The organism is Saccharothrix sp. DSM 118769 (genome assembly GCF_052936295.1).
On sequence record NZ_CP193627.1, the window covers coordinates 5,486,366 to 5,601,708 of the forward strand.

The 115,343-nt window shown below is 72.3% G+C and carries 80 protein-coding genes and 9 pseudogenes (2 of these 89 running past the window's edge); 33 read left to right on the plus strand and 56 right to left on the minus strand.

Translation table 11 applies throughout. The annotated features are described in order from the left end of the window. The 5 genes from ACRAKJ_RS23495 to ACRAKJ_RS23515 form a co-directional block, all read left to right on the plus strand. A protein-coding gene (locus ACRAKJ_RS23495; protein ID WP_438920952.1) for an amino acid adenylation domain-containing protein crosses the window boundary here: on the plus strand, positions 1–4,078 show its 3' portion. It extends 2,120 nt beyond the left edge of the window; only the last 4,078 of its 6,198 coding nucleotides appear in the window; its start codon lies off the left edge, out of view; it ends in the stop codon at positions 4,076–4,078. Between the two features lie 61 nt (positions 4,079–4,139). Beyond that, a complete protein-coding gene (locus ACRAKJ_RS23500) occupies positions 4,140–4,553 on the plus strand; it encodes a RidA family protein (RefSeq protein ID WP_438920951.1) in 414 nt (137 codons plus the stop codon). A gap of 52 nt (positions 4,554–4,605) precedes the next feature. Continuing rightward, on the plus strand, positions 4,606–5,529 hold the full coding sequence (locus ACRAKJ_RS23505) for an alpha/beta fold hydrolase (protein WP_438920950.1): 924 nt from the start codon (positions 4,606–4,608) through the stop codon (positions 5,527–5,529). A gap of 7 nt (positions 5,530–5,536) precedes the next feature. After that, the gene (locus ACRAKJ_RS23510) at positions 5,537–6,295 is read left to right on the plus strand and encodes an SDR family oxidoreductase (protein ID WP_438920949.1); all 759 of its coding nucleotides are present in this window, start codon (positions 5,537–5,539) and stop codon (positions 6,293–6,295) included. Positions 6,296–6,358: 63 nt separating this feature from the next. Beyond that, positions 6,359–8,056 (plus strand): AMP-binding protein, encoded by a 1,698-nt coding sequence (locus ACRAKJ_RS23515; RefSeq protein WP_438920948.1) that lies wholly within the window; start codon positions 6,359–6,361, stop codon positions 8,054–8,056. Between the two features lie 80 nt (positions 8,057–8,136). Here ACRAKJ_RS23515 and ACRAKJ_RS23520 read toward each other — a convergent pair whose 3' ends face one another. Continuing rightward, positions 8,137–11,028 (minus strand): BTAD domain-containing putative transcriptional regulator, encoded by a 2,892-nt coding sequence (locus tag ACRAKJ_RS23520; protein WP_438920947.1) that lies wholly within the window; start codon positions 11,026–11,028, stop codon positions 8,137–8,139. Between the two features lie 583 nt (positions 11,029–11,611). Here ACRAKJ_RS23520 and ACRAKJ_RS23525 point away from each other — a divergent pair. From ACRAKJ_RS23525 to ACRAKJ_RS23535, 3 genes are all read left to right on the plus strand, one after another. Further along, positions 11,612–11,737 (plus strand): hypothetical protein, encoded by a 126-nt coding sequence (locus tag ACRAKJ_RS23525; protein ID WP_438920997.1) that lies wholly within the window; start codon positions 11,612–11,614, stop codon positions 11,735–11,737. A 179-nt stretch (positions 11,738–11,916) separates the two neighbouring features. After that, positions 11,917–12,831: a diacylglycerol/lipid kinase family protein gene (locus tag ACRAKJ_RS23530; protein ID WP_447008663.1), complete on the plus strand. Its 915-nt coding sequence runs from the start codon at positions 11,917–11,919 to the stop codon at positions 12,829–12,831. Between the two features lie 578 nt (positions 12,832–13,409). After that, positions 13,410–13,592, plus strand: coding sequence for a hypothetical protein (locus tag ACRAKJ_RS23535; RefSeq protein WP_438920945.1), 183 nt, complete (start codon positions 13,410–13,412; stop codon positions 13,590–13,592). Positions 13,593–13,737: 145 nt separating this feature from the next. Here the strand turns inward: ACRAKJ_RS23535 and ACRAKJ_RS23540 are convergent, their stop codons facing one another. Then, positions 13,738–16,524, minus strand: coding sequence for a toll/interleukin-1 receptor domain-containing protein (locus ACRAKJ_RS23540; RefSeq protein ID WP_438920944.1), 2,787 nt, complete (start codon positions 16,522–16,524; stop codon positions 13,738–13,740). A gap of 498 nt (positions 16,525–17,022) precedes the next feature. Between ACRAKJ_RS23540 and ACRAKJ_RS23545 the strand changes: the two genes are divergently transcribed. Then, complete coding sequence (locus tag ACRAKJ_RS23545) at positions 17,023–19,113, plus strand: tetratricopeptide repeat protein (RefSeq protein ID WP_438920943.1); 2,091 nt, start codon at positions 17,023–17,025, stop codon at positions 19,111–19,113. Between the two features lie 188 nt (positions 19,114–19,301). Here ACRAKJ_RS23545 and ACRAKJ_RS23550 read toward each other — a convergent pair whose 3' ends face one another. From ACRAKJ_RS23550 to ACRAKJ_RS23575, 6 genes are all read right to left on the minus strand, one after another. Next, complete coding sequence (locus tag ACRAKJ_RS23550; protein ID WP_438920942.1) at positions 19,302–20,414, minus strand: DUF2235 domain-containing protein; 1,113 nt, start codon at positions 20,412–20,414, stop codon at positions 19,302–19,304. Between the two features lie 190 nt (positions 20,415–20,604). Then, positions 20,605–21,051 carry a lasso peptide biosynthesis B2 protein gene (locus tag ACRAKJ_RS23555; protein ID WP_438920941.1) on the minus strand — a complete coding sequence of 149 codons (447 nt, stop codon included), beginning with the start codon at positions 21,049–21,051 and terminating at the stop codon, positions 20,605–20,607. Beyond that, entirely contained in the window at positions 21,048–21,314 is a 267-nt protein-coding gene (locus tag ACRAKJ_RS23560; RefSeq protein WP_438920940.1) for a lasso peptide biosynthesis PqqD family chaperone, read from the minus strand. The genes ACRAKJ_RS23555 and ACRAKJ_RS23560 overlap by 4 nt, the downstream gene beginning before the upstream one ends. Further along, positions 21,286–23,190, minus strand: coding sequence for an asparagine synthase-related protein (locus tag ACRAKJ_RS23565; RefSeq protein ID WP_438920939.1), 1,905 nt, complete (start codon positions 23,188–23,190; stop codon positions 21,286–21,288). The genes ACRAKJ_RS23560 and ACRAKJ_RS23565 overlap by 29 nt, the downstream gene beginning before the upstream one ends. A gap of 6 nt (positions 23,191–23,196) precedes the next feature. Then, the gene (locus ACRAKJ_RS23570) at positions 23,197–23,328 is read right to left on the minus strand and encodes a lasso RiPP family leader peptide-containing protein (protein ID WP_438920938.1); all 132 of its coding nucleotides are present in this window, start codon (positions 23,326–23,328) and stop codon (positions 23,197–23,199) included. A gap of 167 nt (positions 23,329–23,495) precedes the next feature. Next, positions 23,496–24,359 (minus strand): pyridoxamine 5'-phosphate oxidase family protein, encoded by an 864-nt coding sequence (locus tag ACRAKJ_RS23575; protein WP_438920937.1) that lies wholly within the window; start codon positions 24,357–24,359, stop codon positions 23,496–23,498. Between the two features lie 420 nt (positions 24,360–24,779). Here ACRAKJ_RS23575 and ACRAKJ_RS23580 point away from each other — a divergent pair, with 420 nt between their 5' ends. After that, entirely contained in the window at positions 24,780–25,010 is a 231-nt protein-coding gene (locus tag ACRAKJ_RS23580) for a hypothetical protein (protein ID WP_438920936.1), read from the plus strand. A gap of 1,132 nt (positions 25,011–26,142) precedes the next feature. Here the strand turns inward: ACRAKJ_RS23580 and ACRAKJ_RS23585 are convergent. The 4 genes and pseudogenes from ACRAKJ_RS23585 to ACRAKJ_RS23600 all read right to left on the minus strand — a co-directional run bounded on the left by ACRAKJ_RS23585 (position 26,143) and on the right by ACRAKJ_RS23600 (position 29,907). Continuing rightward, positions 26,143–27,594, minus strand: a complete 1,452-nt coding sequence (locus ACRAKJ_RS23585; protein ID WP_438920935.1) for an FAD-binding protein — start codon at positions 27,592–27,594, stop codon at positions 26,143–26,145. A 230-nt stretch (positions 27,595–27,824) separates the two neighbouring features. Next, positions 27,825–28,127, minus strand: a complete 303-nt coding sequence (locus tag ACRAKJ_RS23590; RefSeq protein WP_438920934.1) for a hypothetical protein — start codon at positions 28,125–28,127, stop codon at positions 27,825–27,827. A 927-nt stretch (positions 28,128–29,054) separates the two neighbouring features. Beyond that, a pseudogene (locus ACRAKJ_RS23595) lies at positions 29,055–29,339 on the minus strand (helix-turn-helix domain-containing protein); the annotation flags it as partial. Between the two features lie 115 nt (positions 29,340–29,454). After that, on the minus strand, positions 29,455–29,907 hold the full coding sequence (locus tag ACRAKJ_RS23600) for a hypothetical protein (protein ID WP_438920933.1): 453 nt from the start codon (positions 29,905–29,907) through the stop codon (positions 29,455–29,457). A 668-nt stretch (positions 29,908–30,575) separates the two neighbouring features. On the opposite strand from ACRAKJ_RS23600, the gene ACRAKJ_RS23605 reads away from it, so the two are divergent. Further along, positions 30,576–31,019 (plus strand): hypothetical protein, encoded by a 444-nt coding sequence (locus ACRAKJ_RS23605; RefSeq protein ID WP_438920932.1) that lies wholly within the window; start codon positions 30,576–30,578, stop codon positions 31,017–31,019. Between the two features lie 55 nt (positions 31,020–31,074). Continuing rightward, positions 31,075–31,806, plus strand: a complete 732-nt coding sequence (locus ACRAKJ_RS23610; RefSeq protein WP_438920931.1) for a hypothetical protein — start codon at positions 31,075–31,077, stop codon at positions 31,804–31,806. Here ACRAKJ_RS23610 and ACRAKJ_RS23615 read toward each other — a convergent pair. Continuing rightward, positions 31,747–32,004: a hypothetical protein gene (locus ACRAKJ_RS23615; RefSeq protein WP_447008664.1), complete on the minus strand. Its 258-nt coding sequence runs from the start codon at positions 32,002–32,004 to the stop codon at positions 31,747–31,749. The two genes, ACRAKJ_RS23610 and ACRAKJ_RS23615, sit on opposite strands and share 60 nt — an antisense overlap. Positions 32,005–32,063: 59 nt before the next feature. Between ACRAKJ_RS23615 and ACRAKJ_RS23620 the strand changes: the two genes are divergently transcribed. Next, the gene (locus tag ACRAKJ_RS23620) at positions 32,064–32,690 is read left to right on the plus strand and encodes a TetR/AcrR family transcriptional regulator (protein WP_447008665.1); all 627 of its coding nucleotides are present in this window, start codon (positions 32,064–32,066) and stop codon (positions 32,688–32,690) included. A 356-nt stretch (positions 32,691–33,046) separates the two neighbouring features. Further along, a pseudogene (locus ACRAKJ_RS23625) lies at positions 33,047–33,627 on the plus strand (transposase); the annotation flags it as partial. A gap of 50 nt (positions 33,628–33,677) precedes the next feature. On the opposite strand, the gene ACRAKJ_RS23630 reads toward ACRAKJ_RS23625, so the two are convergent. Then, complete coding sequence (locus ACRAKJ_RS23630; protein WP_438922644.1) at positions 33,678–34,280, minus strand: TetR family transcriptional regulator; 603 nt, start codon at positions 34,278–34,280, stop codon at positions 33,678–33,680. Positions 34,281–34,375: 95 nt separating this feature from the next. On the opposite strand from ACRAKJ_RS23630, the gene ACRAKJ_RS23635 reads away from it, so the two are divergent. From ACRAKJ_RS23635 to ACRAKJ_RS23645, 3 genes are read left to right on the plus strand one after another with little or no spacing between them, the layout of a single operon-like run. After that, positions 34,376–35,722 carry an NtaA/DmoA family FMN-dependent monooxygenase gene (locus ACRAKJ_RS23635; protein WP_438922643.1) on the plus strand — a complete coding sequence of 449 codons (1,347 nt, stop codon included), beginning with the start codon at positions 34,376–34,378 and terminating at the stop codon, positions 35,720–35,722. 38 nt (positions 35,723–35,760) lie between these two features. Further along, positions 35,761–37,269, plus strand: coding sequence for a DHA2 family efflux MFS transporter permease subunit (locus ACRAKJ_RS23640; RefSeq protein WP_438922642.1), 1,509 nt, complete (start codon positions 35,761–35,763; stop codon positions 37,267–37,269). Positions 37,270–37,293: 24 nt separating this feature from the next. After that, entirely contained in the window at positions 37,294–38,040 is a 747-nt protein-coding gene (locus ACRAKJ_RS23645) for an NAD(P)-binding domain-containing protein (RefSeq protein ID WP_438922641.1), read from the plus strand. Between the two features lie 122 nt (positions 38,041–38,162). On the opposite strand, the pseudogene ACRAKJ_RS23650 reads toward ACRAKJ_RS23645, so the two are convergent. Both ACRAKJ_RS23650 and ACRAKJ_RS23655 read right to left on the minus strand, forming a co-directional pair. Continuing rightward, positions 38,163–38,279: pseudogene (locus ACRAKJ_RS23650) on the minus strand (IS630 family transposase); the annotation flags it as partial. A 230-nt stretch (positions 38,280–38,509) separates the two neighbouring features. Further along, a pseudogene (locus ACRAKJ_RS23655) lies at positions 38,510–38,812 on the minus strand (hypothetical protein); the annotation flags it as partial. 266 nt (positions 38,813–39,078) lie between these two features. Here ACRAKJ_RS23655 and ACRAKJ_RS23660 point away from each other — a divergent pair. Beyond that, a pseudogene (locus ACRAKJ_RS23660) lies at positions 39,079–39,643 on the plus strand (amidase); the annotation flags it as partial. A 40-nt stretch (positions 39,644–39,683) separates the two neighbouring features. On the opposite strand, the gene ACRAKJ_RS23665 reads toward ACRAKJ_RS23660, so the two are convergent. Then, the gene (locus ACRAKJ_RS23665; protein WP_438922640.1) at positions 39,684–41,243 is read right to left on the minus strand and encodes a DHA2 family efflux MFS transporter permease subunit; all 1,560 of its coding nucleotides are present in this window, start codon (positions 41,241–41,243) and stop codon (positions 39,684–39,686) included. Positions 41,244–41,337: 94 nt separating this feature from the next. On the opposite strand from ACRAKJ_RS23665, the gene ACRAKJ_RS23670 reads away from it, so the two are divergent. From ACRAKJ_RS23670 to ACRAKJ_RS23680, 3 genes and pseudogenes are all read left to right on the plus strand, one after another. Next, on the plus strand, positions 41,338–41,991 hold the full coding sequence (locus ACRAKJ_RS23670; protein ID WP_438922639.1) for a WHG domain-containing protein: 654 nt from the start codon (positions 41,338–41,340) through the stop codon (positions 41,989–41,991). Between the two features lie 511 nt (positions 41,992–42,502). Further along, positions 42,503–44,725 carry an NACHT domain-containing protein gene (locus tag ACRAKJ_RS23675; RefSeq protein WP_438922638.1) on the plus strand — a complete coding sequence of 741 codons (2,223 nt, stop codon included), beginning with the start codon at positions 42,503–42,505 and terminating at the stop codon, positions 44,723–44,725. A 78-nt stretch (positions 44,726–44,803) separates the two neighbouring features. Next, a pseudogene (locus tag ACRAKJ_RS23680) lies at positions 44,804–44,938 on the plus strand (helix-turn-helix domain-containing protein); the annotation flags it as partial. Between the two features lie 125 nt (positions 44,939–45,063). On the opposite strand, the gene ACRAKJ_RS23685 reads toward ACRAKJ_RS23680, so the two are convergent. The 3 genes and pseudogenes from ACRAKJ_RS23685 to ACRAKJ_RS23695 all read right to left on the minus strand — a co-directional run bounded on the left by ACRAKJ_RS23685 (position 45,064) and on the right by ACRAKJ_RS23695 (position 47,056). Next, positions 45,064–45,498, minus strand: a complete 435-nt coding sequence (locus ACRAKJ_RS23685) for a hypothetical protein (protein ID WP_438922645.1) — start codon at positions 45,496–45,498, stop codon at positions 45,064–45,066. A gap of 223 nt (positions 45,499–45,721) precedes the next feature. Next, positions 45,722–46,213 (minus strand): annotated as a pseudogene (locus ACRAKJ_RS23690) (winged helix-turn-helix domain-containing protein); the annotation flags it as partial. A 123-nt stretch (positions 46,214–46,336) separates the two neighbouring features. After that, positions 46,337–47,056 (minus strand): hypothetical protein, encoded by a 720-nt coding sequence (locus ACRAKJ_RS23695; RefSeq protein ID WP_438922637.1) that lies wholly within the window; start codon positions 47,054–47,056, stop codon positions 46,337–46,339. Between the two features lie 183 nt (positions 47,057–47,239). On the opposite strand from ACRAKJ_RS23695, the pseudogene ACRAKJ_RS23700 reads away from it, so the two are divergent. Then, positions 47,240–47,473: pseudogene (locus ACRAKJ_RS23700) on the plus strand (hypothetical protein); the annotation flags it as partial. A 781-nt stretch (positions 47,474–48,254) separates the two neighbouring features. On the opposite strand, the gene ACRAKJ_RS23705 reads toward ACRAKJ_RS23700, so the two are convergent. From ACRAKJ_RS23705 to ACRAKJ_RS23785, 17 genes and pseudogenes are all read right to left on the minus strand, one after another. Further along, positions 48,255–48,500 (minus strand): hypothetical protein, encoded by a 246-nt coding sequence (locus ACRAKJ_RS23705; RefSeq protein ID WP_438922636.1) that lies wholly within the window; start codon positions 48,498–48,500, stop codon positions 48,255–48,257. 20 nt (positions 48,501–48,520) lie between these two features. Continuing rightward, the gene (locus tag ACRAKJ_RS23710; RefSeq protein ID WP_438922635.1) at positions 48,521–57,379 is read right to left on the minus strand and encodes a LamG-like jellyroll fold domain-containing protein; all 8,859 of its coding nucleotides are present in this window, start codon (positions 57,377–57,379) and stop codon (positions 48,521–48,523) included. An 88-nt stretch (positions 57,380–57,467) separates the two neighbouring features. Continuing rightward, positions 57,468–58,574, minus strand: a pseudogene (locus ACRAKJ_RS23715) (S1 family peptidase); the annotation flags it as partial. Positions 58,575–58,736: 162 nt separating this feature from the next. Beyond that, positions 58,737–59,612, minus strand: a complete 876-nt coding sequence (locus ACRAKJ_RS23720) for an MmyB family transcriptional regulator (protein WP_438922634.1) — start codon at positions 59,610–59,612, stop codon at positions 58,737–58,739. A 129-nt stretch (positions 59,613–59,741) separates the two neighbouring features. After that, positions 59,742–59,945: an acyl-CoA carboxylase epsilon subunit gene (locus ACRAKJ_RS23725; RefSeq protein ID WP_438922633.1), complete on the minus strand. Its 204-nt coding sequence runs from the start codon at positions 59,943–59,945 to the stop codon at positions 59,742–59,744. Beyond that, a complete protein-coding gene (locus tag ACRAKJ_RS23730; RefSeq protein WP_438922632.1) occupies positions 59,942–61,528 on the minus strand; it encodes a carboxyl transferase domain-containing protein in 1,587 nt (528 codons plus the stop codon). Before ACRAKJ_RS23730 ends, ACRAKJ_RS23725 begins: the two co-directional genes overlap by 4 nt. Further along, the gene (locus ACRAKJ_RS23735) at positions 61,525–63,072 is read right to left on the minus strand and encodes an FAD-binding protein (RefSeq protein ID WP_438922631.1); all 1,548 of its coding nucleotides are present in this window, start codon (positions 63,070–63,072) and stop codon (positions 61,525–61,527) included. Before ACRAKJ_RS23735 ends, ACRAKJ_RS23730 begins: the two co-directional genes overlap by 4 nt. Positions 63,073–63,152: 80 nt before the next feature. Further along, entirely contained in the window at positions 63,153–63,857 is a 705-nt protein-coding gene (locus tag ACRAKJ_RS23740; RefSeq protein ID WP_438922630.1) for an SDR family oxidoreductase, read from the minus strand. Beyond that, positions 63,854–64,561 (minus strand): HAD family hydrolase, encoded by a 708-nt coding sequence (locus tag ACRAKJ_RS23745; RefSeq protein WP_438922629.1) that lies wholly within the window; start codon positions 64,559–64,561, stop codon positions 63,854–63,856. The genes ACRAKJ_RS23740 and ACRAKJ_RS23745 overlap by 4 nt, the downstream gene beginning before the upstream one ends. Before the next feature lie 30 nt (positions 64,562–64,591). Then, positions 64,592–65,827 carry a beta-ketoacyl-ACP synthase II gene (locus ACRAKJ_RS23750; RefSeq protein ID WP_438922628.1) on the minus strand — a complete coding sequence of 412 codons (1,236 nt, stop codon included), beginning with the start codon at positions 65,825–65,827 and terminating at the stop codon, positions 64,592–64,594. Then, positions 65,827–66,066, minus strand: coding sequence for a phosphopantetheine-binding protein (locus ACRAKJ_RS23755; protein WP_438922627.1), 240 nt, complete (start codon positions 66,064–66,066; stop codon positions 65,827–65,829). Before ACRAKJ_RS23755 ends, ACRAKJ_RS23750 begins: the two co-directional genes overlap by 1 nt. 40 nt (positions 66,067–66,106) lie before the next feature. Next, on the minus strand, positions 66,107–67,105 hold the full coding sequence (locus tag ACRAKJ_RS23760) for a beta-ketoacyl-ACP synthase 3 (RefSeq protein ID WP_438922626.1): 999 nt from the start codon (positions 67,103–67,105) through the stop codon (positions 66,107–66,109). Next, entirely contained in the window at positions 67,102–68,025 is a 924-nt protein-coding gene (locus tag ACRAKJ_RS23765) for an AfsA-related hotdog domain-containing protein (protein ID WP_438922625.1), read from the minus strand. The genes ACRAKJ_RS23760 and ACRAKJ_RS23765 overlap by 4 nt, the downstream gene beginning before the upstream one ends. A 231-nt stretch (positions 68,026–68,256) precedes the next feature. Further along, positions 68,257–69,219, minus strand: a complete 963-nt coding sequence (locus ACRAKJ_RS23770) for a cyclase family protein (RefSeq protein WP_438922624.1) — start codon at positions 69,217–69,219, stop codon at positions 68,257–68,259. A 24-nt stretch (positions 69,220–69,243) separates the two neighbouring features. Beyond that, positions 69,244–70,251, minus strand: a complete 1,008-nt coding sequence (locus tag ACRAKJ_RS23775) for a dihydrodipicolinate synthase family protein (RefSeq protein WP_438922623.1) — start codon at positions 70,249–70,251, stop codon at positions 69,244–69,246. Between the two features lie 27 nt (positions 70,252–70,278). Then, on the minus strand, positions 70,279–70,689 hold the full coding sequence (locus ACRAKJ_RS23780) for a heme-binding protein (protein ID WP_438922622.1): 411 nt from the start codon (positions 70,687–70,689) through the stop codon (positions 70,279–70,281). Positions 70,690–70,759: 70 nt separating this feature from the next. Continuing rightward, complete coding sequence (locus ACRAKJ_RS23785) at positions 70,760–71,383, minus strand: TetR family transcriptional regulator (protein WP_438922621.1); 624 nt, start codon at positions 71,381–71,383, stop codon at positions 70,760–70,762. A gap of 64 nt (positions 71,384–71,447) precedes the next feature. Here ACRAKJ_RS23785 and ACRAKJ_RS23790 point away from each other — a divergent pair, with 64 nt between their 5' ends. Continuing rightward, positions 71,448–72,632, plus strand: a complete 1,185-nt coding sequence (locus ACRAKJ_RS23790; protein WP_438922620.1) for an MFS transporter — start codon at positions 71,448–71,450, stop codon at positions 72,630–72,632. 357 nt (positions 72,633–72,989) lie between these two features. On the opposite strand, the gene carB is transcribed toward ACRAKJ_RS23790, so the two are convergent. The 9 genes from carB to ACRAKJ_RS23835 form a co-directional block, all read right to left on the minus strand. After that, positions 72,990–76,211 carry a carbamoyl-phosphate synthase large subunit gene (gene carB, locus ACRAKJ_RS23795; protein WP_438922619.1) on the minus strand — a complete coding sequence of 1,074 codons (3,222 nt, stop codon included), beginning with the start codon at positions 76,209–76,211 and terminating at the stop codon, positions 72,990–72,992. A 142-nt stretch (positions 76,212–76,353) separates the two neighbouring features. Then, positions 76,354–77,667, minus strand: coding sequence for an MFS transporter (locus tag ACRAKJ_RS23800; protein ID WP_438922618.1), 1,314 nt, complete (start codon positions 77,665–77,667; stop codon positions 76,354–76,356). 5 nt (positions 77,668–77,672) lie between these two features. Then, positions 77,673–78,503 carry an inositol monophosphatase family protein gene (locus tag ACRAKJ_RS23805; protein WP_438922617.1) on the minus strand — a complete coding sequence of 277 codons (831 nt, stop codon included), beginning with the start codon at positions 78,501–78,503 and terminating at the stop codon, positions 77,673–77,675. Then, entirely contained in the window at positions 78,500–78,958 is a 459-nt protein-coding gene (locus ACRAKJ_RS23810) for an NUDIX domain-containing protein (protein ID WP_438922616.1), read from the minus strand. The genes ACRAKJ_RS23805 and ACRAKJ_RS23810 overlap by 4 nt, the downstream gene beginning before the upstream one ends. Positions 78,959–78,990: 32 nt before the next feature. Further along, entirely contained in the window at positions 78,991–80,142 is a 1,152-nt protein-coding gene (locus tag ACRAKJ_RS23815; RefSeq protein ID WP_438922615.1) for an aminotransferase class I/II-fold pyridoxal phosphate-dependent enzyme, read from the minus strand. A 64-nt stretch (positions 80,143–80,206) separates the two neighbouring features. Continuing rightward, positions 80,207–81,196, minus strand: a complete 990-nt coding sequence (locus ACRAKJ_RS23820) for an NAD-dependent epimerase/dehydratase family protein (protein ID WP_438922614.1) — start codon at positions 81,194–81,196, stop codon at positions 80,207–80,209. Between the two features lie 76 nt (positions 81,197–81,272). Next, the gene (gene hypF / locus ACRAKJ_RS23825; RefSeq protein ID WP_438922613.1) at positions 81,273–83,618 is read right to left on the minus strand and encodes a carbamoyltransferase HypF; all 2,346 of its coding nucleotides are present in this window, start codon (positions 83,616–83,618) and stop codon (positions 81,273–81,275) included. 17 nt (positions 83,619–83,635) lie between these two features. Then, entirely contained in the window at positions 83,636–84,661 is a 1,026-nt protein-coding gene (gene hypE / locus ACRAKJ_RS23830; RefSeq protein WP_438922612.1) for a hydrogenase expression/formation protein HypE, read from the minus strand. 86 nt (positions 84,662–84,747) lie between these two features. Next, complete coding sequence (locus ACRAKJ_RS23835) at positions 84,748–85,338, minus strand: isochorismatase family protein (RefSeq protein WP_438922611.1); 591 nt, start codon at positions 85,336–85,338, stop codon at positions 84,748–84,750. A 276-nt stretch (positions 85,339–85,614) separates the two neighbouring features. Here ACRAKJ_RS23835 and ACRAKJ_RS23840 point away from each other — a divergent pair, with 276 nt between their 5' ends. After that, positions 85,615–86,589, plus strand: coding sequence for a helix-turn-helix domain-containing protein (locus ACRAKJ_RS23840; protein WP_438922610.1), 975 nt, complete (start codon positions 85,615–85,617; stop codon positions 86,587–86,589). Positions 86,590–87,053: 464 nt separating this feature from the next. Then, positions 87,054–87,626, plus strand: a complete 573-nt coding sequence (locus tag ACRAKJ_RS23845) for a hypothetical protein (RefSeq protein WP_447008666.1) — start codon at positions 87,054–87,056, stop codon at positions 87,624–87,626. 160 nt (positions 87,627–87,786) lie between these two features. On the opposite strand, the gene ACRAKJ_RS23850 is transcribed toward ACRAKJ_RS23845, so the two are convergent. Beyond that, a complete protein-coding gene (locus tag ACRAKJ_RS23850; RefSeq protein WP_438922058.1) occupies positions 87,787–91,662 on the minus strand; it encodes a hypothetical protein in 3,876 nt (1,291 codons plus the stop codon). Between the two features lie 61 nt (positions 91,663–91,723). On the opposite strand from ACRAKJ_RS23850, the gene ACRAKJ_RS23855 reads away from it, so the two are divergent. Next, a complete protein-coding gene (locus ACRAKJ_RS23855; RefSeq protein WP_438922059.1) occupies positions 91,724–91,912 on the plus strand; it encodes a hypothetical protein in 189 nt (62 codons plus the stop codon). Between the two features lie 430 nt (positions 91,913–92,342). Here ACRAKJ_RS23855 and ACRAKJ_RS23860 read toward each other — a convergent pair whose 3' ends face one another. Beyond that, on the minus strand, positions 92,343–93,005 hold the full coding sequence (locus ACRAKJ_RS23860) for a lytic polysaccharide monooxygenase (RefSeq protein WP_438922060.1): 663 nt from the start codon (positions 93,003–93,005) through the stop codon (positions 92,343–92,345). Between the two features lie 197 nt (positions 93,006–93,202). Then, the gene (locus ACRAKJ_RS23865) at positions 93,203–94,426 is read right to left on the minus strand and encodes a GDSL-type esterase/lipase family protein (protein WP_438922061.1); all 1,224 of its coding nucleotides are present in this window, start codon (positions 94,424–94,426) and stop codon (positions 93,203–93,205) included. Between the two features lie 252 nt (positions 94,427–94,678). On the opposite strand from ACRAKJ_RS23865, the gene ACRAKJ_RS23870 reads away from it, so the two are divergent. Next, positions 94,679–95,152, plus strand: coding sequence for a hypothetical protein (locus ACRAKJ_RS23870; RefSeq protein WP_438922062.1), 474 nt, complete (start codon positions 94,679–94,681; stop codon positions 95,150–95,152). 107 nt (positions 95,153–95,259) lie between these two features. On the opposite strand, the gene ACRAKJ_RS23875 is transcribed toward ACRAKJ_RS23870, so the two are convergent. Genes ACRAKJ_RS23875 through ACRAKJ_RS23895 form a run of 5 tightly spaced genes read right to left on the minus strand, consistent with a single transcriptional unit; the run spans position 95,260 to position 101,608 of the window. Continuing rightward, entirely contained in the window at positions 95,260–97,161 is a 1,902-nt protein-coding gene (locus ACRAKJ_RS23875; RefSeq protein ID WP_438922063.1) for a hypothetical protein, read from the minus strand. Between the two features lie 10 nt (positions 97,162–97,171). After that, entirely contained in the window at positions 97,172–97,768 is a 597-nt protein-coding gene (locus ACRAKJ_RS23880; protein ID WP_438922064.1) for a hypothetical protein, read from the minus strand. Beyond that, entirely contained in the window at positions 97,765–99,393 is a 1,629-nt protein-coding gene (locus ACRAKJ_RS23885; RefSeq protein ID WP_438922065.1) for a VWA domain-containing protein, read from the minus strand. The genes ACRAKJ_RS23880 and ACRAKJ_RS23885 overlap by 4 nt, the downstream gene beginning before the upstream one ends. After that, positions 99,390–100,541, minus strand: a complete 1,152-nt coding sequence (locus ACRAKJ_RS23890; RefSeq protein WP_438922066.1) for a toxic anion resistance protein — start codon at positions 100,539–100,541, stop codon at positions 99,390–99,392. The genes ACRAKJ_RS23885 and ACRAKJ_RS23890 overlap by 4 nt, the downstream gene beginning before the upstream one ends. Then, positions 100,538–101,608, minus strand: a complete 1,071-nt coding sequence (locus ACRAKJ_RS23895) for a hypothetical protein (RefSeq protein ID WP_438922067.1) — start codon at positions 101,606–101,608, stop codon at positions 100,538–100,540. The genes ACRAKJ_RS23890 and ACRAKJ_RS23895 overlap by 4 nt, the downstream gene beginning before the upstream one ends. Positions 101,609–101,749: 141 nt before the next feature. Here ACRAKJ_RS23895 and ACRAKJ_RS23900 point away from each other — a divergent pair, with 141 nt between their 5' ends. Beyond that, the gene (locus ACRAKJ_RS23900) at positions 101,750–102,649 is read left to right on the plus strand and encodes an SRPBCC family protein (RefSeq protein WP_438922068.1); all 900 of its coding nucleotides are present in this window, start codon (positions 101,750–101,752) and stop codon (positions 102,647–102,649) included. Positions 102,650–102,680: 31 nt separating this feature from the next. Here ACRAKJ_RS23900 and ACRAKJ_RS23905 read toward each other — a convergent pair whose 3' ends face one another. Further along, on the minus strand, positions 102,681–103,526 hold the full coding sequence (locus ACRAKJ_RS23905; RefSeq protein WP_438922069.1) for an EamA family transporter: 846 nt from the start codon (positions 103,524–103,526) through the stop codon (positions 102,681–102,683). Between the two features lie 175 nt (positions 103,527–103,701). Here ACRAKJ_RS23905 and ACRAKJ_RS23910 point away from each other — a divergent pair, with 175 nt between their 5' ends. Next, entirely contained in the window at positions 103,702–104,316 is a 615-nt protein-coding gene (locus ACRAKJ_RS23910; protein WP_438922070.1) for a GTP pyrophosphokinase, read from the plus strand. Here ACRAKJ_RS23910 and ACRAKJ_RS23915 read toward each other — a convergent pair. After that, entirely contained in the window at positions 104,313–105,005 is a 693-nt protein-coding gene (locus tag ACRAKJ_RS23915) for an MOSC domain-containing protein (RefSeq protein ID WP_438922071.1), read from the minus strand. The two genes, ACRAKJ_RS23910 and ACRAKJ_RS23915, sit on opposite strands and share 4 nt — an antisense overlap. A gap of 85 nt (positions 105,006–105,090) precedes the next feature. On the opposite strand from ACRAKJ_RS23915, the gene ACRAKJ_RS23920 reads away from it, so the two are divergent. From ACRAKJ_RS23920 to ACRAKJ_RS23935, 4 genes are all read left to right on the plus strand, one after another. Continuing rightward, positions 105,091–105,669: an ABATE domain-containing protein gene (locus ACRAKJ_RS23920; RefSeq protein WP_438922072.1), complete on the plus strand. Its 579-nt coding sequence runs from the start codon at positions 105,091–105,093 to the stop codon at positions 105,667–105,669. Positions 105,670–106,027: 358 nt separating this feature from the next. Then, positions 106,028–107,302, plus strand: a complete 1,275-nt coding sequence (locus ACRAKJ_RS23925; protein WP_438922073.1) for a serine hydrolase — start codon at positions 106,028–106,030, stop codon at positions 107,300–107,302. Between the two features lie 80 nt (positions 107,303–107,382). Next, positions 107,383–115,041: an amino acid adenylation domain-containing protein gene (locus ACRAKJ_RS23930; RefSeq protein ID WP_438922074.1), complete on the plus strand. Its 7,659-nt coding sequence runs from the start codon at positions 107,383–107,385 to the stop codon at positions 115,039–115,041. Between the two features lie 7 nt (positions 115,042–115,048). Further along, positions 115,049–115,343, plus strand: partial view of a non-ribosomal peptide synthase/polyketide synthase gene (locus ACRAKJ_RS23935; protein ID WP_438922075.1) — the start only. The gene runs 18,557 nt beyond the window's last position; 295 of the gene's 18,852 nt are visible here — the first part of the coding sequence; it begins with the start codon at positions 115,049–115,051; its stop codon lies off the right edge, out of view.

Below are 115,343 nucleotides of genomic sequence, written 5' to 3' on the forward strand. Positions count from 1 at the left end.
TCGCCGGATCACCACGGCGCACTTCGTGCCCTCGATGCTCAGCGTCTTCCTCGACGAGGAGGACCTGGGCGACTTCGGCGGCTCGCTGCGCCGGGTGATCTGCAGCGGTGAGGCCCTGCCGTACAAGACCGTCGAGGACTTCCACGACAAGCTGGACTGCGAGCTGCACAACCTCTACGGTCCGACCGAGGCCGCCATCGACGTGTCGTACTGGCCGTGCGCACGGGACTACCCCGGCCAGGTCGTGCCCATCGGTCGGCCGATCGCGAACGTGCAGCTGTACGTGGTCGACAAGCACTTGGAGCTTCAGCCCACCGGGGTGCCCGGCGAGCTGTGCATCGGTGGCGTGGGCCTGGCCACGGGGTACCACGATCAACCCGAGTTGACCCGGAAGTCGTTCGTGGCGAACCCGTTCTCGAACGGATCGACGGCACGGCTGTACCGGACCGGCGACCTCGCGAGATACCTCGCCGATGGACAGCTCCAGTACCTCGGACGCATCGACAGCCAGGTGAAGATCCGCGGCTTCCGGATCGAACTCGACGAGGTCGGTGCGGCGATGATGGACGTGCCGATCGTCAAGGAAGCGGCGGTCGTCGTCCGCGAGACGCCGACGAGCAAGATCCTGGTCGGCTACGTCGTCGCACCGGAGTTCGACCGGGCGGTCATCAGGGAGCACCTGGCGAAGCGGCTCCCGGAATTCATGATCCCACAGGTGATCGTCGAGCTCCCGGCCCTGCCCACCACGGCCAACGGGAAGCTGGACCGCAGGTCCCTCCCGGACCCGCTCGCCGACTCCGATCGCGCCGAGGAACCCGGTGCTGCGACATCGCCCGAACAGGCACTGCTCGCACAGGTCTGGGCCGAAGTCCTCGGACTGAACCGCGTCGGCGTCGACGCGAACTTCTTCAACCACGGCGGGGACTCCATCCAGAGCGTCCGGGTGGCCGCCCGGCTCCGGGAGTCGGGCTACGCGGTGGAGGTGCAGGACATCTTCGCCCGACCGACGATCCGCGAGCTCGCGGAGTTGATGGTGTCGCGGCGAGCAGAGGCACCGGCCGGCGCCACCGGGGTCCCGTTCTCCCTGGTCGACCCGGCGGACAGGCGGGTGCTCGGCGGTGCCGCGGAGGATGCCTGGCCGTTGACGACGCTGCAGGCCGGGATGATCTACCACTCGATGCTGCACGAGGAATCCTCGGTGTACCACGACGTCTTCGACTACGAAGTCGACGCGAAGGTGCACGTCGGATGTGTGGACGACGCGTTCCAGGTGATCGTCGCGCGGCACCCGCAACTCCGCTCGACGTTCGACCTCGACGGTTGCGGCGAACCACTGCAGGTCGTTCGACCCACGTCGGAGATCCCTGTCGGGATCGTGGACCTCACGCACTTGGCGCGGCCGGACCAGTCCGGGATCATCGATCGTTGGGTCGAGGCGGAGCGGCACCGCGCCTTCGACCTGAACGGCGGACGACTTCTCCGCGTCCAGGTGCACGTCCGCTCGGCGGAAGAGATGAACATCGCCGTCTCGTTCCACCACGCCCTGCTCGACGGCTGGAGCGTGGCACTCGTGGTGGAGGAGTTCCTGCGGGTCTACACGGACCTGGTGGACGGCCGCGAGGTCGAGACCACTCCGGAACCCGGGCGATACGGTTCGTACGTCGCCCTCGAACGCGAGGCCGCACGTGACCCGATGCAGGTCGCGTTCTGGTCGCAGGCCCTCGACGGCTTCTCCGCATCTGTGTTGTCGCGGTCGCGCACCGACGAAGCAGCCGATGCGCTGCCGATCCCGGCATCCGTCGACCGTGTCGTGCCACCGGCGTCGGCCGACGCCGTGCGAAGGCTCGCCGGCAGGCTGGGGGTGCCGCAGAAGGCGGTGTACCTGGCGGTGCACATGCGCGTCCTGGGCAGGCTCCTCGACGAACGTCGAGTCGTGTCCGGCATCGTGGCCAACGGCAGGCTCGAGACGCGCGGCGGCGAGGAGATGGTCGGCCTGTTCCTCAACACCCTCCCGTTCCCCGTCGAACTGGGGGAAGAAGCGTGGGACGGGTTCGTGAAGAGGGTATTCGACATCGAGCAGAGCGCCCTCGCCTACCGCCGCTTCCCCTTGTCGGAGATCCAGCGGACGGCGCAGGACGGCGTGTGGTTCGACTCGGTCTTCAACTACACGGATTTCCACGTCTACCAGGGCGGTGACGCCCGAGCGGCCCGGATCAACGGTGCACGCTATTTCGAGCACACGAACTTCCCCATCGTCGTGCACGTCCACCGGGACCACTTCCTCGGACGGATGCGCTTGATCGTCAACTACGACGGCGCGAAGCTCGACGTCCCGTTGGCGGAGCGCTACGTCGCCGAGTACCTCGACGCCGTGGACGACCTGGTGTCGCGCAGCGAGCCCTTTCCGGCGGAGCTCGCCGCGGACTCGGGCGCCCCGGCCGCCCCGCCGGCCGGTGCAGGGCCCCGCTCGGAACTGGAGAAGACGATCGCCGGCGTCATCGCGAAGACGATCGGGGTGGAGGTTCTCGGCAGCGACCAGAATTTCCTCCAACTGGGCGTCGACTCCATCACCGCGATCCGGGTGGTGTCCGCGTTCAAGAGGCTTCGTCTGGGCCTGACCATGAAGGACCTGTTCGACCACCCGACGGTGAGACGTCTCGCGGCGATCGCGAGCACCAGCCCGCCGGCCGGTGCGCCGTTGGATCGACGCGCGGTGCCGTTCGAGTTGGTGGCACAGTCGGAGCGGTTGTTCCCCGCCGGGGTGGTCGACGCCTACCCGGCGACGGCGATGCAGGTCCGGATGCTTCGCAAGACGGCCGAGGATGCGGCGCAGGCGACCTACCACGACGTCTTCAGCTACCGCCTGGCACTGCCCCTCGACGAGGATCACCTGCGGCTCGCCGTCGATCGGCTCGTGGCAGAGCACGACGTGTTCCGGACCGCGTTCTCGATGCACGACTACTCCGTTCCCATGCAGTTGGTGCATTCAGCGGTGGTTCCCGCCGTGGAGGTGACCGATCTCGGCTCGGTGGACGAGGGCGAGCGGGAGCGGCTGTTCGCGGAGTGGTTCGAGCGTGAGAAGCAGACCGGCTTCGACTGGGCCGATCCGCATCTGGTCCGGTTCTTCGCGCACCGGGGAGGAGCCGGGGAGTTCACGCTGACCGTCAGCTTCCACCACTCGATCCTCGACGGCTGGAGCCTGTCGCTGTTCGTGCGTGACCTGCTGGCGGTCTACGGCGCGCTGCTGGCGGGGCGACCCCGGCCGGTGACCGCTGTCGCGTCGCTCAGGTACCGGGACTACGTGCGGGCCGAGCTCGACTGCCTGCGGTCATCCGCCGCACAGCGGGATTTTTGGGCGGAGAAGCTGGCCGAGCACACGTTCGCCGCCTTACCGAGGCCGGCTACCGCGGGTGCGGTCGACCGTTGGAGCGAGACGAAGCTGTTGATCGGCGAAGCGCGGCAGCGTGAATTGCGGGCGGTGGCGTCCGAGGTCGGCGTCTCGCTGAAGTACGTGATGCTGGCCTGCCACCTGTGCGTCGTGAGCCGGCTCGTGCGGGACCCGGACGTCGTCACGGGGTTGTTCAGCAACGGCAGGCTGGAGGAGGACGACGGGGAGCGGGTGCTCGGGCTGTTCCTGAACTTCCTGCCGTTCCGGCAGCGGGTCGACGCGCGGACGTGGCGCGAGCTCATCAAGGAGACGTTCGACAGCGACCTGGAGATCCTCCCGCATCGACGGTACCCCCTCGCGCGGATCGAGCAGGACCTCGGTCGGGCCACGGTGTTCGAGACGGTCTTCAACTACACGCACTTCACGGCGTACGGCGACGTCGCCCGGCGCCCCGACGGCACCGGCGTGGTCGAGGACGTGAAGTGGTTCGAACACGTCGACGCTCCGCTGCTCACGAACGTCGGTCATGACATCGCGCAGGCTCGCGTGGTCATCACCCTCAACGCGAATTCGAAGGTCGTTCCGCAGGATCGGCTCGATGAGATCGGCAGGCTGTACGACACGGTCCTGGCCCACCTCGTGGATCACGTGGACGAGCTCGCCGTCGACAGCCTGCCACCCGGCGAGTGAAGACCTGCGGCGGACCTGATCGTCCAGGCGCCGCCTTCGACGACGAAGAGGAGGTCGCTCGATGAAGAGCCCGAGGAACCCCGGCACGGTGCACGCACCTCTGGGCGGTTACACCCACCAGATCGAGGTCACGGGTCCGCACCGTTGGTTGGTCCTCGCCGGGCAGGTCGGTGTCGGCCTGGACGGGGAAGTGCCGGAAGATCCGATCGAGCAGTTCGCGGTGGCCCTCGAAAATCTCCGCCGGAACCTCGAAGCGGCCGGTATGACCGTCGCCGACCTCGTGAAGATCACCGTCTACCTGGTCGGCGAGCTGGACTTCAGGGAGCTGGTGGGCGTACTCGGGGAATGGCTGGGCGCCAACGAGCCGCCGATGATCATCCTGTACGTGGCGGGCCTCGCCAACGCCGCACTGCGCGTGGAGGTGGACGCGTGGGCCTGCCGCTCGGACGCGGCCGGTCACGACGCGCAGCAATGAGCCGCACCTGGTCGACCCACGACATGCCGAACAGTGCACGGAGAGGGAAGAAATGATCGTACTGCCCGAGTCCGGTGTCCGGACTTACGAACAATCGGACGGCTACGTGACGCACTACCGCCTCTGGGGCGCACCGGAAGGCGACGATGTGGTCGTGGTCCTGCACGGCGGGGTGAGCCACTCGGGATGGCAGGCGCCGCTCGCCGAGGCCGTCGTCGAGAACTCGGAGGTGTCCTTCATCGCTCCGGACCGGCGCGGTTCCGGCCTCAACACGGTGGACCGGGGACATCTGGAGTCCACCGAGCGCGTCATCGGTGACGTCGTCGAGTTCGTCCGATCGCTCAAGGGGTCGTTCCGGCGCGTGCACCTGGCGGGGTGGTGCTTCGGCGGGCAGGTGGCGTCCGTGGCCGCTGCGCAGGTGGCCGACGAGGACGTGGTCTCGTCCTTGACCCTGATCGCTCCGGGCTTCTACTTCAACGAGAGGTACGGGGACGTCCTGCGGCTGTCCGTCGAGTCGGCCCTGGAGGTCGTCCGGGAGTTCGGTCTGGTGCCCGAGCCGACGCGGGCGTTCATCACGGTGCCGCTGCAGCCGACCGACTTCACGTCACGGCCGGACTGGCAGGAGTTCGTCGTCGACGACGGGCTGCGCCTCGTCAAGGTGACGGAGGGGATGGTCGAAGTGTGCGGGGAGATCGCGGCGCGGGCGGTGCAGGAGTTCTCCCGCACCGGTGACGTGCCGGTCCTCGTCGTGTTCGGCACGCAGGACAGGTTGGTCGACGTCGAACGGGTGCGGGAGTTCGTGGTCGCCGGCAAGGCACCCGCGGTGGAGAACCTCAGGACCGGTCACGCCGTCCACTTCGAGGAGCCGGGTCGGCTGGCGGAGATCATCCTGGCGTTCCTGCCCGGAGTGCGCTCGCAACCCGCAGGGGCAGCCGCGAGCACGGCGGCGGACGCGCACGCCGGACGTCCGAGGTAGGTGTCGGATGCAGTCGGGACTCGCCGGGAAGACGGCCCTCGTCACCGGGGCGTCGAGGGGGATCGGGCGCGCCATCGCCGAGGCGTTCGCCGCCGAGGGCTGCAACGTCGTCATCGTGTCCCGACGTCAGGAGTCGCTTGACCGGGTTGCGGCCTCGATCCGTGACGCCAACCCGCACATCGGCGTGTTGGCGAAGGCGGCGCACGTGGGGGAACAGGAGCAGGTGTGCGAGTGCGTCGCCGCGGCGACGGCCGAGTTCGGGTCGATCGACATCCTGGTGAACAACGCCGGCACGAACCCTTATGTCGGACCCCTGGTCGATCTCGACGTACCGCGGGCCGCGAAGATCGTGCAGGTCAACCAGTTGTCGATCGTGTTGTGGACCCAGGCGGTCTGGCATGCGTCGATGGCGGTGGCGGGCGGCAACGTGATCAACATTTCTTCGGTGGGCGGCTACGCGACCGAGCCGGGGATCGGCTACTACAACTCGGCGAAGGCCGCCGGCATCTCCCTGACGAAGAGCTTCGCCGCGGAACTCGCGCCACGAGTGCGTGTCAACGGGATCGCGCCGGGTGTCGTCCGGACGCGGATGGCGCAGGTGCTGCTCGAAGGTCACGAAGAGGAACTCGAGAAGCTGATCCCGCTGGGTCGGATCGGTGAGCCCTCGGACATCGCCGGCGTCGCCGTGTTCCTGGCGGGCGAGACGTCGTCCTGGATGACCGGGCAGACCATCGTCGTCGACGGCGGCGCACTGGCCGCCCCCTGACGACCGGGATCGGTGTCGAAGCGGCACGGACCACCGTGCTCGACAATGCGAGAGGAAGTTGTGATGACGCGCGAGGTGGTACACGAACCGCTCGCCGTGCCGACCATGGCACTCCTCGCCTCTGCCGCGGGGGCGAAGCACGGAACGCGAACCGCGATTCGGTTCAAGCGCAACGGCGAATGGCTCGAACGGACCTACACCGACATGGCCGCGGATGTGCGCCACTTCGCCCGCGGCCTGCTGGCCCTGGGCGTGGCGGCCGGCGAGCACATCGCGATATGCGCTGAAACCCGCGCCGAGTGGACGGTCTGCGATCTCGCCATAGCCGAGGTCGGCGCGGTGAGCGTTCCCGTCTACCCGACCAACTCGGCGGCCGAGTACGAGTGGATACTGCAGGACGCGGACGTGCGGGTGGCGATCTGCGGAAATGTCCAGGAGCTCGCGAAGGTCACCGCCCTGAAGCCAGGACTCCGGCACCTGGACCACGTGATCTCGATCGATCCGGCCACGAGCCCGGAACCGGTCGCGATGACGATGGCCGACGTCGTCGAGAGGGGGCGGCAGGTACCGGCCGAGGATGTGGAACGACGTGCGCGGGCTGTCACCCCCGAGCGGATCGCGACGATCGTCTACACCTCCGGGAGCACGGGCAACCCCAAGGGATGCCTGTTGAGTCACGGCAACTGGCGCGCAGCGCTCGACGCGGACCAGATCAACCTTTCGCCGACGCCGGACGACGTGACCTACCTGTACCTGCCGTTGTCCCACCTGATCGCCCGCGCGGTGCAGTTCCTCAGCTTCGAGAACGGCGCGACCCTCGCGTACTTCGGCGGGAACACCAGCCGGATCGCGGAAGAGCTGCCGGACGTCCGCCCGACCATCCTCCCGTCCGTGCCGCGGTTGTTCGAGAAAATCTACGGTGCCGTGTCGGGCCTGGTCGGGACGCAGTCGGAGAAGGCGGTGTCGGCGCACGTGCAGGGCCGGTTCGGCAATCGACTGAGGATGGCCATCACGGGTGGCGCGCCGATCGCCCCGGAGATCCTGAACTTCTTCTCCGGGCACGGGGTCCCGATCTTCGAGGGGTACGGGATGACCGAGACGACGGCGGTCATCTCGATGAACAGGGAGGAGGCTTGCAGGATCGGGACGGTCGGTCGTCCGGATGCGGGCGTCGAGGTGCGGATCGCCGAGGACGGCGAAGTCCTCGTCCGGGGGGCGAACGTGTTCGTCGGCTACCACCGCAACCCGGAGGCCACGGCGGAGGTCGTCGACAACGGCTGGCTCCGCACCGGTGACCTCGGATCGCTCGACACCGAGGGCTTCCTGACCATCACCGGCCGGAAGAAGGAGGTCATCATCACGTCAGGCGGCGACAACCTGACGCCCGCCAACCTGGAGAACGAACTGCGGCGCTGTCGCTGGATCGCCGAGGCGGTGTTGATCGGCGACCAGCGACCGTACCCGGTCGCGTTGATCACCCTGGACCCGGCGGAGATCTTCCCGTGGGCGCAGGAGAAGCAACTCCCGGCGGATCTCGCCGTGCTCGCCGTCAACCAGGATGTCCGCGACCTGATCCGGGACGAAGTGGACCGGGTCAACTCGGCGTTCGCCCCGACCGCACGGGTCCGGCGGTTCGAAATCCTGGCGAAGTCGCTGTCGGTGGCCGACGGCGAACTGACCGCCACCCTGAAGGTGAGGCGCCCCGCGGTCGCGGAACGCTACTCCGATGTCATCGACGAGATCTACGCCCGACCTTCCTGAGGATGCGGCAGGACGCCGGTGAGCTGTGCTGAGCGATGGTGCCCGGTCCGGCATCCCCGCCCTCGCCGCGCACACCTGCCTCAACCAGCACTGTTGCTGTGACCGGCTGAACTCGAGGTCGGCGCTTGTGCCCGGGCTGTGGTGCGGTCGAGCTCGTCGAGCTGGTGCCGAATGCGCTCGGCGTCACCGCCTCGTTCCTGTGCCCGGTACAGCTCCAGTGCCTCCCGCCACGCCGCACGGGCTTCTTCGCGACGCCCCAGGGCGGTGTGGGTGTGGCCGAGCCGGTCGAGGGTGGCGGCCTCGTCGTAAGGACTGTCGAGGTCGCGGAACAGGGCGAGGGCGCGGCGGTAGTGCTCCAGGGCTCCGACGTGGTCGCCGGTGCGGTGCGCGATGAACCCCAGGCTGTCCAGGGAATCGGCCTCGCATTCGTGGTCGTCGACGCGGTGGGCCAGGTGCAGGGCGGCCTCGCAGGAGGCGCGAGCCGCCTCGTGGTCGCCGAGGTGCGTCTGCATCCAGCCCACCGTGTTGAGCACCATGCTTTCCACCACCGGGTTGTCCAACTCCGAGCACAACCGAAGGGCACGGGTGGCGTGCTCCAGCGCCCGCTGGTGGTCGCCCCGCTTCTCGCAGGCCCGGGAGAGGGTGTACTGGGCGCGGACCTGGGCATCGCGGTCGCCGGTGTGCTCGGCCAGCCTCAGGGCGTGGGTCAGGTGCTCCGCGGCCTCGTCGTGCGCCCCGATGTGACCGGCCGCGTCACCCAGCAGGCGGTGGGCCAGGCTGCGGACGGCCGGGTCGTCGTCGCGGTCGGCGGCGGCCACTCCCCGCCGCCACATCACGACCGCGTCGTGGAGGTACCCGTGCCGCACTTGGAAGGTGTCCAGGCACCAGGCCAGCTGCCAGACCTGCGCAGCCCAGTCGTGGTCGGCGGCGAGGCGCTGGGCGGCCAGCAGCGAGGTGTGCTCGTCGGCGAACCACCGCAGCGCCGCGGCCTGGTCGTCCAAGGGCTGGGGACGGCAGCCGGAGACGGGAGCGGCGAGCCTGGTCGGTGCGCGGTTCGGGTCCAGCAGCCGATCCGCGGCGTGGGCGGTGTGGAGGTAGAAGTCCACCACCCGACGCAGTGCCGCCTGCCGCGACGACTCGGCCAGCTCGTGGGCGAGGGTGGTGGCGTAGTCGCGGATGAGGTCGTGCATGGCGTAGCGGCCGTGGGCGCGCCTGTCGACGAGAGAGGCGCCTTCCAAGGCGTTGAGCGCCTTGCGCGTTTGTTCCGCCGACAGGCCGGTGAGGGAAACCGCGGCAGGCAGGCCGATGTCCGGGCCGGGAGCGACGCCCAGCAGTGCGAACACCTCCTGTTGCCCGGCGGTCAGGCCGCGCAGGGACCACGACAGCACGGCGGGCAGGCTGGCCGCGGGATCGTCGTCGTCCAGCAGCTCCAGACCCAGTTCGCGCAGCTCCGCGACGAGTTCGGCGAGCGGGACCCGCGGGTGCAGGCGGGCATGGCGGGCGATGATCGCCAACGCCAGCGGGTAGTGCCAGCACAGCTGGACCAGTTCGTCGGTCGCCTCGGGTTCGGCGGCCACCCGCTGCTCGCCGAGGCGCTCGACCAGGAGGGTACGGGCCTCTTCCCCGGACAAGGTGTCCAGTTGCAGGTGGCGGGCGCCGTGCCGGTCGATCAGCGAGGCCAGCTTGGTGCGGCTGGTGACCAGGACGGCGCACGCGGGGGTGCCGGGGAGCAACGGGGTGACCTGGTCGGTGGTGGCGGCGTTGTCCAGCACGATCAGCATTCGCCTGTCGGCGATCAGGCTGCGGTACAGCGCCGTCTGCCCGTCGAGGTCGGCGGGCAGGCTGCCCGGGGCGACACCGAGTGCGTCGAGGAAGCCGCGCACCGCCACCACGGGGTCGAGGGGCCGGCTGTCGGGGCTGAAACCGCGCAGGTCGACGAACAACTGCCCGTCGGGGAACCGGTCGGCGTGGCGGTGAGCCCAGTGCAGCGCCAGCCAGGTCTTGCCGATGCCGCCCGCGCCGGCGAGGGCGGAGATCACCACCACGCCGGCCGGGTCCGAGGTGTCGGGCGCCGAGGTGTTCAGCGCGGTGTCGAGCCGGTCGAGTTCGTCGCGGCGGCCGACGAACGCCGCCGGCGGAGCGGGTAACTGGCGCGGCACCACCGCCGGAAGGGCGCTCTCCGCAGCCGCGGGCACGGTCGGGCCGGTCAGGGTGGGGTCGACGGTGAGGATGCGCCGGTGCAGTTGCTGCAGTGCCGGGCCGGGATCGATGCCCAGTTCCTCGGCCAGCCGTCGCCGGGTGTGCTGGTAGTGCTCCAGCGCGTCGGCCTGGCGGCCGCAGCGGTACAGCGCGAGCACCAGCTGCCCGGCCAGGCGTTCGTCCAGGGGGTCCTGGGCGGCCCGAGTGACCAGCTCGGGCAGCAGCTCGCCGTGCCGGCCGCACTCCAGCGCCCAATCGGTCCGGTCGGCTCGGGCCGCGGCCTGTTCCCGGCGCAGGTGCTCCCGCGTGGTCTGGGCCCATGCGGTGTCCAGCCCGGCCAGCGGCTCGCCCCGCCACAGCGCCAGCGCTTGGTCGACCAGCGCCAGGGCGCCGCGCGGATCGTCGCTGTCGCGGGCCTGGGCGAGCAGGTGGCGGAAGCGGTGCAGGTCCACGCTGCCCGGGACGGCGGTCAACTGGTAGCCGGTGTCACTCCACGTGATCGTCATCCCGGTGCCGTCCAGTGCCCGGCGCAGGTTGGACACGTAGGTCCGCAGCACCGACCGTGCCCGGGCCGGCGCGTGCCCGCCCCACACCCCCTCGGTCAAGCGGTCCACCGACACCGCGCGGTCGGCCTCGGTCAACAGCACCGCCAGCACCGCTTTCTGCTTGGCGTGCCCGAGCGGCACCGGCACGGAGTTCCACCGGACTTCCAGGTTGCCCAGCACGCAGGCCGCGACCTCCGGTGGTGCGCCTTGCTCGCCGTCGCCTACCACCAGTCCTGTGTACCGAACACGACCAGGCGGTTCAATGCGAGTCGAGTGCGTGTCGAATTCCGCATCACGACAGCGGCTCCCACGGCCGGTCCGAGCCGGGACGGTCGGAGGTCGCGAACCGCCACCGGTGCCCGACCCCGACGGAGGAAAGCGAGAGACCGTCACCAAGACTTGGTGCACCGGGCTGCCGAACTCCGCGGGCGCGCCCGCCTCCGACAGCCACAGCCGCACCCCGTGCCGCTCGCACTCCCCCACCAGCGCATCGAGCCCGCGGCCACGATCACCCCGCGGCCGGCCACCGGCCTGGCCGAGGTCTCGCGCTGCCGCCCTTCGGGCGTACCCGGGATGGCGGGCGGCGCAGCCGGCCATCCAGCGCCACCCGCTCTGTCGACGTGCTCGTCACGATGACCGTCCTCGGTCGTCCGGGGTTCGCCACGGCGACACGGACGAGCACCGGCTACGACAAGAGAGCAACAGATTCACTCGAATGCCGCACCCTTGAGCTTCCCCCGGTAGCCGGTGGTTTTCCAGACGTGGTCCGACAGGGCCTGGAGGGAGTCGTCCGTGGCACGAACACCAGGGGGTGAAGATCCTGGAAGGCGCGTTGACACGGGCGGCCGGCGACGAACCGAAGCTCCAGGCGGTGCGCGAGTACCGCGACGAACTCGTCGAACGGATCAAGGGGTCGAAGCCGCGTCCGGGCGCTTGAGCGCGACCCTGACCACCTCCGGGTCGTAGATCGTCCAGAACGGGGGAAGTGAGGCGCGCAGGAAGCCGCCGTGACGGACGTGACCGCGTTGCGGACCCGGCCGGGCTCGCAACGCTTCGCGTGTCGCGTCCCACGTGTACGTTCGCCTGTCGCGGGGCACCCGGACCGGTGTCGACCTCGTGAAGGCGGTTCGGGTGGATCCAGGGCGTGACAGGCTTCGTGTGGCAGTGGTCGTCCACCCGGTCGCCGTGGTGGATCACCCCGGGTTCCGGGACCTGGTATCCCGTACCGCCCGCGACCGCGGCTGGTGCGAGCCGCGGTGGTTCGAGACCACCCGTGACGATGCCGGGACAGGGGTGACGGCACTCGCCCTGCGCGACCACCCGCGGCTGGTCCTGGCGTGTGGTGGGGACGGCACGGTGAACGCGGTGGCCGCCGGGTTGGCGCACACCGGCGTGGCGATGGGAATCGTGCCGATCGGCACGGGCAACCTCGTGGCCCGGAACCTGGGGATCGGCAGCGGGGTGCAAGACGCCGTCACGTCGGCGTTCGACGGGGTGGACCGCCGCGTCGACATGGGTCTGCTGGACGGCCGCCCTTTCGTCGGCATGGGCGGCATCGGTCTGGACGCGGAGATGGTCCGCGACACCTCGCCCAGGATGAAACGCATCCTGGGATGGCCCGCATACCTACCGGCGGTCCTCAAGGGCCTGAGGTCGGGCGCCGGCAGGGTGACCGTCCGGTTGGACGACGGCCCCTGGCTGACCCGCCGCGTCCTGGGCGCGGTCGTCGGCAACATAGGCGCCTTGCAGGGCGGGGTTTCCCTCCTGCCGCAGGCGGATCCCGCCGACGGGCTCCTGGACCTGGCCTTGCTGCGTAACGTGCACACCAGGGGTTGGCTCGTCACGGCGGGACGCCTGATCGGTTCCCGCCGGGTGGACGGACCGGCGGTGGAGCGGTTCCGGTTCCGACGCCTGGAGCTGCGCAGCAGCCGCACCAAACCGTTCGAGGTCGACGGAGAAGTCTGCGGAACAACCAGGTCGCTGAAGGTCGAGGTGGACCCCGGAGCGCTCGTCGTCAAGGTGCCGACGTGAACTCGACGATCCCCGTCCGCTCGAAAGCCGTCGTCGATCGCCGGCTGCGATCAACACTCCGGGTGACCGCGAGAGCGCTGGCGCGGTTGCCGCGCGAGCATGACGACCTGCACGCGGCGAGCATGGTCGGAACCGAGGATGCCTCACTCCCCTGCCCGGACCGGCACAGCACCAGCGACGGCCGGCAGGTGACCGCCGCCACGGTTGCCCGTCGCGCGAGGGCGCACCGATCCTGCCGGGGGCTGCGCTGCTCCGTGATGAGCTCTTGGCAGGAGTTGGGAGACGGGTTCAGGACAGCGACCGCAGGCGTTGCGCCTTTGCCGGCCCGTCGATGTGACCGGCGGTGATCGCCGGGCTGGCGGCGCTCGACTCCCTCAACCCCGCCACGATCGCCGGCGTGACCCTGATCCTGCTCGCCCCGTTGCGCCGTCCGGAACTGACGGCGCTGGCCTACGTGAGCGGCGCGTATCCCGTGGTGCTCGCGGTGGGGACCGCGCTGTTCGTCGGAAGCGGCGAACTCGGTGGGGTCGTACAGGACGCGGGGGCATGGGCGCGCCACCACACCGGGATGCCCCCGTGTGAAGGACATCGAAGTCGAGCAGAAGTACGCACTGCCCGACGCCCCCGCCCTCGTCGACCGGCTCACCGCGTCGGCCACCACCACGGTCAGACCAGCCGACCGCAGAGCCGCGCTGCACCTCGACACGTCGCCGGCCAGTCCTCGGCCGCCTCGTCAACGGGTAAGAACCCATGTCGCCTGACCCGCCGGGCAGACCGTTCCCACGGCCGGACCCCGTGGCCGACGTCTGGCACCCCACAGGCATCGCCCGCCTTCACGATCGCGCCCTCATCGACTGACCGAGGAGCGCTCGGCCGACAACCACAAGGCGAGTTGCGTGGCACTCCTCAGCAGGGGGTGGGAACCGAGCCGGTCAGACCGCGTAGGTAGCGGGCCGTATTCGCCTCGTCGAGGGCGCCGTTGGCGGAGCACAGCGCGTCTGCGGCAGCGGCGACATCGATCCGCCACAGCGTCATCCCGCTCTCCGCGTCCCTTACGAGGATCCCGTTGGCGGGCGTCGGTTTCAGCGGCACGGTGTCCGGGCAGGTCGCCTGTTCGGGGACAGGTCGCCGGTGCCACGCCGCCCCCTGCACACCCTCCGCGACATCCCACGAGATCACGCCGCCGGACCTGCAATCCGCTTGGACTACCGTGTCACCATCGGAGGTGAAGGCGATCCAGCCGTACGCGTCCCCGCCTCGGAGGTACCGGCGTTCCTCCGGATGGGTGAGATCTACCAGGACAACCCGCCCGTCGATGTCGGCGATTCCCAGGGTGGCCCCGTCCTCGGTGATCGCCAGGGCTCGAGCAATGACCGGTTCGGAGACGCGCACCGGATCGACGTAGCGATGGCCATCCCAACGCCAGATCTCGACAACCGAGCCACCCTCGCTGACTCTGGCGGAGACGGATCTGAGCGAAAGAGCGAGGAAGCGGCCGTCGGAGGTGGTGACGAACCCACCGCCAGTGGACTCCCTCACCGGGAAGACCTGCACGACCTCGCCTGTCGCGACGTCGAGGAGACCGGGGCCGCCGTCGGACTCGACCAGCAGCCGCGTGCCGTCACCGACGAACGCGACACCCACTGCGCCGTCCAGCACCGCCCCGGGCCATGCCCTCGGCCACCGCGCGATGGCAGCGCCGGTGTCGGCGTCGAGGACGTGAACGGATTCCTCCTCCAGGACGGCGAGCCGCCGCCCATCCGGGCTGAGCGCCATCCTTGGCTCCTCCGGCCACAAGCCGGTCTGGAACTGCCGGCGCGTCTCCAAGGTCGACAGGTCCACGACGTCGATCCCGTCCTTCCGGCCGAACGCCGCCACCGGTGCCCGTGCCGCGACGGCTGCCGACAGGATCGGCCGTGAATTCGGTGTGCTCGCCGGCGACCGGTGGTCGACGGTCGGTGTGGACACCACGACGTCACCGTTCATACTGATCGAGACGACCACGTCACCCGTTCCGGACAGCGCGGAATCCACCGTAGCCGAACGGTGGGTAACCAGGTCGGTGCTGCGGCCGGTCACCGTGTCGACCGCCACGATCCGCGTCCCCGACGTCGCCGCGATGGTCCGGCCGTCAGCAGACACGTCCACCGTGGTGCCCGGGGTCATGCCGGCCAGAGGCACGTCGTCAAGCCGCGCTCCGGTCTCGTGCCACCGCTGGACGACGCCCTCCCCGACCAGGAAGAGTTGGCGCGCATCGTGCGCAACAGCGTGCAATCGCCCCTCGTCCGGGACCACTACCGGATCGCCGGACCAGGAGGCGGTTTCCAGACGCAAGGCGTGGATGCCGTCGGGGAACGACACGTACAAGTACGTGCTGTCGCGGTCGAACTCCACCATCGGCATCGAGGGCGGCGCAGGCCGCGTGGGCACGACCACCTCCTCCCCCGTGTCGACGCGCCAGAGCCGCACCGTCTGCACGTCCGAATCCGAGTCGACGTGCGTCATCCACCGGCCATCGGGAGAAAGATCGAAGTCGTCGACCATGCCGGCACCCGGGACAGTGCGGACGACCTTCCGTTCGGCGGTGTCCCAGACAATGAGGTCGCGGCCGTCGGAGGCGACGAGTACCGACCCGGTGCGGTCGAACGAGAGGCCGTTCCAGGTCATGCCGAACTCCGGCTCCGGCTTGCCGGTGCGCAGCCGTCCCACCTCTCGACGCTCCCGCACGTGCCACATCGTCACCTCCGGGTCACCCTCGTGGGCGAACGCCACGACCGACCCGTCACCGGTGACCGCGACTCGGGATGCCGTGCCGGAGGATGCGTGCATGAAGGTACTGGGCTGGTCACTTCCTCGCCGCGGGTAGGCCAGGATGTGGCGGTTCTCGTCCAGCCTGCGCAGCAGCGCCCCACCCGATTCCGCCGTTCCCGCCACCGCGCGGGATGCCAGCGCCAACTGCGCGGCGAGCTGCGGGTCGGTGGCGGTTCGCACGTCGGACTCGGCGGCCAGTGCGCGGGACAGCGCGACCCGGGCCTGCGCGTCGGCGCGGTCTCGCTGCTCCAGCGCGACGCCGCGCTGCCAGAAGGCGACACCGCCGGCGACCAGCGCGAGGACCAGCAACCCGGACAGCACCGAGACCAGCCGCCGCTGCTGCCGCACGTCCTCGCTGAACAACCGGTCCTTGGCCACGCCGTGGATCGCCGCCGCCACCGCCGCGGCCGAGTCGCGGAAACCCGCGCGCTCGATGCGTTCCCGGTGGCCGCGCAGGTCGATCCACAACGGTTCGGCGTCGAACCACCCGCGCGCCGCCTCGGGCAGCGCGGTGGACCGGTCGTGGTCGAAGTCGCCCGCCGCGTCGTCCCAGACCAGCTCGCCGGCGGTGAGGACGAGGAAGAAGTCGTCGCGCGAGCGCTCCTCGCGCCACAGCGCGACCTCCTTGCCCACCCACGTCGACGCGGCGGACTCGGGCGAGGCCAGCAGCACGAACGTCCGCGACCGCAGCAGCGCGCGCTCGATGGCCGTCCACAGGTTCGGTGCGGCGGCCAACGCCGTGTCGTCGCGGAACACCCGCAACGCCGACATCCGGTACCAGCGTCGCCCCAGCCGGTGCAGCGTGCGCTGGAGCGCCTTGGCGACCGGTCGGTCACCGCGATGGCTGTAGGAGATGAAGCTGTCGTAGTCCGTCCCACTCACCAGGTACCAGTCTCCGCATCGAGGGGTCGACCGAGCCGTCGAGTGTAGGAGACTCCTTCCGATCCCCGCAGCGGTTCACCGGCACGACACCCGTCCGACCGCTTGTTGCGGCACCGGCAGACGGTGAGCGGTGGATCCACCAGTACAAGGCGGCGCCGACAGCGCACAACGTCATCCGCAGCGTGTGGTCGACGAACCACCCGGGCGATCACGAGGATGGTGAGCCCGCTCCGTCAACCCGAACGGGCGATGACCGCGGCTTGGGCGTCGCAGTAAGCCCTGCCCAACGCGTACGGCACGACCTATGATCAGTCGTGCGCCAGTCGCAGGGGCCGGTTCGCACAAACCCGAGAAGAATGGCCGAAGCGTCGCCCGTACATGCTTCTCGTCCACGAGTGAAGCAAGACCTTCGGACGACCGAAGTGCGGCTCCGAATCCCTGGGATCGACGGAGGCCCTCGTCCTACCGGTTCGCCCAGGTGCACGAAGGGGGTGGTGGATGACAACGGAGAACACGGCGCATGCCCAGTCGATAGCGGCGATGGTCCAAGCCGGTGTCATCAACGGCGGGGTCACCTTGCACACCGACCGAGCGCCCTCCTCGATTCCCTACAACCTGCCCTCCGGCACGCGCCGCTTCGTCGGCCGCGCGGCCGAGATCCGACGGCTGAACGAGCTGGTGACGTCGTCGTCCGGCAGCCGGGTCTGCGTGCTCGACGGACCGCCCGGAATAGGCAAGACCGCCTTGGCCGTTCGTTGGGCGGACGTTCAACGCGAGTTGTTCCCGGACGGCCAGGTTTACGTCGACCTGCGCGGTTTCGACGAGACGCGAGCCGCGCTCGACTCCGGTACCGCGGCCTGGTTGGTCCTCAACGCGTTGCACGTGCCGCTGGCGTCCATTCCGCCTGACCCCGACGCCCGGACGGGGTTGCTGCGCGGCATGCTCCACCAGCGGCGGTTGCTGTTGATCCTGGACAACGTGCGCGACAGCGCGCAGGTCCGGCCGCTGCTGCCCACCTCGCTCGATTGCTTCACGCTGGTGACCGCGCGGCACCGTCTCGACGGCTTGGACGTGCACCACGACGCCGAACGCATCCCGTTGGGGCCGCTGACCACCGAGGAATCCGTCCAGTTGCTGGCGAGGCGGTTGGGCACCTCCCGCGTCGAGTCGGAGAACAAGGCCGTGGAGCGCATCGTGGCGGCCTGCGGTGGACACCCTTTGGCGCTGAACATCGTCGCCGCACGCGCCGCAGACGAACCGGCCAGCCTGCTGACCCCCGTCGTCAAAGCCCTGGAGAGCAAGGACGCAGCCCTGGACACCCTCCGGATGCCGGACGTGGCCGACATGCGGGCGGTCTTCGCCCTGTCCTACGACAACCTGGTACCAGCGGTGGCAGAGGGGTTCCGGACGTTGGCGCTGCACCCCGGCTCGGAGTTCAACGCATCGGCTGCGGCGGCGATGATCGACGGCGACCTCTTCCAGGCTCGCGAGGTCATCAGCGAACTGATCCGATGCCACCTGCTGAGCCGCACATCGGCCGGTCGATACGCGTTCCACGCGTTGACCCACGCCTTCGGCGCGGACACGGCGAAGCGGTTGGACTCCGCGCAACGGTGTGCGTCGGTACTCGTCGCGCTGCTCAACCACCAGGTGCACGCGGCGAGTCGCGCCGACCGGCTCATCAACGCCCACCGACGGCCCGTGCCGATGGAGCCCTGCCTGCGCCCGGACCTCCTGCCGAGCCTCGCGAACCGCGCCGACGCGTTGGCGTGGTTCGACGCGGAGTACGACAACGTCCTCGCCGCGATCGGCGTCGCAGCCGAGAACGAATTCCACCCGTACGTCTGGCAGCTCGCGTGGACGACGTCGAACTTCGCGTACCTGACCGCGCGCCGACAAGAGTGGATCGACACCCACGCGACTGCTCTGGTCGCGATCCGGAAACTCGGCGACGCCCAGGTCGAGGTCCGGTTGCAGCAGCAGCTCGCCCGGGCACATCGGGAGAACGGCGACCACGAGCGATCCGCGGAGCTGTACCTCGAGGCGCTCGACAACCTGGACATGCTCGGCGACGTGCCAGGACGCGCGAACGCCTTCAACGGCCTCGCTGCGGCGCACTTGCACGCCCGCTCGTTCGATCGAGCCCTCGACGCCGGGTCACGTGCCCTCGAACTGTACGAACTCCTCGGTGACGACACCGGGACCGCCAGTACCGCCGGCCTGCTCGGCCAGGCGTGCCGAGCCCTGCGCGAGCCGGTTGAGGCCAAGCGCTACCACCAGCGCGCCGAAGAGCTGTACACCCGGTCGGGCAACCTCTACGGGCTGGCGCACGTCGCCGACTCGATGGCGGACCTGGAGTCGGACGCCGGCCGAGTCGGTCCGGCCGGGACGCACCTCAAGCGGGCGGTAGAACTACACCACCAGGTGGGCAACCTGAATTACGCGGCCAAGTCGTGCCGGCGACTGCGCGCACTGCTGCCCGACTCTGACCCGCTGGCGCAACTGCTGTCCGCAGCGATCGCCGCGCTGGAGGACAACCGCACGGCGGCGGCATCCGCGCTGGTGCGCGCAATCGCGCGGCCGGGTTGACCTGTGGGGTGCCAGGACCCTGCAGTGGGGTACCGAGCTGCGGCGACTCTGCCCCTGGGCCTTCCGGGGGGGTGATCGTGAGGTGTGGCATTACGACTGCTGCACCCACGGCGAGTTCACCTGGTCGTCGCAATACTTCGATGACGGAGGTGCGCGCACGGGAGCCGGCGACGGGCGCAGGCGGTGCGTCACGCGCGGCCCGGCGCCGCCGTGGCCGGGAGCGCGGGCCGGTAGGGGTGGGCGGTGCCGCGGGTGGAGGTGATGCGCTCGTGGACGCTGGGGTGGACCTCGTCCCCGGGGGCGATGACGCGGTGGTGCCGGCCGGGGCCGACGAGGGCCCAGGCGATGCCGTTGGGGTGGATGGCGCCGAGGGCGTGGGTGGACGGCGGGCCGTCGTCGATGGGCACCGTGACGTGCCGCAGGTACGCGGCGGGGTCGACGCGCAGCCCGGCCGTGACGGCGCCGCGGAGGACCCAGTGCAACGCGATGTCGGACAGGCGGTGGTCGTCGGGGAAGGTGCCCCCGACGTCGCTGTGCGCACCGGCGAACCACATCTCGCGCAGCCGCCCGCCGTGGCCGGTCTCCGCCCGGTGGAAGCGGTACTCCTCGTAGTGGCGGCGTCGTTCGTCGATGGCCAGCGCGTGCCTGCCGCACGTGACGTTGGGCAGTTTCCGGGTGAAGGGCCAGCGGGCCTGCTCGTAGCGGGCGCGCCAGTTCAGCCAGCCGACCGTCTTGACGGTGTCCCACACGCCCAGGTAGCGGATCTGCGCCGCGAAGCGCCCGGGGAAGTCGGGGTTGCCGAACTTGTCCTGGAAGTCCGAGCACGAACTCCAGAACGCGGCCTCGTCCCGCCCGCGCCCGGCCCTGCCGCTGCGGGTGTAGAGCTTGAGCGCGTAGGGCACGAGGTTGTCCGCTCCGGGCCGCAGCAGGCCGACGGTGCGCAGCAGGCCGGCGAGGGCTCGGGCGGTGTAGGCACCGCGGCTGAACCCGAACAGGAAGATCCGGTCCCCCCGGCGGTAGAAGCGCATCAGGAAGCGGTACGCCTCCTCGATGTTCTCCCGCACGCCGTAGCCCACGACCACGCCCGCGAACCGGGTCGCGGCCTTGCCCAGGCCGGTGACGGCGCCGCGGGCGCCCATCGTGCCGACACCCGGGCTGTAGTAGACCACCTGCCCCTGGTCCTTGACCGCGATGTCGTAGGCGCGGGCGACGTTGGTGGTGCCGGCTTCGGGTTCGTTGCAGGTGCCGTCCAGGCACAGCACGAGGTTGCGGCCGGTGTCCTCGGGTCGGCGGGTCGTCACACGTCCTCCACGTGGTCGGGCGGGGCGGGTACCGCGACGTGCGCGGCACGAGGGGGCAGCGCGGCGCCGACGTGATCGAGCCGCTCACTCGACCAGCGGTGGAACGGCCGGTGACCGTTCCTCCTGCCCCGCTGCCGGCGAGGCAGGAGGACGACGGGCAGGGGACGACGGGGGCGACGACCGTCCGTCGTCAACCGCGGTGCCGGGACCGCGTGCCGCGCGGTTGGCGGGGCGGGATGGCGATGAGGGTGCGGTAGTGGCCGGGCGGGTGGGGCTCGCCGACGGGGCGGTGGTCGACCTCGACCCAGGCGTGGGCGGCGAAGGGGTGGGTGCGCACCCCCGTGCACCAGGTGGGCCAGGTGCCGCGGGCGCGGCAGAGCAGGGCGGTGGCGATCGAGCGCTGCAGGCAGCCCTGCCCCGCGCAGCGCAGGCTGACGGAGACCACCTCGACACGGGCGGCGGCGGCCTGGGCCGCGGTGGCGGGCCGGGCGCCGCGGCGGGCGGTCGCCAGGACGGCGCGCAGGCGCCGGGGGCTCACCCCGGTCAGCGGCCGGGCGAGGGCCACCGCGAGCAGCGGCAGCAGGCGCCGGTGCACGGGCAGGCGGACGCGCTGTTCGAGGGTGACGGGGACGGTCATGGCCCGGTCACCAGGTTCGCCGCCCGGAGCCGGTCGGTGATGGTCGTGACGTCGGCCCTGGCCCGCTCCGGGGACAGGCCGTGGCGGGTGGCCAGGTCGGCGGCGACCCGTTCCGGGGGCTGGTCGGCGAGCAGGGCGTGCAGGATGCGGGTGCCCGTGGGGTTGAGCTGCCAGTAGCGGCCGCTGCGTTCGTCGAGCAGCACGGTGCCGTGCTCGGTGTCGGTGGTGGTCACGTCAGGGCGCAGGCGCAGGCGCAGGTTCATCGTTGCTCCCGGGGTCCGGTGCGGTCATCGCGTGCGGGGTGGCGGCGGTCGCGGAGGTGAGCGCGGAGGTGGCCGCGGTGGTGGCGCGGAGCCAGGTCTCGCAGCCGATCAGGTCCTCCAGCGCGAACAGGGCCGTGTTGTCGGCTTGGGGCGCCGTCATGCGGTCGCGGAGCGCGTCGGGGTCGACCAGGCCGGCACGAACCAGGGCGGAGTCGGCGAAGAGGGCCAGCACGGCGGGCAGGTTGCGGGCCAGTCCGTCGCGCACGTCCTGCCCGAACTCCCCCTTGGTCGTCCGGGCGGAGATCTCCGGCGGCAGGATGCCGCGCAGGGCCTCGGCCTGCAGCGGCCGGTATCGCCAGGGGGTGCGTCGCTCGTGCGCGCGCACCGACAGGGCGACGTCGACGACCCGGTCGTCGAAGCAGGGCATCTCCAGCCGCACACCGGCCTGCGCGAACACCCGCGCCAACGACCGGTAAGCGGGTCCGCTGCCGCCGAGCACGGCGAGGGTGGCGTGCTGCCCGCGCTGCGGTGCCAGGGGCTCGGCGTGCTCGGCGGTGGCGCGCAGCACCCGGCGGGCGGCCGCGACCGCCTCCGGGGTCGCCCACGCCGAGGCGCGCAGCGCGGGGCCCCACCGCAGGCACGTCGGCGCGTAGGGCGAGGGCCGCGGCCCGGTCAGCAGGTCGGCCTGCTCGCGCCACCAGGCGTCCGGGCCGCGCCGGTCGGCCAGCGCCCTGATCACCCCCGACCACGGCCAGCGGCGCAGCGCGCGGAAGCCGCGCAGGTGGGTCAGCGCCGCCTGCGGCCGGGTGCGCAGCAGGTCGTGCAGGTAGGCGGGGCTCTCGTGGAAGACCTCGTCCCCGCCGTGCCCGGCCAGGTGCACCCCCACGCCGTGCTCGGCCAGCAGGAGCGCGGTGCGGGTGGTGCGGGCCAGGGTCCGGGCGAACCGGTACGGGGCCTCCGGGTCGCCGGGGCGGCCGGGATCGCTGAACAGGGCGGGCAGTTCGCGCTGGGGCACGACCAGGTGGCGGGCCGCCGGGAGCGCTGCCGCGGCGCGGGCGGCGAAGGCGGCGTCGTCGTTGCCCGCCTCGGCCTCGCCCCACCGCAGCGTCACCAGCCCCGCGCCGGCGTCGGCACCGGCGGCCAGGAAGCACAGCGAGGTGGAGTCCACCCCGCCGGACAGGTCGCTGCCCCACGGACCGGTGTCGGGGCGGCGCGCGGCCACGGCCTCGGTCAGCGCCTGCCGCAACCGCCGCGCCCCCACCGCCAGCGGCACCTCCGGGGCCGGCGGAACCCACCGGCGCACCTCACGCGCGGCGCGACCGTCGGCCTCCACGCGCAGGTAGTGGTCGGACCGCACGGCGTGCACGCCCCGCCACAGCGGGCGCCCCGCCAGCGGCGGCGGTTCCCGCCCTCCGCACACCACCCGGGCCGCCAGCAGCTCCTCGTCCACGCCCGCACCGGTCAGCGCGGCCAGCCAGTCGGCGCGGTCGCCCGCCACCACCAGCCCGTCGTGGCGCGTGTGGAACACCTGCCGCAGGCCGCTGAGCGTGCCCTGCGCCCGCACCACCCCGTCGACCGAGACCACCACGTGCGCGCAACCGGCGAACGTCGACGCGCCGAAGTCCTCCACCCGTCCGATGCGCGCGGCGACCTCGGCCGCCCCGGCGGCGGTGACCGGCGACGTGCCGATCACCGCCACCAGGGTGGACCCGCTCCGGGCGAGGGTGAGCTCACCGGGCGCCCACGACCCCACCAGCCACGGCCGTCCCGAGGCGTGCGGCACGACCTCGCACCCGGCCACCGCACCGGTCAGCCCCGGCCACCACGACCGGGTTCCCGGCGCGTCCGGCAGCACCAACCAACCTCGCCCGGACATCAGCGCCTATCCCCGGTCGCCCTCGCTGTAGCCGTCGAAGAACCAATGGCCCCACCCGAGGGTGTCCTCGCTGAACCCGCCCACCTCCACCAGGGCAGGCGGCTCGTACGGCATTGCGGTCGTCATCTCCACGTCCATGTCATTCTCCTTGTCTTCCAACGGTTTTACGGCCACGTCCGGCCGCATCGGCTCGGTTTTCCCGTTCGGCGGCGGGAAAACGCCACCCGTCCCAGGAGCACCCCATGAGGGGACCCGCGACCACGGCACGTGCACGACCACCGCCCCGACAGGGCTACGGGTCCGTCTCAGACGGAGGGAGCGCCCGGTGAGCCCTCGGGGGGTGGCGGGCCCTCCGGGGGCGGGGTGATGGTGATGTCCACGCCGCCCCGGATGCCGGTGAGCAGCCGGACGTACGCGGGGACGTCGACGTGCGCGGGGAGGTACTGGGCGGAGATCGGTGGGCCGTAGACCGGGCGGATGGGCAGCACTCCCGCCCAGTGCCCGCCGCCGTCGGCCTTGTCGACGGCCGGTCCGCCGGTGCGGACCTTGGCCGAAGCGCGCTCGATCTCGACCCGGGTGATCGCCGTCCACCCCAGCTCGTCGGTGCTGGGCGGGCGCGAGTCGGCCCAGCGGCCGGGGGCCGCCTGCTCGGTGATCACCCGCAGGGCTTCCTCCTTCTCGTGCCGGTCCTCCACCAGGACAGCGTGCCCGTAGACCACCGCGGAGCGGTAGGCCACGGCGTTGTGCAGGGTCGAGCGAGCCAGCACGAGGGCGTCCACGTGGGTCACCGCCAGGCAGACCATCTTCTGCGGCACCGGCACGGCTCCCGACTTTTCCGGGGTGATCAACCGGGTCATCCGGGAGTCGCGGGAACCGTGCAGGTAGACGACGCCGGTGGGGTTGTCGGGCGGGCCCTTCTCCTGGAAGCCGTAGAGCCGGGGCAGGACGGCGGGCGCCTTGAGGTCGTACCGCGCGTCCGGGGGGCTGTCGGGGTCGGGGGCGGTGAACCCCACGTGGCAGTAGCAGCCCTCCTTGAGGATCGCGTGCACCGTCTTCTTGTCGTACTTGACCAGGTGCCAGGACATGTTGGAGGAGGGCCGGGTGTACTTGTCCGGTTCGTACCGCGGGGGTTTGGGCGGTCCCTGCACCGTCGGTTCGTCGGTGGTCATGTGTTCTCCGGTGGATCGGGTGACGTCCTGGTCGCGTCGAGTTCCGCGTCGGCTGTTCGCCTCGTTCCGCGACCGGACGCTAACAGGGGTTCGGAGCCGCGGACCACGAGTCACTCGGTCGGGTAATCCCAGGTGGAGCGCTGTCGAGACAGGGCAACGGCGCCCCACCATGTGGTGACGGCACATCCCCGGAGGTGAATCCGAACACCGATCGCGCTCGCGGCACGGCGACCGGATGTCATCCGGTAGTCGGAACTTCGCGCCTATCCGGTTGGTGCGCAACGAGGAACGCCTGCGAGCACCGCGCCCGCCCTATGTCGGTTCCGTACCCGCAGGTGTCACCGCGGGCATTCGCGCACGGCGCAGATCACCTCCCGGGCGGTCGACAACGCGGCCCGAACACCGGCAGGGGTCAACTCGATGAGCACGACCGAAAACCTCTCGGCTCTGCCCGAAACGGAGATAGACCCGCCTGCGGACAACGACTTCGCGCAGCAGAAGGCCAACTTCCTCGGGTACTGCGCCCGGTTGTGGGGTGGCGCGCTGCGCGAACCCGACGGCGACAGGCCGGTGGAACCCCACCAGTACTGGGGCTGCGTGCTGTCGATGGGCCGCACCGAGGGCAACGTCTACGCGATCACCCCTCGCTGACCCCGGCCCTGCCGCGGCCGGGCACGGGTCATGGCCGCGGCAGGGGCGCACGACGACAACGGATGACCACGGAGGAGACACGCGCGGGCTGATGACGGTCCTGCCGGCCACCACCACCGCCGCCCTGCTCACCGGCCCGGCGACCGCAGCCCAGGCCGGTCCGCTGCACGTCGGCTGCCGGTACGGGGCGCGGTCGGCGATGGACACGCCCTCGAGGTCGGGTGCTTCGACTGCGCATCGCGGGTGACCTACGAGGGAGCCGGCGCCATCACGATCAACGCGAGCGGCCGGACCTTTCCTGCTGAACGGTGGAGGGCGGCCCGGCGTCCGACTCGACCAGCGTCCACGACGCTCGGGGCTCTGGCTGCCTGCAACTGCCGTAGTGCTCCGGCCGCGAGCACTACCCCCAGCTCGGGAGGCGCCACGATCCGCTGTTCCCGTGGCCGGTGACGCGGCCACCGCCGGGCACGGGGCGACTCACCACCCCGGTGGTCGGCGCCCCGCTGCTCGATGCCCGTTCGTGCGCGCGGTCCCCGTCATTTCCACGGGACCTTCGTGGAGGTCCAGCCGGAGACCTTCCGGTCCTGGCGCCGGAGCGGCGACCTTCGGCGGTGACGGCGGCGACGTACAGGACGGTGCTGCTCTCGATGCCTTCACGCGTCACCCGAGACACTACAGACGACCGACTGCCCGAGGCTCAGCGAGCAGTCGGTCGAGCCCCGGTCGGCGATGACCTCGACGCCCGACCGCGTCAGGTCCTCGTCAGCGCGGTCAGCGCGGTGGGCGCCGTGACGGTGAGGGACGCCCAGGACGTCCCGGGGTCGCGGCGAACCCGACCCGGGTGTCGGTGCTCCGGCCGTCCTCCCCGACCGTGGTGGGCAGCAGCCCGACCGCGGTCCCCGCGGGCCTCGGTGACTTGACGACGAGGGTGGACTTGGTGTGCCCGGTGACCCCACCGCACACCGGCAGAGGAAGTGCTCGGTCGCGGTACCGCCGGCGAGGGTACCTCGCCGGCATACCGAGGAGCCGCCCTCACGGCCGGCAGACGCGACACCGGGGTCACCGCTCCCCTCGACCGGATGCCCCGACCGGAGCGCGGATCCGGGTCGCCCGCGCGGCATGCCCGCCCGGGTCACCGTGTCGCCCCCGCCTCGGGCGTGCCGACGGACTGGGGGTAGCGGAACCGGTTGAAGGGGTCGTAGATGCCCTTGACCGCGACCAGGCGCTCGTAGTTGGCCCCGTAGTAGGCACGTGACCAGCCGCGCAGGTCGGGGTCGGGGAAGTTGACGTAGGCCGCGTCGGTGCCCAGCCGGACGCGCAGGTCGTCGTGCAGGGAACGGGTCCGTTGGAGCAGCCGGTCCACCTCCTCGACCGGGGCGCCGGGCGCCCACCTGCTGCCGATGTCGATGACGAAGCGCGCCGCGCGGTGGGGGTAGGCGGTCTCGTGCGGTCCGGGGTCCGCTGCGGCGCCGCCCATGGCGAACAGGGTCACGTAGCCGTCCGCCCGCGCCGAACCCGGGTCCCAGTCGCGGACCCACCCGATGACCGCGGTCAGCGCGCCCACGTCCAGCCACCTGTCGGGGACGAGGGATTTCGAGGTGTAGCACTCCCTGTGCTCCGGGACGTCCATCAAGCGGTCCTGCGCCTCCCAGAACGGGAGTTCCTCGACGACGGCGCGGGTCGAGCGCAAGGCCAGCAACCTGTGGAACAGGCGGCGCAGGACGGCCTCGGGGCCGAGGCGCTGCCCGAGCACCCACAGCGACGCCTCGCCGTCGCGCGTGTGCCGGAACCCGATCCGGACGTCGAGGGCGCGGGTGTGGTCGGTGTCGAGCAGGTGCTGCAGCTCCTCGACCACCGGGACACCGGCCTCCGGGGCGAAGGTCAGGTCGAAGACGGTGGCGCGCAACCGCTCCACCGGCACGGCGTCGAAGACGAAGGCGGTGTTGACGCCGAAGTTGCCACCCGCCCCGCCGCGGCAGGCCCAGAACAGGTCGGCGTTCTCGTCCTCGCTGGCGCGCACCAGAGTGCCGTCGGCCAGCACGACGCGGGTCTCGACGAGCCGGTCGCAGGTCAACCCCCACTTGCGGTCGTTGAACCCGAGCCCGCCGCCGAGGGTAAGCCCGGCCACGCCGACACCCGGGCAGCGCCCACCGGGAAAGTACAGCCCCGTGCCGCGAGCGTCGTACACGTCGGAGTTGGTCGTGCCACCGCCCAGGTGCAGCCGCCGTCCGCGCGGGCGCACCCAGTGCATGGACCGCCCCATGCAGATCACCACCCCCTCGCCGGTGGTCGAGTAGCCGGCGTAGTTGTGGCCGCCCGACCGGAGCCTGAAGGGCATCCCGTCCCTCGTGCACCACCGCACGGCGGCCTGCACGTCGTGCTCGTCCTGGCAGACGATCTCCCTGAGCGGGGGTGGGGAGGCGTAGCGCTGGTTGTCCACCGGGGCGCAGTCCGCGAAGCGCCGCGCGGCGGTGGACGACCAAGCGGCCGGGCTGAGGGTCCGGCGCAGTTCCCGCCAGGCGGCGGCGTCCACGCCGAGCCCGGTACCCGCCGCCACTGGGGAGGCGCTGTGCTCGAAAGCCACCGCGGCCGCGGTGGCGGCACCGGCACTGAGCAGGGTTCTCCGACTGACCGGCATGCTCGTTCCCTCCACTGCGTCGATCCCGGCACGGACCGGACATGGGCCGCAGGATCCACCGATGCGACCGGACCGGGTGGGACCTGCGACAGACGCCCACAGGGGGCACCCGCACGATCAGCATCTCCGCACCGGTTGGGCTCGGGAAGGCCGTTCAGCCAGCCGGGTCAACGGGTTCATCCGAACTCGCGGGTCCACAGTGGTTGGTCGGCACCCGAAGGGATTTCCCGCCACGCGGCGTGGGTGCCGAGTCCGAAACCGGCGGAGGCCGTCGGCGCTTCGGGCTCCCGATCGCGGAGGAGGGCCGCCGCGTCGTCCTGATCCTCGAAACCGACCCCGGTACCGACCACCGCGCCCGGAGCCGCGCCGACCGGTGCGAGGTCGCCGGCTTCCGCGCCACCCGGACCGACCAACACCACACCCGCCCGACCGACTGCCCCCGCCCGCGGCGCCCAGGGACGCACCGCCGCGCCGAACACCCACGCCGTCGTCCACCGATCGTGTCGCGGTGGTTCGCGGCGGTGCCGAGGACGTCGATCCGGGCGGAACGCGCGATGATCGGAACGCGGTGGTGCCCGGCACCAGCCGGGCCGTGCGGGAGTCGACGGCCGGCGTCCAGGTGTCGTCCCGGCCCGAGGTCATGGTGCCGTGGTCGACCTCGCCCACACGCACGCGACCGACGGTCTTCTCGCCTTCGGCGCCGCGCCGCACTCGGCGGGGCAGATCGTCCACTGCCCATCGTGCCTGCTCCGGGTAGTGGGAGCCGTCGTGGGCGGTCGCGCGGTCGCCGGTCTCCGACTGGGGCTGTCGCGTCCGCGCAGGTGCCGGTCCCGGCGCGTGAGCGGCGTCCGGTGATCGCCGGGGCGTCCGTGCCGGCGCAGCCCCGGATGCAGCACCGGTGGGTGCAGGATCGCGAAGCCCGACCAGCACCGTGTCCAATGCTTCCCGCCATGCCGTGAACGCCGAGCACCGCCGCGAAAGGGTTGTCAGGTCGAAGGCGTTCTCGGCCTCAAGGCGGCCCACTGCTCGGCGAGATCGTGGTGTGCCGATCCCCTCAGCACGTCCAGCAGCCCGGTGCGGGCATCAGCTCACAGTCGCTCCGCGTGCCGCACCGCCGCCATCGCCTCGTCCGCCTTGCGTTCGACCACGCTCAATCGGGCCGAACACACCGATCTTGAGGCTCTGGCGCACTTTCGGTGGTGACGGTTAGTCGTACGAGGCCAGGACGTTGGTGACGCCGGTGTGGAGCCGTGTGGCTGGTGGTCGGTTTCCGGCGGCGGTGTGGGGGCGATGGTAGTTGTAGTGCACGTTCCAGACCGCGAGGGTCGGTGCGGTGTTGTTCACTGGTCCGGACGTGCGCGTAGAGGAGTTCCTCGGCCAGGATGCGCTGGTAGCGCTCGACCTTCGGCGAGTTCCAGGGCGATGCGGCGGGCCGACCACTTGCGCTCCCGCCGCAGCCGTTCGATTCGGGCCACCACCTCGGCGGGGGTGGCGGCGGGCTGTCGGTGCGGGGCGCTGGGGCGGTCGGCCAGACCTGCCTCACCGAAGCGGCGGTAGCGGTTGACCCACTTGGAGGCGCACTGGCGTGAGATGCCCATCTCCGCTGCGACATGGGCGGTGGAACGGGTTCTGCAGCGCTGGACCAGGCGGTGGCGGCCTTCGACGGACAGCGGCGCGTTACCGTGAAGCACGGACGGGTCTTTCTGCTTGGCGGACGAGTTGGTCGCACTTCTCGTCCTACCGCCGAAAGACCCGTCCCTCGTCTCAGGCCCTACCAGCCGTCACCAACGTCATGACCCGCAACACCTAGTCGACCAGGACCCTGACCGCGCGGTTGTCCCAGTTGTTGCCGAGGGTGCCCAGACGCGGCCAGTCGTTCTCGACCTCCGTCGAGCGGTACCCGTTCGGGCCGACCAACATCCAGTTGCAGTGGCCGGTGTCGATCTTGCGGACCGAGGACACCCACCGCTGGCCGTTGAGCAGGGGGATGTCGGACCCGGCGTCGGCCGGGGAGAAGTCCGACTCCGGCGTGCAGTCGCCGCTGGGGTTCCAGACCTCCAGGTGGAACCCCCCGTAGTCGGGGTGCTCCCAGAGGTTGAGGACGTGGCTGGCCGCGGGCGCCATCTCCAGCATCTCCGCCTGGGTCGGCGCGCACCGGGTCGTCTCCCCGGCCTGCACGAGGCAGAACAGGTCGGCGGCCTCCGCCTGGGTCGACGCGGCGCCGCCCGCCGGGGCGCCGACCAACAGCGCTCCGGACACAGCCGCTACGCCCACAGCCACGCGCTTCCACATTCGGTTCATTCGCAGTCCGTCCAGGTGGTGTTAAGCAGTAACAAACATTCGGTCTGACTCGTTAATGCTCACCAATGGACCGGCCTGCCGCGCCGCGAACACGGGGTGCCACCCGTACGGCCGCGCGCCGTTCGAGGCGGATTTCGAACGGTTCCGACGCCGGAGTCCACAAGTCCTCGACGTCAACCCGATCGGCCGGCAAAGCACTGAAACGGGCTTGAGCAGCGTAAACCCGAAAACCAGGCCCAGGTCCTGAACAGCCGGGAACGGAGAGCGGGCGCGTCGCGTGGCCGAGCACCGCTCGTGGTAATCACCGCAGGACTGCGGTCGTCCCGATCACGACGGTGGAGGCAGCTTCCGTCCGGTGCGCACGGAACACGGAGGACGTCGTGCCCGAGGAGGGCGACGCGGTGCGCCGCGTCTGCGACCGGTCCCGTCGAACTCCGCCTGCCACGGCCCCGAGCGCACCATCACCGCAACCACCAGTCGGTCACGGTGTTGAAGAACACCACGGCGTCAACGGCGCGATCCCTCGTTGGTTCGTCCGGGTGGTGATCGCCCGTGCACCGGCGCGCCGGTCCTCGTTCACGTCAGGGTGGGCCGGGTACGCGTTCGACCATCGAAGTGGAGACGACGTGAGCAAGATTCGCACAGCGGCGGTCGCAGCAGTGGCGGTGCTGGTGTCCGGGCTGGTCAGCACCGCCCCGGCCATGGCCGCCGAGACAGCCAGGATTTCCCGCACGATCCTGCTCGCCTCGACCTCGACCGGAAGTGCCGCGCTGCCGTCCGGAGGCGCCAAGCTGATCACGCTGGCCGCTGGTCGCTACGAGTGGAGGCACCGCATCGCGGGCCTGGACGACCCGGGCAACAGGATGATCACACTGGCCGCGGGTGAGTACCGGTGGAGCTGCAACCTCGTCGGCACCGGGTTGTCACCGGTGAACTACTCCACCCTGTGCCGGCTCGACCCCCAGGCCGCGGGGCGCGCCGCCGCGTTCCTCCCGATCGACGGGCGCACCTACTGGCAGATCCCGGCCGGCGACCGGACCTGGGCCAGCGAGTTGGACCCGCAGTTCTGACGCTTCGTTCCGGTGAGGTGACCTCACCAACGGCGCTGCGGGCGTTGAAGGCGTGATGGTGCCCGGAGAGCCGCTCGACTGTTCACCCGGCGAACTGCACGGCCTGCTCGACCGCCGGGACAGGGATGAGGAATGCCTCGCCCTGCTGCGCGAGCTCGCCGGCATGGGCAATCCGATCGGCGCGATGTGGGCGCTGGGCGCCTGGCTGGTGCGGCACGACCGCGTCCCGGAGGCGGTCCAGTGGTACGCCCTCAGCGCCGAGCACAGCCTGCGGGGAGCGAACCTGCCGGTGGAGAAGTTCGGCGAGTTGGACTGCCTCGAAGAGGCAGAGCGTCCACTACGGGTACAGGCCGCCAAGGCGGGCGGGGTGGCCAGCATCAAGCCGGCTGAACTGCTCGGGTTGCTCGGACGCCACGACGAGGCCGACTCGGTGCTCCGGGAGTCGCTGGAGCACGACGAGCCGCATCCACTGCCGGGCCGCACGTCCGCGCCACCGACGATGTGCCACCTGGTGAAGGCGTCGCGGCGCGCCGGTCGGACGCAGGACGCCACTCAAGTCCAGGCGTACGGATCGAGCCCGGAGGTGCGATCGCCCAGCCGTGGGAACTGCCCACACCCGGCTGGCACCGCCCGGTCACCGTGCCGCCCACCGGGAACCCGTTGCCGCACGCGGGCACGCGTTCGACTCCGCCCGGCGTTCGCTCCTGCCGATGAGCGGACGCCCTCGTCACTGATCGGCGGGCTCGTCGGGGCGCCGCGGCAGGGGCAACGGCGGGTCGCCTGGTGAGGGTGTCTGCGGAGTCCGCTCGGCCTCCGCCCGGATCTCGATGCTCGTCCTGTGGGCGATCGGGTCCCAGATCTCCTGGAACGGCGACATGAGCGACTGCCCTCCGCCGCTGCGGCGGGCACGCACGGCGTACCAGGCGAACCCGGTCAGGCTCAGGGGCAGGCTCAGCAGCGACGCCACGACACCGAGGAGCTCCATGCACCGAGCATAGAGTAACATCGCGTTTCCAGAAACGTTCCGTTACCGAATGGTGGGCGATGGTCAGGTTGACGCGGGCGGAGCAGCAGCGACGCACCCACCAACAGCTGTTGGCAGCCGGACGGCAGGTGTTCCTGCGACGCGGCTTCATCGCCGCGACGGTTGAGGAGATCGCCGCCGACGCCGGCTACACCCGCGGCGCCGTCTACAAGCACTTCGGCGGCAAGGAAGGGCTGTGGCTGGCGATCGTCGAAGCCGACGCGGACACCCACCTGCGCGGACTGCGCGACGCCCTCGCCCGCGCCACCGACCGCGACGACCTGATCGCCGCCCTCACCTTCCTCGACCCGACCGGCGAAGACGCGGCGAAGTGGAGCGCCGCGGCCGCGGAAGTGCTCGCCGCGACGGCGCAGCAACCCGACACCGCCCCCTTGATCGCCGCCGTCCAGCAACGTCACGACGAGGAAGTCGTCTCCCTGCTCACCGAGCACACCCGACGCCTGGGGCTCACCCCCGCGATGCCCCTGCACCAAGCGGTCGTCATGCTGGGCGCACTGGGGATCGGACTGGCCCTGCGTCACACGATCGCCCCGCCCCCCGACTCCGCCGCCATCCTCACCCACGTGCTGGGAACGGTCTTCCCCACACCCGCGCACCCGCCCGGGCAAGCCTCGGCGGGCCGTTGACGGCGAACCGCGGCCTCGGACCCGACCGGGTGTCCGTCGGCGGACCGCTCCGCCCACACGGGTGCGCGGATGCCGTGCGGCCGCCACCGATCCGGTGAGACGACCCACCGGACCGCGACCCGGAGTCGCGCGAGGAGCCCGGCACCCGCAAGGCGCAGTCGGACCGCATCGTCGGACGCGCGGCACGGACACCGACCGCCCGACCATCCCGCTCTGCGCCGAACGCCTCGACGAACGCCCGCTCCGTCCGACGGCAGCGCAGGTCCAGGTGCGCCGTCCGTGACCCGTCCCGTCGGTCAACCGTCCCGGGCGAGTGCGGCGACCACACCGTCGACGACGCCGCGGGAGAACTCGCTACGATGCGGCAGCTCGGTCCGTTGTTCGGGGTGTCGCACGCCGCGGCGCACCGGGTCATCGACACCATCGGCCCGCTGCTCGCCCTGGCCCCGGTGAGGCGCCGCCGGATCGACCAGGTCGCGATCGTGGACGGCACCCTGGTACCCACCCGCGACCACCGCCTGGCCGCACGGTCGAAGAACTACCGCTGCTCGACCAACCTGCAGGTCGCCATCGACGCCGGCACCCGCTTGTGATCGCCACCGGCGATCCGAAACCGGGCAACCGCAACGACTGCACCGTCTACCGCGACTCCGGCATCGCCGACGTACTCGACGGTCGCCCGGTCATGGCCGACGGCGGCTACCAGGGCAATCCCGAAGTGATCATGCCCTACCGCGAACCCCGCGACGGCAGCGAACTCACCGACTGGCAGGAAGACCCCAACACCGTCCACCGGTCGATCCGGGCCCGGGCCGAACACGCCTTTGCCCGCATGAACAATTGGACCGTCCTGCGCGACCACCGCCGCGCCGCCCACACCCTGCGCGACACCGCCTCCGGCATCGCCCGCCTCCACAGCCTCGCCCTCACCGGCTGACCGGGAAGTACTCGAAGCCACCAACCACGAGATCAGTTATGTGACGGCCTTCAGGCGGAGGAGGGCCGGGGCGCCTCCCAGCCGGTCCTCACAAGGGTGTTGAGGGCCGCGGTCGAGGACTCGTCGGCCATGGCGGCTCCGGCCACCCAGCCCGTGGCGAGCACGGCGAGGAAGAGGTCCCGGCCGCGCACGTCCGGTCGGGCGCCACCGTCGCGCTGCGCGGCGGCGAGGAACTCGTCGGTGGTCGTGATGAATCCCTGGCAGGTGAGGGCCAGCGGAGACGGGACCTCGTCGGTCAACGCGACGCGCAGTGGTTCGGGCAGGCCGTCGAACGCGGTCGTCCACCTACCCAGTGCGTCGAGCCACTGGGCGAGTGCCTCGGTGGAGTCGCGCACCTCGGCGCGGATGGCGTCCTGACGGGACGCCAGCTCCGCATCGCGGGCCTCGAGCAGGGCGGCGAGCAGGGCCTCCCGGTTCGGGAAGTGCCGGTAGAGGGTGCCCGGCCCGACGCCCGCCCGCTTGGCGATGGCGTCCAGTGACCCGGTGATGCCGTGCTCGGTGAAGTACTGCTCGGCGACCTCGAGGATGTGCGTCCGGTTCCGCCGGGCGTCCGTCCGGGGCCTGCGCTCGCGGGCTGCTGTCGTCTCGGACACGTCCGGCCACCCCTCGTTGACAATGCGGAGACTGTCTCCGTATCTTCGGTGGAGTCAGGCGGAGACGCTCTCCACTTTAGCGCAGAGGACCGATCGTGCCCAGCCCGCAGATGCTCCTGGCCATCCAGATCGCCAACGGCTACGGCTCACAGCCCGGGTCGTGGCGCATGCCCGGGGTCGACCCGTCCAGCTACACCGACATGGACGTCTTCGCGCGGCACGCGCAGGCGGCCGAGCGCGGCAAGATCCAGCTGGTCTTCCTCGCCGACACCCCGGCGCTCGAGAACGACATCGAGCGCGCGGTCCCGAACCACTCCATCGACCCGCTCGTCGTCCTGACGACGATGGCACGGGCCACCCGGCGGATCGGGCTCGTCGCCACCGCCTCGACGACCCTCAACGAGCCGTACACGATCGCCCGCCAGTTCAAGGCCCTCGACGTGGCCAGCCACGGCCGCGCCGGTTGGAACGCGGTCCCGACCTCCAACCAGGCCGCGGCCGCCAACTACGGCATCGCGCTTCCTCCCCGCGCCGAGAAGTACGAGCGCCTCCACGAGGTCGTCCAGATCGTCCAGGCGCTGTGGGGGAGCTGGGCGGAGGACGCCTGGGTGCGCGACGTCGCCGGACGGCAGTTCGCCGACACGAGCCGGATCCAGCCGATCAACCTGCGGGGGCGCCACGTCGCTTCGCGCGGGCCGCTGCCCATCCCGCCGTCGGAGCAGGGGCAGCCCGTGGTCTTCCAGGCCGGCGGCGGCGGGAACGGCCTGGAGGTGGCCGCTCGCTACGCCGGCGGCGTCTACGCCAACCCGTTCAGCATCGAGGAGGGCCGGGCTCAGCGGACGGCGCTCCGGGCGGCCGCCGAGAGCGTCGGCCGCGACCCCGACGAGGTGAAGCTGTTCGCGGGCTTCATGCCCAGCGTGGCACCCTCCCGGCGGGCCGCCCTGGACCGTCGCCGGCAGCTGGACGAGGTCATCGACCTCCACCAGCGGGTGGGCTACCTCGGCGCGATGCTCGGCCTGCGCCTGACGCCCGACCAGCTCGACGAGCCCCTGACCCCGCAGCAGCTGGCCGCCGCGCGGCCCAGCCCGGGCGACCCGCGCTCACCCCACGCGCTCGCGGTCGCCCGCGAGGGCTGGTCGCTGCGCGACGTGCTCGCCCACGGCGTCATCGACTACCACCCGGTCGTGCCCGGCACCGCCGCCGACGTCGCCGACCACATGCAGGAGTGGTTCGAGGCCGGCGCGTGCGACGGCTTCTCGCTTGCCGTCGACGTCTACGCCGACGGCATCGACGCCTTCGTCGACCAGGTCGTCCCGCTGCTGCAGGAGCGGGGCTTGTTCCACCGCGACTACGAGGGCACCACCCTCCGCGATCACCTCGGCGCCCCCGCCCAGTACGGACTCGACCCGCGCCTCGCCGGAGCGGCGCGCACGTCGAACTGACCCGACCTCCACCCACCCCCGGACGGAGAGCACATCCCATGTCCATCCAGAACGCTCCGGCACCGGGCCTCATCGCCCCCGACACCCCCGACACCCCCGCACCGCAGACGACCGCCGGCGACCGGCTCCCCCCGGGGAGCGCCCTGATCATCGGGCTGCTCATGGCCTCGACGTTCACGGTCCTGCTCAACGAGATGATGCTGGGCGTCGCGCTGCCCACCCTGATCGTCGACCTCGGCATCACCCCGACGACCGGTCAGTGGCTCACCACCGGCTACCTGCTGACCCTGGCGGTGCTCATCCCCGCCACCGGCTTCGTGATGCGGCGCTTCCACCTGCGCACGATCTTCCTGGGCACGATGTCGCTGTTCGCCGTCGGCACGGCGATCGCCGCCCTCGCGCCGGGCTTCGGCGTCCTGTTCGCCGGTCGGATCATCCAGGCCGCCGGTACCGCGGTCGTCCTGCCGCTGTTGATGACCACCGCCATGCGGCTGGTCCCCGCTGCCCGGCGCGGCGCCGTGATGGCGATCGTCACGGCGGTGCCCGCCGTGGCGCCGGCGGTCGGCCCCGCGCTGTCCGGTGTCGTGCTGTCGGCCTTCAGCTGGCGCTGGCTGTTCATCCTCATGCTGCCGATCGCCGCCCTCGCCCTGGTGCTCGGGGGGCTGAAGCTCCGCAACACCACCACGCCCGAGCCGGTGACCCTGGACGTGCTCTCCCTGGTGCTGTCCGCGGTCGGGTTCGGCGCGCTGGTCTACGGGCTGGCGTCGATCGGTGAGTCGGTGTCGGGCCACGCGCCAGTCGCCCCGTACGTGCCGATCCTGGTCGGCGTGGCCGGCGTCGCGGCTTTCGTCCTGCGCCAGGTCGTTCTGCAGCGGTCGGGCAACGCCCTGCTGGACATGCGGGTCTTCCGGTCCCGGACGTTCACGCTCTCGCTGCTGGTGATGCTCGTGATCGCGATGGTCGGCTTCGGCAGCCTGATCGTGCTGCCGCTGGTCCTGACCGACGTTCTCGGCCTGAGCACGCTGTCCCTGGGCCTGTTCCTGGTGCCGGGCGGTGCGGCCATCTCCCTCGTCTCGGCGCTGGGTGGGCGGGTGTACGACCGCGTCGGCCCCCGACCGCTGGCGATCCCCGGCGCGCTCGTGTGGACGGCATCGCTGTGGTTCCTCAGCACCGTGGACGAGGACACCGCGGTCGGGACGGCGCTGGCGGCGTACCTCGTCATGTCGGCGTCGCAGGCCCTGATGTGGGCACCGATGACGACGACGGCGCTGGCGGGCCTGCGTGCCGATCTCTACCCGCACGGCACCGCGGCCTTCACCACGATCCAGCAGCTCGCCGGCGCCGCGGGCGGGGCGGTGCTCATCTCCGCCTACACCATCGGCTCCGACGCCGCGGACGCCGGCGCGCTCGCCCAGGCCGAGTCCGCCGGACAGGCCGCCTTCGTGACCGCAGCGGTCATCGGCCTCGGCGCGGTCGTCGGCACCCTCTTCGTCGGCCGGCCACCGGCGCCTGCCGAGGCGACCGCTCCCGCTCCCGACCACACCTGACCACCACACAGAAGGAGCAGCACCATGCAGATCGGCATCCTCGGCGTCGGCAACATCGGCGCCACCCTGACCCAGCGCCTCAGCGCGGCCGGACACGAGGTGAAGGTGGCCAACTCCCGCGGCCCGGAGACCATCCCGGCCGAGGTGACCGCCTCCGGCGGGCGGGCGGTCGAGGCCTCCGACGTCGTCACCGACGTCGAGGCCCTTGTCGTGTCCGTCCCGCTCATCCGGATTCCGGACATCCGGCCGCTCATCGACGGCCTCCCGGCCGGCGCCGTCCTGCTGGACACGTCGAACTACTACCCGTTCCGCGACGGCCGCATCACCGCCCTCGACGAGGGACGGGTCGAAAGCCTGTGGGTCGCAGAGCAGCTCGGCCGCCCCGTCGTCAAGGCGTGGAACGCCATCCTCTCGGGCTCGTTCGCCACCAAGCACGCGGCTGCCGGCACCCCCGGTCGGATCGCGATCCCGGTCGCCGCGGATGCGGAGGCCGACCGGGCGCTGGGCACGGCACTGGTCGAGGACACCGGCTTCGACGGCTTCGACGCCGGCAGCCTGGCGGACTCGTGGCGCCAGCAGCCCGGCGCGCCGGCCTACTGCACCGACCTCCCGCGCGACGAGCTGTCCGCCGCACTGGCGGCAGCCGTTCCCGGCCGCGCGCCGAAGCGGCGGGACCTGGCCATGACCGTGATCTCCGAACTCATGGCCGACGACCCGACCGGCCGGGGGAACGACTTCCTCCTGCAGGTCGCCCGGTTGATCTACCCCTGAACCGCTCCGAACCGCGTCACCGCCGCGCTCGGCCACCACCCGCACCCGATCATGATCCCCGATTCATCCCGACGACCCATCACCGAGTTACGTGACAGCTCTCGGCCGCGGATGTCGTTCTCCAGGGCATGCGGGGATTCATGGGTGGTACGGCGTAGTCGCTTGTCGGTGAGCAGGCCGAACCACCGCCCGACCTGGTTGAGCCAGGAGGAGTAGGTGGGGGTGAAGTGCAGGTGGAAGCACGCTCTGCCTGCCTCGAACCCGCCGAGCAGTTGCGCTTGCGACGAGCGTAAGGCGGTCTGGACGCGGCGTGCGGAACGTCGTTGTGTCAAGGTTCGAGGCCGCGATGAACCGGATGAAAACGCGGGCAGTGATCTGTAACGTCGCAGCTCAAAAAGTGGTCTTCCCCGCGCGAGGTCTGTCGAACGAGTGGCTCTGTTCCGTATTCGGCGGTGACGCCGAGTACCCGTCAGGGCAGGAGGACGCGGTGGCGGAGGAGGTCGAAGCCGGCGCGTCCGCGCACCTGTCTCATGATCCTTTTGGTGCGGGTGTCAACGCCTTCGGTACGGCCGTTGTGATGGGGCAGCGTGAGGGCGGCGTCCACAGCGGACCGGTCGATCTCGAGACCGTTGGTGAGACTGCTCAGGTGCGGTGGTTCGGCACGGCCCTGGTCGAGGTAGCGGACCAGCAGGTTGGCACTGCCGGTGTAGCCCTATTCCCGAATCTCCGCGAGCAGGTGGGTGACCGGAATCGCGGGATCGGCGGCGCGGCGGGCCATGGGCGAGGTCGAGCGTGTGCAGCCTGGCGGTGACGGTGCGCACCTGCTCCACATCGGTGGCGCCGACGTGCTCGGGCACCGGCGTCGACGCAGGCGTCACGGCCAGGAAGTCCAGCTCCGCAGGTGTGAGCGCCGGGCCCACCACCAGCTTGCTGACCAGACCGAGAAACCCGTGCCGTTGCATGAAGCCGTTCCTCCGCACCGTGCGAACCAGATGACGAGGCACGCGCGACCGCGTCGTCGCTGTACGCCAAACCCGTGTAACCCCTCCGATGGCGCGCACCGCCCGCGACCTCACGCTCCTGCTCGACGTGACGGCCGGGCGGTACGCGCTGACGCTCGGCGTGGCGCACGACTTGGCACTGCCGCCCGCCCGCCACGAGCGGCTCCGCGACTTCCGGGTCCTGGTCCTCGGCGCCCGCGTCGAACGGCGCAGTCCGCTGCTGCCCGATCCGACCGAGGCCGCGACGCTCTACAGGCAGTTGCTGATCTCGGGCTCCGTTGCGCGTTTCCCGCGCGACCGGATGGAGGCGAACAACCGCCGCGAGCTCCACCGCCACGGCCGGCGGCAGCTCTTCGCCGAGTTCGACGTCGTGGTATGCCCGATCACCCCTGCTTCGAGCAGCTCGTCCGGGCCGGCCTGACCACCACGCCCGGCCTGCCCGCCACCGCCGTCCCCGCGGGCCGGTCCCCCGCGGGCCGGTCCTCTGCGGACCTGCCGGTCGGAGCACAGCTCATCGGTCCGGTGTTCGGGAACCACACCCCGCTGCGGCCGGCCGAACCGCTCGCGCGCAGGAGGTCGGCGGCTTCCGAGCACCCGGGTGAGCCGTACCGGCCGGTTGGCCGCGACAGGCGTTGGCGGGGATCAGCCCCGGCGGGACGAACCGGCGGTGGCGGCTTCACCGGCCGCCGGGCGGGCGGGCGTGGGGCGGTCCAGCCAGGCCAGGGCGGCGAGCGCGCCGAGCAGGGCGAGCAGGGCGCAGAGGAGCGTGCCCGCGTTCATGGCGTGGGTGAAGGCTTCGTCGGAGGCGTGGACGAGCTCGGCCGCGGCATCGGGCGGGAGGGTGTCGGCCGCGGCGTGGGCGGCGGTCAGGTCGTCGGTCGCGCTCGCGGGTGCCGCGGGCAGTGAGCCGAGCAGCTCGGCGCGGTAGGCGGCGGAGACGACCGTGCCGATGACCGCGATGCCGAGCACACCGCCGAGCTCGCGGGCGACGCTGTTCATGGCGGAGGCCATCGGTGCCCTCTCACGGGGTACTGCCGCCATGCTCGCGGTGCTGGCCGGGGCCATGACGAGGCCCATGCCCGCGCCGATGACGGCCATGCCGAGGGCGAGCGCGGAGAAGGACGTCGTGGTGGTCGCGAAAGACATGCACCCCAGGCCGGCGGCCATGGTGGCCAGTCCCCCGGCGACCGTGCACCTGGTGCCCAGGCGGGTGACGACGCGGTCACTCGTACCGGCGGCCAGGGCCATCGCCGCGGCGAACGGCAAGGCCCCCGATCCGGCCTTGAGCGGGCTGAAGGCGTGCACCAGCTGCAGGTACTGGGTGTAGGCGAACAGCAGGCCGAACAACGCGAAGGAGGTGACGGCGAGCAGGGCGCCGGCGACGGTGAAGGTGCGGCGGGTGAACATGCGCAGGTCGACCACCGGGTGCGCGGTGCGCAACTCCCACCACACGAACGCGGCCAGGAGCACGACCGCGGTCCCGGCCTCGGCCAGTGACGCCCCTGTGAGCCACCCGCGTTCGGGGCCTCGCACGATCACGTCGACGAGCGCGGCGAGACCCGCCGCGCAGAGCAGCGGGCCGAGCACGTCGAAGCGGCCGGTGCGCCGTCCGGGCAGGGAGGGGATGAGCGCCAGGGTGGCGGCGAGCACGGCGGCGACCAGGGGGACGTTGGCGTAGAAGACGCTGCCCCAGGAGAGGTGTTCGAGCAGCAGGCCGCCGGCGACGGGACCCAGGACGATGCCGATGCCCGCGGACGCGGACCACACGGCGATGGCCCGGCCCCGTTCCCGGGGACCGAACAGCGCGACGATGATCGAGAGGGTGGCCGGCATCACGAACGCCGCGCCCACGCCCATCACCGCGCGCCAGGCGATGAGCTGGCCGGCGGAGTCGGCCGTGGCGGCGGCCGCCGATCCGGCGGCCAGCACGACCAGGCCGCCGACCAGGGCTCGCCGCAGGCCGAAGCGGGCTCCCAGGCCGCCCGCGGGGATCAGCAGCGAGGCGAAGACGAGCGTGTAGGCGTTGTTGATCCACTGCAGGTCGGCGGTGGAGGCCCCCAGGGCGTCGGCGAGCACGGGCAGGGCGGTGTTGAGCACCGTGTTGTCGAGGGTGGTGACCACCAGCGCCGCGCAGAGCACGGCCAGGGCGGACCAACGTCGCGGGTGTCCCGCTCCCGGGTCGATCGTGGTGTCCACACGCATGTCCACACTGTCCTAACGATTGTAAACTTACAGCTGTTAGCCGTCTTGGGGCGAGACGCTACGACAGTCGGCTAACACCTGTAAAGTCAGGGTCGTGACGAAGGCACCCGCGGCACGCGACGACTCCCCGGGCCAGGGAGGACCGGTCTCCCGCCCGCGCAACCGCAGGGGCGAGGGCCTCCGGCTGCGCGAGGACATCGTCCGGGCCGCGACCGCGCTGATCGTGCGCGCCGGCACCGACCAGGCCCTCACCCTGCGCTCCGTGGCGCGCGAGGTCGGCATCTCGACGCCGTCGATCTACGCCCACTTCAGCGACCGGGAGGCCATCGTGGAGGCGGTGGTCCTCGAAGCGATCGCCCAGCTGCACGGGGACGTCAAAGCAGCCGTCACCGCCCACGGCGACCCGGTCGAAGGGCTGCTCGCCGGCTGTGCCGCCTACGTCGACTTCGGCACCCGCGAACCCGCCCGCTACCGCGTGCTCTTCGACCGACCCCACCTCAAGCCCGAAAACGCCCGCGCCGAAGACCCCGGGCTCGCCGCCTTCCACGTCCTCGTCGACAACCTCGAAGCCTGCGTGCGCAGCGGACGCTCGACCAGCACCGACCCGTTCGGCGACGCGGTCGCGCTGTGGACCGCCCTGCACGGGCGGGTCCTGCTCCGCGCGAGCCTGCCGGACTTCCCCTGGCCGCCGTCCGACACGCTGGAGCGCACGGTCTTCTCCCTCGGGCGCATCACCCCGTCGCCGTAACCGTCCCCCGTCAGGTGGCGAAGCCGGGTGGCGAGGCCCGGCAGGTCACGCCGAACCGGATCGAGTGGCCGGCCGGATCGGGTCGACGAGCCAGGTCCGGCGAGTCGACCACGGCGAGGCCGCGCGACCGCGCGGTGCGACGGCCGGGCGGGCGGCGGCAAGGAGGTCCGAGGCCGCGAGCGCCACACCGGCGTGAACACCACAAAGGTGGTGGAGCGGACTTCGGAGTGGATCACGGGCCACCGCCGCCGTGTCCGCGAACGACTCCGACACCGCCACGAGGCCACGGTCCGCTGGTCCAGGTGCCACCCCGCTCGATCAACGCCACCAGGGCTCAGCAGGCGCCCGCTCGTCCCCCGGAGGGCGTCGCCATCCGGGGGACGAAGACCGGAAGCGGCTTGGGACCGAACCGGTCGGCCGGTCGCCGAGAGCGCGCGAGTACGAACAGCCGATGCCACCCGGGTCGCCTGGCTTCACCCGCAAACGCCGGTGACGACGGCATGATGACCCCATGCGGTCGCCCGGTCCCCGAGTTCGCACGAGGATCGTCCTGGTGCTGGGCGTCGTGTCTTTCTGCGCGCTCCTGGTCTGGATCACCCTGCGGGTCGCCGCCGGCGACGTCGACTCGAACGACAAGCTGGCCGGCGTCGTCAGCATGTACGTGGCGATGGTCGGCCTGCCCGTGGCGGCTGTCGCGCTCGCCCTGACCGCGCGGCAGGGCACGAGAGCCGGCCCGATCGGTGAACTGGACGAGTGGCTCGACGGGATGGCGGACGTGCTGGCAACGTCGGTGCGCGGCCAGTTGGAGGCTGAGGAGCGCATCCGCCAAGTGCACGATCCCTTCCCGCTTCCCGTGCGGTGGACCAACGCCGACGAGCGCCTGACCGACCACTGGGAGAACGTCCACGGCTCGCCCGACCGGCCCGAGCCGGTCCGCCTCGACGGGCACGGTGACCGGATCGTCGAGGTGTTCGACGCCGTGCCGTCCCGGCGGCTCGTGGTGCTCGGTGAGGCGGGCGCGGGCAAGACGGTCCTGGCCTCGCGCTTCGTGCTCGTCCGACTGGCGCGGCGACGACGCGCGGCCGACGGACCGGTGCCCGTGGTCTTCTCGCTGGGGTCTTGGGACCCCACCACCGTCCCGTTGCGGACCTGGCTGGTGGAGCAGTTGCTCACCGACCACCCGGTGCTTGCCGCCAGGGACGGCTCCGGGACCACGGCCGCCGCGTCACTGCTGGCCACCGGCCGTGTCATGCCGGTGCTGGACGGCTTCGACGAGATCAGCGAGCACCTGCGCGCCCACGCGATCACCGCCGTCAACGCCGGGCTGGGCCGGCACGACCCACTGCTGCTCACCAGCCGTGATGGGGAGTACGCCCGCGCGGTGGGGACCGGTGACGTGCTGACCGCCGCCGCGGTGGTCGAGTTGGCCAGCTTGGACGTCGAGGACCTGGCGCGTTACCTGCCGCTGAGCACCCGCAAGTCCGGGAAGGGCGAGTTCCGCACCAAGTGGGACCCGGTGCTGGAGCGGTTGCGGGACCACAGGGGCGACCCGGCGGGTGAGGCGCTGCTGCGGACCTTGGGCAACCCGCTGATGGTCGCGCTGGCCAGGTCCGCGTACTCCGACACCACGGCGGACCCCCTTCTGCTGCTGGGATTCCGACCCTCGACGCCCGGTGTGGACGCCTACCGGCGGGTGGTCGAGGACCACCTGTTCGTCGAGTTCTTCCCCGCCGCCTACTCCCGCGGCACGCCTGGGGACGACGAGACCCGCTCCTCGCGGTTGGGCGACGTCCAGCGTTGGCTGCACTTCCTGGCCCGACACCTCGACGACCTCGGGACCCGCGACTTCGCCTGGTGGCAACTGGTGTCCGCAGTGCCGGCCGCGGTGCGGGCGCTCGCGGCGGCACTGGTGATCTCGGCGTCCGGCTTCGCGTGCATCGGGGCGCTGGGATGGCTGGGTGACTGGGAACCAGGGGCGCGTCGCCTCTGGTGGCTGTGCGGACTGAGCTTCACCGCGGTGAGCGCCCTGGCTGCGGCTCTGATCATCGGACCGGGTCGCGGACCGCGGGTGCCGCCCGCCCCTTCCCGTCTGCGGCTGCGGTTCCCGCGGTCGGTCGACGATGTGCTCGCCTCCTTCGCCGACGGGCTCCAGGGCTGTCGAGCGGTGATCTGGCTGGCTGTTTTCACGGTCGGAGGGGTGATTTTCGGCCTCGCCGGGACGGTGTTCCTCGGACTCGACGGCGGTGTGGTCGTCGGGGTGATCGCCGCCGTCGTGATCGGCGTCGCGATCCGGTTCCTCATCGGGTTCGTCCGGACCCTGAGTGTCCCGGTCGACCCCGCGAGGACCGTCAACCCACCCGGTCTGTTGCGCATCGACCGCCGGACCGCGGTGTCACACGGGGTGCTGGTCGGCGCCGGGAGCGCACTCGTGATCGGGCTCGGCTTCCTGTCAACGATCGGCGTGCTGTACGGCTTGGTCTCCGGCGCGGCCGGGTGGATCGCGTTCGCCTTGGCGAGCGTGGTCGGCGCGTCGGCTGTCTGGATCTTCTTCTTCACCGTGTGGGGCCCGTGGGTGCTGGCCCGGACCTGGTTGCCGCTGCGCGGCCGGTTGCCCTGGCGGGTGATGACCTTCCTGGCGGACGCGCACGCCCGGGGCGTGCTGCGCCAGGTGGGCGGCGTCTACCAGTTCCGCCACGCGCGCCTGCAGGACCACTTGGCGGGTACCACGCGGTAAGCCGCCCATCGCCCCTGTCGGCCTCCGTTGCCCAGTCGGGCCGCTGGTCATGCGGCATGTCGGTACTCGTTGACGAGTGAGCGGTTCGCCCGGGGCGAGAAGTCCGCGATGGTCGCCGCGGAGTTGCGGGCGGGTGTGCGGCAGGTGGAGAAGTGGCACCGGACCTGGCGCGAGGGCGGCCTGGACGCGTTGCGCCCGGCGGGGCCGATGTCGGACGGTTGTTCCGCCGCCTGGTCTCCAACGAGGCGAAGCGGCGGGACGCACGCCCGAGGTCTTCTCCACGCGTGCAGGGATGCCCCTGATAGCACGCCCGCTTGTCCCGTCACGTGTCGCGGGGATCAGGTCGGGAACTCGCCGCTGTGGATCGCCTCCCGCACGCCGTTCCTGTTCAGCCGCGCCTCCGCGTCGGCGATCGAGTCGGGTTGGAAGCACCCGAGGCCGCCGGGAAAGGTGCACAAGCTCAACACCGGCACGTACACCGACCAGTGCGCGGGCTGGTCCGCGCACGACACACTGGTGCCGCCGAACCCCCAGGGGCTGGTACCCGGGAACTCCTGGGAGACCCACACGAAGACGGTGGCGGTACCGGTGGTGGTGGAGCAGGTGGCGGTGCCGTCGACCCACACCGCGTTCGCCGCGTCGGGGAAGGTCTCGACCGAGAGGCCGGTGATCGTGGTGCCGGCCGCCGCGACCGCTGGCGCGGCCGGCACCAGCGACCACGCCACCGCCGCCAACACCGTCACGAACAACGCGGCACGGGATCTGGTTCTCATGACGGCACCTCCGGTAGTGGGTCGGGCCACGGTAACGAGGCCGCCCCACCCACCACAGGCGTCGGAAGGGTGACGGCGGTGCGCGCAACACCGCGACCACCGGATCGCTGCTCGCCCAGGCGCTGGCCGACCGCGAGGGACGGCCGGTGGACCTGCGGCTGCGGGTCGTCGCCGCGGCGGCCACCGCTGGTCGGTTCCCGGCGCGGTGCTGGCATCGGGGTGCGAAGCGGTGGCCCTTGCCGGGTTCGGTGAGCAGGTGGCGAGGCCGGGAGGGAACGGGGTCGAGCTTGCGCCGCGGCCAGGCCAGGTGGACACGCGGGTAGTGGGTCTCGGTGGTGCAGTGCTCGCCCCGGGCCTGACGCAGCAACCGCTTCCGGGGGGCGAGCTCGCCGTCGCTGCGGGCGAGGACTTCCGGCACGCCCCACTCGGTGGGAGTCGGGTGCACCTCGACGTTCTCGCGGTACATCCTCCCCACGGCCAGGTCGACGATGAACGACGCGGTGCGGACGACCGGTTCGCGCGTGTCGTGCACAGTCGCGCGCCGCAGCGCGGCACGCAGGCGCGCGAGCAGCCCGTCCATGCCGAACGGCCTGGTCGTGCAGTCGTCGGCACCGGCGTCCAGGACCCGGACCTTGCCGGCGGAGTCCGGGCGGGCGGACAGCACGACGATCGGCACGGTGCTCCACCCGCGCAGACCGGCAATGACGTCAACGCCGTGGCCCCGTCGTGCTCACCACCTACCTCGACCACGACGGGACCGTGCCCGACGACGACCCGAACCTGCACCCGACCACGTGATCCCAAAAAACCACCGGCAGGCCGCGTCCACCGGCACGTCCTACGTTGATCCGGTGGGAGTCGTACCCGACCTCCAGGCGCGTGGCAGGCGCACGAGTGCCGCGGCCAGACCCAGGACCACGGCAACGGAGAACATGGTCGGCACCACCCACACGGCACCCGGTGCGGCCGTCGCAGCACCGACTGTCGCCCCCGCGACGACACCGAGCACCGCGCACACCACGGCCCGGCGAATCCAGCCGGCTCTCCCGCCCCGCACCCGTCGCCACAGGACGCCCCCGCCGGCGACGGCGACGATCGCGGCACCCCCCACCGCGAGCAGTCGGAACCACGCCTCGGAGGCCGTGCCGAACACGACCCGGGCCTCCACGACCGCCCCGTCCTCCCCGGTGAGCGCCACGACACCGGAATCGAACAAGGTCACCGACAACTCGTCGCCGACGCCGACGACACCCAACCGCTCCACATTCGATACGCCCAGGAAGGCGTCCACCTGGCCGTCCTGGGCATACCCGGTGTTCGCAGCAGCGCCGGTGATCTTCAACGTGATCGTGCCGTGGGCGTCGCCCCGGTCGTCGAAACGCGACACGACCCAGCCTCGTACCGTCACCAGGCAGTCCGACGCGGGAGCCTGCTCGGGGCACGGCTGCGCCGTGGTGAGGTTCCACATGCGTGCCACCGGCCCGCCCCACAAGGCCGCCCCGACCACCGTCAAGGCCAACACGACCACAACACCCAGAGCCGCCCGCACGTAACCCACGCTACACAGTTGATCTTGCCGAACCACGGCGATCGACCGACGCATCGGCACCGGAACCAAGGAAACACCCGGACCCCGCGTGCCCCGCTGCCCGATCCCCGACCCGACGGCAGAACCGAGGACATCCCGGCGCCCCCGGCCGGTCACCGACTCGAACGCGAACAGCGGACACCGAACCCTATTTCCGTCGAGGAGTGCTCCCAGACCGCGAAGAACGAGACCGCGCTGGACCACTACCAGGTCCGCGGCTACCAGGCCTGGTACCGGCGCATCACACTGCCCATGACCGCCCCGGCCTTCCTGGTGATCATTCGTGAAATCACCAAAAAGGGATCCACACCCGGAGCCGACCGCTCGCTGATTCCGTTGTCCGTCAAGGATATCCGCCGATTGTGGAACCGTCTCGCCGCCACCTGACCCACAGCGCTGACCACGTCCTGCACTGGTCGACCGGGCGACGAACAAGCCAAACACGCCCGGATCAGCCATCACAGAAGACGCGGGCATCACGACCTGTCGTTGTCGTACCAACTCCGACGGACCCGATGGCGAGATCGAGTTGTTCGATGCCTGCCCCGTCCCGCTCAAGGCGGAGGTGCGGGGGCCGTGCATGCCCCACCAGGGGCGTTCGGCTCCTCGTGCTCGATCTCGTACCGGCACTCCGAGCACGGCCCGGGAGCGATGTGCTCGCGCCAGTCGTGTCCGCACTGCGGGCAGTCGCCGTACCAAGGGCGCCGACGCCTCAGCCACCTCATCCGGAGATGATCGCGCGAACCCGGGACGGGGTAAACCCGTTTCCACCGCCGACGGGTGCTTCGGTCCGCTCCTCACGGCGACGCGCGGACGGATCAGGATCACCAGTTGGCGAGGCGCACTCCCACCTGGTGGTTGTACCCGGCTCGCCCGCGACAACCGCACCGACCGCTGCGGCCCGTGCGCCCGAGCCGGACGATGCCACCCGAGCAACCGGTGGAGCCGCGTGGCACGGATGTCCTCGGCGGAAGTTCGTCGCGGCGGACTCCAACTTCACCCCGGAGTTCAGCCCCACCAAGGGCAAGGCCGAAATCCGGCACCGCAAGCTCGTCATCGACGTGTCCGCCGTGCACGAGTTCCAGTCCGCAGCACTGGCCGGCGCCTGCGGGCCTGACCGGTCAGGCCCGCATCCCCTCCCGTGGACGACTGCTTGCCCGTGGCGAGGTCACTCCTTCTCGAAGCCCTTCTTCGCGTGGGAAATCATCTGCTCCAGCAGTTCGAGCTCGACTTCACCGTGAACACGCACGTACAGCGTCTGCGTCGGGTCGTCGTCCTTGTAGAACACGACGACCAGGAGCGGCGGTGACACCCCCCGGTCAGCGCTGGCGAACTCGTAGCTCTCCTCGTCGTTGACGACACTGCTGACCGCGGAGACCACGAACTCCCGCCCGGAGAACACGACGTTGGTCACGACATCCACCGCCTCACCGGCTACACGAACCCGACGAACGTACCATCGAGTTCCCAGCGCGCACCGCGCCCGTCCGGCAGGCGCCACGCGATCAACCCCTTGGCGACCGCGTCCTTGCCCTGGCCCCACTCGATCGTGCGTCGGGCACCGGGGTGCGCGAACAGCTTCCCCAGGAAGTTCGCACCGGCGGAGTTGTACCCCTTCTCGTCGGTCTTCAACGGTCGGTGCTTCATCCAGTTGCCACGCTCACCCGCCCGACCCAGCTTCTTGCTCAAGGCACGGCCGGAACCGGTCCACTTGTTCTTCTCCGGGGCGTTGGCGTTCCTGATGAACTGCTCGATGTCGTCGTCCTCGCCGCAGTCGTCCCGCTCCCACACCTGGGCGCCGCGGACGATCCCGCCGAACACGCCCACCTGGGCGAACCCGCCGACCATGCAGTTGTTGGTGTAGTGCAGCTGGGTCGGCAGACCGCCGATGGTCGACCCGGCCCCGGCCTGGTCCGGCTGGAACGCCTCGCCTCCTGCCGCACCACCGGCGTTGAGCACCCCGAGGTCGATGGTCGGCAGGCTGTTGGCGGCGTCGATCATCGCCTGGACGCTGGGGGCGACGCTCTGCTGGAGCTCCGGCCGCGCGGCCGGGGTCAGGGCGTTGAGCAGCACCTGGGCCGCCTGCGCCGCCTGCTGGCTCTGGCTGCCCGTCGGGTCGCCGTACTGGTCGCCGCCCCAGTAGCCGCCGCCGTCGATTCCGCCGCTGTCGGCGTTCCAGTGGCCGTAGTTGGAGTTCTGCTGTCCCTGTTGCTTCGGCGAGTTCGACGACTTGCCGTTGGAGGGGTCGGGAATCCGGAAGCGGACCTTGCCGCCGTCGGGGCCGCGGCCCGTGCCCCAGTCGTTGCGCTGCGGGCGCGGTGCGGTGGTCGTGCCGGTGGTGGTCGTGCCGGTGGTGGTCCTGTTGCCGAAGGAGATGTCCGGCACGGAGACGTCCGGCATGGCCACCGACGGCGGGTGGGTGGCGAGGTAGTGCGCCGTGGCGAGGATCGCGCCGGCGGCGAGGAAGCAGCCGCCGACCAGGAACGGGGAGACCGGGCCGCCCGCGAGGCCGGCCAGGCAAGCCGGGGTGTTGCCGGTGGGGTCGGTGTACCCGAGGGGGTTGGCCGGGGTGTAGGCGTGGCGGTTGGCGGTGCTCAGGTCGGTGGGGTCCAGGGCGGCGGTGTCGCGGCTGGCGAAGGTGCCGGTGCCCGGCTGGTACCAGCGCGCGCCCATGTTGACGTTACCGCTGGTCGGGTCGGTCCACTGGTGCTGGAAGCCCAGGCCGGGCCGGGTGCCGGACGATGCCTTGACCGCGCCGAAGGGGCTGTAGGTGCGTGAACCGGTGACCGCGCCGCTGGCCGGGTCGACCACGCCGACGAGGTCGGTGTGCTGGTCGGTCACGGCGACCGCGGTGGTGGTGCCCTGCTTGACGCCCAGCGGCGTGCCGTCGGGGGTGTGGCTGTAGAGCTCGGTCCCGGCGGAGGTGATCGCCTGGCCCACGCCCTGGTAGGCCAGGTTCTGGTTGCCGGTGCCGATCAGGCGGCCGAAGGCGTCGTAGGTGTTGGTGGTGCCGCCGTCGGTGACCAGTTCGTCGTAGGCGTTGAACGCCGGGGTGGTGGTCGTGCCCGCGGTGGTGCGCGAGGCCAGGGTGCCGCGCGCGGTGTAGCCGTAGGTGGTGTCGCCTCGGGTGAGGAGCTGGTTGCGCTCGTCGTAGGTGGCGGTGGCGGGGCCGTCGCGGGTCAGGTTGCCGGCGCCGTCCCAGCCGTACTCGGTCGTGGTCGAGCCGGTGGTCCACCTGGTCAGGCGGCCGGCGTCGTCGTAGCCGTAGGTGTTGGCGCCGGCGCCGGCCAGGCCGGTGGTGGTCTTGCCGGTCAGCCGGTCCTCGGTGTCGAAGGTGTAGGTGGTCGACGCGGTCGACGCGCCGCCCGGCGCGGCGGTGGTGTCGGTGGCGAGGCGGCCCAGCGGGTCGTAGGTGAACGCGCGGGTCGAGGCGTTCGCGCCGTAGCCGATGGTGGTGGTGCGGCCGAGCTCGTCGAGGCTGTAGGTGGCCGTGGCGCCGGTGATCGGGTCCCGGGCCGAGGTGAAGCGGCCCGCCGCGTCGTAGCCGTAGGTCGTGGTGCCCGCGGCGGTGGAGGTGGTCGCCAGGTTGTTGTCGTTGTCGTAGGTGAACGACGAGGCACCCGACGGACCGGTGGCGTTGACCAGGTTGCCGCGGTCGTCGTAGGTGTAGGTGTTCGTGCCGGTGGGCGTGCTCGCCGAGGTCATCCGGCCGGTGAGGTCGTAGCCGAAGACCCGGTCGGAGGTGGCCACCGACGCGCCCGCGCCGGTCTGCCCGGTCGGGTTGCCCAGCGGGTCGTAGCTGGTGGTGATGCTCACGCCGCCCGGCTTGCCCAACACCGCCGGCCTGCCCGCGGCGTCGTAGGACTGGGTGAACCTGCGGTCCGCGGCGTTCGGGCTCTGCGCGGTCGCCGGCTCGATCGTCGACTCCGGCAGGCCCCACGTGTTGACCGTGTAGGTGGTGGTGTTGCCGTTGCCGTCGGTGACCCGGGTGAGGTTGCCCGCGACGTCGTAGCCGTAGCCGGTGGTGATGCCGCCGGGGCGGGTGACCGAGCGCAGCCGGTCCTGGGCGTCGTAGGTCCAGGTGGTCGTCTTGCCCAGGCTGTCGGTGGCGCTGGTGCGGTTGCCCGCGGCGTCGTAGCCGAACGACCGGCTGCGCAGCACCGCGCCCGCCGGGTCGAGGTCCGACGTCGAGGTCATCCGACCGGCCTGGTCGTAGGTCGCGACGCTCTTCGCGCCGGTCGCGTCGGTGGTGCTGACGAGCCGGCCGGCCAGGTCGTGGTCCGAGGACGTCTGGTTGCCGAACGCGTCCGACGTCCAGGTGAGGTCGTCCCGGTCGTTGTACTCGAGGTCGGTGCGCCGGTTGTCGGGCGTGATGACCGCCGCCACCCGGCCGAACAGGTCGGGGATCAGGCGGGTGGTGAGGTTGCGCGTCGGGCCGGGGTGCCGCTCGACGACCGTGGACGTGATCTTGTTGCCCAGCTTGTCGTAGGTGGCGGAGGTCTGCGCGCCGTTCGGGTCGGTGGTGGACAGCAGCTCGCCCACCGGGTCGTGGGTGTTGGTCCACACGCCGCGCTGCGACCGGCCGGGCAGCAGCGGGTCGGTCCGGCGCACCTGGTTGCCGAGCTGGTCGTACTCGAAGTCGGTGCGGGCGCCCAGCGCGTCGGTGGTGCTGGTGATCCGGCCGAGGCCGTCGTAGGTGATGCCGGTCGTGGCGCTGATCGGCTGGTCGGACCCGGGCGGGGTGTAGTCGGGCAGGGTCACGCCGAGGGGGCGCCCGACGCCGTCGTACGCGGTGCGGGTGACGTTGCCCAGCGGGTCGAGCTGGTCGACGACCTCGCCGAAGGTGTTGTACCCGGTCTTGTCGACGGGTGAGGCGGTGGTCGGCGCCTGCCCGGCGGACTCGACCTGCACGGCCGGACCGCTGCGGGTGACCTGTCGTCCCGCGGCGTCGTAGCCGAAGGTCGTGGTGTGGCCGGTGCCGCGGGGGTCCGTGACGGTCAGCGGCAGACCCAGCTCGTCGCGGGTCGTGGTGGTGACCAGCGTGCCGGAACCCGTGTGGACGGCACGCGTGAGCTCGCGCCCCACGGGGTCGTGGGTGAAGTCGGTCTTCTCGAAGACCTGGGCGTCGTCGATGTCCGTGACCCACGTGGAGGTGACGTTGTCGTTGGCGTCGTACCGGTAGTACTGGAAGCGGTACGTGTTGGCCGGTTCCTGGTCGCAGCGCCGGCAGGCCCAGTCGATGTCGTACCGGTTCCCGACGCGCCCGGCGCGGTCGATGGAGTAGCCGGTGTAGTAGGCGGCGTCGCGCCGGTAGTAGCGGATGAGGTTGCCGGCCTCGTCGTACGTGCGGTCGACCAGCGGGATGTCCGAGACCACGCCGGTCTCCGGGTCGCGGTAGCCGAGCAGGGTCTCGGTGTCGATGCCGTACGCCTCGTACGTGTAGGCGGTGGTGCGGCCCATGGCGTCGGTGCGTTCGACGACCCGGCCCTTGGGGTCGTAGGCCAGCGACTGCACCACGATGTCGCGCGCTGCGCCGCCGTCACCGGTGAAGCCCTTGACGGTGGTGGTGGCGAGCTGGTGCCGGCCGGTGGTGTAGGTGTAGGTGAACTCGTTGCCCGCCGCGTCGACCTTGCGGGTGGGCTGCCCGAAGCCGTCGTGCTCGGTGGTGGTCACGGCGTTGGCGGGGTCGGTGGTGGTGGCGACCCGGCCGAAGGCGTCGTAGGTGTGGCTGGTGGTGCGGCCCGGGTCGTTGAGGGTCGCGTCGTCGACCTTGACCGAGGCGAGGGTGCCGTCGGGGTTGTAGGTGTTGGTGGTGCGCCTCTGGTGAGGCGTACCGGTGACGGCGTTGGTCGTCCGCGGTTCGGTGCGCACGAGCGGCCGGGACAGGCTGTCGTAGGTGTAGCTGGTGGCGGCGCCACCGGGGACGGTGGCGGAGTGGACCGTGCTGCCGGTCATCCGGCCGAGGCCGTCGTACCGCCGGGTGGTGCGCAGCCCGGCCGGGTCGGTGCTCTCGCGCCGGTCGCCCTTGCCGTCGTAGGCGTGGCGGGTCACTCCCCCGCCCGCGTCGGTCTCGGTGAGCAGCAGCCCGGCGGGCATCGTGCCGCCGTCGACAGCCGGTTCCGCACCGGTGGTGTAGGCCCGGGAGGTGGAGCGGCGGTCGGTGTCGCCGCCGCCGGGCAGCGTGGTGCCCGCCAGTTCGCCGGACGCGGTGTAGGAGAAGGTCTTGAGGTAGGTGTCGTCGTCGCGGTTCGCGGACCGCGCGTCCCGTTCCTCGGTGACGCGGTCGTTGCGCGGGTCGAGCGGGTCCGCGGTGTTGAGGTAGTAGTCGTAGTAGCTCGTCCGGGTCATCGTGGAGCCCGGTGAGCACGTGGAGATGTCGCACAGGGTCTTGGTCAGGACGTTGCCGCGGGCGTCGTTGGCGTAGCGGATGTCCACGCCGTCCTCGCCGGTGACCGCGCTGACGAACCCGCCGGTGTCGTAGGAGTACTCGACCGTGTGACCCAACGGGTTCTTGGTGCTGGTCAGGCGCCCGTTGCGGCTGGGGTCGTAGTAGTGGGTCGTGGTCTGGTCGTCCGGGTTCGCCACGGCGACACTGGCCGAGGTCTTGGAGGACAGCGCCAACGAGGCGACGTTCCACACGCCGCCGTTGTGGTCGGTGTGCGTGGCGACCCGGTCGCCCGCCCGGTTGTAGCCGATCCGGGCGGCGACGCGGCCACCGGGCAGGGTGACCTTGGCCAGCACCTTGGTGAGGGCGCGCGCGTTCCAGTGCTCGACGACCGTCGCGGTGCTCAGGGGGCGGTCGTAGATCGCGACCTCGGAGATCTGGCCGGTGAAGCGGCCCCAGTCGTCGGCCGGGCGGGCGGGCCAGGCGGCGTTGTTGACCGGGCCGGCGCCGACCCAGGTCAGCGGGTTGCTCTGGGTGATCTGGCCGGTCTGCGTACCGACCACCGACCCGTCCAGGTAGAGGGTCTGGCGGTCCACGTTGGCGGAGAGCACCACGTGGTGCCACTTGTCGTCGTTGACCGCCGTCGGGGTGACGATGCCGGTGACGTTGCTGTTCCAGAAGTGGCCGTGGAGCTTGCCGTCGGTGCCGACGTAGAGGATCGGCATGGACGGACCGGACGGGGTGGCCGGGGGCTGGGCGGTGGAACTGGTGCCCAGCAGCACGCCGCCTGCGGTGGAGCCGGTCTTGAACCACAGCTCGGCGGTCAGCGCCGCCTTGGTACCGATGGCGTTGTTCGGCAGCTTGAGGTAGGAGGTGCCGTTGAAGCTGCCGGAGGTGATGCCGGAGCCGGGGATCGCGCCGGGCGCGCCCAGGGTGACGTTGGTGTAGGTGCCGTTGGCCTGCGGGCCGCCGATGGGGGCGCGGTTGTCCGCGACGGTGCCCGACGCCTCGTACAGCCGCCAGTACCCGGACGGGTTCCCGTCGAGCACGGTGCTGCGGTAGTGCACCATGTCGCTGTAGTCGTAGGTCGTGCAGGCGCCGCTGGGGTCGCAGACCTTGGTCAGCTGGTCACCGGTGTAGGTGTAGTCCCACGACAGCGCCGGGTCCGGGCCGGTGGTGACCCGGGTGACGTGGCCGCCGGTCCAGGTGAAGGCCAGGCTGCGGCCGGAGACGGTGTCGGTGGCCGTGGCCAGCCGGCCGGTCTCGTAGGTCAGCGCCTGGTTGCGGCCGGAGTCGTCGCTGATCGAGGTGAGCTTGCCGCCGGCGTCGAAGGCGTAGTTGACGTGGCCCTTGGTGGTCAGCTTCCAGCCGCCGCCCGGCACGGCCACGAGGGTGGCGAAGCGGCCCGCGGGCGGGGCGTAGGTGCCGTCGGGGCGCTTGCCGAAGCGGACCTGGTAGCCCTCGGGGTAGGTGACCACGAGGTTGCCCGAGCCGTCGGTGTCCGGGGTGATCGCGGTGTCCCAGCGGGTCGACCAGCCGGCGCCGAACGCGGAACCCCGGCGCGGGTCGAGGCTGTTGTAGCTGCGCACCACCGACAGCGGCGGGCCGACCGCGGGCACGGCGGCATCGGTGGCCGTGGTGGTGTAGTTGCCCACGCCGGGGTCGACGGCGCCGCCCGGCGAGGCCGACGAGGCACCCAGGTGGCTGGTGATCGCGGGCTGCGGGGCCTGCGCGGTGAGGAACGACGGCTGGCTCCACGGGCTGTTGCTGCCCCAGTCGCCGACCGACCCGTACCAGGCGTAGGACTTGCCCCAGGTCAGCTTGCCCTCGGGGACCCGCCACGTGGGCGAGGGGTCCCAGGTGGACTCGGTGCAGTTCTGGAGGTTGTCGCCGCCCGCGTCGCAGATCTTGAACAGGTGGGCCAGGCCGTGACCGGGGTGGTTGTCCGGGTCCCGGCCGGTCAGCGCCAGGGTCGGGGTGAGCACCTCGGTGACGTAGTTGCTCGGCGGCGACATGCCGGTCAACACCGGGATGGTGTTGGAGATGGTGAACTTCACCTCTTGCGACATGGGCACACCGGTCGAGCTGTACTTGGTGGTGCCGTAGTGGTCCATGTCGAAGCGCAGCGTGTAGGTGCCGGGGTTGAGCCTGCCGATCGTGGCCAGCACGGCGGCGGACTCCCCCGGTCGCACGTCGTGCGGCATCGAGGTCTGCGAGACGGTGCCCAGCTCCGTGCCCGCGCTGTTCCACAACCGGTAGCTGAGCTTGTGGTTGCTGCCCGGCGTCCACGTGTCGCGGCCGTGGTTGGTGACGGTGACCTGCATCTTGCCGTCGCGGTCGAACATCACCGGGGTGGTCATCGACCCGACCTGGTAGGTGGCCCAGTACGGGTTGTAGGTGACCTCCAGGTACGGCGGGTTGCCGCTGTTGCGCCCGGCGAACTTCTTCCAGCCGTAGTTGTCGGCGTCGGAGGCGCGGACCGTCAACCCGTGGTTGGCCGCGCCGTGCGTCCACCCGTGCACCACGGCGCGCCCGTAGTCGCCCAGCTCGATCTTCTGCCACTTGCCGCCCGGGTCGCAGCCGGTGCGGCCGGAGGCGAAGCTCTTGCTGCTCAGCGCGCCGCCGAACGACGGACCCGGCCAGGACTTGTTGCCCGACACGCTCCAGGGCTGCGTGACCTCGTGCACCCACACCGTGCGCGCTTCGCAGGAGTAGGAGTAGGTGTTGTAGAGGTACAGGTTCGCGCCCAGGACGTACTGCCCGGCCAACGCCCAGCTCACCGAGTCGAACTTCAGGAACGCGTTGGCCTTGTTGGTGCCACCGTCGAAGGTGCCCACGCTGAAGTTGGGGTCACCGGAGTAGTCGTTGTGGTAAGGGGCCTGCACGAACGTCGTGCCGTCGGTGGAGCGGTCCACCACGCTGGGGTCGACCTTGACCGGGAACACGCGCGCCGGATCGGCCAACCACGACCGGTCCAGGCCGACGCGCAGCACGTCGCCGTCCAGCCGGTAGGTCACGCCCCACGACCGCACGCCCTCACCCGAACGCGGGTCGACCGCCGAGTCCTCCATGAACCCCGGCGGGATCACCGCCCGCACCACGCCCGAGGCGTCCTTGAGCTGCACCGCGCCGTTGTCCAGGGACGCGGTCACCCCGTCGAGCCGCAGCGGGAAGCTCCACTCGGTCGGTGCGTCGGCCGACGCCAGCACCAGGTTCTCCTTGATGCCGCCGGCGGTCGCCTCCACCTCCAGGTCCACGCCCGGGCGGATGTCGTCGTAGGTGGCGATCGAGCCGTCGACCCGCGCGGTCGCGCCCTCGACGTCCTGGACGCCGTAGCCGACCGACACCCCCGGCCCCAGCTCCAGCGACACGACTTCGGGTGCGTCCGCGCGCTCGGCGAACCGCTTGTGCACCGAGTCCGCCTTGGTGCGCCACGACGCCCCGTCGCGCGTCAACGACGAGTCGACCGGGAACCACAGGCCGTTGCGCGAGAAGAACTTGCGGCCCTGGAACACCCGCAGCGTCTCGGTGCCGTCGGGGTTGCGGAACACCTGGGCGTCGCGCGTGCGGCGGTTGACCAGCTCGCGGCGGTCGCCCTGCGCGGTCGCCACCGGTTGGGCGGTGCCCTCGCCGACCCGCACGTCCGTCGCGGGTGCCGGCGTCGGCTCCGCCAGGACCGGGTCGGGGAACGGGACGTCCGGCGGCAGGGCGCCCGGTGCCGGGGCTGCGACCGGCTCACCGGTGTTCTGGCCGGTGGCGGGGGTGCGGGCGGGCACCTCGTGGCTGCGACCGGCCGCCGTGCCCCACTCCTGCTGCGGGATCTCCCCCGCGGCGGGCGCCGCCCCGGCGACCTGGCCGACCGGTGACGTCAACGACGCCACCATGGCCAGCGTGATCGCGGCGGCCACGCCGCGGACACGACGAACTGAGCGCACGACGCCCCCCAAGTCGAACCTCGAGGGTCCCGCGCCCTCCCGAATCCTGCGGAATCCTCACTTATGGGGCGGTTCCTGACCATGGGCGGGTGCAGTGACGTACGTCATCTTGCGGGGGGTGGTGTCGGCGGGCTCGTTCGGCACCACCCGCTCTGCGGTGTACCACCTCGTCACGTTCGGTGCACGGCAATCGTGGCGAACGGCGAACGGCGAACGGGGCGCGACACCGCGAGGCGCGGCCGGTGCGCCGGGCAACCTGGTGGTCCGGTAAGGCGACACGCCGCTGCCGGTCGGGCACGCCCGGCCGAAAGCGGTGCTGTTGACCGAGGTCAGCCGGGGGATGCCGGCGGACCGGCTGATCGACCGGGCCTGGGGCGGGCAGGCACCCGACCGGGCGCGCCCGGTGCTGCGCACCTACCTGCCCGACCTGCGCCGGGCACTGGCCCCGACCGGGACCACGATCACCTGGCGTGACATCGGCTGCCTGCCGGCCATCGATCCGGACCACGTGGACCTGCACCGGGAACGGGGCGCCGCCCGGGCCGATCCGGTCGACCGGGCGCCGACCCCGGCCCGGCGTTGCGGACCGGGCCGCCACCCCGGTCGGTCTGGACCAGGGTGGCGGCCGGCACGGGAAATCGCCTCGGCTGAGTGCACCGTCGAGAACCCAGCGCACCCCGGTCCGCCTGGCGGACGGGCCACCGGAGTCCCCGGCGCAGGCCCCGGCGTCCTCACCGGGACGCCCGATGCACGGTTCGTTACCGGGTTTGATGCCTAACTTCCCGCACGCGGAGTCATTCGCGATCCGGGTGTCGGCTTCCCTGAGGATCACCGGACAGGGGGTCGCGCACTGGTTGTCGCACATCCTGCCCCAGCCCGTGATCCGCGTTTCGTCGCCGGTCTTGCCCTCTCGGCGCGACAGCGGGACGGGTGTGGCCGATACGGCACTGCTCAGCTTGATCAGCGCGATGTCATTGCTGCTCGACGAGCCGTCGGGATGCCGTACGAATCGGGCGGCGTTGACCAGCGATCCCCCTGTCGAGTGATTCTTGCTCCCGATGCGCAGTTGCACGTTCTCCGCTTGTTCGTTTCGAGGACAATGCCAGGCTGCCCCCACCGGGGTGCTGGTGATCAGCGAGCCACCGCTCCTCCACTGCAACGACGCCCTGCACGACTGCCTCGGCGGGGAGTTCGGCGCGCAGGCCCCGCTCCGGCTGGTGCGGCACGACTCGTCCGTAGCCCGCGAACACCCCGTCGAAGGCTACGACCGGCGTTGGCTGCACCGGGCGACCGCCGGCGTCCGGGGAGCGGGTGCGCCACCGACCGCCCGCTACGACCTGCCGTACGAGACCGCGCCCTTGTTCTCCTCCCACCACTTGGCCATCAGCTCGAACCCGTGCCAAGTCGCGGAACCCGGCGGCGCGGTGTGCACCACGATGGTCTGCTCCGGCCGCGAGACGACCTGCAACGCCTGCCACTGCAGGTCCAGGTCACCACCGACCGGGTGCCTGACCTGCTTGCGGCCGTAGGTCACGCCCTGGACGTCGTGGCTGTTCCACCAGCGCCGGAAATCGGGGTCGAGCGCGCTGAGCTCGTGGACCAGCTCGCCGAGCGCGGGGTCGTGCGGGTAGCGGGTGGCGTCCATCCGCAGCTTCGCGACGAAGCTGCGGGCCACCACGTCCCAGTGGACGTAGAGGTTGCGGATGCGGGGTTCGAGGAAGATCATCCGCGCGAGGTTGCGGTTGCCGGGCTCCAGCTCGGCGAAATCGACGAACAGCGCCGCACCCAGGTCGTTCCAGCCGAGCACGTCCATCCGCAGGCCCAGCACGATCGCCGGCGTGTGGCGCATGTTGTCGAGCAGCACCTGGGTCTCGGCGGAGATCGTGGTCTGCTCGGACGCCGGTTCCTCGACGGTCCGACCTTTCACGATTGAGTACAGGTACCGCCGCTCCTCCGCGGTCATCATCAACGCCCGCGCGATGCCCAGCAGCACCGAGTCGGAAGCTTGCGTCATCCGGCCCTGCTCCAGCCGGGTGTAGTAGTCGACGCTGACGCCGGCGAGTTGCGCCACCTCCTCGCGGCGCAGGCCCGGCACCCGCCGGAACCGCCCCGGGTCGTCCACGCCGGCGTTCGCCGGTGAGAGCGCCGCGCGCTTCGCCCTGAGGAACTCGCCGAGCGTCAAGTGTTGATGCAGCTGACTGCTCATACTCCCGATTATGCGCCGCCGGAGGCGATCGGGACGCAGTTCACGGACGGTATGACGTCGCATGCGGGTCCTCCTGCTCTGTCACCCGGGTGACGTGTCCTCGACATGAGGAAGTTTCGCGTGCCTCGTTCAGCCCACCTCCGTCCGCCAGGCCGGCCCGGCGCCGGCGGGCCCACCCGCCGCGAAGCGGGGTGTGCGCCACCAGGTCGCGGCCCGCCGCGGCGGTGGTGGCACGGCGCGGTCCGCCAGGGCGAGCACGGCGACGACCACCGCGGCCAACTCCTCGGGGCTCGGCTCGCCGCGCACCAGCCGGATCGACGGTTCCTCCCTCATTGCGGCGGGTTCCCGTGCTTGCGGCTGGGCAGTACGACGTGCTTGGCGCGCAGCGTGGCCAGGGCGTCGACCAGCCGGAGCCGGGTCTCGGCCGGGTCGATCACGTCGTCGACCAGGCCGCGCTCGGCCGCGTAGTACGGGTGCACCAGCTGGGACCGGTACTCCTCGACCAGCCGGGCGCGGACGGCGGCCGGGTCGTCGGCCTCCGCGATCTCCCGCCGGAAGATCACGTTCGCGGCCGCCTCCGGACCCATCACCGCGATCTCGTTCCCGGGCCAGGCGAACGACAGGTCCGCGCCGATGGACCGCGAGTCCATCACGATGTACGCGCCGCCGTAGGCCTTGCGCAGCACGACCTGGACCCTCGGCACCGTGGCGTTGCAGTAGGCGTACAGCAGCTTGGCGCCGTGCCGGATGATGCCGCCGTGCTCCTGCGCCGTGCCCGGCAGGAAACCGGGCACGTCCACCAGCGTGACCAGGGGGATGTTGAACGCGTCGCACACCTGGACGAACCGGGCGGCCTTCTCCGACGCGGCGATGTCCAGGACGCCCGCCAGCGACGCGGGCTGGTTCGCGACCACCCCGAGGACGTGGCCGTCGAGCCTGGCCAGCGCGCACACGACGTTGGCGCCCCACCGGTCGTGGACCTCCAGGAACTCGCCGTCGTCGACGATCTCGGCGATGACGGCACGCATGTCGTAGGCGCGCTGGGGGTCGGCCGGCACGATGTCGAACAGCCGTTCGGTACGCCGGTCGGCCGGGTCGGTGGACAGGCGCTCGGGCGGCGCCTCCCGGTTGTTGGCGGGCAGCAGGGACAGCAGGTAGCGGACGTCGACCAGGCAGCTCTCCTCGTCGTCGTGCACGAACCCGGCCACGCCGGAATGCACGCCGTGCGCGTCCGCGCCCCCGAGCGCGTCGTGGCTGATGTCCTCGCCGGTGACGGTGCGCACCACGTCCGGGCCCGTGATGAACATCTGCGAGGTGCCGCGGACCATGAACACGAAGTCGGTCAGCGCCGGGCTGTAGGCCGCGCCGCCCGCGCACGGCCCGAGCACCACGCTGATCTGCGGGATCACCCCGGAGTTGCGGACGTTGCGGGCGAAGATCCCGCCGTACCCGGCGAGGGCTGTCACCCCCTCCTGGATGCGGGCGCCCGCCCCGTCGCAGAGCCCGACGACCGGCACGCCGGCGAGCTCGGCGAGGTCCATGACCTTGTGGATCTTCTCCGCGTGGCTCTCGCCGAGCGCGCCGCCGAAGAGCCGGAAGTCGTGGGCGTAGGCGAACACCCGGCGTCCGTCCACCAGGCCCCACCCCGTGATGACGCCGTCGGTGTGCGGCCGGTTGGCCTCCAGGCCGAAGCCGGTCGCCCGGTGCCTGCGGAACGGCTCGACCTCGGTGAACGTTCCCTCGTCGAACAGCAGGCGGAGCCGTTGACGCGCGGTGAGCTTGCCCTTGGCGTGCTGCCGCGCGGTCGCCGAGGCGTCACCGCGGGCGATGCGCTCCTTGAGCCGGGCCAGCTCCTCGGCCCGTCCGCGCAGCGACGTCGCCGGGGCCTCCTCATGCCGCACCGATCGCACGGTCATGACGGCAGCTCGACGGACTGGGCGTGGTGGAACACGTTCCGCGGGTCCCAGCGGGACTTCACCCTGCGCAGCCGCGGGTAGTTGTCCTTGTAGTACAGGTGGCTCCACGGCACGCCGGACGTGTTGAACGCCGGGTCGCCGATGTCGCTGTCCGGGTAGTTCACGTAGCACCCGTCGGTGACGTCGTCCGGCACGGGCACGCCGCCGGTGGCCGCGAACAGCTCGCCGTAGAGCGCCCTCGTCCAGGCCAGGTTCTCCGCGTCGCCCGAAGGCTCCGTCCAGAACGTCTGGAGGAGCATCTTGAAGATCGTCCCGCGGTGCGCGCTCGCGGTCGCGTCCGGTGCGACGGCCGCGATCTTCCCGCCGTACGGGTGCAGCACCACCTGGGCGTTGCGGTTGGTGTAGTCCGTCGTGGTCAGGTACTTGTGCAGGGTGGCGACCTGCTCGTCGGGGAAGCGCCGCAGCAGGCACGCCGACTTGTGGTCGCCGCGCAACGTGGTGTTGGTCAGCGTGGAGACGCTGGTGCCCAGCATGCGCGTCGTCCGCAGCCACGGCAGCCGCCGCGGCACGGGGACGGCGCCCGCCGCGCTCACCCCGGTCAGCAGCGCGGTCAGGTAGTCGGCGTGCAGCCGCTCGGCGCCGGGCACGGTGGCGTCCGACTGGGTGATGAGCGTGATGGCGCCGCTCGCCCGGTGGTTCAGGATCAGGTAGCCCGCGAGCGTGGCGGCGGGCGAGTCGGGCGCGCTGTTCGCCTCGTACCACGCGCCGTGGTTGCCGACGAGCCGGGCGAAGTCCGCCTGGGTCACCCGGTCCCAGGGCAGCGAGACCGAGCTGAGCAGCACCTCGGCGGGCGGCTTGGGCAGTGCGGTCGCGGGGTCGTCGCCCGAGCGGCCGGGCGAGCGGAACCAGTAGCGGGTGACGACCCCGAAGTTGCCGCCACCGCCACCGGTGTGCGCCCACCACAGCTCGCGGTTCGGGTCGCCCGGCTCGCGGGTGGCGACCACGAGCCTCGTGCGCCCGTGCCGGTCCACGACGACGACCTCGACGGCGTAGAGGTGGTCGACGGTGAGGCCGTTGCGGCGACTCAGCAGGCCGAAGCCGCCACCCGCGATGTGCCCGCCCACCCCGACCGAGTAGCAGAACCCGGCGGGCAGCACGACACCGTGAGCCAGGTACAGGTGCTCGTAGACGTCCAGCAGGATGGCGCCGGCTTCCACCGCGTAGGCGCCGCGGCGGTCGTCCCAGTAGACCTTGTTCATGTTCTGGAGGTCGATGATGACCTCCACGTCCGGGCTGGACACGAAGTCCTCGTAGCAGTGCCCTCCCCCGCGGACGGTGACCCTCTTGCCGGCGGTGACCGCCTCCTGGACCGCGTCGACCACCTGGGCCGGGGTGGTCACGAGCCGGATGTAGTCCGGTCGGGCCACCCATCTCTGGTTCATGCCGGTGACGAGTTCGCCGTAGCGCGGGTCCCCCGGCTTGACCGTGGTCCCGCGCCGTCCGGCGGAGTCCGGCATCGACACCTCGGACATCGTCTCGGTCATCGTCTTCCCCCTTTGTCGTGCTGCGTGTTCGATTCCCCACCCGCCGGCCCGGGGCCCTCCCACCCCGGTCCGGCGCGGTCTCACTGGCCCATGCCCAGGCCGCCGCTGACCGGGATCACCGCCCCGGTGATGTAGCTCGCCTCGGCGCCCGCCAAGAACCGCACCGCCGCGGCCACCTCGTCCGCGGTGCCCGGCCGGCCCATCGGGGTCATGGCCATCAGCATGTCCATCCGCTTCACCGACAACCCCCTGGTCATGTCGGTGTCGATGATCCCCGGCGCCACGAGGTTCACCGTGATGCCGCGTCCGCCGAGCTCCCACACCAGGGACCGGGTCAGGCCGAGCAGCCCGGACTTGGTCGCCGCGTAGTTGGTCTGCCCCGGCGAGCCGAGGAACCCGAGCACCGAGGACAGCACGACGACCCGCCCCCTCCTGGCGGGGATCATGCTGCGGACCGCGGCACGCACGGTGGCGAACACGCCGGTCAGGTTGGTGCGCAGGACCGAGTCGAACTGCTCGGCGGACATCCGGAGCATGGGCACGTCCAGGGTGGTGCCCGCGTTGGCGACCACCACCTCGACCGGTCCGTGCACGGCCTCCGCGTCCTCCAGCGCGCGCTCGACCTCGCCCGGTGCGGTGACGTCCGCCCTCACGCCGAGCAGGTCTTCGGGCGGTTCACCCGAGCGGTAGGTCACCGCCACCCGGTCGCCCGCGGCGGCGAGCGAGCGCGCCACGGCCAGCCCGATCCCCCGGTTGCCGCCGGTGACGAAGACCGACCGGCTCACGTCCGCCCACCCCACAGCGTGTCGTCGGCCAACTCCTGGTCGATCCGGACGAGCAGTTCCCGGTCGATCCGCTTGATGTCGTCGACCACGTGGCGCACGCCCGTGCGCGCCATCTCGGCGCGCTGGAAGTTGTGCGGCATCGAAGCCGGGACGCCGAGGAAACCGGCGCCGAGGGCCTTGGCCACCTCGGCGACGCGGTTGATGTCGTCGACGAACAGCACCTCGTCGTACTCGTAGCCGAAGACGTCCCGGGCGATCTCCTTCATGCCCGGTCGGAAGTCGTTGACGTCGACGTAGGGCACCTCGGCGTCGAAGTGCTCCCTCAGGTGGCCCAGGTACTTGTCGAAGGTGTACTCCCGGTTGCGGCCGCCGTAGCAGACCACGCGGACGCCGGTCTCGCTCAGCGTCGCCAACAGCTGCTCGGCGCCGTCGACCACTTCGACCTGGTGGGTCTTGAGGTACTCCTCGCGCTCTTCGAAGAACGCGGCGATGGTCTCCTTGCCGGACCAGGGCAGCTTGCACGCCAACGCCATGTTGTGCCCGGCGGCCAGTTGGGGCGAGCCCCAGACCGCGCGTTCCACCTCGGCGGTGTAGGTGCCGCCGTGCTTGGTGACGAACCGCTCGATCACCGGGCTGTAGGTGTCGTTGAGCAGCACGCCGTCGCTGTCCAGCGCCACGAGTCGGATCTTCCGCAGAACGCTCATCGGTTTCCTCCGGGGTGTCTGGTGGTGCGGTCAGGCCGTGGTGAGCACGAGTGCCGCGTTGTGCCCGCCGAAGCCGAAGGACGTGCTGACCGCGACGTCGACGGGCACGGCGCGCGGTGCACCGCTGACGACGTCGATGTCCAGCTCGGGGTCGAGCCGGGTGAGGTTCGCCGTCGGCGGCACGCGGTCGTGCTCGACGGCCAGCGCGGTGTACGCCGCCTCGATGGCGCCCGCCGCGCCCAGCGCGTGCCCGGTGACCCCCTTGGTGGAGGTCACCGCGGGGCGTCCGCCCAGCACCCGGCGGAGCATCCGTCCCTCGATGACGTCGTTCATGGGCGTCGCGGTGCCGTGCGCGTTCACGTGGTCGACGTCGGACGGCGCCACGCCCGCGTCCGCGAGCGCCGCGCGCAACGCCCGTTCGGTGCCCCGACCTTCGGGGTCGGGCGCGGTCGGGTGGTGCGCGTCCGTGGTCGACCCGTAGCCCCTGATCACGGCGTGGACGTGCGCGCCGCGGGCCCGGGCCTCCTCGACCCGTTCGAGCACCAGGACGCCCGCGCCCTCGGCGGCCACGAACCCGTCGCGTTCCGCGTCGAACGGCCGGCACGCGCGGTGCGGTGCGCCGACCCGCCGGGAGAGCGCGCCCATCTTGGCCAGCCCGGCGATCACGACCGGCGTCAGCGCGGACTCCGTGCCGCCCGCCAGGACCACGTCGCAGGCGCCCGACCGCAGCAGGTCACGGGCGATGCCGAGCGCGGTGGCGCCGGACGCGCAGGCGGTCGCGGTGACCAGGCTCGGGCCCTTGGCCCCGAGGTCGATGGCGACGTACCCGGCGACCATGTTGACCATGTACATGGGCACGGTCAGCGGCGACACCCCGGCGGGCCCGTCGGCCACCAGGGCGTCGTGCTGCCGTTCGAGCGTGCCGGCGCCGCCCAGCGAGTTGCCCAGGACAACGCCGACCCGACCCCCGTCCCACCCGTCGCCGTCCCAGCCCGCGGCCGTGCGCGCCTGCCGCGCGGCCACGACCGCGAGCTGCACGAACCGCTCCAGCACGCGGGCCTTCAGGCCGCCGAGCAGGCGCCCCGGGTCGAAATCCGGCACACGGCAGGTGAAGTCGACCGGGCCGCCCGCGAGGGCGTGGTCCGGCTCGGCCCGGGACACACCCTCGTGCAGGCACGCCCAGTTCTCCGCGGCGCCGGAACCGGCCGGGGTGACGAGCCCCATCCCGGTGATCGCGGCGCCGAACGATTCACTCCTCCGGTCCATCAGGCCACGGCGCCCTTCGCCGCGGCCATTTCGGCCAGGTCCCGGATCGTCATGTCGTCGGCGAGCTCGTCGTCGGCGATGGCGATGCCGAACCTCTTGCCCACCACGAGCCCGAACTCGATCAGCACGAGCGAGTCGAACTCCAGGCTTTCGAAAGTCGTCTCCGGCGTCGCCGCCGTGCGGTCGACGCTGAACTGCTCGACCAGCACGTCGACGATCCCTTCTTCGATCGCGCTCACATTTCCCCCCTGTCCAGTACGAACTTCCGGTCGCGGTCGATCACGTCACCGTCACCCGAGGCCAGGTCAGCGACACCGCACCCCAGGTCAGCCCCCCGCCGAAACCGGCGAGCACCACGCGGTGGCCCTCGCGCAGGCCTCCGTCCGCCGCGCCGTCCACCATCGCCAGCGGTATCGACGCGGCCACCGTGTTGCCGACCCGGTCGATGTTCGACACGAACGACGAGGCGGGCAGGCCGAGCCGGTCCGCCACCGCGGCGAGGATGCGCGAGTTGGCCTGGTGCAGCACGACCCGGTCCACCTCCGGCAGGGACCAGCCCGCCCGGTCCGCGGATGTCCGCACGGAGTCGGACATGCGCAGCACCGCCTCGTGGAAGACCGCCCGCCCGTGCATCGTGAAGTACAGCTCCTCCGGCCGGACCGGCCCGAGTGAACGGCGCCGCGAACCGCCGCCGGGTATCGAGATCAGCTCGCTGCGGCTGCCGTCGCTGCCGAGCGTCACCCCGCGCAGCACGCCCGGCTCGTCGTCGTCCCCCGCCCGCAGCAGCACCGACCCCGCACCGTCGCCGAAGACCGTGCGGGTGGTGCGGTCGCCCGGGTCGAGGATCGTGGAGAAGGTGTCGGCGCCGATCACCAGCACGGTGTCCGCGTACCGCGCCGCGATCAGCCCGGCGGCCGTCGCCAGCGCGTAGACGAACCCGGTGCAGACCGCGGCCACGTCGAACGCGGGCACGCCGTCCAGGCCGAGCCTGCTGGCCACCTCGGGCGCGGTCGCCGGGCAGAGGCGGTCGGGTGTGCTGGTCGCCACGACCACCGCGTCGGCGTGGTCCACGCCCGCCGACTCGAGGGCCCGGCGGCCCGCCTCGACGGCCAGGTCCCCGGTCGACTCGCCCGGGAGGATCACGTGCCGCTGCCCGATCCCGGTCCGGCTGCGAATCCACTCGTCGTCGGTGTCGAGCACCTCGGCGAGCTCGTGGTTGGTGACCACGGTCCGCGGCAGCAGGCCGCCCAGCCCGACGAGCACGGCGGCCCGGCTCACGGCCGCATCTCCTCGGCCAGCTCGACCGAGACCCGGCAGATCCGCTTCCCGCCCTGGTGGAACACCACCTCGGTCCAGCCGCCCTCCCGCGGCACCGCGGTCAGCGTGATCGGCGCGTCCAGCTCGGCGTAGGCGGAGAAGGACGCGTCCATGCCCACCATGCGCCCACAGCCCGCCGCGGTGGCGACCGCGAGCTGCCGGGCCGCTTCGACGAGCACCATTCCCGGGACGTGGTCCTGGGGGTGGTCGAAGAAGCTGATGTTGTCCACCGGTACGCGCAGCACCGCGCCCACCCCGCCCGCCCGGGTCTGCAGGTCGAGCAGGAGCGTGTCGTCCCGGTTGGTCCGGCCCGCCAAGGCGGGCTCGACGAGCCGCCCGGTGCTCACCGGCGGCTGCGTCCGGGAGGACGGCAACGGGCCGGTGCGCCCCTTCCCGCGCATGACCAGGTAGGCGTCCCGGGCGACGTAGCCGACCTGCATCCTGACCTCGCCGAGCCGGACGCCCGACACCCACATCCCGAACTCGTAGGTGAGCCCGCGCAACGTGCCCGCGACCAGGTACGGGTCGCGGGTGCGCGCCGTCATCACCAGGTCGAGCGGGCCCGGGCCCGGGCTCGGCGCGTCCGGCACGAGCGCCATGGTCCAGTTGCGCAGCACGAAGCTCGTGCCCTGCTCGATGCCGTGCACCAGGTGTGCGGCGCACGTCTCGGCCTGCCGGCAGCACTCCAGCAGCACCATGGCGTCCGGGAACCGGGACGAGCCGGTGAGGCCCGTGTAGTGCGGGTGCGCGACGGGGAGTTGCGCCGCGGCGGCGAACTCGTCCTCCGCGACCTCCCGGACGTCGGTCAGGAACACCTCGCTGAGGTTCCGGCGGTGTACCAGCGCGCGGTCGACCGTGCGCGCGAAAGAGAGCCCGTCCACGAATTCCGACAATCCTGGACCGTTGTTCAGCACTGACACTTGAACCATCCCCCCGTGCAATGAACAAAGGAACACCCGATGCGCCGCGTGCGGCGACCCCCGTCCCGACACGCAGAATGCAAAGAACTTTCGGATGCCCATCCCCTGCGGTCGAGTGTACCGAAATGATTCGCACCCGACCCGCGTTCTCCGAAACCCGAGATTATTCGACGCGACCGGACCACACGCCGATCACTTCACCGCGATCGGGTTCGCGGGCGCACCCACCGCGCCGGTGAAGGGCAGGGGCGCGGCGGTGAGGAAGAACTCGTACACGCCGTCCCGGGCGCAGTCCTCGGCCAACTCGTCGAGCTCGAACATCTCGCCGAGCACGACCCCGGCGTTCACCAGCAGCACCAGGTGCAGCGGCTGGAAGATCTCCGCGGTCTCGTTGGGCCGGACCTCGACGCCCCAGGTGTCCGAGGCCACCGCCGCGACCTCCCGCTCGCACACGAACCGCGCGCTGGACAACGCGAGCCCCGGCGCGGCGCCACCGGCGTAGTCACCCCAGCCGCGCGACCGCGCGTGACCGAGGTGACCGGTGCGGACGAGCAGGATGTCGCCCCGACCGACGGTCACGCCCTGGTGCCTCGCGCAAGCTTCGAGCTCGTGGTCGTGCACGGCCTCACCCGGTGCCAGCACGGGCACCCCGCGGAACCGGGCGACGTCCAACAACACGCCCCGGCCCGTGAGGCCCGCGCTCATGCGCTCCACGCCGCACTTGGCGGCGCCCGAACTGGTCACCTCGGCGAGCCCGTAGCCGTTGTACATCCGGTCGTCGTAGAAGATGTGGCTGAAGGCGTCCCAGTGCGTGGCGCACTGCAGGGGCATGCTCACCGCGTCGTCCGTGTACCGCAGCCCCGGCAGGTGATCCTGCGCGCCGAGGGCGATGTCGCCGCCGTCCTGCACCATGTGGTGCACCGGGTTCCCTCGCCCGTAGGCGCCGGTCTGCGGACCCCGCGCGTCCAACGGCATCGCGAGCGAGATGACGCGCCCACGCCGGACCAGCGCCGCGGCACCGACCACCGCCTCGGCGTCGATGAAGTTCAGCGCGCCGAGCTCGTCGTCCGGCCCCCACCGCCCCCAGCGGCGGTACCGCTCTGCGAGTGCCTCGACCCGCTGTCCGTCCCAGGCCTCAACGCCGGTACCGGTCATGTGTTCCCCCCTTGTCCCGCCCGGTCAGGGCGGCGCTTGTCCCGTCCGGTCCCGCGGCGCGTCCCCGCCTCCGTCCGATCGCACCCCGTCCGTCCCCACGAACGGGTCCCACCCGTGCGGCTCCTGATCCAGCACCCCTTCCGCGGCCAGAGCGGCGGCCAGGGCGTCCTTCTCACCGGCGGTGAGTTCCGGTATCGGCAGCCGGGTGGGGCCGCACGGTCGTCCCATGATCTCCGCGGCGGCCTTGAGCCCGGCCGGGTAACCGGGCACGAGCAGCGAGAGCAATCGCGCCGCACGCGCCTGGAGCACCCCCGCGCGCTCGTGGTCGCCGGCGACCGTGGCCTCCCACAGCCCGGTGACCAGCCTCGGGGCGATGACCGCGCAGATCGAGAAGCACCCGGCCCCACCCAGCACGTGCTGCGGCAACGCGTACTCCACACCACCCAGCACCGAGAAGTCCGAGCGAACCCCTCGCACCACTCGGACGTACTCGGCGAAAGCCCCCATCAGACCGCTTGCCTCCTTGAGCCCGAGGAAGTGCTCGTGGCGTCGGGCCAGCTCGGCGACCAGTCCCGGCGACAGCGGAGGCCCCATGGACGGCGCCGGTGAATAGGCCAGCACCGCGATGTCGACCGCACGGGCGACCGCGTCGAAGTGGTCCAGCAGGCCGCGATCCCCCGGCAGCCAGTGGTACGGCGCGGTCACGACGACCGCCGACGCGCCGACCGACTCGGCGTGCCGCGCCAGTTCGACGGTGTGCGCCGTACCGGCACAGCTCACGTGCACCGCGACCGGCGCCCGCCCGGCCGCCGCCTCGACGGTCAGCGCCGTGACGCGCCTGCGCTCGGCGAAGGACAGGTTCAACGACTCGCCGACGTGCATGAGCGCGCACAGTGCGGGCACCTTCGAGCCGAGCAGGAAGTCCACCTGCGCGGCGTGCGTCTCCGCGTCGACACCCCCGAGGGCGTCATAGGGCGTGAGCAAGCACCCTATGACGCCCTCCCAGCGGCCGGCATTACCGAACAGCCCCATGTTCGGCCCCTCCCCCTGCCGCCGGCCTCAGCCGGCGACCGGCGCGCCCACGACCGACTCGGCTACCGCGCAGTCCTGCTCCACGGTGCCGCCGGACACCCCCACGGCGCCGATCACCTCGCCCGAATCGTCGGTGATCGGCATCCCCCCGCCGAAGGTCACCAGCCCCGCGTTGCTGTGCTCGATGCCGTAGACCGGCCCCCCCGGTTGGGAGATCTCCCCGATGCCGCTCGACGGCATCCGGAAGTACACGGCCGTCTTCGCCTTCTTCAACGCGAGGTCGATCGAACCGAGCCACGCGAGGTCCATCCTGGAGAACTGCACCAGGTGTCCCCCGTTGTCCACGATCGCGATGTTCATGGCCACACCGAGTTCGCGCGATTTGGCGATTCCCTCGGCCACCCTGAAGGCGGCCTCGTCCTGCGTGATCGAGCCCATGAACGCTCCTTCTGCGATTTTCCCCGTTTTCTGGAGGTGAACCCAACTATGGGGCAGGGGGGTGCGCCGCTCAATGGGCGAGATCTTCCTGGGCGCCGGACTTCCCAGGATCAGCAGTACCAGGAACAGGCGCCTCCGGCGCGAGCGCCCGACGGGCGAACCGCACCAGGAACTCGCGCAGGCCGTCGTCGTCCGACCCGCCCGTGATCGCCCGGGTCAACTGCGGGGTCGCAACCGGCCACGCCGCCAGGGCGATGGTCACGACCAGCGCGAACGCGGCCGATCCGTTCGGCGCGATCCCCAGCGTCCGCGCCAGGGCGTGGGTCTTGCGGGCGTAGTGCTCCTCCCGTTCCCGCTCGTCCGGCAGCGGCGCGTCGCCGTAGTGCAGCGCCTCCCACAGCAGCAGGCGCAGCAGTTCCGGGTTCGCCCGGTGGAGGTCGTAGACCCGGCCGACGTACTCGCCGATGTCGCCGGAGGGCAGGTCGAGCGCCGCGGTGTGCTCGCGCAGCGCTTCCCGCACGACCGTCTCGAACAGCTGTTCCTTGCTGCCGAAGTGGCCGTAGATGCGCTCCTTGCTCACCCCGGCCTGCCGGGCGATGCGGTCCACCCTGGCACCGGCGATCCCCTGGTCGGCGAATTCGGCGCGGGCGGCGGCGATCAGTCTGGCCCGTGTGGCGGCGGCGTCCCTTGGCACCCGGTCACCATAATCCTCGCCGTTCCGCCCAACCAACCAGACGGTTGGTTGGTACGCTCGCCCCATGTCGGTGACACCGCCCGCGGGCGACGTCCAGGGCTTCCGCCCGACCGCCCGCACCACCGTGCTGCTGACCGCCGCGGGCATCCTGGTCGTCGGCCAGATGTACGTCGTCCTCCCGTTGCTCGCACCGATGAGCGGCGCGTTCGGCCTGCCCGTCGGCGATGCGACCTGGTTGGCCACCGGTTTCGGCGCGGCCTACGCGGCGGGCTTCCTGCTCGCCGGGCCGCTGGCCGACCGGTACGGACCGCGGCGGGTCATCGTGTGGGGCCTGTTGGCCACCTCGGTCACCACGGCCGCGGTCGCGGCCGCGGGCGACCTCGGGTCCGGCGTGGCACTGCGGGCCCTGCAGGGGTTCACCGCCGCGTCGTTCGCGCCGGCCGCCTTCTCCTACGTGACCAGCCGGATCGCACCGGAACGCCGCCCGCTCGTGCTGACCTGCGTGACGAGCGGCTTCCTGGCGGCCGCGGTGGTCATGCAGGTCGGCGCGCAGGCCGTGGAGGCGGCGGCGGGGTGGCGCGCGGTGTTCCTGGTGTCCGGACCGCTGCTCGCGCTGGCCGCCCTGCCCGCACACCGCGTACTCGGCGCGGACGAGCCCGGCAGGGCCACGTCCGTGCGCTCGGCGTTCGCCGCGATGCCGAGGCTGCTGGCCGATCCGCGACTGCTCGCGCTGTACGGCGCGACGGCCACCGTCCTCGGCGGGTTCGTCGCCGTCTACACCGCGGTGAGCGTCAGCGGCCCGCCCGGGATCGCGGGTGACCCCGGTGCGCTGTTGTGGCTGCGCGGCAGCGCGTTGCCGGCCATGATCGCCGTGCCGCTGCTCACCCCGGTCCTCGGCCTGCTGCCCCGGCACGTCCGCCTGTCCGGTGGCCTGGGCCTGGCGGCGGTGGCGGCCCTGGCCGGCTCCGCGGTGGGCGGTTCGGTGATCGCGCTGGCCTGCGTCCTGCTGCTGCTCGTCGGCGGTGTCGCGATCAGCGCGCCCGCGCTGGTGGAGGCGGTCGGCGCGCGGGGTGGGGCGAGCCGCGGCGCCGCGGTGGCCTTGTACGCCTGCGCCATGTTCATCGGCGCCAGCCTCGGCCCCCAACTGGTCAACGTGCTGCACGGCTGGGAGTTCGACGCGGTGGTCCGCGTGGTGGCCGTCGTGTTCGCGACCGGCGCCGTCCTGGGCCTCGCCGCCCGCCGACGCTGACCGGCAGCGGCGGAACCCGATCGTTCCGCGACCGCTGCCGGGTCCACCGCCTGGCCCACGACGCCGGAACCCGCAGGCCACCGGCTACCGCTACCCGCGCGAGGGCGTCGACGTCCTCGCCGACCGGGCACCCGAGCCGCACGACGTGCTCGAACGGCGCCACGACGAGGGCGTGACCCACGCGGAACCCCGTTGTGGGTGTCCGATGTGGAGCCCGGCTCCTGTCACGACCTGCGTGCGGCCCGCTCCACGTCGACAACCGCACGCACAACCGGTTCCCACGCGGCGTGCGCGTCCTGGGCGAACACGCCGCCGCCGAACTCCAGCAACGCCGGCGCGCACTCCGGTACGCGACCATCAGCCCCGGCCTCGGTCTGCCTCGGCAGCCGCTTCCGAGCTGTTGGTGCTTGGTGGGTCGGCGGGTGGTGGGCACCGCAGCCGGGCGTGTTCCTGGAGCGAGGTGACCACCGCGTCGCCGCGGTCGACGGCCTCGATGCCCTGCACGGTGGCGGCCAGGCCCTGGACGGTGGTGACGCACGGGACGCCGCGCGCCACCGCGGCGGTGCGGATCTCGGAGTCGTCCCGCCGCCCGGACGAGGTGCTGACGACGAGGTCCACCTCGCCGGTCAGGATGCGGCTCACGATGGTCGGCTCGTCGTCGCGGCCGGACCCGTCACCGTGCGCGCGGACGACCGTGACGTCGACGCCGTGACGGTGCAGGACTTCCGCGGTCCCCGCGGTGGCCAGGATCTCGAACCCGACGTCGGCCAGCGCCTTCACCGGGAAGATCGTGGCCCGCTTGTCGCGGTCGGCGACCGACACGAAGGCCCGGCCCTTGGTGGGCAGCGGGCCGCCGGCGGCGGCCTGTGCCTTGGCGTAGGCAGCGCCGAAGACCGCGCCGATGCCCATCACCTCGCCGGTGGAGCGCATCCGCGGGCCGAGCGAGTTGTCCACGCCGTGCCCCTCGGAAGTGCGGAACCGGTTCCGCGGCAGCACCGCCTCCTTGACCGCGACGGCAGCCTCGGGCGGCAGCGTGCCGCCGTCCCCGTCGGGCGGCAGCAGGCCCTCCGCGCGCAGCTCGTCGATGGTGGACCCGAGCATCACCCGGGCGGCGGCCCTGGCCAGCGGCACGCCGGTGGCCTTGGACACGAACGGAACGGTGCGGCCGGCCCGCGGATTCGCCTTCAGCACGTGCAGCACGCCTGACGCGAGCGCGTACCGCACGTTCACCAGCCCGCGCACCCCGATGCCGTCGGCCAGGACACGGGTGGACTCGCGGACCCGGGCGATGTCGGCGCGGCCGAGCGTGATCGGCGGCAGCGCGCACGCCGAGTCGCCGGGGTGCGCGCCGGCCTCCTCGACGTGCTCCACGACGCCCCCCAGGTACAGCTCGCGGCCGTCGTAGAGCGCGTCGACACCGATCTCGATCGCGTTGTCGGGGAACCGGTCCACCAGCACCGGGTAGCCGATCTCGTCGGCGATCCGCTCGGCCTGCTCGAACGACGTCGCCGTGCCGCGCGTCGGCGCGGTCAGCCCCACCTCGGCCAACAGCGCGTCGAACGCGCCGCGGTCCTCGGCCAGGTCGATGCCCGCCGGGCTGGTGCCGACAACCGGCACCCCGGCGGCCTCCAGGCGCGCGGCCAGGCCCAGCGGCGTCTGCCCGCCCAGCTGCACCAGCACCCCGACGACCTCGCCGGTGGCCTGCTCGGCGGCCACCACCTCCAGCACGTCCTCGAAGGTGAGCGGCTCGAAGTAGAGGCGGTGGCTGGTGTCCGGGTCAGTGGACACCGCCTGCGGGTTGCAGTTGACCATCACGGTCTCATAGCCGGCCGCGGCGAGCGCGAAGCTCGCGTGCACGCACGCGTAGTCGAACTCGGCGCCTTGGCCGGTCCGGTTCGGCCCGCTGCCGAGGATGACCACTTTCGGCGCGACAGCCGGTGGCGCGACAGCGGGTGGCGCGGCGGGTTCCTCGCCGTAGGACGAGTACAGGGCAGCGAACTCCGCCGCGCACCTGTCGACCGCCTCGTACCCGGGTCTGATGCCCAGCGACCAGCGCAGTTCGCGCACCTCGTCCTCGGGCAGGCCGCGCAGCTCGCCGATCTGCGCGTCCGACAGGCCGTGCCGCTTGGCGAGCACCAGCGTCTCCGGCCGGATCGCGCCGTCCTGCCCGGCGACCGCCCGCGCGACCTCCTCGATCCGCCGGACCTGGTCCAGGAACCACGGGTCGATGCCGGTCGCGGCGGCCAACTCCTCGACCGCGGCGCCGGCCCGGATGGCCTGGTGCACGGTGTGGATGCGGACGTCGGTGGGCCGTCGGCTCGCCTCGACCAGAGCGTCCTTGTCACCCGGCTGCTCGGCCCAGCTGAGGGAGCCGCCGTCCTCGTCCAGCGAGCGCAGGGCCTTGTTGAGCGCTTCCGGGAAGGACCGGCCGATCGCCATCGCCTCCCCGACCGACTTCATGCGGGTGGTGAGGCCCGCGTCGGCAGTCGGGAAGTTCCCGGACGCGAACCGCGGCACCTTCACCACGACGTGGTCCAGGCTCGGTCCGAAGGCGGCCGGAGCCTGCCCGGTGATGGCGTCGGGTACCTCGTCCAGCGTGTAGCCGACGGCCAGCTTGGTGGCGATCTCGGCGATCGGGACGCCGGTCGCCTTGGCGGCGAGCGCGCTGGAGCGGGACATGCGCAGGTTCGCCCCGACCACGATCGTGCGGCCGGTACGCCGGTCGATGGCGAACCGGATGTTGCAACCGCCGTCGACGCCGACCGCGCGGACCACCGCGATGGCCACGTCGCGCATCCGCCGGCACTCCTGGTCGGTCAGCGTCGTGGCCGGTGCCGCGGTGATGGAGTCGCCGGCGTGCACGCCCATCGGGTCCAGGTTCTCGATCGAGCAGACGACGACCACGTTGTCGTCGCGGTCGCGCAGGAGTTCGAGCTCGAACTCCTTCCAGCCGAGGACCGACTCCTCCAACAGCACCTGCCGGGCAGGGCTCGACACCGGCCCGGCGCCCACCATGGCCGACAGCTGCCGCTCGTCGTGGGCGAAGCCGGAACCGCCCGTCGTGAACGAGGGCCGCACCAGGATCGGGTAGCCGAGTTCCGCCGCTGCGGCGTGGCACTGCTCCGGCGTGTGGCAGGTGGCGTCGCGGGCGACGTCGGCGCCCACCCGCCCGACGATCCGCTTGAACTCCTCGCGGTTCCCGCACGCACGGACCGCGTCGATGTCGGCGCCGATCAGCTCGACGCCGTACCGGGCGAGCACGCCGGACTCGTGCAGGGTGACGGCGTTGTCGAGTGCGGTCCGGCCGCCGAAGGTGGCCAGCAGGGCGTCCGGCCGCTCCTTGGCGATGACCTGCTCGACCGTCTCGGGGGTGACCGGCTCCACGTAGGTGGCGTCGGCGAACTCCGGGTCGGTCATGATGGTCGCCGGGTTGCTGTTGACCAGCACAACCCGCACGCCCTCCGCCTTGAGCACACGGCACGCCCGGGTGCCGGCGCAGTCGAGCTCGGCGCCCTGGCCGATGACGATCGGACCGGGTCCGATCACCAGCACGGAGTTCACGTCACTGCGCCGCGGCACGGACCGCACCTCCCATCGCCGGCAGAACCGCTCGAAGCCGTGGTGGCCGAGGATCCCGACCTCGCCGGGTGCGCTGGTCGGCGACCGGGCGGCTGCGGAAGCCGTGACCGCCCTCCGGGACGAGCGGCGCGGGACGGCCGTCTCACGTGCGGGCGGCGGGTGTGTCGTCGGTGGCGGGCCAGCGCCGACCGGCCTCCCAGTAGGACTGGACTTCGTCCAGGGAACGGCCCTTCGTCTCCGGGGCGAGGAAGAACACGAAGAGCCAGGCCGCGACGGTGATGGCCAGGAGGACGAGGTAGGTCGCCAGGCCGCCGACGGCGTTGAGCAGGCCCAGGAAGAACTGGGCGACGACCAGGTTGGTGGTGAGGTTCGTCAGCAGCATCACCGACGCCCCGGCGCCGCGGAGGTGGTCCGGGAAGCCCTCGGCGGCGAAGACCCACACCAGCGCCCCGAAACCGGAGTTGAAACCGACGACGAAGACCACCAGGCCGAGGAGGCCCACCACCTCCGGCGAGTCGACGGCGAACCCGAGCACCATCAGGGCGTGTCCCAGGCCCATGAGGGTGGTGCCGGCGAGCAGGGCGGGTCGCCTGCCGAACCGGTCGGTCGTCAGCGCGCAGACGAGCGCCGCACCCGCGCCCGCGAGTTGGACGAAACCGGGCAGCACCAGCACTCCGAAGGTGTCGGTGTACCCCATGTGCTCGAAGATCCGCGGGCTGAAGAACACCATCGCGTTGATGCCCGTGGCCTGGACGAAGAACCCCAGCGTGATGACGAACAGCGTCAGCGTCCGGTAGCGCGGGCTGAACAGGGCGCGCAGGACGCCCGGCGGACGCGCGGAACCGGCGGTCGAGCCGGTCCCCCGGTGTTGACGCCGGCGATCGGTCTCGGGGAGGCGTGTCAGCCACAGGGCGGTGACGAGGGCGAGGACACCGGGAACGGCGATCATCAGCCGCCACTGCCCGCTGCCCGTGAGGAAGTAGCCGCCGATGTACCCCATCGCGCACCCGAGGGAAGTCGCCACCTGGTACAGGACGGCGGTGCGTCCACGAGCGCGTGTCGAGACCGATTCGGCGATGAAGACGGGGGTCGCCACGATGGCGATGCCGATCGCGATGCCCTGCGCGAAGCGGCTCGCGTCCAGCCACACGAGGTTGACCGACGTCACGGCCAGGGTGGTGCCCGCCAGGTACAGCAGCGCCAACCCGAGCAGGGTCGTCCGGCGGCCCAGCGCGTTGACGAGCCTGCTGCCCAGCAGCGCGCCGACGATCCACCCGGCCGCCGTGGCGGCGTACAAGGAGCCCTGCTGCGTCGTGGCGAGGGTGAAGTGGTCCGTGACCAGCACCAGCGCGCCTGCCATGGCGGTGGCGTCGTAGCCGCAGGTCAGTCCCATGATCATGGCCAGGACGCCCACTCGGGTGTCCTGGCCGTGCCGGACGGGGCGGGTGGTGGTCACGCCGATCAGTCCTCCTCGGGTACGGGGACCGCCGTGGCGATCGCGGTGATGAGCGAGGGGTGCGTGGCGGCTGAGGCGAAGCAGACTTCGAAGACCTGGTCGGCCTTCTCCAGCGGGCGCGTGAGGTCCAGTGGCCGCCCGTCGAGATCGGTGCAGCGACCACCGCACTCCCCCAGGACGCACACCGCCGCCGCCACGTCCCAGATCCGGCAACCGCGGTGCACGAACGCGCCGTACGCGCCGTCGGCCACCATGCAGATGTCGAAGACGCTGTTGCTCATGCGGACGCCGAGGCACGCCGTGCCGATGGTGGTGACGAGCCGCCCTTCGGCCGCCATCAGGTCGGCCGCCCCTTTGTCCATCCCGTACGCCACCAGCGAGCGGTCGAGCCCGGTGGTCGGGAGCGGCCCGAGCGGTTGCCCGTCACGGGTGGCCCCGCGGTCGGACTGGGCGACGTACACCGTGCCGAACGCGGGCAGCGCCAAGCCGCCGGCGAGCACGCCGTCCGGGCCGACCGCCGCCATCATCACCCCGTACAGGGGGCTGCCGACGGCGTAGTTGCTCGTGCCGTCCAACGGGTCGACGACCCAGGTGATCCCGTGGTCACCGGGTGTTCCGCCGCTCTCCTCCTCCAGGATCGCGTGCCGCGGGTAGGCGTCCCTGATCCGCCCGGTCAGCAACGCGCCCAGTACCAGGTCCGTGTCGGTGACGACCTGGTTCACGTCCACCGGCTTGACCGTCGCCCGGCCGGAGCCCTGCATCCGGGTAGCCACCCCGGACGCTTCGCGAAGGCAGGATTCGATGAACGCGGTGTAGTCCGGTTCCGGCCCGGTCACCGCGCCACCTTGGCGTATTCCGCGATGATGGGCCGCTCCGGGGTGATCACGGTGTCCGGGATCTCGTCCAGGGCGAAGAAGCGCCACGTGCTGTTCTCCGCGGTGTCCAGGAGTATGGCGGCGTCCTGCGGCAACCGGGCCGCGTAGGCGGCGGTGACGTTGAAGATCTCGTCACCGTTCGGGTAGCGGTAGTAGTACTCGGCACCGGAGAAGATCCCGAGCAGGCTCAGGTCGCCGACGTCCAGGCCGGTCTCCTCCTTCACCTCGCGCCGCCCGGTCTCCTCGAACGACTCCCCCGGCTCCATGAGTCCGCCGGGCAGTCCCCAGCCCCCGGTGTCGACCCGCTCCAGGAGCAGGACCCGACCGGCCGGGTCGGCGACCACGACCGACGTGCCGGGAAGGATCAGCGGCCGGGTCCCGACCAGCTCGCGCAGGTCCGCCACGTAGTTGTTCACGATGCTCTACCACCACTTTCGCGCTAGACCGCTCAACAGGCCGCGTGCAGTTCGCCGATCAGGTCGCAGATCTCGTCCACGAGATGTGCCGGCATGTGCGAGTACAGCGGCAGCGTGATCATGCTCGACGCCAGTCCCTCCGTCACGGACAGGTCCGCGCTGGTCGGCACGTGCCGGTAGGCGGTCTGCTGGTGCAACGCCGGGCTGAAATACTTTCGGGTACTGACGTTCTCGCGGGCCAGGCGCTCGGCCAGTCGGTCGCGGGTCATCCCGAACCGCGTGCCGTCCACGCGAACACCCAGGTCCTTGTACGAGCTCGCCGCGCCTGTCGGGACCTCCTGGAACTCCAGGCCCGGCAGGCCGCCCAAGCGGGAGAGGTAGCGTTCCGCCAGGGACCGCCTGGTGCGGATCCACCGGGTGAAGCTCTTGAGCGCGTGCACGCCCAGTACCCCGGAGACCTCGGTCATGCGGCCGTTGAGCCCGATGGAGCGGCTGTCGTAGTCACCCGGGTTGCCGTACTCGCGCGCCGTCCGCAGCTCCGCGGCCAGCGCGGCGTCGTTCGTGGTGACCAGCCCGCCCTCTCCGGTGCTGAGGGTCTTGGTCGGGCTGAGGCTGAACACCTCGGCCACGCCCTTGCCGCCCACCATGGTGCCGTCGGGGTAACGGCTCCCGAAGCCGTGCGCGGCGTCGATGACGAGCGGGATGCCCTTGGTGTCGCACAGCTCCTGCAGCCGATCGGCGTCGCATGGCGCGCCGAAGGTGTGCACGGCCATCACCCCCGCTGCCCCCGTGATCAGCGGTGCGGCGGCGTTCGGGTCGAGGGTCCAGGTCCGGGGGTGGGAATCGGCGAACCGGACCCCGTTGCCCGCCCAGTCGATCGCGTGGCCGGAAGCCATGAACGTGAAGCTCGGCACGACGACGTCACCGGTCAGGTCCAGGCAGCGGAGCACGAGCATCAGGCCGGTCGTGCAGTTGCTCACCGCGACCGCGTGGCCGACACCCAGGTAGGCGCTCGCGGCCTCTTCGAACTCCCGCACGTGCCTGCCGTTGGTGAGCATGCCGGACTGGAGGATCCCCTTGATGGCCGACTCCAACTCGGCGTCGGCTTCGACGGTCGGGCGGGCCAGGGGCACGAGTTCGGGGAAGCGCGGCGGGCGGGCGGCGTCCACGGTGGTGTCGGTCATGGTCGGGGTCCTCCGGTGGATGGCGGAACGCGCTCGTCGGGTGGGAACGCCGGGACGGAGCCGGCTACGCGGAGACCGGGTCGTCGCGCTTCGCGACCGCGGTCAGGTAGTTGCTGTACCGAGGGGACTCGAAGTCCGTGAACCCGCCGTTGACCATGGCGTCCCGGATGTCCCGCACCGTGTCGACCACCCGGTGGCCCAAAGTGAAACCCAATTCTCGCCCGATGGGGTCGAAGTTCACCCGGTAGTTGCGCGGATCCGTCTGCTCCTTGCGGATTTCCAGGCGGACACCGGCGATCTCCTCGGCGATGAGTTCCCCGATGGTGTCCATGCGGTAGTTCTCCTCGCCGAAACCGCAGTTGTAGACGCTGGGAGCGGCACGCCGGCCATCCCGGAGGATGAGCTGCACGGCTGCCGCCGCGTCCTCGACGTGCAGGAACGGCCGCCACTGCGTGCCGCCGTGGACGGTGACGCGGCCGCGTGCCACGGCGTCCGCCGTCATGACGTTGACCGCGAGGTCGAAACGCATCCGAGGTGAAAGGCCGTGGATGGTGGCGAACCGCAGCAGGCGGGACGAGAGCACGTCCCGGGGCAACGAGAGCAGGTAGTGCTCGGACCTCACCTTGGATTCGGCATAGACGGACTGCGGCGTCACGGGCGACCACACGTCCACCTCTTTGTCCGCCGTGAACCCGTAGTTGCTGCACGTGGAGGCGAAGACCAACGACCGCACACCTGCACGCCGGCACGCCTCGACGACCCGGACCGTGCCGAGGTAGTTGACTTCCCAGGCGGTGTCCGTGTCGACCGCGCAGGCCGGATCGCCCACGATCGCCGCCAGGTGCACCACCGCGTCCACCCCGCCGAGCGCCTTGTCCCACGAGCCGATGTCGCGGACGTCGCCGTCGACGTAGGTGACCCTGGGCAGGTCGAGTTCCGGACCGTCGACCAGACCGTTGTCGACCACGACGACCTCTGATCCGGACCGGCAGAGCCGTCGGGTCAGCACCGACCCGATGTACCCGCGCCCACCGGTGATCAGGTACTTCTTCATGGTTCGTTTCTCTCCTCGGTTCTGCGCGTCCCGTGCCGCCCCGCGATTCGGCGGACTCGGCGGGCACGGGGCGCGGTCACCGCTCACCGCCTGCCAGCCTGGCGTCGGCCACCACGACCTGGCCGAGCGAAATGCCACCGTCATTGGTCGGCACCTGCCGGTGGCAATACGCGTCGAACCCCGCCGCGCGCAGCTCCACCAGGCAGTTGACCAGCAGGAACTCGTTCAGGAAGACGCCGCCGGACAGCACCACCTGCCCGGTGCCCGCCACGCGCAACGCCCGGCACAGCTCCACGACGACGTCGACCACGGCCGAGTGGAAACGACGGCTCATCACGGCGGTGTCGAGGCCCGCGGCCACGTCGGCGGCGAGCGTGCGGATCAGCGGACGGGGGTCGATCTCCGTGACGCCGTCATGCTCCAGCAGGTCGAAGCGGTACCGCCGGCGGGGTTCCGCCATGGTGAAGTCGCGTTCGAGCAGGCCTTCCAGCTCGATGGGACCGTGCGCTTCGTACTCGGCGTGCGTGGTGATGGCCAGCAAGGCCGCGACACCGTCGAACAGCCGTCCCATGCTGGAGGTGGGTGGCGCGTTGATCCCGCGTCGCGCCATGGTGGCGAAGACGTGCCGCTGCTGTTCGTCCAGGCGTGCCAGGACCGGGAAAGCAGCGAGCGCGGCGGAGGTGTCCGCGAGCGCGTCCAGGGCCAGGGCGAACCCGGTCCTGATCGGCTCGGTGACCGCCTTGTCGCCGCCCAGCAGCGGCACGGTCCGCAGGTGCGCGACGCGGCGGGCGTCGCGGTAGTCGCCCAGCAGGAACTCGCCGCCCCAGGTGGTGCCGTCCAGGCCGTACCCGGCGCCGTCGAAGACGACACCGATCGTCCGGCCGTCCAGCCGGTTGTCGGCCATGCAGGACGCCATGTGCGCGTGGTGGTGTTGGACCCGGACGACGTGCTCGAAGGCGTCGCCCTGCTCCTCGAGTGCGAAGCGCGTCGCGCGGAACTGCGGGTGCAGGTCCACGGCGGCGTGCTGCGGCCGGAGTTCGTGCAGCTCGGCGAGGTGGCGGACGGCCGCTCGGTGCGCCACGAACGTCTCGTCGTTCTTGACGTCGCCGATGTGCTGGCTGACGTAGACCCGGGAACCGCTGCTCAACGCCACCGTGGTCTTCAGTTCGGCGCCGTACGCCACCAGCGACGCCAGGTCGGTGCCGACTTCCACGGGGTACGGCGCGTAGCCGCGGGAACGGCGGATGAAGCTGACCACCGGCTCGTCGAGTTCGGGGTGCTCGGAGTAGCGGACGATCGAGTCGTCGACCCGGACCTCGATGTCGCGGTCGTTGTAGAGGATCAGGTCGGCGACCCGGTGCAGCTGCGCCAACGCGTCCTCGTTGCGGTGCACGATCGGGTAGCCGGAGATGTTCCCGCTGGTCATGACCAACGCGTCCAAGCCGGCGTGATCGACCAGGAGGTGGTGCAGCGGCGCGGACGGCAGCATCACGCCGAGGTTGGGGTTGCGCGGTGCGATCTGCTCCGGCAGGCCGTCGCACCGCTTGCGCAGCAACACGATCGGGCGAGCCGGGGAGAGCAGCAGGTCCGCCTCGGCGGGACGGACCTCGGCGAACCCGGTGACCGTGTCCAGGTCGCGGGCCATCACCGCGAACGGCTTGGAATCGCGCCGCTTGCGGGTCCGCAGCCGTGCGACGGCCTCGGCGTTGCGGGCGTCCACGGCGAGGTGGAACCCGCCGACGCTCTTGACCGCGACGATCCTGCCCCCGGTGAGCGCGGCCGTGGCCGCGGCGAGCGCTTCCTCCCCTTCGGTCGTCGCGCCGTCGGCACCGGCCGACAGCAGCCGGGGGCCGCAGTCGGTGCACGCGTTGGGCTGGGCGTGGTAGCGGCGGTCCAGCGGGTCGCCGTACTCGACGGCGCAGGGCCGGCACATCGTGAAGACGGCCATGGTGGTCGCGGCCCGGTCGTAGGGCAGTTCCCGGATGATGGAGTAACGCGGGCCGCAGTTGGTGCAGTTGACGAACGGGTAGCGGTACCGGCGGTCGGTCGGGTCGCGCAGCTCGGCGAGGCAGTCGGCGCACACGTGGGAGTCGGCGGGGACGACCGTGGTGCGCAGTCCGCCGTGCAGGCTCTCCCGGATGGTGAACCCCTCCGGCTCCGCCGCGGCGGCGGGCAGTTCCTCCACCCGCACGGCCGTGACCCGGGCCTGCGGTGGCGCGTGCGTGCTCAGGCTCTCGGTGAAGCGGAGCACCTCCTCGGGTCGGCCGGCGACCTCGACCAGCACACCCTCCGGGTCGTTGAGCACCCAGCCGGTCAGGTCGTGCCGCAACGCCAGCTTGTAGACGAACGGTCGGTACCCCACGCCCTGGACCACGCCCACCACGCGGATGCGCCGCCGGATTCCCGAATAGCTGTTCGGCACCTCGTCCCCTCTCGCGCTCAGCACAGGCGCGGCAGCTCGGAGCCCTGGAGCTCCTCGATCACGGAGTCGCGCCCGTCGCCGTCGCGCATCAGGACCACCGGTTCCGCGTCCGCGGTCACCTCGCCGATCGCGACCGCTTCCCCGCCGTACCGGTGCGAGCGGAGCGCGGCCAGCACCTCCTGCTCGGCCTCGGGGGCGACGAACAGGCACAGGCAGCCCTCGTTGGCGGCGTGGATCGCGTTGATCCCCAGCATGTCGGTGGCCATCACGGTCTCGAACTGGATGGGCAGCCGGTCCTGGTCGACCCTGATCGTGAGCCCGGACGCCTGCGCGTACTCGTGGAGGACGGCGGCCAGACCGCCTCGGGTGACGTCGCGGACCGAGTGCACCGCGCCCTCGCCCGTCGTCGCCAACAGCTCGTCCAGGAGCCCGTTCAGCGGCGCGCAGTCGCTGAGCACGCGTTGCTCGAAACCGAGGCCCTCCCGGATCGACAGCAGGTGCACGGTGTGGTTGCCGATCGACCCGCTGAGGATCACCCGATCGCCGGGTCGGACGTCGCGCATCCGCAGCGGCGCGCGTTCGAAGACGCCGATGCCGGCCGTGTTGAGGTAGATCTGGTCGACCTCGCCCTTGCGGACCACCTTGGTGTCGCCGCAGACGATCTGGACGCCCGCTTCGAGGGCCGCCTCCCTGATCGAGGTGACCACCTGGAGCAGGCGGGATATCGGGAGACCGGTCTCGAGGATCATCCCGAGGGTGAGGTAGAGCGGGCGCGCGCCGACCACCGCGAGGTCGTTGACCGTGCCGCAGACCGCGATCTTGCCGATGTCGCCGTTGCCGAAGAACGGCGGGTCGACCACGAACGAGTCGGTGGTCATCGCGATCCGCCCGGCGGGGATGGACAACACGGCGCTGTCCTCCATCTCGCCGATGTAGACGTCGCCGAGCGTGTCGACGACGAGGGAGACCAGCTCATGGCTGAGCTTGGCCCCGCTGCCGTGGTCGAGAACGACCTCATCAGGGCCGGTGACCGAGCTTGCCATTGAGCGTCCTCCCTTTCCGGGTGCGCGCGAAACGACCGTTCGCAGAATCGGCGGATCGTGGTGATCGGGGTCGGGAAGTCCGGTGATCACGGCAGGGTCTTGACGACCCTGCGGGGAAGTTCACCCTTGGCGTCAAGGGTTTCCAGGATCTCCGACGAGTCGGCGACCGTGGCGCAGTACCCGCTGAGCCAGGTGAGGGAGCGGTCTCGGTCCGCCGGATTGTCGGAGACGACGCAGTCGGACGGCACCCACACGTTGTAGCCGCGGAAGAAGGCGTCGGCGGCGGTCGTCTGCACGCAGATCTGGGTCTGCAGGCCGGTGACGACGACGGTGTCGACGCCGGCGGCCTGGAGCAGGTCGTGCATCTCGGTCTCGTAGAAACCGCTGTCCTTGTTCTTCTCCACGACCACGTCACCGTCCGCGAGGAAGGCGGGCAGGATTTCGGCGCCCTCGGTGCCGCGCTGGAGCGGAAGGGTTCCGTCGGCTTTGCGGTTCGCGTTGGGGTCGTCGGGGAGGTTGATCAACTGCAGGTGGTACACGGTGTGGCCGCGGTGCCGCATCTCGTCCAGGAAAGCGGTGTAGTGGGGCTGTGCGTCGGCTATCACCGCGGTCCGTTCGGGGGTCAGGTGAACCACATCGCCTTGAAGGTCGTTGGTGAGGACGGCGATCTTGCCCATGAGCGCTCCTTGCATAGACGAAAACCGAAGGTGCAATGACGCACAGTCCACGGAATGGCACTTCGCGGACCGGTCGACAGAAACTCTTCGAGAGTAGGGCTGCTCGGAGCGGGTGAACAAGACAAAGCGTTGTTCGGATTCGTTCGCCGGGGACAATCGCTGTTCGGGGCCTGTTCGGAACGTAGCTCAACCTGTTCACGAACACACCCGAACAGCCCAACACCGCCCGCTGGATCGGCGGTCGCCTCACGTGGACTGGACCACCATGCTTGTGCCATGAGCCACGGAGGGGGCGGCTCAGCAGAGTCGCCGTCGGCAGCACCGCAGCCGACCGAGGCCACCACCGCAGCCGAATTCACCGCGGCACTGCGCGCGTTGCGGATGTGGTCCGGGCTGACCTACCGACAACTGGAGGGAAAGACGGCGGCACACCAGGACCGGCTGCCGCCCAGCACGATCGCGACCACGCTCGGCCGCGCCACGTTGCCCAGGGAACATTTCGTCGACACCTTCACCCGCGCCTGCGGGCTCGGCGACGCCGAAGTGCTGCTGTGGCTCAAGACCCGCCGCCACATCGCCATCCGGGCTGCCGATGAGGACGACGACGAGCCGGTCCCGGTCCCGACTACCGGCACACCGGTCCGGTCTCGTGTCCCGCGATGGCGTCGGGTGGCGAGCCTCCTCGCGGCCACCGTCATCGGCATCGTCGGCACGCTGGCCGTCGACGCGGTGTTCGACAGGAGGTCCGCACCGGCCTCGCCGTCCGTGCTGCTGATGGAGGGGCCGGCCATCCGACAGGTGGGCAGCTGGGCACGTATCCACCCCGCGCGGACGCCCCAACTGTGCCTCACCGAGGACCGGCCCGGCCGCCACGCCACCGCCGTCCAACGGTCCTGCGCGGACACGACCCTCCCGCACGTGTTCATCGAGCCTCTCGGTGCGGACGTCGTGCAGATCCAGCTGCACCACCCGGACCACGGCATCAGGTGTCTCGCGGTCCTGCTCGACAGGCCGGACCACGACTTCCTCGAACTACGCGGCGATTGCACCGACTACGACCCGGCCCAGCGGTTTCGGGTCGAGCCGTCCGGCCCGCCGGGCGTGGCGCACGTCCGCATCCACACCGTCGTCACCGACTTGTGCCTTGGCCTGCGCGACCGGGCCACCTCCACCGGCGCCGAGATCGTCCAGGTCCCCTGCTCCACCGCCTCCGACCAGGAGTTCCTGATCGAACCGACCACACCCCCGTGACCGGGCGGATCCCGGCGTCGCGGCGGGCGTTGTGCCGACCACGTTGTCAGCCGTCCGGCCGTGCGGCGCCCGACAGCGCTGAAGCTCGATGCGCTCGTAGCACGCAGTCATGAAGTTCCCCGGACGTCGTGATCGCCTTGGCTTCGACCAGGACGTGTTCGCGATGACGGCCGAGGGTGTCTCGTGCCGGGTCTGCTGGAGAACACCAAGCCTGGATGGCGAGGAGTCACGGCACCACCGAAGAGGTACCCTGACGAGCTGCGTGAGCGGGCCACCCGGATGGTTGTGGAGGCCCGGCGGGCTCCCGCCGGGACGATCGGGTGGATCGCCGATCAGCTCGGGATTCCCCCGGAGGCGTCGCGGACCTGGGTCAGGCGTGCGGAGATCGACGCCGGTGACCGGCCGGGAACCACCCCGACGGCGAAGGCCCTCGGACGGTGGCGCGACCTCGCTACGATGACCCGGTGACCCCGGGGGGCGTTACCGCGAGGCAGGCGTCGGTCGGGGGCCCGGGTACGCGGGCGGCCCTCCGCCTGTGCGCCGTGCTGTGCTGGCTCAGCGTCCCGATGCCCGTGATGCTGCTGTTCACCACGGAGATCCCGCTGTGGGCGGCCGTGCTCGCCGGAGTGCTGCTGCTGGTGATCATGGTGCCGCTCGGGTTCGCGATCTGGTTCGACGCCGCCGAGCACAAGGACGACACCGAGCGGTTGCTGCGCGACGGCCGCCCCGCGGTGGCGGAGGTCGTCGGCGTGGACCTGGTCGAGTCCCACGACGGCGACTCGGAAGTCGCGGTGCTGCGCCTGCGCGTCAGCGGTGACGGCGTGCCCCCGTTCGAGGCGACCCACCGCGGTCTGGGCGCGTCGGTGACGAGGTCGAACGCCCGCAGCCACTTGCGGACCGAGGGCTGGTCCGGGGGCTGGTCGGAGGTGACCAGGCCGCCCGCGCACGCGGCCTGCGCCGGGTGGTCGTCCCCACCGCCGCCCTCGACTAGGCCGCGCTCGTCAGCAGCATCGACGTGCTCGGTGCGCGCACTCTGACCGAGATCGCCGCCTTGCTGCGCGGCGACGACACCGCCCTTCAGGCACCAGACCTCCGACGACCTCGACTTCCACGCCGGACTCGGCCGCATCGACGAAGTCCTCCCCCACCTTCCGAACCGGTGCTTCGCCTTCGGCCCGGTCGGTCGGCCGGGCCGGTTCACCCGGGCGGTGGGTCGGGGACGGTCCGGTCGAACTCGGCGGTCACCGCGGGCAGGGTCTCGGGGTGCGCGGCGACCACCGCGTCCAGCGCTTCGGGCCACTCCAGCAGGCCCAGCAGCCGGGCCGCCGGCCGGCCGGTGGCCCGGTACGCGGGGTCTTCCAGCAGCGACCGCCACACCGCAGCCTGCCGCGCCGGCACCGGGATCGCCGCGGCGGTCGTCTCGGCCAGGTCCCGGTCGCCCCGGCGCAGGGCGGCCCCCGCCAACGCCTCCAGGACGTCCGAGCGGTGCCGCGGGTCGGCCATCGCCTCGATCAGGTCGTGCAGGCGCGCGAGCGGAAGGTCTGCGGAAGACGCCGCCAGCGCGCTGATGACGGACACGACGGCCCGGGAGTGCGGCCGCTCGGCGGGGATCGCCTCGGCCAGGTCCAGTGCCCGGTCGACCAGGCCCGCGGTCGCCAGCGCCTTGACCAGGAACCGGTGGGCCTCCACCCGGTGCCGGGTGGTCGTGAGGGTCGATGCCGCGGCCAGCGCGTGGTCGAAGCGCTCGGCGGTGGCCAGCGCGCGGACGACCGACAGCTCCGCCCGCTCACGCCAGGTGGGGTCGTCGAACGAGTGCAGGAGCAGCGTCGCACCGTCGTGATCGCCCACCGCCGCGCCGGCCGCGACCAGGGCGAGCCGGGCGCGCAGGTGGTGCGCGGGCCGCACGACGCCGGGCAGCACGACCCGGGCGCGCATGAGCGTCGACCGCGCGAACCCGGGCCCGCACGTCGCCGCGCCGGCTTCCGCGAGGTCGATCAGGGCGCACACCTTCGCGTACGGGTTGGCCATCTGCCGGATGACCGCCTCGGCCCGCGCGGCCAGGCCCGCGGTGTCGCCGCGCCCCGCCCGCACGGCGGCGGTCAGCAGCCGCGCCCGCCACGACGGGTGCGGCAACGAGTCCGCGAACCTCGCCGCCCGCTCGGCGAAGCCCGGCGCCACCTCCAGCACGGCCGTCAACGCCTCGACGCGCCAGTACCCGCCCGGCAACGCCGCGACGACCTCCTCGACCCGGTCGAACGACCCGGCCCCGGCCAGCTCGCGCACCAACGGCAGCAGCACGCCGATCCGCTCCTGCGGGTCGGCCACCGAACCCGCCAGCCGCTCGACCTCCCGGTGGTCGCCGCGGTGCCGGGCCGCGACCGCCACGAAGCCGATCGCCCTGGCCCGGTCGTCCTCGTCCACCGCCCCGAGGGCCAGCTGCCCGGCCCGCTCCAGCTCCCCCAGCGCGGCGGCGGCCCGGACCAGGCACAGCCCGGCCGCGGAGCGCAGGTCGTCCCGGTCGGCGTCGCGCGCCACGGCCTCCAGGTCGGCGGCCAGCCGCCGCGACGTCCCGGCGTCGCCGTGAGCGGCGTGGGCGAGCACGAGTGCCCGGAGGGCCGTGACCCGGTCGCCGTCGTCGGACGTCGACCGCGCGGCGGTCTCGGCCTCGGCGGCCAGGCGCCGCGCCACGTCGGTCCGCCCGGCGGCCACCGCGGCGTGCCCGATCGCCACCAGCACGCGTGGCCACCGGCCGTGGTGCTCGGTGGCCACCTCCTCGGCGCGCTCCACCTGCCCGAGGTCCGCGAACGCCTCGACCACCTGCTCGACGGCGGTCCCGTCCTGCTCCGGGAGCAGCTCGACGGCCCGCTCCAGGGCGCCGGGTTCCCTGGTCGCGCCGGCGAGCGCGAGGAGGATCTGGAACCGTGTCCGCGGCGCCTTGATGGACGCGATGTGCGCCTCGACCTCCTCGGGCGCCCGGGTCGCGCTCAGCGCCACCACGAAGGACCGGTGGGCGTGGTCGCTCAGCTGCATCGCCTTGGTGCCGCGCTCCACCAGCCGGGTCAGCCGCGCCGCCCGGTCGTGGTCGCCGGCGCGCGCCGCCGCCTGCACGAGCCTGGCCAGCGCGGGGAGCCGGAGTCCGTCGTCCTCGACGGCGGCGCAGAGGTCTTCCGCGCTCGCCAGGTCACCCGCCGCGATCGCCGCCTCGGCCGCCTCGGCGAGCGCGACCTCCCGCAGGCCGGGTGCGGACGGGAACCAGGTCGGCTCGGCGGGCAGGAGCGGTCCACCGGCCGGGCCTGTCGCCTCGCCGCGCCCGGCTCCCGGTGGGGGCGCCTTGACGGCACCGGCCCCCCGCCGCCGGGGCTCGGACAGCGACCACGCGACGCCTCGCGCGATCCGGGCCAGCTCAACCGCCCGGCCCGGGTCGCCCGCCGCTGCGGCGGCCCGCGCCAGGGCCGCCAGCGCGACGATCCGCGCCCGCGCGCCCAGCAGGGCACCGGCCAGCGACTCCGCGCGCTCGGCGTGTCCGGCCGCGACCAGCGCCCGCACCAGGGCGAGCTGCGCCTCGACCCGGTGCTCCGGGCGCGGGATGGCCGCCGCGAGCACCTCGGCCCGGTCCGGGTGCCCGCCGGCCGCCAGCGCGCCCGCCAGGTGCGCGGCCGTCGCCGGGTCCCGCACCGGGTCGGTCAACGCCTCGGCGCGGGCGACGTTGCCCAGGCGCGCCCACAGCGCCGGCAACCGCTCCGGGATGGCCGAACCGCGCTTGATCAGCCGGTCCCGGTGCACGGCGAGCCGCGCCACCGCCGTGACGTCGGGCCGGTCCGCCGCGAGCAGCACGTCCTGCGCGGCACCGATCTCGGTCAGCGCGTCGACGTCGCCGCCGGACAGGTCCAGCACCCGGTCGTGCCGGGCGGCGTCGGTCGCGCAGGCGACCACCCGGGTGGTGTCACCGGTGGCGATCAGGAGCCGGTGGTAGCCGCGCAGCAGGTACTCGGGGGTGTCCGAGGGCCAGCCCAGTGCGCGGTACCGGTCGGCCCAGCCGTGCAGGCGCTCGCGGTAGCCGGAGATCGCCGCCCCACCCAGCCGTTCCTCGGCCGACGCCTGGAGCTCCTCGTGGCCCAGGAGGTAGACCTCCGGGCTCGTGCCCGGCCGCCAGTGGCTGGGCCGGACGTCGAAGCTGCGCCCGGCCACGGTGCGCAACTGCCGGCGCACCTCGTGCTCGCCGCGGCCGGTCAGCTCGGCCAGGTCGCGGCCGCTCAGGCCGCCCGCCGCCGAGACGACCAGGCCCAGCAGGTCCCGGTCGGCCGGGTCGCCGCGCAGCAGGCGGTCCAGCTCCAGTTCCATGTCGTCGCGCAGGACGCGGGCCTGGGCGGACACCGCGAGATCCCGCACGATCCCCGGGTCGCGCAGCGGGTGGTGCGGGCTGAGGTCCACGGGCGGCGGCGGATTCGGCCGGCCCGAGACGACCACCCGCAGCCCGGCGGCGGGGTGCGCGGGCAGCAGGGCCGCGATGCTGTGCGGCCCGGCCGAGCCCCGGTCCTCGTCCAGCCCGTCGACGAGCAGCACCAGCCGCTCCCCGCGCGACCGGCACAGCTCGGCGGCCTCGGCGAGCATGCCGACCAGGTGCGCCTCGCGCGTCGTCTCGGGCAGGAACGTCGGCAGCGGCTCGGCCAGCAGCTCGGCAAGCTGTTCGAGCACGACGTCCACGAACGCGCCGCGGTGGTCCTGGCCCGCCAGGCGCCCGGTCACGAAGAACGACACCACCCGCACGCCGGGTGGCGAGTGCAGCACGAACCAGGACATGAGCGCGGACTTGCCCGCCCACTTCGGTGCCCGCCACCACCGGTAGGCGCTTGCCCCGTCGTCGGGCGCCTGGCAGAACTGCGCCAACTCCGCCAGTTCGGTCTCCCGGCCGACGAGCTCGGCGGGGGCGATCTGGCGCACCTGTTCCCGGTAGCGCGACCGGGCCGCGAACGAACCGCCCACCGACGTGACGTGCACCCCGCCGCGGATGTCCCGGGCCTGCACGACCGGCTGGAACACCGGACCGGTCACGCGGTTGTGGTGCTCGGGCACCGCGTCATTGTCGTGCACGACCCGGCCGGATCACCAGCACATCGGCAGGACGGACAGGAACGTGCTCAGCCGATCGGCGACGACCTCGAACAACAAGCAGGCCAACGGCCCGCTGGCGGCGCTGATCGACCACCGGGGCAAGCCGGAACTGGTCGTGCTCGCCGAGTGGCGCCGGTGGCCGGAGTGCTCCCCGCGGCTCCCTCCTCGCGGCGGCGCGGCAGTGGTGAGGTCGACGCAATTGCCCGGTTAATTGTTTTGACGCCGGTGACCGGGGTTCGACATGATCGCCCCACACGCGAAACGGGAGCGGACATGGTGAACACGGACCGGGGGACGGCCAGGTGCCGTCAGACCGTGCTCACCTATCGCCTCCACGAACCAGGCTCCCCTGTCTGACCTGCACAGAGGTCTTCAGGGAGCCGCCCGTCGGGTAAGCCGACCAGGGCGGTTTTCTTTTTGCCGGGATCGTCCCGGACCACTGCGGAATGCACGTGCATTCGCACGCCACGAATAAGGAGGAACCACCGTGAACAGGAACAGCGGAATCAGCCCGTCCAGACCGGCACCCGCGGACCGCGGCCCGCGCAGGCCACCGACGCGCTTCGGCGGCGACCAGTGGGACGGCAGCAGGTGACGGCAACCGAACCCCGGCCCACACCGGGTGGGCCGGGGTCGGTCGGCTACTGGAAGATCACGTCCGAGCAGAAGTAGTACGACTGGTCGCTGTGGCTGGCCTGCCAGATCGCGTAGACGACGTGGCGGCCGGTGCGGCTGCCCGCGTTCACCGCCACCTGGTAGCTGTTCGCCGGGGCGTAGCGGCCGGTGGTGGCGACCAGGTCGACGTTGTTCCACCCGAGCGCCTGGGTGGTGGGGTCGAAGCCCTGCTTCGTCACGTACACCCGCAGGTAGTCCGCGCCGTGCCTGGCCTGGTCGGTGATGGTGAGCGTGAACTGCCGCGGCTTGGTCACGGCCTTCCACTGGCCCGGGTTGTCCAGGGCCGCGTACCGCATGCCGCCGGTCCGCCCGCCGCTGCACAGCTGGCCGTTGGGGATCGCGCCCTGGTGGTTGCCGGCGACGCCCTCGCGGTAGAGGCCGTTCCAGTTCCACATGGCGTTGGTGTCGGCCTGCCACGCCTGCCAGCACATCGGGTCCTGCTGGGCCATCGACGGGTTCTGGAAGTCGCTGCCCCAGCGCTGCCAGCAGCCGTAGTTGCGCGACGGCGGGTCGGTGGTCGAACCGTGCGCGTCGGCCACGCCGGTCAGCAGGCCCGCCATGAGTCCCGCGACGGCCACGAGCGTCGCGAGGGACCGGGCGAACAGGTTCTTTCTCGCAGGGATGGGCATGAGCGCCACTCTTTCCTCCTCGTTGAGGACGACCATGGGCTGGGAGCGCTCCCAAATCGCACTGTAACGACCCGTGCGCGAGGTTGGGAAGTGTTGGCGGACAACGACTTCCATTCGACGGCGTTCGACGGCCGTGTTCGACCAAAGCCCTCCCGGCGGGGTGCCGGGAGGGCTTCGGCGGACCGCGGTGGGAAGGGTTACAGCAGGGCCGGGTCCACGGCCTCGGCCATCGCCCGGTAGCCCGCGTCGTTGGGGTGCAGGTGGTCGCCGCTGTCGTAGGCGGCCAGCAGCGCGTCCGGGTCGTGCGGGTCGGCCAGTGCCCGGTCGAGGTCGACCACCCCGTCGAACTCGCCGGAGGTCCGCACCCAGGCGTTGACCTCGTCGCGCACCCGCTCGCCGTCCTCGGTGTGGTACATCGCCCCCTTGAACGGCAGCAGCGTGGCGCCGACGACCCGCACGCCCTTCGCGCGCGCCTGGGCGATCAGCTCCCGGTAGCCCTCGATCAGCTGGGCGGAGGTCACCTCGGGGTTCGGGTCCGTGCACTCGGACGCGAAGTGGGGGAACCCGATGTCGTTGATGCCCTCCAGCAGCACCACCGTGCGCACGTCGGGCTGCCCGAGGGCGTCGCGGCCGAACCGCTCGGTCGCCTTCTCGCCGAAGCACGGCGAGTCGTTGAGCACCCGGTTGCCGCCGATGCCCGCGTTGACCACGCCGCGCTTGCCGCGCAACCGCTCGGCCAGCTCGTCCGGGTACCGGTTGTTCGCGTCCACAGTAGACAGCGCACCGTCCGTGATGGAGTCGCCGAACGCCACCACGACGTCCCGGCGCGGCGTGCGGTCCAGCACGTCCACCCCGCTGAGGTAGTACCAGGACTGCGAGGTTTCGGTGAACGCGTCGGCCGCCGCGTCCGCGCGGTGGTCGCCGGACGCCCGGTAGGTCGTGGCCGAGGCGAACGCGTGCCCGGTCGCGGGACCGGTCCTCCCCGCCAGGTACAGGGTGACGGTGACCTGGCCGAGCGCCCGCACCGGCAGCACCGCCGGGTCGCTCGCGATGTCGCCGCCCGCCGGCACGGTGAACGCGCGCGAGCCGCGGAACGTCAGGTGCCGCACCGTTCCCGGCCGCACGGAGGCGCCCCCGGCGGTCTGCGCGACGGTCGCCCCGGTCACCTGCAGCGGTGACGTGCCGTAGGCGTTGGACAGGCGGACGCGCGCCAGGGACCCGCCCTGGCTGACCCGGACCACCTGGCGGACCGTGTGGTCGTCGAACCCGCCCGGCCCCCAGTTCGGCCCGAGGAACGCGGTCGGCGCGTGCGGCGAGGCGGCCCAGGTGGCGGCCCAGCCACCGCCCGGGGCCGCGCCCGCGGCCGGCGCCGACACGATCCCGACAACGGCGGCGAGCAGTGCCGCCCACTTCTTCGTCAAGGTGACCCCCAGTCACTCGGCGGGTGGACCCCGCACCTCCAAGGTAGTCCCGCGCACCACCCCGCGGCCGGGGGTCGGCGAACACCCACCGCTCACCCACAGGGACGTCCTTTTTCCGCACTCGCGGTGATAACCGCAGGTCAGTGGCCAGGAGTCGGAGCAGGGTCCACCACCCGATCCGCTTACCCACCGTTAGACGCGACCACCCCGGGTACCTGACTGGCGCATGGTCACTACTCAAGGAGGTTCCCCATGCGCAACATCACTCGTCTCATCGCCGCGACCTTCGTGTCCGTCCCCCTGGTCATCGGCGCCGCCGGTCTCGCCTCCGCGTCCGCCGAGGACGTCTACTACGAGCACGAGACCTCGGTCGCCACCTCCGAGGGCGCGGGCTCGGAGGGCGTGCTCTCCGGCGTCGAAGACGGTGTGGCGTTCTTCCTGGAACAGGAGTCGTGGGCTGGAGAGGAGGGTGCCTACTCCAGCGAGACGGGTGCCCTGGCCGGCGGTGACACCTGGGGCGACGAGGGCTTCGGCTGGCACGGCTCGTACTACTGGGACAACGAGAACTACGCCGGCGAGGAGGGCGCTTACAGCGAGAGCACCGAGAGCTACGCCGGTGACGAGGACGAGTACGACGAGTACGACGACGACGCCGAGTACGACGAGGACGACGACGAGGGCGATGTCGAGGCCGAGGGCGAGGGCGAAGTGAACGTCGAGGAGTAGGGGACGGTGGCCGTGGACAGCGGCCGACCTACCGCGACGACGCACTGAGGCAGTACCGAGAGCAGTGAGGTCCGCCGCGCACCACGGGTGTGCGGCGGATCGTCGCGTCAGCGGGGCCGCCACACCCCGGTCGTCCCCGGGCTGGTCAGGCGGTCGAAGTCGAGCCTGGCCGGGCGCGTGCCGGCGGCCAGCCGGGACAGGATCGCGTGGTGGCGGCGGGCCAGGTCGGCGATGACCTCGGCCGGCGGGGTGCCGGGGTCCGGGGCGTGGGCGTACCAGTTGCCCAGGACCTCCAGGGCGAGGTCGGTCACCATCACCGCGCCGACCGCGTGCACGGGCTCGTCGCCGGCCAGTCCCGAGTGCAGGGTCAGGTTCCGCGTGGCGTAGAGCGCGTCGAGGACGGTGGTCGTGCGGGCGGTGCGGTCGCGCAGCCCGGCCGCGAGCACCTCGGGGGCGGCCAGCGCGGCACGCCACCGGGCGACCTCGCGGACGGCGAGCGGGTGCAGGAGCGGCAGCAGGTCGTCGAGCGCGGCCCGCGCGGCGACCAGGGGTTCCGGGTCGCGGCCGGGTGGGCGCAGCAGGTCCGTCCAGGTGCCGAGGTCGTGCAGGTGGTGGCGCTCGTCGTGGCGGACGTGCGCGCCGATCACGGCCAGGGCGGCGGTGATGCGGGCCGAGAGCGCCGCGTGCTCCGCGCGGGCCGCGGCCACGTCCGGTTGCCCGACGGGGTGGGCCGGTACCGGGCGGTCCGGGCGGGCGGCCAGGGCGGCGGCGCGGTGGCGCGCGACCCGCTCGGCGGCGGCCACCCGTTGCCGGGACTGCGCCAGGCGCGCGGCGGCGGACTGGCGGACCAGCCGGTAGGCCCCGACGACCTGTTGGCGCAGCGACTGCACGGCCAGCGCCGCGGCCAGCTCGGGCCGCCGGACCAGGCCGCACGCCTCCAGCGCCGACCAGGCCAGCGCGGAGGCCACGGCGGGCGCGCCGGCGGCGACGTGCGCCATCCGCAGGGCCCGCCGCACCTCGTCGGGCAGCTCGCGGCGGGTCAGCGGCCGGGCGACCGGGGTGGAGCGCGCGGGCGGGCGCCACTGCTCGGTGCCGGCCTCGCCGACCCGGTTCACCAGTACGCGCTGGTCCACGACCGGCGAGAACAGGCGGGTGCCCGCGGTGTACTGGTCGAGCAGCTCGACCAGCGCCCGGTGCGCCTTGCGGGCGGCGGCCGGCCGGTCCACCGCCCGCACCTCCAGGCTCACCACGCACACCTCGCCGCCCGCGGGCGCGGTGTCGACGAAGGCGCGCAGCCCCGGTGTCGCCGGGCCCCACCGCAGGGAGCGGGCCGACCGCAGGGGCGCCTGCGCGGCGGTGGGGTCGAACGCGTCCAGCTCGGCCAGCACCCCGGCGCCCCGCACGACCAGCGCGACCCGGTGGGGTGCGGCCTCGGGCCGCAGGGTGCGCCACACCGACCCCGCGTCCCACCGGTCCAGGCGCGCGAGGTCCGACTCGGCGGCCACCGGGTCGCGGTCGAGCACGGCCAGCAGGCACGCCACCTCGTCGGCGACGGCGTCCACCGACCCGTCCGGGTGCTCCCAGACCTCGGCGAAGCGCAGGGCCAGCCGATCGCCCAACCGGGACACCGCGTCGTGCAGCGGCGGGAGCAGCGCCTCACCGTCCCCGGTGGACGCGGCCACGGCGGCGCGCACCCCGCGCACCAGGTCGGCGACGGGGTCGAGCACGTCGCGGCCCCAGGCGGCGGTGCTCGCGCCGAGGCGGCCCAGGACGTTCTCGCACAGCCGGTCCACCAGGTGCTTCTGCGGCTGGCCGGCGACGTGGTGGTGCTCCAGCGCCGCGTGCAGCCGGGGCAGCTCGGTGACCAGCCCGGCCAGCGCGGACGCGTGCCTGCTGTGGATCACGGCCGGTTCGACGCCGCGCAGCACCTCCTGCACCAGGCAGGCCCGCTCGGGGGTCAGGGCGTCCAGCCGCGCCGACAGCAGCGCGCCGAACCCCCGGTACCTCACGCCGCGAACCCTAGCGCCGGTCCTCGCCGCGGTCCCTCAGGTACCGGGTGTGGTCGGTCTGCCGGTCGACGTCCGCCCCGTACACCCGGTCGGCGAGCCGGTGCGCCTCGGCCTCCAGCAGTTCCAGCTGCGCCAGCAGCTCGGCGTCCGGGTCCGTGCCGCCCGCGCCGCGCCGCACCGCGTACCACCGCGGCAGGTTCAGGTACGTCTGCACGGACAGCGGCAGGTCGGTGCGCGCCAGCCGCAGCACGGCGTGCCGCAGGTCCGGGTCGGCGGCCAGGGCGGCGGGCCGGTCGAGCAGGTCGCCGAGCACGGCGGCGATCCGGCGCACGGCCCTGGCGGCGGGCGCGGGCACCCGTGACGCCCGCTCGTCCACCGCGCGCACCAGTCCGTCCACCTCGGAGCGCAGCAGCCCGGCCTCGGCGGTCGGGTCCGCGCGCACCAGGGCCACCTTCTCCGGCGGGGCGAGCAGCGCGCCCACCGCGTACAGGGCGGCGACGACCGCGAGCCACCACGACCCGACGACGCCGGTCACGTGCAGCAGCACGCCGACGAGGCCGGCCAGGCAGCCGACGAGGTTCTTGGTGGAGCCGAGGTAGCGGGTCACTGGTACCCGCGGATCTCGCGGAACACCCCGCCGAGGTCGGTCGCGCGGGCGTCGAACACCGTGCCGCCGGTCAGCGACGCGACCCGGGTCAGCTCGTCGCTGCTGCCCTCGCCGAAGAGCACGGTGAACACCGGCACGCCGCGCAGCTGTTCGGGCAGCGCGGCGAACGACGCCTCGAAGTCGGCGAGGTCGGAGCCGTCGGTGTTCTCGCCGTCGGTCATCAGCACGATCGAGGTGAACCGGTCGGGGTCGGCGGCGACCAGGGGGCCCATCACGCGGTAGGCGTGGGTCAGGCTGTCGTAGATGGCCGTGCCGCCGCCCTCGCGCAGGTCCCGCGCGTACGCCCCGATCTCGGCCAGCACGGCCGTCGTGTCCCCCTCGGGCAGGGTGAACGTGCGCGGTTCGCGGGGAGCCGTGTCGAAGGGCAGCACCGTCACCTCCTCGCGGCTGCGGAAGCGCCGGTAGCGGCCGGTGAGCGAGTCGTCCGCCCCGGTCAGGCCGACCAGCGCGGACCTCAGCGACGCGATGCGGTCGCCCGCCATCGACCCGGACGTGTCGAGCACGTACAGGGTGCGGGAGGGCCGCCGGATCTCGTCGAAGTAGGCGGCGAGGAGCGCGTCGACGGCGCCCTGCTCGGCGGGGAACGGCAGCTCGACCAGGTCGCGCCGGGTGAACTCGGCGGACAGCTCGACGCCGGGCACGACGGGCCTGCGGTGCGTGGTCTCCATGATCCGGCGCTGCGCGTCGGGCGTGCGCAGGTGGTCGGTGAGCCGCCGGTGGGCGTCCCGCGCGTCGTCGTTCGCGTCGGCGAGCAGGGTGAACGGGTAGTCGGCGGTCACCACGCCGTCGACCGGGTGGACGACGGCGAACCGGTCGGGCGACGCGCCGGTCGAGTTCACCGACAGCAGCACGGACTCGTAGTTGATCAGCCCGTCGACCCGCCCGCCGGGGTCCTGGCCGGTCGCGCGGCGCTGGTACGCCTGCCACAGCCACCCCGACGAGCCGGCGGACAGCGCCTGCGCGGAGAAGAACTCCTTGAGGCGGGGCGTGACGGCGGCGATCTGCGCGGCGTCCACCGCGGTGCCCGCGTCCGCGAGGGCGGAGGCGACGCCGACCAGCGCGGAGAACCCCGAGTTGGACGCGGACGGGTCGGTCATGCCGTAGCTGAACGCGCGCCGCCCGGCGGCCTCGGCGATCTCGCCCCAGCCGACCTGCCGGTCGGTCCAGCCCAGCTCGCGGGCCTTGGGCTCGGCCAGCCCGAGGACGACCGGGGAGCTCATCACCTCGACCTGCTCGCCGAGCCGCTTCGCCGCCTCGGGGACGCCGGCCGGGTAGCGGTTGGACGAGAACCACACGGCGTCGTACTTGCCGTCGGCCTCGCCCCGGGCCAGCGCCTCGGTGCCCTCCAGGGTGCCGGTGAACTCGAACTCGACCCTGACGCCGGTCACGGACGCGGCCTGTTCCAGGACGTCCCCCATGTCGGTCAGCTCGCTGCCCGCGAGCACGCGCAGCACACCGGGCTCCGGCGGCCCTATGGGCAGCAGCGGGTTCTCCGGGCCGCGGTCGGTCGTGCTGGTGCACGCCGACAGCAGCAGCACGAGCACGAGCGCGTACGGCGTCCTCATCGGTCCCCCTCGACCAGCGCGGTGTCGTGCGACCGGCGCAGGTGCGCTTCCGCGCGCCGGATCTCCCCCGAGAGCGACTCGACCGTCGCCCCCATCGAGCGCACCGCGTCCAGCCGGTAGCCGTCGACCGCGTCGATCGCGGCGTAGGTCCGGTCGAACGAGGAGCGCAGCGCCTCCACCGCGACGGCCGGGTCGCTGCCCGCCCGGCGGATCTGCGCGGTCTGGAGGTCGAGCAGGTCGGCGTTGGCGCGCAGCAGGCCGTCGGTGGTGGCGCGCACGGCGTCGACCTCGTCCAGCACGTCCCGCTGGTGGGTCAGGGCGCCGCTGATCAGCAGGGCGACCCGCAGCGCGGCGACCGCGGTGGACACCGCCCGCTCGACGCCGCGCACCAGCTCGTCGTTGGTGCGCCGCACCAGGTCCAGCGCGAGGTAGCCCTGCGCGCTCACCGCGAGCTGGGTGAGCAGGTCCTGGTGGCGCTGCCGGATCGGGTGCAGCACGTCGGCGCGCAGCGCCCGCGCCCGCTCGGGGTCGGTCAGGTCGAGCACGTCGGCCTGCCGCTCGACGGCCCGGTCGACCGCCTCGGCGACGGCGGCGGACTCGGCCAGTCGGCCCATGACGGCCCACAGCCGCTCGCGCTCGCCCTTGACGGCGGCGTTGTCGCGGCGCAGCGCGTCCTGCCGGGTGCGCAGCTCCACGACGAGCCGGTTCACCGGTTCGCCCGCCGCGCGGTAGCGGTCCAGGGCGCGCTTGGCCGCGTTCGCGCCCGGGATCAGCCGGACGAGCTTGCGCCCGGTGATCGGCAGCCTGGCCGGGTCCAGCTCGGCGACCGTGCGCCGCAGGTCCGCGAGGCCGGTGGTGGCGTCGGCCTGCGGCGAGCCGTCGCGCAGGGCGCGGGCGGAGCGGTCGAGCATGGCGCCCGCCACGCCGGCCGCCGCGCGCATGTCCGACTCGCCGACGGCGAGCAGCTCGTCCAGCGCGGCGGTGAACGCCGGTGAGCGCGCGTCCAGCGCGCCCAGGCGCTCGGCGAACCCGTCGGCGCGGCGGGCGACGTCGGCGCGGGTGTCGTCGTCGAGGGTGATCAGGCCGGCCGCGCGGTCGGCGGGGACGGGCGGCACCGGCTCGGGCGCGGTGAGCGCGAAGTCGGTCACGACGGCGAGCCGACCGCGTCGAGCAGCCGTTCCAGCACCTCGAACGAGGGCGGTTCGACCACGTCCACCAGGTCGGCGGGCGCCTTGTCGCCGACCGCGCCGGCGAAGTGCGCCGGGTCGGTGGTGCGGAAGCCGAACGCGGCGGCGAGCCCGCCCAGCGCGGCGTCGGTGGACAGCAGCCGGCCGACCTCGTCGCCGCGCTCGTCCAGCGGTACGAGGGTGTGCTTGGAGTACACCGTGGGCGCGAGGTAGAGCAGGCGCATGTCGGGGCGGATCGACCCGTCGCCGCGCAGCACGCGGTCGAGGTACTGCGACTCGTAGACCAGGGCCAGCGGCGCCTTGCCCATGCCCGCGGACAGGTAGTCCTCGAACGGCCCCTCGGTGCTGTTCTGCGTGTAGCCCTGGCCGCGGAACAGGCCGGTGACGAGCGGCAGCACGCGCGCCTCCTGCTCGGGCCCGGTGACGGCGGCGTTGCCGTTGGCCACGAACGCGGCGGCCGACAGGTACATGGCCGCCGAGTTCGACTCGGCCGGGTTGGTGGTGGTGACCAGGACGTTGCGGCGCGCCGGGTAGGCGGTGTTGCCGGGCAGCTGGTCCCAGCGGGTGCCGGCCAGCTCCAGCACCTCCGCGACGTCGAGCACCCGGTAGTCGCCCGGCCCCCGGCGGACCGCGCCCGCGGCCTCCAGGAGCTGCACGACCGGTTCGAAGGACGCCACGGCCATCGGCGACTGGAACGGCGTGTAGGCGGTCGTCGTGCCCCGGTCGCGCTGGATCCTCTGCGCGGCGGGCGAGGACGACGGGAACGCGAACGCGTACTCCCCGAGGTCGACCGAGGTGGCGATCTGGCGGGAGCCGGCGGTGTCGACCTCGACCGACAGCCCGTGCGCGGCGAACCGCTCGACGACCCTGGGGTCGCGGAAGAAGGCGAGCTTCTCCGACCCGATGACGCCCCGGACGGTGGTGAGCCCACCCCGTCCCGCGGCCTCGTCCGGACGATCCCGCAGCACCACCGCGACGACCGCGGCCAGCAGCACCGCGGCCAACCCGATGGACAACCGGCGCTTCACCTGTCGTGCTCCCCACGTGCTCGGCGCGAGTATCTCCCCTCGCGCGACTCTTTTGACGCGCGGAACGGTGGTCCGCGGGCGAACGGTGGGTGAACGCTGGGCGTCGGTCTCCCCCCGGGCGGCACCTGCCAAGCTGGGCGGGTGCCTCCGATCTTCATCAGCTACCGGCGCGACGACAGCTCCGGTCACGCGGGCCGGCTGTACGACGCGCTGGCGGCGCGGTTCGGCGAGGCCGACGTGTTCCTGGACGTCGACTCGATCGGGCCGGGTGAGGACTTCGCCGAGGTCATCGAGCGGACGCTGGCCCGGTGCGACGCGCTGCTGGCGGTGATCGGCAGGACGTGGGCGTCCCCCCGCCTGCACGACCCGGCGGACTTCGTGCGGCTGGAGGTGGAACGCGCGCTGGCCCGCGACCTGCGCGTGGTGCCGGTGCTGGTGGCCGGCGCGGCGCTGCCCCCGGCGGGGGACCTGCCGGAGGTGCTGCGCCCGCTGGTCCGGCGCAACGCCTTCGAGGTGAGCGACCTGCGGTTCCGCCGGGACGTCGACCGGCTCGCCGAGCACCTGGTGATCGCCTCCGCCGCCGGACCCGCGGCCCCGGCGGTGGAGGCGTTCACCGTCGAACGGCACGTGCGCGCCGCGCCCGGGGCGGTGTTCGACCTGCTCGCCGACCCGTCGCGGGCGGTCGCGGTGTTCTCGTCGGTGACCCGGGTGGAGCCGATCACCGCCGGTCCGGCCGGTCCGGGCACCCGCTACCGGCAGACCTCGCGGGTGCTGGGCGCGGAGGTCGACTCCGAGGTGTCCTACGCGGAGTTCGCCCGGCCGCACCGCCTGACCGTGGTCGTGGCCGAGGTCGGGAGCGCCGCGCCGAGCCGCATCGAGTACGCGTTCGCGCCCGCCGCCGGCGGTACCCGGGTCACCTGCCGCTACCTGGTGGAGGGGTCGGGCTGGAAGCTCCGCGCGGCCGTGCTGGCGAGCAGGGCGGTCGGGCTGCGCGGCGCGCGGCGCGAGCTGGACGAGCTGGCCGCCGCGGCCGAGTCGTGAACCGCGGCGGCCGGCCCGCCCACCGGCCCGCTCAGCGGCGCGCGAGCACCGCCAGCGCCACCACCAGCACGCCCATGCCGCACCAGGACGCGAGCGGCAGGCGTTCGCCGAGCACGACCACGCCCAGCACGGCCGCCACGGCGGGTTCGGCGAGGGTCAGCGTGGTCGCCGCCGCCGCGCCCGTGTGCCGCAGGCCGAGGCCGAACAGCAGGTAGGCCGCGAACGTGGTGAACACCGCCAGGTGCGCGGTCACCGCCGCGCCCTGCGCGGTGCCCACCCAGCCGACGCCGAGCACGAGCAGCACCGGCAGGGTCAGCGCCGACGCGCCGCCGAACACCGCGCCCACGACGTCCCGCGACGGGTGGCCGAGGGCGATCAGGTGGGCGCAGACGACCGAGTACGCGGCGTACGACAGGCCCGCGAGCAGCGCCAGCCCGACGCCGACGAGGTCGACGCGCGACTCGCCGCCGCCCAGGACGAGCACCGCGCACCCGGCGACGGCGGTCAGCGTGGTGACCGGCCTGGCCCGCAGGCCGAGCACGATCGGCGCGGTCGCCAGCGCCGCGGTGGTGGCCACCGCCACGCCGGTGCGCTCCACGGCCGGGTAGAACGCGAGCGCGTACCCGGCCACCGTCACCGACCCGAGCAGGAGCAGCCGGCGGTCGGCGGTGCGCAGCACGGTGCGGGCGCCGCGGGCGGTGAGGAACAGCAGCAGGCCGCCGAGCACCAGGCCGGCGGCGCCGACCGCGGCGGCCGGCGCGGAGGCCGGCGCCAGGGAAGCGGCCGTGCCGGTGGTGCCCCACAGGGCGCACGCGGCGAGGATGGGCAGCGGGCCGAGGGACGGCCGGGGACGTGTTCGCACGGCAGAGGTCGACACGGGGTCTCCGTTCGCGGAGGAGGGGAAAAGGGCGCGAACGGGCGCGAGCGCGAGCAGGCGTGGGTGTGGCTACCGCGGGAGCGCCCGTCAGGCGCCCGGCGGCGGGAGGACCACGTGCCAGTGGGTGTCCACGCCGGGGATCGTAGCCGACGGGAGCGGCGGTACCCTGGGGATCATGGACGTCGGCGTAGCGGATGACCTGCTGCGGCGGTCTCTCGTGGTCTACAAGTTCGCGGTGGACGAGCTCATGACGAAGCTCCGCATCCTCAGCGAGGAGTTCGACCTCGTCCACCGCCACGACCCGATCGAGCACGTGACGCACCGCGTGAAGCGGCTGGAGGCGATCCTCGACAAGCTGGCGCGCAAGGGGTTGCCGCCGGACCTGTCGCTCGCCGCCGAGCACCTGGACGACGTGGCGGGCGTGCGCGTGGTGTGCCCCTTCGTGTCCGACGTGTACCGCGTGCGGGACATGCTGGCGCGGCAGAACGACGTGGAGATCCTCAAGACCAAGGACTACATCGCCGCGCCCAAGCCCAACGGGTACCGCAGCCTGCACCTGATCGTGCGCATCCCGGTGTTCCTGTCCGACCGGGTGGAGCACGTGAAGGTGGAGGTGCAGCTGCGGACCATCGCCATGGACTTCTGGGCCACCCTGGAGCACAAGCTGTACTACAAGTACGACGACCAGGTGCCCGCGGGTTTCGTCGAGGAGCTGACGAACACCGCCGCCATCGCCGCCGAGCTGGACGCCCGGATGGAGGCGCTGCACCTGGAGGTTCAGCGCGACTAGCCGCCCGGGAGCAGGTACGGCGCGCCGGTGATCCAGCCGCCGACGCGGTCGGGCAGCTCGTCGGTGGGCACCAGCTCGACGCGGTCGCCCTCGCGGACCTCCCCCGGCCGGACGACCCAGCAGTTGAGCGCCAGCCGGCCGTCGAAGTCGGTGCGGATGCGGCGGAACACGTCGAGGTCCTGCGCGCCGCTGTCGGGGTCGATCGACGTGACGATGCACCGCCCGCGCACCGAGTACACGCCGATGACGGCGTCCCCGATGACGAGGGCGTGACCGGGCCAGCCGCGTTCGTCGTCCGGGCCGACCCCGCCGAGCAGCAGGTTGGGCCGCAGCCGCCGCACGTCCGAGCCCCACGACGCGACCGCGCCGTCGGTGGCGACGAGGAGGTTGAGCACGTCGAACCGCTCGGGTCCCGGGTAGCGGACGAGCCGGCCGCCGAAGGGCTCGACCAGCGCGGCGGCCTCCGGGCCGTCCCAGCGGTGGCCGGCGACGAGCGGCGTGCCGTCGGGACCGGTGGAGGCGGGGATGGTGAGCAGGCCGTGCCGGGTGCGGCCGGTGAGCGGCACCCGGCCGCCGCTGACGTGCACGAGCCGGTCGCCCGCCACGCCGTCGTCGGTCAGCTCGGCGGTGGCGATCCGCTCGCCGCCGAGGGACTTCACGGGGTAGCGCCACAGCGCCTCGACGTGCATGGCGACCTCTTTCTAACGTTCACAAGGTCCCTTGAACGTTAGAACCATCTCCTAACGGATGCAAGCCCGTGTTAGCGTGAGAGGCGTGCCGCCCGCCGAGCCGCGCCCGATCCGCCTGGCCAACACCCTCCGCCGGGACCGCTCGACCGTGCGCGACCACCTGACGACCGCGGCCGACCTCGTCGCCTGGCTGGACGGGAACGGCGGCGACGGTCCGGCGCTCACCGCGGCGGACGTCACCGAGGCCGACCTCGCCGCGTTCCGCGAGCTGCGCGCGGCCGTGCGGGACCTCTTCGCCGCGCTGACCGACGACACCCGGTCGGCCGCCCGGGACGCCGACGTCGGGCGGGCCGCGGCCGCGGTGAACCGCGCGGCGACCCGGGCGGACACCCGGCCGCAGCTCGACGTCTCGGGCGGGCGGTGGCGGCGGACCTCCACGACGACCGCCCGACCGGTGCTCGCCGAGCTGGCCGCCACCGCCGCCGAGACCGTCGACCTGGTCACCGGGGACGGCCGCGCGCTGCTGCGCGCCTGCCGCGCGCCCGGCTGCGTCCTGTACTTCGCCAAGGACCACCCCAGGCGCGAGTGGTGCTCCACCGGGTGCGGCAACCGGGCCCGCGCGGCCCGGCACTACCGGCGCGCTTCGGCGGCTACGAGCGGGTAGCGCCAAACGACTTCCGGAGCCCGGGGTTACGGGTGTCCATGAAATTCTTTCGGAAGTCCGTCGAATGGATCACAATGAACATTCGACGTCCTGCCGATGACCAACGGTACGCCTTAGCGCAAGCCTTGCCAGGCGAGTGCGAATAACCCTCGCGTACTGCGCGTACTTACGAGACCAGCCGGTCCAAACCTGCCGATCGAGTGAACTGGGACACGCCTTTCCCCGACCCCGGGGCTGGTTTCGCAAAAATAGGGAATCTACATTCTGGAAATGCTCCGTTCGGCGGTCGCGACCACCCCTCAGCAACAGCCACCGTTAGGTCCGCAGCCACATCGGCTCATTTCCAAGAGGGACCAGGATGGACACGAACACGATCGCGACCCGATTAGCCGACCTCGTCCGCGCCCACCGCGTGCCGGGCGCGCAGCTGGCCGTGCACCAGAACGGCCGGACCTGGACGCACGAGGTCGGCCTCCCCGCCGACGCCGCCGTACCCATCGGCTCGATCACCAAGACGTTCACCGCGACCGTCGCCATGGCGCTCGTCTCCGACGGCGACCTGGAACTCGACGCGCCGCTGTCCGACCACCTCCCGACCGTCTCGGGCGAACTGACCCTGCGGCACCTGCTCAGCCACACGGGCGGGCTGCCGTCGGACCCGGAGGACGTCCGGTCGACGTCGCTGCGCCGCCACGTCGAGCAGGCGCTGCGCGACCTCGACCCGCTGCACCGGCCCGGCGAGGGCTTCTCCTACTCCAACGTCGGCTACTCCCTGGTGGGCCACCTGATCGAGGTCGCCACCGGGATGACCTGGTGGGAGGCCATGGACGCGGTGCTGCTGCACCCGCTCGGCGTGCCGGCCCGGTTCACCACCGGCCCCGGCGCGGGCGTCGGCGTGGTCCCCGGCCACGCGGTCAACGCGGACACCGGGCGGGCCGTGCCGGTCGAGCAGTCGCTGGCCCTGGTCGACGCGCCCGCGGGCGCGCTGGCCGCCAGCGCCACCGACCTGGTGGCCCTCGGCCGGATGCTCGGCGGGTCGGCGCCGCACCTGGTGGACCCGCACGACCTCGACCTCATGCGCACGCCGGTGCGGCACGCCGAGCCGTTCGGCATGGCCGACGGCTGGGGCCTGGGCCTCGCGCTGTTCCAGCGCGACGGGGTCCGCTGGGTCGGCCACGACGGCACCGCCGACGGCACCTCGTGCCACCTGCGGATCAACCCCGAGGACGGCACGACGGTCGCCCTGACCTCGAACGCGGGCCCCGGCTTCGCCCTGTGGCGCGACCTGGTCCCGGTATTGGCCGACGCCGGCCTGCCGGTGGGCGACTACGACGGAATGCGCGGCCTGGACCGGCGCATCGCACCCCCTCCGGACTGCACCGGGAGGTTCCGCAACGGCGATGTCGAATACGCCGTGCGCCCCCTGGGCCGGGAGCGGCTGGCGCTCACCGTGGACGGCGAGCCGTTCGCGGACCTGTCCTTGTTCGACGGCCTGGTGTTCGCCATGCGTGATTCCGACACCGGCGACACCAACCAGACCGGCCGTTTCCTGCGGGACCCCGGCGACGGCGACATCCGGTGGATCCAGATCGGCGGGCGCCTCGCCCTCCGACAGGTCTCGGAAATGGTCTGACAAATCACGTTTGAACTTTCCCAGAACCGGGTAGGGCGCGACCCGGTTCCCGCTGCCGAACCAGAAAGGCACCTTTCGCGATGACGCACGCCCACACCCTGCCGGCGTTGGTGGCCGCGCAGGCACAACGCACACCCGACGCGGCGGCGGTCGTGTCGGCCGAGGGCGAGGTGAGCTACCGGGAGCTCGACGAGCGGGCCAACCGGCTGGCGCACCTGCTGATCGCGAAGGGCGCACGCCGAGAACGGGTGGTGGCCGTCCAGCTGCCCCGCTCGGTGGACAACGTGGTGGCCCGGCTCGCGGTGCTCAAGTCCGGGGCCGCCTACCTCCCGGTCGACCCGGCCTACCCGGCCGACCGGATCGCGTTCATGGTGTCCGACGCGGACCCGCTGCTCGTGCTGGACGGGCCGGTGGACGCGGCGGACCAGCCCGCCACCGACCCCGGCGTGGACATCCGGCCGGACGACCCGGCCTACGTCATCTACACCTCCGGTTCCACCGGCCGCCCCAAGGGCGTCGTGGTCACCCACCGCGGCCTGCCCGCGTTCGCCGCCGCCGAGGTCGAGCACTTCGAGGTGCGGCCGGGCGACCGGGTGCTCCAGTTCTCCTCCCCCAGCTTCGACGCCTCCGTGCTGGAGCTGTGCATGGCCCTGCCCGCGGGCGCGGCGCTCGTCGTGCCGCCGCCGGGGCCGCTGCTGGGCGACCAGCTCGCCGACGTCGTCGAGGAGTTCGGCGTCACGCACGCGCTCATCCCGCCGGTCGCGCTGGCCACCGTGCCGGTGCGCCCGCTGCCGACGTTCCGCACCGTGATCGTCGGCGGCGACGCCAGCTCGGCCGAGCTGGTGGCCAGGTGGGCGCCGGGCCGCCGCATGATCAACGCCTACGGGCCGACCGAGTCCACCGTGGTCACCTCGTGGAGCGAACCGCTCGTGCCCGGTGGCACGCCGCCGATCGGCCGGCCCGTCCCGGGCACCGAGGTGCGCGTGCTGGACGACGAGCTGAGACCCGCCGCGCAGGGCGAGCTGTACGTGACGGGCCTCGGCCTGGCCCGCGGCTACCTCGGCCGACCCGGCCTGACCGCGCAGCGGTTCGTCGCCGACCCGTTCGGCGCCCCCGGCGCGCGCATGTACCGCACCGGCGACGTGGTCCGCACCCGCGACGACGGCCAGCTGGAGTTCGTCGGCCGCGTCGACCACCAGGTGAAGATCCGCGGTTTCCGGGTCGAGCCCGGCGAGGTCGAGGCCCTGCTGCTGGAGCACCCGGACGTCGACCAGGCCCTGGTCGTGGCGCGCGACGAGCCCAAGCGGCTGGTCGCCTACGTGGTGGGCCGGGGCACGGACGGGCTGCGCGGGCACCTGGCCGCCACCCTGCCCGACTACCTGGTGCCGTCGGCGTTCGTCGCGCTCGACGCGTTCCCGTTGAGCCCCAACGGCAAGCTGGACCGCTCCGCGCTGCCCGCGCCGGTGGTCGGCGAGACCCCCGAGGGCTTCGTGGAGCCCCGCACGGCCGCCGAGCGCAGAGTCGCCGAGGTGTGGTCGGACGTGTTGGGCGCGCCGCTGGTCGGCGCGCTCGACGATTTCTTCGCCCTGGGCGGCGACTCCATCCTCGCGGTCCGGGCCCTGGGCAGGCTGGGCGGCCTGCCGGTGCGCGCGATGTTCGACCACCGCACGGTCGCCGCGCTCGCCGAGGTCCTGCCCGAGCAGGAGGGCGCGCCCATCCCCCGCGTGCCGCGCGGGCAGCCGCTGCCGCTGTCCCCCGCGCAGCGCCGGCTGTTCTCGCTGGACGGCACCGCCGAGCAGAACACCGCCGTGGGCCTGCGCCTGACCGGGCGGCTCGACGTGCCGCGCCTGGCCGCCGCCCTGGACGCGCTGGCCCGCAGGCACGACGCGCTGCGCACCACGTTCGACGTCGTCGGCGACGAGCCGGTGCAGGTCGTCGCCCCGCACGGCACGATCCCGCTGCGCGTGCTGCCCACCCCGATCGGCGACCTGGGCCTGGACGAACCGTTCGACCTGCGCCGGGGCCCGCTGACCCGCGCGGTGCTCGCGCCGGTCGGCCGCGACGAGCACCTGCTCGTCCTCGTGCAGCACCACGTCGTCACCGACGGCTGGTCGGTGCAGGTGCTCGTCGAGGAGCTGGCCGAGCTGTACGCGGGCGGCTCCCCCGCCGAGCCCGCCGTGCAGTACCCCGACTTCGCGGTGTGGGCCCGCGGCAACCCCGAGGGCGACCTGGCGTACTGGCGCGAGCAGCTGGCCGACCTGGAGGCGCTGGACCTGCCCACCGACCGGCCCCGGCCGGCGCTGCGCACGACCGCCGGCGCGGTGCTGCGCCGACCGCTGCCCGCCGACCTGGTGGAGCGGCTGACCGGCGTGGGCCGCGCGCACGACGCGACCCTGTTCATGACGCTCACCGCCGCGGTGCAGCTGCTGCTGTCGGCGCGCACCGGGCAGCGGGACGTCGCCGTCGGCACGGTCAGCTCCGGCCGCGACCGCGCCGACCTGGAACGCGCCGTCGGCTTCTTCGTCCGCACCCTGGTGCTGCGCTCGTGGGTCGACCCGGACCTGCCGTTCACCTCGTTCCTCGACCGGGTGCGCGACACCGCGCTGGCCGCGTTCGCGCACGACGACGTGCCGTTCGACCGGGTCGTGGAGGCGCTGCGCCCCGACCCCGACCCGAGCCGCACGCCCCTCGTGCAGACCGTGGTGGCGCTGCACCAGCCGCTGGTGCGCGACGCGGCGTTCGGCGACCTGACCGTCGCCGAGCACGACCTGCCCCGCCCGGTGGCCCGGTTCGACCTGGTGGTCGAGTTCTGGCCGCGCGAGGACGGGCTGGCGCTGACGGTCGAGTACAACACCGACCTGTTCGACGAGGCCACGATCGGGGCGCTCGCCGACGACCTGGACGCGCTGCTGCGCCTGGTGGTGGAGGACCCCGACCGGCCGCTGCACGGCCTGGTGGACCTGGCCGAGGCGGACGACGACGGCGTGCGGATCAGGGGCGTGCGGGTCGACCTCGCCGAGGTCGAGCGGGCGCTGCTGCGGCACGACGGGGTGACCGACGCGGCCGTGGTCGTGCGCGACCGGCGGTTGGTCGCCTACACCGCGCCCCCGGTCGCGCCCGCCTCGCTGCGCGGCCTGCTGGAGCAGGTGCTGCCCGGCCACGCCGTGCCCGAGGTGTTCGTCGGCCTCGACCGCCTCGACCGGACCGCGCTGCCCGCGCCGACGACCGGCCGGGAGGCCACCCGGTACGTGGCGCCGCGCACGCCGGTGGAGGCCGTGCTGGCCGGGATCTTCGCCGAGGTGCTCGGCGCGGCGCGGGTCGGCGTGCGGGACAACTTCTTCGCCCTGGGCGGCGACTCGATCCTGGGCATCCAGGTGGTGACCAGGGCGCGGCGGGCCGGCCTCGTGCTGACCTCGCGGGACATCTTCGCCCACCAGACGGTCGCGGCCATCGCGCCGCACGTCACCCGCGACCTGCCGCCCGCCGCCGACCAGGGCGTCGTCACCGGCGACGCGCCGCTCACCCCGATCCAGCGGTGGTTCCTGGAGCACCAGACCACCCGGCCGGAGCACTTCGACCAGTCCGTGGTCGTGGACGTGGACGACCTCGACCCGACCGCCCTGCGCACCGCGCTGAAGGCGCTCGTCGAGCACCACGACGCGCTGCGCACCCGATTCGAGGGCGACCGGCAGGTCGTCGGGCCCGTCGAGGACGTCGACCCGCTCGCGCTCGACGGCTTCGACCTCACCCGCGGCCCGCTGCTGCGCGCCGAGGTGCTGGACGACCGGTCGGTCCGGCTGACCGCGCACCACCTGGTGGTGGACGGCGTGTCCTGGCGCGTGCTGGTGGAGGACCTGGCCACCGCGCACCGGCAGGCGCTGGCCGGGCAGCCCGTGCGCATCGGGCGCAAGACCACCTCGTTCAAGGACTGGGCGAGGAAGCTCGCCGAGCACGCGCCGCACGGGTTCGCCGACGAGCTGGCGCACTGGACCGCGGTGGCCGCCACGCCCGGTGACGTCCCGCTGGACCGGGACGGCGCGAACACCACCGCCTCGCAGCGCGAGGCCACCGTGCGGCTGACCGCCGAGGAGACCGCCGCGCTGCTGCGCGACGTGCCCGGCGCGTACCGCACCCAGGTCAACGACGTGCTGCTGACCGCGCTCGGCCGGGCGCTGGCCGACTGGACCGGCCGGTCGCGGGTGCTGGTGGACCTGGAGGGCCACGGCCGCGAGGAGCTGTTCGACGACGTCGACCTGTCCCGCACGGTCGGCTGGTTCACCACCGTGTTCCCGGTGGCGCTCGACCTCCCCGCCCCGGACGCCGGGGACTGGGGCGAGGCGCTCAAGTCGGTCAAGGAGCAGCTGCGGGCCGTGCCCCGGCGCGGCATCGGCTACGGCGCCCTGCGGCACCTGGCCCGCACCGCGCCCGCGTGCACGCCCGCGGTGAGCTTCAACTACCTGGGCCGCTTCGACGCCGACCAGCGCGACCTCGACCTGTCCGCCGACCCCGACGCGCCCCGGCCGCACCAGCTGGACGTGGTCGGCCAGGTCCGCGACGACCGGTTGGAGTTCACCGTCCACTACAGCGCGGAGCTGCACGACGACGCGACCGCCACCCGCCTCGTCGAGGACTTCGCGGCGAACCTGCGCGCCGTCGTCGCGCACTGCGCCGCCCCCGGCGCGGGTGGCCGCACCCCGTCGGACTTCCCGCTGGTGCGGCTCACCCAGGAGCAGGTGGACCGGCTCCCCGGCGAGGACGCCTACCCGCTCACGCCGATGCAGGCGGGCATGGTGTTCCACGGCCTGGGCGAGAAGGGCGTGTACTTCCAGCAGACCACGTTCGTCGTGGACGGCGTGACCGACCCGCGGGAGTTCGCCCGTTCCTGGCAGCGCGTGGTCGACCGGACGCCGGTGCTGCGCAGCTCGGTGCTGTGGGAGGACGTGCCCGAACCGCTCCAGGTGGTGCACGCCGAGGCGCGCGTGCCGTTCACGTTCCTCGACTGGCGGGGCCTGGGCGAGGAGGACCGCGCCGCCCGGCTGCGCGACCTGCTGGCGCTGGACCGCGAGGAGGGCATCGACCTGGCCGTCGCGCCGCTGATGCGCTTGGCGGTCGCCCGGGTCTCGGACACCAGCGTGCAGGTGCTGTGGACGTTCCACCACGTGCTGCTGGACGGCTGGAGCGTCTTCCACGTGCTGTCCGACGTGCTGGCGCGCGGCGAGCTGCCCGAGCGGCGGCCGTTCCGCGACTACGCGGCGTGGCTGGCCGAGCAGGACGGCGCGGCGGCCGAGGCGCACTGGCGGGGCGTGCTCGGGTCGTTCGACTCCCCCACCCCGCTGCCCGCCGACCGGCCGGCCGCGCACGGCACGTCGTCGGAGCGGCTGTCGGTCGAGCTGGACGAGGAGGAGTCCGCGCGGCTCTACGAGTTCGCCCGCGAGCACCGGCTCACGCCGAGCGCGATCGTGCAGGGCGCGTGGGCGCTGCTGCTGGGCCGCTCCAGCGGCCGGCGGGACGTGTGCTTCGGCGCGACCGTGTCCGGCCGTCCCGCGGACCTGCCCGACGTCGACTCCATCACCGGCATCTTCATCAACACCCTGCCGGTGCGGGTCGAGCTGGACGGGACCGCGCCGGTCGCCGACTGGCTGCGCGCCCTCCAGGACGCCCAGGTCGAGTCGCGGCGGTTCGAGCACGTGCCGCTGACCAGCCTCCAGGGCTGGAGCGGCGTCGAGCGCGGCGTGAACCTGTTCGACAGCGTCGTGGTGTTCGAGAACTACCCGGTCGAGCTGGCCGGGGACATGGGCCTGCGCGAGCTGTCGGCCGTGGAGACGACGAGCTTCCCGCTCAGCGCCACCGTCTACCCGCGCGAGCGGCTGGGCCTGCTGCTGGGCTACGAGCCGGCGATGTTCGACGCGGGCACGGTGGAGCGGCTGGGCGAGCGGCTGCGCCGGCTGCTGGTCGAGCTGGTCGCCGACCCCGATCGGGCGCTGGGCCGGGTGCCGTGGCTGTCGCAGGCCGAGGTCGACCAGGTGCTGGTGGACTGGAACGGCTCGGTGGTGAGCGAGCCGGACGCGACGATCCCCGGGTTGTTCGCCGCCCAGGCCGCCCGCACGCCCGAGGCGGTGGCGGTGACCTGCGAGGGCGCCGCGCTGACCTACCGCGAGCTGGACGAGCGGTCCAACCGGCTGGCGCACCACCTGGTGTCGCTGGGCGCGGCGCCGGAGCAGATGGTGGCGCTGCTGTTCCCCCGCTCGCTCGACCTCGTCGTCGCCGTGCTGGGCGTGCTCAAGTCCGGCGCGGCCTACCTGCCGCTCGACCCCGTCTACCCGCCCGAGCGGATCACCGCAACGATCGCCGACGCGCAGCCCGTGGCCACCCTGTCCGAGCTGCCCGATCTCACCGCCTATCCGGCCACCGCGCCGGAGGTCCCGCTGCGCCCGGACAACGCGGCGTACGTCATCTACACCTCCGGTTCGACCGGACGGCCCAAGGGCGTGGTGATCCCGCACGGCAACGTGGTGCGCCTGTTCTCCGCCACCGACCACTGGTTCGGCCTCGGGCCGGACGACGTGGTGTCGCTGTTCCACAGCTACGCCTTCGACGTGTCGGTGTTCGAGCTGTGGGCCGCGCTGCTGCACGGCGGCCGGCTCGTCGTGGTGCCGCACGCGGTGTCCCGCTCGCCGCGCGACTTCGCCAAGCTGCTCGCCGACGAGGGCGTCACCATCCTCAGCCAGACGCCCTCGGCGTTCTACCAGCTCATCCCCGAGAAGCCGACCGGGCTGAGCCTGCGGTGCGTCATCTTCGCCGGCGAGGCGCTGGACATGCACAAGCTGGAGGGCTGGGACGGCCCCGGCGCGCTGATCAACATGTACGGCATCACCGAGACCACCGTGCACGTCACCTACACGGAGGCGGACGGCAGCATCGGCGTGGCGATGCCCGACCTGCGCATCTACGTCCTCGACGAAGACCTCAACCCCGTCCCGCCCAACGTGCCCGGCGAGATGTACGTCGCCGGCCCCGGCCTGGCCAGGGGCTACTTCCGACGCCCCGGCCTCACCGCGTCCCGCTTCGTCGCGAACCCGTTCGGCGCACCCGGCACCCGCATGTACCGCAGCGGCGACCTCGCCCGATGGGGTGACGGCGTCCTGCATTACCTGGGCCGAGCCGACCAACAGGTCAAGATCCGCGGCTTCCGCATCGAACTCGGCGAGGTCGAATCCGTCCTGGGGGCGCATCCTGCCGTCTCCCAGGTCGTTGTAGTGGCGAACGAGCACCGCTTGGTGGCGTACTACGTGCCGGACAAGCCGACGACGGCATCGGAGTTGCGCGACCACACGGCCAGTGTCCTGCCCGACTACATGGTCCCCGCGGCGTTCGTCGCACTGGAAAGCCTGCCGCTGAACGCCAACGGCAAGCTCGACCGCGTCGCGCTCCCCGCGCCCGAGCGCGACGCGGTCACCTCCGGGGCCTACGTCGCCCCCCGCACCGAGACCGAAGAGGCCATCGCGGCGATCTGGGCCGACGTCCTGGGCGTCGAGCGCGTCGGCGTGGAGGACGGGTTCTTCGCCCTCGGCGGCGACTCCATCCGCAGCTTGCACATCACGTCCCGGACCAAGGCGGCGTTCGGCGTCGACCTCTCCCCGCGCGACGTCCTCACCGCCCGCACCGTGGCCTCCCTCGCCGACCTGGTCGAGGACCTGGTGCTGGCGGACCTCGAAGCCCTCGCAGAGACGGAAGCGTGACCGCCAGATGACGACGTCCAAGAACGACCGGATCTCCGCGCTGCCCGAGCACCTGCGGGAGAAGCTGCGCGCCCGGCTGGCGGGCAAGGCCGAGGTGCCGCGCGCGGACGTGATCCCCCCGGCGCCCCGGGACCGGCCGCTGCCGCTGTCCGCCGGGCAGCAGCGGCTGTGGTTCCTGGCGCAGTTCCAGCCCGACAGCACCGAGTACACCAGCGCGCTGGCGCTGCGCCTGACCGGGTCGCTCGACCTGCCCCGGCTGACCACCGCGCTGCGCGGCCTGGTCGCGCGGCACGAGTCGTTGC

Bases quoted from the DNA above. Each gene is read 5' to 3' on its own strand.
- hypE (WP_438922612.1), bottom strand. From the start codon at position 84,661: ATGGCAAGCTCGGTCACCGGCCCTGATGAGGTCGTTCTCGACCACGGC.
- ACRAKJ_RS23505 (WP_438920950.1), top strand. From the start codon at position 4,606: ATGATCGTACTGCCCGAGTCCGGTGTCCGGACTTACGAACAATCGGAC.
- ACRAKJ_RS23870 (WP_438922062.1), top strand. From the start codon at position 94,679: ATGCGCAACATCACTCGTCTCATCGCCGCGACCTTCGTGTCCGTCCCC.
- ACRAKJ_RS23720 (WP_438922634.1), bottom strand. From the start codon at position 59,612: ATGAGCAGTCAGCTGCATCAACACTTGACGCTCGGCGAGTTCCTCAGG.
- ACRAKJ_RS23915 (WP_438922071.1), bottom strand. From the start codon at position 105,005: ATGCACGTCGAGGCGCTGTGGCGCTACCCCGTGAAGTCCCTCGGCGGC.
- ACRAKJ_RS23840 (WP_438922610.1), top strand. From the start codon at position 85,615: ATGAGCCACGGAGGGGGCGGCTCAGCAGAGTCGCCGTCGGCAGCACCG.
- ACRAKJ_RS23560 (WP_438920940.1), bottom strand. From the start codon at position 21,314: ATGAACCTGCGCCTGCGCCTGCGCCCTGACGTGACCACCACCGACACC.
- ACRAKJ_RS23675 (WP_438922638.1), top strand. From the start codon at position 42,503: ATGCGGTCGCCCGGTCCCCGAGTTCGCACGAGGATCGTCCTGGTGCTG.
- ACRAKJ_RS23645 (WP_438922641.1), top strand. From the start codon at position 37,294: ATGCAGATCGGCATCCTCGGCGTCGGCAACATCGGCGCCACCCTGACC.
- ACRAKJ_RS23615 (WP_447008664.1), bottom strand. From the start codon at position 32,004: ATGGAGCTCCTCGGTGTCGTGGCGTCGCTGCTGAGCCTGCCCCTGAGC.
- ACRAKJ_RS23610 (WP_438920931.1), top strand. From the start codon at position 31,075: ATGGTGCCCGGAGAGCCGCTCGACTGTTCACCCGGCGAACTGCACGGC.
- ACRAKJ_RS23725 (WP_438922633.1), bottom strand. From the start codon at position 59,945: ATGAGGGAGGAACCGTCGATCCGGCTGGTGCGCGGCGAGCCGAGCCCC.
- ACRAKJ_RS23575 (WP_438920937.1), bottom strand. From the start codon at position 24,359: ATGACCACCGACGAACCGACGGTGCAGGGACCGCCCAAACCCCCGCGG.
- ACRAKJ_RS23820 (WP_438922614.1), bottom strand. From the start codon at position 81,196: ATGAAGAAGTACCTGATCACCGGTGGGCGCGGGTACATCGGGTCGGTG.
- ACRAKJ_RS23815 (WP_438922615.1), bottom strand. From the start codon at position 80,142: ATGACCGACACCACCGTGGACGCCGCCCGCCCGCCGCGCTTCCCCGAA.
- ACRAKJ_RS23860 (WP_438922060.1), bottom strand. From the start codon at position 93,005: ATGCCCATCCCTGCGAGAAAGAACCTGTTCGCCCGGTCCCTCGCGACG.
- ACRAKJ_RS23640 (WP_438922642.1), top strand. From the start codon at position 35,761: ATGTCCATCCAGAACGCTCCGGCACCGGGCCTCATCGCCCCCGACACC.
- ACRAKJ_RS23555 (WP_438920941.1), bottom strand. From the start codon at position 21,051: ATGACCGTCCCCGTCACCCTCGAACAGCGCGTCCGCCTGCCCGTGCAC.
- ACRAKJ_RS23685 (WP_438922645.1), bottom strand. From the start codon at position 45,498: ATGAGAACCAGATCCCGTGCCGCGTTGTTCGTGACGGTGTTGGCGGCG.
- ACRAKJ_RS23775 (WP_438922623.1), bottom strand. From the start codon at position 70,251: ATGGGGCTGTTCGGTAATGCCGGCCGCTGGGAGGGCGTCATAGGGTGC.
- ACRAKJ_RS23565 (WP_438920939.1), bottom strand. From the start codon at position 23,190: ATGTCCGGGCGAGGTTGGTTGGTGCTGCCGGACGCGCCGGGAACCCGG.
- ACRAKJ_RS23770 (WP_438922624.1), bottom strand. From the start codon at position 69,219: ATGACCGGTACCGGCGTTGAGGCCTGGGACGGACAGCGGGTCGAGGCA.
- ACRAKJ_RS23570 (WP_438920938.1), bottom strand. From the start codon at position 23,328: ATGGACGTGGAGATGACGACCGCAATGCCGTACGAGCCGCCTGCCCTG.
- ACRAKJ_RS23780 (WP_438922622.1), bottom strand. From the start codon at position 70,689: ATGGGCTCGATCACGCAGGACGAGGCCGCCTTCAGGGTGGCCGAGGGA.
- ACRAKJ_RS23545 (WP_438920943.1), top strand. From the start codon at position 17,023: ATGACAACGGAGAACACGGCGCATGCCCAGTCGATAGCGGCGATGGTC.
- ACRAKJ_RS23745 (WP_438922629.1), bottom strand. From the start codon at position 64,561: ATGAGCGTTCTGCGGAAGATCCGACTCGTGGCGCTGGACAGCGACGGC.
- ACRAKJ_RS23730 (WP_438922632.1), bottom strand. From the start codon at position 61,528: ATGACCGTGCGATCGGTGCGGCATGAGGAGGCCCCGGCGACGTCGCTG.
- ACRAKJ_RS23910 (WP_438922070.1), top strand. From the start codon at position 103,702: ATGGACGTCGGCGTAGCGGATGACCTGCTGCGGCGGTCTCTCGTGGTC.
- ACRAKJ_RS23510 (WP_438920949.1), top strand. From the start codon at position 5,537: ATGCAGTCGGGACTCGCCGGGAAGACGGCCCTCGTCACCGGGGCGTCG.
- ACRAKJ_RS23835 (WP_438922611.1), bottom strand. From the start codon at position 85,338: ATGGGCAAGATCGCCGTCCTCACCAACGACCTTCAAGGCGATGTGGTT.
- ACRAKJ_RS23885 (WP_438922065.1), bottom strand. From the start codon at position 99,393: ATGAGGACGCCGTACGCGCTCGTGCTCGTGCTGCTGCTGTCGGCGTGC.
- ACRAKJ_RS23665 (WP_438922640.1), bottom strand. From the start codon at position 41,243: ATGCGTGTGGACACCACGATCGACCCGGGAGCGGGACACCCGCGACGT.
- ACRAKJ_RS23790 (WP_438922620.1), top strand. From the start codon at position 71,448: ATGTCGGTGACACCGCCCGCGGGCGACGTCCAGGGCTTCCGCCCGACC.
- ACRAKJ_RS23515 (WP_438920948.1), top strand. From the start codon at position 6,359: ATGACGCGCGAGGTGGTACACGAACCGCTCGCCGTGCCGACCATGGCA.
- ACRAKJ_RS23925 (WP_438922073.1), top strand. From the start codon at position 106,028: ATGGACACGAACACGATCGCGACCCGATTAGCCGACCTCGTCCGCGCC.
- ACRAKJ_RS23580 (WP_438920936.1), top strand. From the start codon at position 24,780: ATGAGCACGACCGAAAACCTCTCGGCTCTGCCCGAAACGGAGATAGAC.
- ACRAKJ_RS23735 (WP_438922631.1), bottom strand. From the start codon at position 63,072: ATGACCGAGACGATGTCCGAGGTGTCGATGCCGGACTCCGCCGGACGG.
- ACRAKJ_RS23750 (WP_438922628.1), bottom strand. From the start codon at position 65,827: ATGGACCGGAGGAGTGAATCGTTCGGCGCCGCGATCACCGGGATGGGG.
- ACRAKJ_RS23620 (WP_447008665.1), top strand. From the start codon at position 32,064: ATGGTCAGGTTGACGCGGGCGGAGCAGCAGCGACGCACCCACCAACAG.
- ACRAKJ_RS23930 (WP_438922074.1), top strand. From the start codon at position 107,383: ATGACGCACGCCCACACCCTGCCGGCGTTGGTGGCCGCGCAGGCACAA.
- ACRAKJ_RS23500 (WP_438920951.1), top strand. From the start codon at position 4,140: ATGAAGAGCCCGAGGAACCCCGGCACGGTGCACGCACCTCTGGGCGGT.